Here is an 82,796-nt window from a genome sequence, read left to right on the forward strand (position 1 = left end):
GTAATGCTCGATCGGTTGCCAATCGATCACCTGCTCCAGTTTCAACAAAGGAAAACGGTCGATGTGTTTGGCAATCATGGCTTGTGCGGTTTGCTGAAAGAAGGTGCTCATGAAAAATCCCCTAAATGTCTTGGTAGGGAATTTAGGAGATTGGGAGGGAAGTTTTACAAAGGTCTCTGCCTGTCTGAAAAAACGGGGTTTCTTCTCACCCCGTTTTCAGCTTGATTACCAAGAATATTTCGCACCCAGCCAAAACTGGCGTCCTGTTTTATAAGATAAATCGCGCTTTTTTTCTTGCCATTCGGGCGTATAAATCTTTTTGCCGACAACTTTGCGGTTAAATACATTCAATACGTCCAGATTCACTTCCAGTTTTTGCGTTTTAGCCAGCGGTTTCTCCCATGAAAAATGCCAGTCTGCAATCAGCGCGGAATTGTATTTGATTTGGTCAAACTTGCTTAGATTGCCGATATAACCTTGGCACAATTGAGCACGCTCCGGGGTGCAGCGGATGTTTTCCCGTATATATTCCACCGTACCGGGAGAATAGCGCCAGCGTTGTGTCCAAGTTAAATGCCATTTAGGAACGGCCAGTTCAGTTTCGACAAAAGCGTTCCACGGTTGGTTGAAATCCATCGCAGGTAGGTCATAAGGATCTTTCAGCTTGCCGTCAACCAATACTTTCTTCACATCCCATTCGCTCCAGTCATAGTTTTGGAACGTGCCGATTTGGTTGGAACGGCGTTTGTTGTAATCGGCACCCGCACGCCAGCGGAGCAATGTCGAGCCGAGCGCCCAAGGCTCATTCAAGCCGGTTGAAAAGCTGAATGTATCGTTGTCGGCACGGCCTGTATTGGCAAGTACCCGGTAAGTTAGGCCGTTTTCATCGATTTTTTCTTTGGTTAAAAACTGGTTTCGGCTGCTGCGGCGCACCCATTTCAATTGCCATTCGCTGTTGCCGATATGCTGGCGCACGCCCAGATTCCATTCGTTGCTATATGGTGTTTTCAGATCGCTGCTGTCGTAACGAGGCTCCCTCAACTCACGCGATGTCCACGGATCATCCAGTTCGAAACGGTCGAAATTGCGTTGGAATACATGTGCGCTGCGCAATTTGTAGGTCAACATTTCACTACCGTAATAACGGTTCGCTCCGCCGAACACATGCAATTTTGCCGATTTCAGCGGCAAACGGTAGTCGAAAGCGAAGCGGGGCGCGATGTCGGTATTTTTCAGAAAACCGTTGTAATCCAAACGGATGCCCGGTTTCAGGCGAAGATTGCCTCTTTCGATATCGTCCTCTACGTAAAGGGCGAGATTATGCGTGTTGACTTTGATGTTGGCAGGATAATTGTAAGCATAGCCTGTAAAGAATTGTTCGCCAGGAATACATTCGGTACAGTCCGTTCGGTCGGTCATTCTCGGGCCGCCGTAAATAATAGTGGGCTTTTTACGCTCAAAACCTTTTTCGGCATATTCCGCTTCCCAACCGGCATTGAAACTGTGCTTCCAATTTCCCCAATCTGCTTCGTTAAATTCGAAATGCTGTTGCAGATTGATGTGCTTGCCAAAAGAACGGCTGGTGCCGATACCGCCCACGGCCGCCTCATCCACTTCGGGATGGGTCGTCCAGTTTATCGACGGCGTGTCGTCGTTGTAGCGGTATAAGTTGTCTTGATCGTAGGCGGTTTTTTCTTCCGTGCTGCGGTAGCTCAATTTGGTCTGCATTCTGCCGAAACCGGCGTAGCGTTCCCAATCCAAGTCGAAACGCCATCCGCCGCCGCTGTTGGTAAAGCGGCCGTCTTTATAGTTAGCCGGATGATAAGTGGCATAATGCGGGGAATACATCACTGTTGCCGACAGATTGTTGTCGTCGTTGATGCGGTGTGCGCCTCTCAATAGAAAGGTTTCTGCCAAACGCCTTTGCTTGGTCAACTGCCCCAGATGTTGGTGGACAAAAGGAATGGAAGAACGCTGACGGCTGTATGAAAACAACACTGCCGAATCTTTACCGACAGGTTGGTTCAGCGTAAGGTTGGACTCATGCTTGGTGAACTTTGGCTGCGTATTAGACGATTGCCCCGCGCGATATTCGTCGGCATATAGAGGATCAATATAATGATGCGTCCAAGTATGGCGTGTGGTACGGTATGACACGCTGCCGAATGCTTTGTCTTTGTTTGCTTTAATTAAATCAGCATCCACCACGCCGCCGGTAAAGCGGCCATATTTCGCAGAAATATTGCTGTCTTTAACCTTGATATTCTCCACCAACGAAGGGCTTATCCAAAATGCTTGCGGGTGCCCCGCAGGCAATTCGCCCACTGTGTGCGTGTTTATTGTATCCGCATCCAGCTGCGTATTAGAGCCATTGTGCGCAGGATTCAGATTACTGTCATTGCTCACACCGTCAATCGAAAAACGGTTGTTGTAAAACTTCTCTCCGTGAAACGAAATATTCGGCGGCGCGATTTCCCCTGCACTATCGGCCGTACCTTCAGTATTGGAAAACTGCACACCCGGACTAGTGCGCAGCAAATCATTGATTGTACCGTTCCCCTTGGGAGTAGCGGCGATTCTGTCTTGATTCCACACTCCTCCTTCCGACTTGGCGGTGTAACGTTCTCCTTTCACGATAACCGTGTCTACTTTTATCATATTTTCTTCAGACGTCTCCGCCCAAACAGCTTGCGAAACAAAAGCCAGCGACACCCCTAAAGCTATTTTAGTTTTTCCCATGATTTTCAAAATTTCCCAAGTAATTTGTTATAACATAACAATTATAAGTAAAATTTCGTATAGAGAGAAGCTGAAAAAGGGTGGAAAACAAAAACACCAAATAAGTTAATGAATTATATAAGCTTAAATGTAGTAACAACCTAGAGTATAGATACCTGTTGCCATATATGACTTTGAAACTAATGAGATATCAGGTAAAACCCAAGCATCACGGCAGATAGCCGGAATATAATCAATCAACTTAATTTTTGCTACGGCATTGCCGCGCCTTAACTCAAAGAGAACGATTTTATAAGCTGCTGAAGCAGCAAAAAATCAGCCCCGTGCCCGTATTGTTTTCGGCTTGCAGCCTTATATCGATAGTAATTTGGTTGGCTTATAGTGATAATGCCTGTCTGAAACCATCTTTCAGACAGGCATTATCACTAAAATATATTATCGTTTAAAAACGGCGTTTTAGATTGCACGCCTGCATAATACTAACTGCCAATTCTTCAACCGATTTATGCGTTGTATTGGTAAATGCAATATTGTGGCGACGGAACATCGCTTGTGCATCATTTACCTCGCTCTTACAAGTATTGATATTTGAATATCTGGAATCCGGACGGCGTTCCTGACGGATTTCCTGCAAACGCTCAGGCTGAATTGTCAAACCGAACAGCTTGTTTTTGAAAGGTTTAACCATTCGTGGCAAATCCGTTGATTCCAAATCGTCAGGGGTGAGCGGATAGTTTGCCGCACGAATACCATATTGCAGAGCAAGATACAGGCAAGTCGGCGTTTTGCCGCTGCGCGACACGCCCATCAGAATCACATCGGCTGTTTCCAAATCTTTAGCGCTGATCCCATCATCGTGGTTCAAAGAAAAGTTCACGGCTTCCATACGGGCATCATAACGATCAGTATCAGTAATGCTGTGTAGTTTACCGATTGAATTACGCGCTTTCACACCCAATTCTTTTTCCAGAAGATGCAAAAAAGCATCAAAAAAACTCAGGTTTAAACCTACACTGCTTTGTACGATTTTGCGTATATCAGGATCGATAATACTCGTAAACACCAACGGACGCTGGGCTTCCTGCTCCGCCGCATTGTTTATGATCTGCACCATCGCATGGGCTTTTTCTACGGTATCGACAAACGGATAAGTAACGCGCTTGAATTGCACCCCTTCAAATTGGTCAAGCAATGCCTCACCCATACTTTCGGAAGTCAGACCGGTTCTATCTGATATAAAAAATGCTCTGCGGCGCGACATGTTGTTCTCTCTTTAAAAAGCTGGTTAATAAAATTTTCTAAAAGCAGGAATCATAACAATCTGCGGCATTTATTGGAAGCAGATTAAAGCCCGCTACATCAAATTACAACGCTTTATCATTCAGCCTGAAATAAAAATAAAATGTCAAAATATATAAAAATTTAAAATAATAAGCCAGCAACCCATCATTTTATATAGCAAAAAACAGTGATTAATTTATTCATAAGCGCCTATTTTACAAAGAATTACATGTATTATAACAAAAGATATTATTTAGTTTCATAAGCTTATACAAAGCATTTTCCGCAATATTGCAATTCCGGAAAAACTACCGCTTATTTAAAAAAACATGACACAATCCGATTGACTGGTTAGAATGGCGCGGCAAAAGATTTAATTTTTCTTTTAACCCCTGCAATTGGATTAGAAACAATGTCTTCAAATTACGTTATCTGGTTTGAAAACCTGCGTATGACCGACGTGGAAAGCGTTGGCGGTAAAAATGCCTCTTTAGGCGAGATGATCAGTCAGCTTACGGAAAAAGGCGTCCGCGTACCCGGCGGCTTCGCTACTACAGCCGATGCTTACCGCGCATTTTTGGCTCACAACGGCTTGAATGAGCGCATCTCTGCCGCTCTGGCTACTTTGGATGTGGAAGATGTAACCGAATTGGCACGGGTAGGTAAAGATATCCGTCAATGGATTCTGGAAACCCCCTTCCCCGAACAATTGGATCAGGAAATCGAAACCGCATGGAACAAAATGGTTGCCGATGCGGGCACAGATCAAATCTCCGTAGCCGTTCGTTCTTCGGCCACTGCGGAAGATTTGCCTGATGCGTCGTTTGCCGGTCAACAAGAAACATTCCTGAACATCAATGGCTTGGAAAATGTAAAAGAAGCTATGCACCATGTGTTTGCTTCTCTCTACAATGACCGTGCCATTTCTTACCGTGTACACAAAGGCTTTGCCCACGATATCGTTGCATTGTCTGCCGGTGTACAGCGCATGGTTCGTTCAGACAGCGGTGCAGCCGGTGTAATGTTCTCCATCGATACCGAATCAGGCTTTGAAGACGTTGTTTTCGTTACTTCATCATACGGCTTGGGCGAAACCGTCGTACAAGGCGCTGTAAACCCAGACGAATTCTATGTTCACAAGCCCACGCTGAAAGCGGGCAAACCTGCTATCCTGCGTAAAACCATGGGCTCGAAGCTCATCAAAATGACCTTTACCGACAGTGCCCAAGCCGGCAAGTCTGTACAAACTGTTGATGTGCCGGAAGCAGACCGCAAACAATTCTCCATCTCCAACGATGAAATTATCGAATTGGCCAAATATGCCCTGATTATTGAAGAGCACTATGGTCGCCCCATGGATATCGAATGGGGTCGCGACGGCTTAGACGGCAAACTGTACATTCTGCAAGCCCGCCCGGAAACCGTTAAATCTCAAGAAACCGGCAACCGCGTATTGCGCCGTTACAACCTCAGTAACAAAGGTGAAGTGTTGAGCGAAGGCCGCGCGATCGGTCAGAAAGTAGGCCAAGGTAAAGTACGCTTGGTTAAAGATGCTTCTCAGATGGATATAGTTCAAGCCGGTGATATTCTGGTTACCGACATGACCGACCCGGACTGGGAACCAGTAATGAAACGTGCGGCAGCGATTGTAACCAACCGCGGCGGCCGTACTTGCCACGCAGCCATCATTGCACGCGAATTGGGTATTCCCGCCGTTGTAGGTTGCGGCAACGCATCTGAAGTATTGAGCGAAGGCCAAGAAGTGACCGTGTCTTGTGCGGAAGGCGATACCGGTTTGATCTATGCCGGCCTGGCGAATGTCGAAGTGAACGACATTCCGCTCGACAATATGCCTGAATCACCCACCAAAATCATGATGAACGTGGGCAATCCCGAATTGGCATTCTCATTCTCCAACCTGCCTAGCGAAGGTATTGGTTTAGCGCGTATGGAATTTATCATCAACCGCCAAATCGGTATCCACCCGAAAGCTCTGTTGGAATTTGACCGCCAAGATGCCGACATCAAAGAAGAAATCACCGAGCGCATTGCCGGCTACGCTTCTCCTGTCGACTTCTATGTAGATAAAATCGCCGAAGGCGTTGCTACACTTGCTGCTTCGGTTTATCCGCGCAAAGTCATTGTGCGTATGTCGGATTTCAAATCAAACGAATATGCCGGTTTGATTGGCGGCAGCCGTTACGAGCCGCACGAAGAAAACCCGATGTTGGGTTTCCGTGGTGCCGCACGCTATGTGTCTGATGATTTCAAAGAATGCTTTGCTTTGGAATGTAAAGCATTGAAATATGTGCGCGACGAAATGGGCCTGACCAACGTTGAAATCATGATTCCGTTCGTTCGCACTCTGTCTGAAGCCGAGCTGGTAATCAAAGCCTTGAAAGAAAATGGCTTGGAGCGCGGCAAAAACGGTTTGCGTTTGATCATGATGTGCGAAGTGCCGAGCAATGCTTTGCTGGCAGAACAGTTCCTGCAATATTTCGACGGCTTCTCCATCGGCTCCAACGATATGACCCAATTGACTTTGGGTGTAGACCGAGACAGCGGCGGCCCGATTGCGGCAACTTTCGACGAGCGCGATCCCGCAGTAAAAGTGATGCTGCATCTGGCTATCTCTGCCTGCCGCAAACACAATAAATATGTAGGCATTTGCGGCCAAGGCCCTTCAGACCATAAAGATTTTGCCAAATGGCTGGTTGAAGAAGGTATCGGAAGCGTATCGTTGAATCCTGATACAGTAATTGAAACTTGGCTGTATCTGGCTAACGAACTGAAGAAATAATGCCTGTCTGAAAAAACGCTGCTTTTCAAGCAGCGTTTTTCTTTATCTAATCAATAAGTTTCAGACAGGCATCCCTGCTTTGATACAGTGCATTAACTTAAAATAGTACGTTCCGTCATACCGAGGCTTGACAGCACCACTTAGCTTAACCATAGCCTCTCATGACCAGCAACACCTGAACAGTACCGTTTAACCGGTGCTTGGTTTTACAGTATTCTTCTTTCCTATATACTGAATCTCAACTCGGGCAGCCTGCATTTTAATCACAATGAACTGGTAAACACGCTGCCTGAACTTTTTTCAATTCCACGGAGTATCTCATATGTTTAAAAAATGGTTGGCTACCTTAGCCCTTATTACTTCCATGTTCACTTTAAGCGGCTGCGGCTACAACACCATGCAAACTCAAGACGAAGCGGCTAATGCTGCCTGGTCCGAAGTATTGAACCAATACCAGCGTCGTGCCGATTTGATTCCCAACCTCGTTAACACTGTTAAAGGCTATGCCAAACACGAAGAAGAAGTATTTACCCGCGTAACCGAGGCGCGCAGCAAAGTAGGCAGCATTCAGATGACGGCGGAAGACGCTACCGACCCTGAAAAAGTAAAGCAATACCAACAAGCCCAAGGCGAATTGAGCAGCGCATTATCCCGCCTGTTAGTGGTTTCCGAAAACTATCCGCAATTGAAAGCCGACCAGAATTTCCGCGACTTGCAAGCCCAGCTTGAAGGCACTGAAAACCGCATTTCTCTGGCGCGCAACAATTACATCAAATCGGTTCAAACTTATAACACAACCATCCGCCAATTCCCGCAAAACATCACTGCCAAAATCTTCGGTATGAAAACCCGTGCCAACTTTACCGTAGAAAACGAAGCGGCGGTTTCCACCTCACCTAAAGTGGCGTTTTAAGCGTAGCGGCCGAAACATTCCCGCCTGACTGCTTAATTGTTTTTCAGACAGGCATCGCCCGAAAGCCAATGCAAAAAGGAAAGCCATGTTATCTCTAACGCAACGCTTGGGTGCATTTTTGGCCATGATGCTGTGCAGCGTCTGGCTGTTTGCCGCCGAGCTGGCAAGCGTGCCGCCGCTTACCGCGCCCGTGATGGATACTGCACACATGATGCAGCCGCAGGCGCGTGAAGAGCTGAATCAGCACTTGCTGCAATACAGCCGTGAAAAAGGCAGCCAGATTGTAATCCTTACCGTGCCCGCCATCGCCCCGGAAACACCATTTGATTATTCCGCCCGTGTGATGGAGCAATGGAAAATCGGCAGGGCAAACATCAGCGACGGCGTGTTGCTGCTTCTGGTGCGGGATGAACGCAAAACCCATCTTGCTGTAGGCAGAGGCTTGGAAGGTGCAATTCCCGATGTATATGCCAAGCGGATTCTAGAGGATGTGTTACGCCCTCACCTGCGAAACGGCCAAGTAGATCAAGGTATTTTTGCAGCCACGGCACAACTGGAAAAATTGATTGCCGGCGAAAAATTGCCTGAAGCGGCACATCCTAACCAAGACAATGGTAAAGATTTTGGTGAAAGCTTTATTTTACTGCTAATCCTTCCCTTTTTTGCCGGCGGTTTTTTGAAAGCCATTTTCGGGCGCACGGTTGGCAGCCTGCTGACCGGCGGTGTCATGTTTGGTGCCAGTATGCTGTTCGGTTGGGGACCAATCATCGCAATCATTGCAGCATTTGCCGGAGCTGTTTTATCGTTCCTTATCGGCTCCACAGCCTTTATTTCAGGAGGTGGCGGTAGAGGCGGCGGCTTTGGTGGCGGTTTCGGCGGGGGCGGCTGGAGTGGCGGCAGCTTCGGTGGAGGCGGCGGCTTCGGCGGCGGTGGTTTTAGTGGCGGCGGCGGCAATTTCGGCGGCGGCGGCGCATCAGGAGGCTGGTAATGAAACAAAACAGATTCAAACGTTTGTGGCAACACTGGCTGCACCCGCGCCAACGTGTCGAACGTTATTTCCCAACTCAGGATTTAAAACGCATCAGCGAAAACATAGGCCTGTCTGAAAAAAACCATCAAGGCCAGGTTCGGTTTGTGATTGAATCCCGCTACCCCTCGGCCGCCATATTAAACGGCTTAGACACCCGCACACGCGCGCGCCAATGGTTTGGCGAGCTAAATGTGTGGGATACCGAATTAAATACCGGCGTACTCGTTTATATTTCGTTTGCCGACCACGCAGTAGAAATTGTGGCCGACCGGGGCATCGCAGCAAAAGTAAGCGCGCAGCAATGGCAAGAAGTTTGCCAAAATATGCTGATGCATTTCAAACGCGCTGAATTTGTAGCTGGCTTAGAACGCGGTCTGAAAGACGTTACCGCCGTGCTTACCGAACATTTTCCCCAATGCCCGCAAGAATCAGTGGATGAATTACCGAATGATGTGGTATTAAGATAAGCCTTAATAAACCAATGCCTGTCTGAACAGTTTTTCAGACAGGCATTGGTTTCATTTCAGCGCGGTTTTATCCGTTCTTGCCGCAAACCTGCAACCATTCTTGCAAAGCCGAACGCAGCTTGGATACGCCCTCTTCAATTTCTTCATCTGTAATCAGCAGACTCGGCGCCAAACGCACGACGTTCGAGCCTGCCACCAAAATCATCAATCCATGTGCTAAAGCCAGGGCGGTAATCTCGCTTGCTTTACCGGCGTAATCGTCTGCCAATACACAGCCTATCAGCAGGCCTTCGCCGCGCACGGTTTGGAATACGCCGGTTTCTGCACCCAATGCCGTCAGCATTTGCTTTAATTTTGCACCCTGCCCGTTTACATGTGCTAGTGTTTGCGGCGTATTGATGATGTCAAACGCTCTTGAGCCCACCGCACACGCAAGCGGGTTGCCGCCGAAGGTGGTGCCGTGCGAGCCCGGGCCGAAGCTGGACGCGATCTTTTCGGTAGTCAGCATAGCGCCGATAGGGAAACCGCAGCCCAATGCTTTGGCTGAAGTCATGATGTCTGGCAACACGCCGCTGTGTTCATAGGCGAACAATTTGCCCGTACGCCCCATGCCTGTCTGAACTTCGTCAAAAATCAGGCAGGCATTATATTTGTCGCACAAGCTGCGCGCGGCCTGCAAATACTCCACCGCGGCGGGCAACACACCGCTCTCGCCTTGCACAGGCTCGATAATCACAGCGCAGGTTTTATCACTTATTGCGGTTTCCAACGCAGCAACGTCGTTGAACGGCACATGATTGATTCCCGCAGGAAGCGGCGCAAAATCCTGGCTGTATTTCGGCTGCCCGCCCACGCTCACGGTAAACAGCGTACGGCCGTGAAACGCATTTACGCAGGCGATGATTTCGTTTTTTTCCGCACCGTAGTGATCGCGCGCGTATTTACGCGCCAGCTTCAGCGCGGCCTCGTTGGCCTCGGCGCCGGAATTGCAGAAAAATACTTTTTCCGCAAACGTGTGTTCAACCAGTTTTTGCGCTAACTCTTGTGCGGCACGTGTGGTGTAGATATTGGAAATATGCCACATTTTGTGCGCCTGCTGCGTGAGCGCTTCCACCAAATCAGGATGGCAATGGCCGAGCGCGTTTACCGCAATACCGCCCGCCAAATCAATATATTCCCGCCCTTCGGTATCCCAAACGCGGCTGCCCGAAGCGCGTTCGGGAATGACGGGGGCGAAAGAGAAGTTCGGGGTAATGTAGTTCTGCATTATTTTTCCTTTATTTTTAGATGCTTTAGTTAATTTTATCGCTGTGCTATCTCACCATGCTCTACTATTGGTTCTGTTTCCGGCTTACTTACTGTAACGACCCGCCATCGCCTTGAATATCAAATTTTCATAACGCAGCACTTCATAGCGCTGGTTCAACACTTCCTGCGCGGAACTGTATTCGGTGTTAAGCGCTTCAAGCCAGTCTTTCAGGCTGTTTTTACCATGCTGGTAACGCAGTTGGTAATAGCGGCTGTTCTTTTTGTCCGACTCATATTTCTGCTGTACGTTTGCTGAAGTTTGGCGGGCTTTTTCATAGGCCAAATAATAAGTGTTGACTTCATTCAGCGCGGTAGTCAGTGCGGTTTCAAAGTCAACAGCAGCGCCATCAAATTCAGCCTGCACGGCTTTGTCTTGCCATTTGAGGGTTTTCCAATTCAAAAAAGGCAGGTTCACACTCACATTACCACCCAAAAACGGTACGTTAAACATGGTTCTGGCCTTATCGGATGCAGTGCTTAACGTCGCGCCCAAAGTAACGCTGGGATACCAACTGCGTTTTTGCGCTTCCACATTACTCACGGCGGCTTGCAGGCGGGCTTCTGCCGCGCGCAAATCGGGGCGGTTGGCCAATGTGGCAATCGGTACGTTCATATCGACATTAATCGGATGGCTCAGTTTATAATCGGTCGCAATAATACCTATGGTTTCATTTGGCTTTAGATTCAATAGATTGCGCAAGGTTTGTTCTTGTGTGTCACGCGCACGTTTCAGGCTGATTAAGTTGTTTTGGGTTGCCAACAGGGTTTGTTCGCTTTGACGGGGATCGGCCGAGGAAACCTTGCCTTCGCGGTATTGCGCGGCAGCGATACGTTTAATTTCTTGATAACGCTTTAGGGTTTGCTCGCTCAGGTTGATGGCTTCATTCAGATAAGCGATATTGAAATAAGCATCGGCCACATTGTTAATCAATGCAAGCCTGGCAGCTTCCAAATCATAGCGTGTTGCTTGATATTCGCTCACTTTGGCATTAGTTTGTGCCTGCAGCTTGCGCCACAAGTCGATTTCATAGCTCAAACCGGCTTGGCTGCCGAATGTTCGGCTACCTTCACCGGTTTTGAGGTTTTCTCGGGTGCTTGCGCTTAGCGAACCCTCTAAGGTTGGCAAGCGGCCGGCACCTGAAATTTTGGCCTGATAAAGCGCTTTGTTCACATTGATAGCAGCCTTTTTCAAGTCCGCATTATTGGCCAAAGCCTGCTGAATCAGTGCATTCAAGCCGGTATTGTTGTATGCCGCCCACCATTGGGTGTCGATCTGATAACGGGCAGCGGCCTGCTCTGCGGAAATGATGCTGCCGGAAGATTCGATTGTGAGGCCGGAATCGGTTTTCGGGCCGGCAGCACATGCGCTGATAATCAACACAGCCGCAAGGCGGATGCCTGTCTGAAAAAAAGGAGTGTGCTTCATTAATTTATATTCCATAGGCTTTCAGACAGGCATTGTGATTAACAAAAAGCTTGTGCTATCTATGCCTGTCTGAAACTGGTCAATCATGTGCCAATGCGTCAATCGGGTTGAGCTTGGATGCCCGGTTAGCCGGAATATAACCGAACACCACGCCGATAATGGTGGAGCAAGCTACGGCACCGACAACCGACATGGCGGAAAACGTCATGGCAAAATCGGTAACGAAATGGTTAAAAGTCATACCGATTAATATCGAAAGCGCAATGCCGGTCATCCCGCCGATCAGGCAGATTAATACTGCCTCAATCAAAAACTGCTGCAAAATATTGCCCTGCCGCGCACCTATCGCCATACGCACGCCGATTTCTTTGGTGCGCTCGGTTACCGACACCAGCATAATGTTCATCACGCCGATACCGCCCACCACCAACGAAATCAGCGCAATGCTGGAAATCAGCAACGTCATCGTACCGGTAGCGCTTTCTACGGTTTGCTTGATGCTGTCGCTGTTGCGCATGAAAAAGTCTTCCGTGCCATGGCGCGAAATCAGCAGCTCGGTTAAGCCGTTTTCCGCTGCCTGCGAACTGGCATTGTCGCCCACTTTCACGATGAGCGAGCTGATATGCCGCTCGCCTGTAATCTGATTCATCACGGTGGTGTAAGGCGACCAGAGCTGAAGGCTGTCTGAATCGCCGCCGAATGCGTTTTTTTCTTCCTTCACCGTGCCGATGATGGTAAGCGGCCGCTTTTTAAACAAAATCACTTTGCCCAACGGATTTTCATTGTCGGGAAATAATTTTTTTAAAGTATTCTGGTCAATCACCACAACCTGCGCATTGTCTTTTACATCTTGCTCGTCAAACAAGCGCCCTTCATCTAACTTAAAACCGCGCACATCAAAATACTGGTTACCCACACCGTAAAGCTGGCCGGTTAAATCGGCATTGCGGTAAGTGATTGTGCCGCTTGAAGCCGTCATCGGCGTGACATTCGACACATAACTCTGCCTGCCGATAACTTCGGCATCAGCTACAGTAAGCGTTTTAATCTTGCCGCTGAAGCGGTCGCCAAATCCCTTACCGGGATAAATGCTGATGGTATTGGTGCCGATTGCCGCAATATCTCCCAAAATTTTCGTTTGGGTGCCTTTGCCCAAAGCCACCACCGACACCACCGAGGCAATGCCGATGATAATGCCGAGCATGGTCAGCAGCGAGCGCATTTTGTGCGACATAATAGCCTGCACCGACATTCTGAACGATTCGAGCAATTGGTCTTTGCGAAACAGCCATGAGCGGTTTTCAGGCAGGGTTTCTACCGAGCCGGGAGCTACTTCGCTGTTTTTACTCACATCGGAAATAATATAGCCGTCTTTGATTTCAATCACACGGTTGGCTAATGCAGCGATTTTCGGATCGTGCGTAACCATAATGATGGTATGGCCTTCATTATGCAGCTGACGGATAGTGTCCATCACATTTTCGCCGCTTTTCGAATCCAGCGCGCCGGTCGGTTCATCGGCCAGCAAAATCTCACCGCCGTTCATCAAAGCCCGCGCAATACTTACCCGCTGCTGCTGGCCGCCTGATAGCTCGCTGGGCTTATTTTCTTCTTTGCCTTCCAAGCCCAGCCGGTGCAACAAAGCATTCGCTCTATTGTAACGCTCTTTATGCGGTAAGCCGGCATAAACCGCCGGCAAGGCCACATTGTCACGCGCGCTCAACGCATTCAAAAGATTGTAACGCTGAAAAATAAACCCAAACCGCTTGCGGCGTAGCCCTGCCAATTCGTTGGCTTCCATTTTGGCAGTTTCAACGCCGTCCACCATGTATGAACCGGAACTGGGCGTATCCAAGCAGCCCAGAATATTCATCAAAGTGGATTTACCCGAACCGGATTGGCCGATAATCGCTACAAAGTCGCCTTTGTCGATTTTCAGGTTGATGTCTTTCAACACATGTACGCGATTGGCGCCCGAACCAAAACAGCGGTTGATATTTTTACATTCGATCAAACTCATCTGGCTTCTCCGCCCGGTTTACAACGGTTCACCCCGACGGCTCCGTTCATCATTCCGCCACTCATCTCCACTGGCTTCAGACACCACCACTTTATCGCCCTCTTTCAACCCCGAAGTAACTTCAACCGACGAACTGTTTTTGAGGCCTGTCTGAATTTCTTTTTCATGGGCATAACCCGCTGCATCCAGAACTTGAACATAAGACTTACCTTCGCGTCTTTTCACAGTTAAAGCCGGAACAATCAGAACGTTTTCGCGGCTGGTAACGAATACCGTATTCTGCGTGGTCATGCCAATCGAAAGTTTACCCTCGGGATTAGGCACCAGAGCCCGTGCGTAATAATAGATGGCCGAGCTGCTGTTATCCGCGCTGACGCTGGTGTTGCCGGTGCTGTTCGACATAGTGGTTAAAGCCGGATCTATACTCTCAAGCGTAGCCTCGATCGGCGAATCCGGCTCGGAAAGGATGGTAAACTGAATTTTCTGGCCGCTTTTCACTTTGGTAATATCACCTTCGGCAATCTGCATTTTATTCAGCATGGTGCCCAAATCTGCAAGCTGGATAATAGTAGGCGAACTTTGAGCCGCATTAATGGTTTGCCCCTCCTCAACCGGCAGTGCGACAACCGTGCCGTCCATAGGCGCGACAATACGGGTATAACCGAGATCAGCTTCCGCTGTATTGATAGAAATTTGTGTTTGCTTGATGGTTGATTGCAATTCGGTAATTTTGGCTTTTGAGTCTGCCAGCGCATCTTGTGCATTCTCTAATTCTTCTTTTGACGTGGCATTTTCTGCCCACAGTGTTTTCTCCCGTTTATATTTTTTCTCAGCTGAATTTAAAGAAATTTTGGCAGAAGCCAGTTGCGCTTGATAAGTTTCCAGTTTGGCTTTGAGCGTGTTAAGTTCGTTACGCTGCGAAGTTGAATCAATTTCGGCAATCAAATCGCCTTTTTTTATCTGCTGGCCGAGTTTCACATAGAGCTTTTTAATCTGGCCTGTCGCTTGCGCACCCACCTCAACCAAATGGGAAGAAGATAACTCGCCCGTTGCCGAAACCGTTTGGCTGAGCTTGCCTCGCTTTACTGTTTCCGTAATATAAACGGGCTTCTGCTCCGGCTTCATATATTGCCAGCCGGTATAAGCGATTACAGCCAGCACCAACACGCCCCCAATCCATTTGATGGCTTTTTTCATTTATAAATACTCTAATGTATGTTTAAATTGCAACAAAGTTTACTGCATACCATACATACCGCCAAGTTTAAATTTTTCCAGCTCCATCAATACTTTGTTTTATAAAAACAATCCGATACTTGTTTTACACAACGCCAAAAAGTTTGCAACGGTTCTAACACAGCGAAACAAATATTTTCACATACCAAGTTGATTTCACTCCTCTTGAAGCAAGAATAGGGCTATAATTCAAAATGTTTTCCAATACAAGAAAATACGGGATTCATGAAAAAAGTTTTTTCATGATTTAAGAAAACGAAGTTTCTGCAAGGAAACAAGTTTCTGCAAAACTAAAACTCAGTTTTACTGACATATAAAAATACTATGAACATCAAAAACCAACAAAACGGCTTCACTCTCGCCGAGATGCTGATAGCCGTATTAATCTTGGCCATTTTAGCCACAATCGCCTACCCTTCTTACGAAAAATTCGTCCGCGACACCCGCATCGAAAACGCACGTGCCGATTTAATCTACAATGCCCAGCAGCTTGAGCGTTACTACATTCAAAACCGTACATTTATCGGTTTCAATAATTTAAAAAACGATAACCGTTTCTTTTCTATCCAATTTGCCGACGGCTCACCTACTGCCGATGGCTTTACCCTGCAAGCCCGCCCCAATGCAACAACCAACGCCAACGAGCAGCGTGTCTTACAACTGAACGACAGCAATATCTTGGTTATCTGTAATTCGATTAACGATATTTCAAACTCAGGCCCCTCAGATACCGGTTGCCAAATCCAACCTTAATTTTTGACAAATCCGCCTTAATTTAACATACTAACATGCATAACTATAACTTGTTTATTTATCACATAAAGGTTAAATTATGCAGAATAATTATCCATCAAACAACGGTTTCACACTTTCCGAAATGCTGATCGCTATTGCCATATTCAGCATTCTCGCCCTAATTGCCTACCCTGCTTACAGCAATTACGTTCGCGATGCCAGAATAGCCGAAATACAAGGCGTTTTAATTGAAAATGCCCGTTTTATGGAAAATTTTTATTTACAGAATCGTTCATTCAAACAAAACTCCACCACTTGGCCCACTCTTCCCATTACTGCCAATAACCATTTCTGTATCAAACCTCAAGGCAATGCCCGCGGCGCGAACACCGATCGGTTTACATTAAAAGCCGTAGCATTCAACAAAAATGCAGAGCCGCGTATTATTAAAATCAACGAAGCCCAGCAAATTATCATTTGCGAATCCAGCAAAAGCACATGCGATGACAACGATAATTTCTTCTCAGGTGCCAACAGCACTGACAAACAGTGCAGAATCGTGTATTAAATAAAAAATGCCTGTCTGAAAACTCGCGCATGTTTCAGACAGGCATTCATCAAAAAAAAAAACTAACCGGCCTTCGCCTCATATTCTTTTCCATTTGCCAAAAAGAGCTTAGGTTGCTCGCCCTTTTCAACCACGTCAGCCGTAATCAAAACGCGTTTCACATCTTTCAAATCCGGCAGCAAATACATGGTATCCAACAGTGATTTTTCCAAAATTGAGCGCAAACCCCGCGCCCCTGTTTTACGCTCCAAAGCCAGCTTGGCAACACTGCGCAGCGCCGCTTCTTCTATTTCCAGCTCTGCACCTTCCATTTCAAACAGTGTTTGATACTGCTTCACCAATGCGTTTTTAGGTTCGGTCAAAATATTAATCAGCGCATCTTCATCCAATTCTGCCAACGCAGCAATCACCGGCAAACGACCAATCAACTCAGGAATCAGACCGAATTTGATCAAATCTTCCGGTTCAACCGTTTGGAAAAGCTCGGTAATTTTAGAATCATCATCCTTACTATGTACCGCTGCTCCGAAACCGATGCCGCCTTTTTCCGTACGCTGACGGATAACTTTTTCCAAACCGGCAAACGCACCACCGCAAATAAACAAAATATTGGTGGTATCTACTTGAATAAATTCCTGATTAGGATGTTTACGCCCACCTTGTGGGGGCACGCTGGCAACCGTGCCTTCAATCAATTTCAGCAAAGCCTGCTGCACCCCCTCGCCCGACACGTCGCGGGTAATGGAAGGGTTATCGCTTTTACGCGAAATTTTGTCGATTTCATCAATATACACAATTCCGCGTTGGGCTTTTTCAACATCGAAATCACATTTTCCCAATAATTTGGTAATGATTTGCTCAACATCTTCGCCCACATAACCCGCTTCAGTCAGTGTAGTGGCATCAGCCATCACAAAAGGAACATCCAATTTTCTGGCCAAAGATTGAGCCAATAAAGTTTTACCCGATCCGGTAGGGCCGATCAACAAAATATTGCTCTTTGAAAGCTCCACATTATTATTTTCCTTGGGGTGGCGCAGGCGTTTATAATGATTATAAACTGCCACAGCCAAGGCTTTTTTCGCTTGATCCTGGCCTATTACATGGTCATTCAGATTTGCAACAATTTCTGCAGGCGTAGGCAATTTATTCGATAATCCCGAATCTTTGTCCTGCCCTACTTTTCCACTTTCAGGCGCTTCGCTGCCGCCCAGCATCACACCACACGCTTCCACACATTCGTTGCAAATAAATGCATGTTCGCCTTCGATTAAATTCTTTACTTCATGCTCTGCTTTACCGCAAAACGAGCAAGTTCGATTTTCATTTTCCGTGGTCATGGATGATCCAGTCTTGTGATGTGATAAATACTTCAAGCGCAAAAACGCCTGACAAAACATAAAGTATAATAATTATCCGCCACTTTTTCAAACAACCCCTTGCTTTTTCAGACAGGCATGCAACACAACAACGCAAAGCCTTGGCAAATAAATGCCAAGTTAGGCAAACTGTACTTTACAAAAATAAGCAACCTGACCGACAATAAAAAAATAACGCCGCAAATCTAAAATTTCACGGCAAATACTGTAACTTATTATATCGTTTACAGAATTATTAGCATTTATATTCCAACCGTCTACAAATCCCTATTTTAAACATCAGAAAGCGATTTTTCTTATGTTGATGAAACGTAACCAGAAAACCATTGCAGCCATATTACTCGGTATCGGCTTAACTGCAGCATCTTTACCTGCCGCGGCAAACGATTTAGACGTACTCGGCCAATTCCTTGAGCAAAACTTCCCCACCGAGCACGATCCTATCGGCAACTTTATTGCCGAAAACCCTGCACAACAAATCGAAATGCAGGCGGCCATGGCAGGTCCATTGCTTTCTTCACAATCTGCTTTGATTATGAATAACAAAACCGGTGAAATTCTGTATCAGAAAAACATGAACCGGGTTATGCCTATTGCATCTATTTCCAAGCTGATGTCGGCAATGGTTGTATTGGATGGCGGACAAAACCTGAATGAAGAAATAACCATAACGTCTGACGAGATAGACCGCAGAAAAGGTACCGGCAGCCGCTTAGCAATAGGCACCACGCTTACCCGCGGCCAGCTGCTGCACTTAAGTCTGATGTCGAGCGAAAACCGTGCCACCCACGCTTTAGGCCGTACGTATCCGGGCGGCATGAGCGCATTTGTAGCCGATATGAATAAAAAAGCCCAATCTTTAGGCATGACCAACAGCCGTTTCTACGAACCAACTGGCTTGGATTACCGCAACGTATCGACTGCCAGCGACTTGAGCAAGCTGGTTTCCGCTGCTAGCGGCTACTCAAAAATCCGCCAGCTGAGCACCTCTAACTACAGCTCGGTGTACACGGCCTCCGGCAAACAAAATTATAAAAATTCCAATGCCTTAGTACGCGAAGGCTCTTGGAATATTGAGTTGCAGAAAACCGGCTACATTCGCGAATCCGGTCGCTCCATGGTAGTTAAAGCCAATGTGCAAAAACAACCTGTAACGATTATTCTGTTGAACTCACCTTCATCAGCTACCCGCGTAAACGATGCACGACGCATCGAATCTTGGATGAATCAGCGCCCGTCTTAAAACTCAGTTTTAACCGAGCGGTCTATAAATAATAATGCCTGTCTGAAAAATTTTCAGACAGGCATTATTTATTGCGAGACATGTAAACTAAACTTACATGCATCCTTCATTCTGACACAGGGTAAACAAAGACACTCCGGCATCGCGGATTTTCTTGCCGCCCGGCAAATCTGTAAACTCCAAAATTGCCGATGCTTCAACCACTTCCGCCCCCAACTTCCGAATCAGCTCGACCCCTGCCAGCATCGTGCCACCTGTCGCCACCAAATCATCCACCAACAACACCCTTGATCCAGGCTGTACAGCATCGGTGTGTATTTCAACAACAGCCTCGCCATATTCTAAAGAATAGCTTTGGGAAACCGTTTTAAAAGGCAGCTTGCCTTTTTTGCGAATCGGCACAAAACCCACATTCAACTGATATGCCAGCGCCGCGCCGATAATGAAACCACGGGCATCCAATCCGGCTACCACATCAATTTTCTGCCCCATATAGCGATACACCAGCAAATCAACCAGCAATCTGAAATACTGCGGACTCTGTAAAACCGGCGTAATATCGTGAAAAAGAATGCCTTTCTCCGGCCAGTTCGGAATTTTTCTGATTTTCTCGGCCAATTCACGAACACCTATCGCATCAGCATGAGTCAACATCATAGATCCAGTTCCCGTTCAATTAACAAAAACAAATCATTGTAACAAATTTTATGTTTTACTGTCTGAATTCAAATGCCTGCTGTATAATTAATAGATTATAAAACCATTTCCCATTCGATTATGCACACCCCCAAAAAAGGCAATATTTTTATTGTGTCCGCCGCTTCCGGCACAGGCAAAACCACCCTGGTTTCCCGTCTGCTCAACCGTAACAAAGACATCTGCGCTTCCGTTTCACACACCACCCGCCAACCCCGTGAAGGTGAAATCAACGGAAAGCATTACCATTTCGTTGATACTTCACAATTCGAACATCTGATCAATCAATCCGCCTTTTTAGAATACGCGAATGTTTTCGGCAACTATTACGGCACCAGCCAAGAAAGTGTTGAGCAACTGCAAAACCAAGGCTACGACGTGATATTGGAAATCGACGTACAAGGAGCAGAACAAATCCGCCGTGCCTTACCCGAATCCATCAGCATTTTCCTTCTGCCGCCGTCATTCCAAAGCTTGAGCGACCGTTTGCGGGGCCGGAAAACAGATAGTGAAGAAGTCATTAACAAACGCCTGTCTGAAGCCCGCAATGAAATTGAGCAGTCACTGCTTTTCGACTATTTAGTCGTCAACGACAATCTGGACGAAGCAGAAAACAACTTGCTGCACATCATCAAATCCAATAGATTAAAGCAATCAAATCAAAAACAATTTATCGAAAACCTATTGGAAAATTCTTAAAATTTAGCGACAATATTTACACTATACTTTAATCAAAATTTTTTATTTATCTTAATATCAGGAAAGAAACGACATGGCCCGTATCACAGTAGAAGACTGTATCAGCAAAATCCCCAATCACTTCGATTTAACCTTGGCAGCAGCGCGCCGCGCACGCCAACTGGAAAACGGTACGGCTCCTTTGGTCGAAGACATCCGCAACAACAAAGCTACCGTTACCGCACTGCGTGAAATCGCTGCAGGCCAAATTACCGCCGATATTCTAAAGCGTAACAAATAACAGGCATTGCCATGTCCGCGCCCAAACCAACCGCCCCTTACGACAAACTAACCGCCGAAGCCCGTACCCTCCTGTTCCGTACCGCGGCTTATTTAGGCAAAGAAGAGCTGGTTCAACTTGAAAAAGCTTGCGCCTACGCTTTTCATGCCCATGACGGTCAAACCCGTAAAAGCGGCGAACCTTACATCACCCATCCGATTGCCGTGACCACCGAGCTGGCCAAATGGCATATGGATTTACAAACCCTGTGCGCGGGCTTAATGCATGACGTTTTAGAAGACACAGGCACCACAAAAGCCGAACTTGCGGAAGAATTCGGCGACACCATTGCAGATATGGTAGACGGTTTATCCAAATTGGAAAAGCTTGAATACGGCAGCGCAGCCGAACATCAAGCGGAAAGTTTCCGCAAACTCATCTTGGCAATGACCAAAGACATCCGTGTGATTATCGTCAAACTGTCTGACCGTCTGCACAATATGCGCACGCTCGGCTCCATGCGTCCCGACAAACGCCGGCGCATTGCCAATGAGACACTCGAAATCCATGCACCGATTGCCAACAGAATCGGCCTGAACAATGCTTACCGCGAACTTCAGGATTTATCTTTTCAAAATATTTACCCCAACCGCTACGAAGCGCTCCGCAAAGCCATGAGCGCATTCAGGCGTGATCACCATGATGTAGTCGGTAAAGTGCTGAGCGCCTTCAGCCAGCGCCTAGTCAGCGCCAATATCGAAGCACAAATCAAAGGCCGCGAAAAAAACCTATACAGCATTTATCAAAAGATGCGCAACAAAAACATTCGCTTCGACGAAGTAATGGATATTTACGGCTTTCGCGTGATTGTGAACAACATTCCTGCTTGTTACGCTGCTCTGGGCGCATTACACCAACTTTACAAACCGAAACCAGGCAAAATCAAAGACTATATCGCAATCCCGAAAAGCAACGGCTACCAAAGCCTCCACACAACACTTACCGGCCCCTACGGCCTGCCTATTGAAGTGCAAATCCGCACGCGCGAGATGGAAGCCGTAGCCGAAGGCGGCGTGGCCAGCCACTGGGCTTACAAATCAGGCGATGACAAGCTCGACCAAGCCACCATAAACACCAATACATGGCTGCAAAATATTCTAGATTTACAATCGCGCAGTGCCAGCGCAACCGAATTTTTAGAGCATGTAAAAGTCGATCTATTCCCCAACGAAGTTTACATCTTCACACCCAAAGGCAAGATTATCGTATTGCCCAAAGGCGCTACACCGATTGACTTTGCCTACACCGTACACACCGATGTCGGCCACCGCTGTATTGCCGCCCGTATCAACAAAGTAGCCATGCCGCTGCGTACCAAACTGAAAACAGGCGATACGGTAGAAATCATCACTTCCGAGCAGGCCCGCCCGAGTGCTGCGTGGCTCAATTTCGCTGTTTCAAGCCGCGCGCGCAGCGCCATCCGAAACTATATTAAAAATATGAACCGCCAAGATGCTATCCTGCTTGGTGAAAACCTGCTGCAAAAAGCACTCTCCAGCCTGCTGCCGCAAAACGTACTCCTGTCTGAAGAGTTGAAAGAAAAATATCTTGCCGATTTAAACAATCAACAAACTACTTTTGAAGACGTTTTATATAATGTCGGCATGGGACACACCCTGCCCGCCTCCGTAGCCATGCATATTGCTGAACTGGCCGGCAAGCATTTCGGCGATGAGGTAAAACTCAGCCCGATTAAAATCAGCGGCAACGAAACCGGTCGTGTGCATTTAGGCCAATGTTGCAACCCTATTCCGGGTGATGCAATCAAAGCTTTAATCATCAAAGATCAGGGCATGATTATTCACCGCGATACCTGCCCCAACATCTTAAAAGCCGATCCAGACCAGCAACTTGACGCTGATTGGGACGCTATCCAAAACCGTACCTACCGCACCAATATTTTAGTTGCATCAGAAGACACCCACGGCCTGCTGGCAGCTATGGCACAAGCACTTTCCGGTGAAGGTGCGGATATTGAAGCCGTTGAAACCCCGTCTCAAAGCCAAGCCGGCATCGAAGGGTTTATTGAATTCAAATTCCGAATAAAAACCAAAGACTTGGCTCAACTTAACCGAATCATCCATGCCTTACACCATATCCCGCAAGTCCGCCGTGTGACCCGCGTGTAAACACTCATTGACAAGGCAAACATTTTTTAAGATAATCACATGATTTTCCAGCCTGTATTACTACAGGCTGATTATTTTCCGCCTGCGGCTAAAGCGGCAGGCATGGTTAGGAGGTGATGTTTACATCACGGCGCGTATCCCCGCCCCGCAAGCTGCGAAACCGAGATACACCATACTAAATTATCCAAACTGCCCATCAATCATCCGGCGCAGTTTTACCCGAACAATATAACTTGATACTAGGAAATAAAATGCCTGCTATTCGTGTAAAAGAAAACGAACCTTTTGAAGTTGCCATGCGCCGTTTCAAACGCGCTGTAGAAAAAACCGGATTGTTAACTGAGCTGCGCGCCCGCGAAGCTTACGAAAAGCCAACTACTGAGCGTAAACGCAAAAAAGCGGCGGCAGTTAAACGCCTGCAAAAACGCCTGCGCAGCCAACAGCTGCCTCCTAAAATGTATTAAGCCGATTTAATACATCACGAAAATAAAAACACCGGGAACTGTTTTTCGGTGTTTTTAGCATTTAGAATGCCTGTCTGAAAACACTCAACGAAAGCCCGAATGATGACTTTAAAAGCCCGTCTTTCCGAAGACATGAAAACAGCCATGCGCGCCAAAGACCAAGTGTCGCTGTCAACCATCCGCTTAATCAATGCCGCCATCAAACAGTTTGAAGTGGATGAACGCACCGAAGCGGACGACACAAAAATCACAGCCATTCTGAGCAAAATGATCAAGCAGCGCAAAGATTCGGCCAAAATTTACACCGACGCAGGCCGCGCCGATTTGGCAGACAAAGAAACTGCCGAAATCAACGTATTAAACCGTTATCTGCCTGAAATGATGAGCGCCGAAGAAATTCAAGCCGCCGTTGACGCCGCGGTAACGCAAACCGGTGCGGCAAGCATGGCCGATATGGGTAAAGTAATGGGGTTATTGAAAACTTCTCTTGTCGGCAAAGCCGACATGGGCGAAGTCAATAAAATCCTTAAAGCCCGTTTAAGCTGATTGATTTTTTTCAGACAGGCATTAAACAATGTAAGGGCAATGCCTGTCTGAAACGCACTCTACCTCACCATGATTCCATCCGACTTCATTGACGAGCTGCTTGCCAAAGTTGATATCGTAGACATCATCGACGAACATGTGCCCCTCAAAAAAGGCGGGGCAAACTATATGGCTTGCTGCCCGTTTCATAAAGAAAAATCCCCCTCATTTTCCGTGAGCCCCTCCAAACAGTTTTACCACTGTTTCGGCTGCGGCGCCCACGGTTCGGCTATTGGTTTTATCATGGAATACCAAGGCTTGAGCTTCACAGAGGCCGTGCAATTTCTGGCAGACCGCGTCGGCATGACCGTACCCCGCACCAAAGGCCAAGCCGACAATCCCGAAAAGCGTGCCGAACGCAAAAAAAAGCAGCAAACCCTCGAAGAAACCACCCAAGCTTGCGCAGATTTTTACCGTGCACAACTCAAGCTTTACCCGACAGCACAGTCCTATCTTCAACAACGCGGCCTAAACTCTGAAATCATCGAGCATTACAGCTTGGGCTACGCGCCGGAAGGCTGGCAGCCACTGGCTCAAGTGTTCCAGCCATACCCAAACACCGCACTCATCGATAGCGGCATGGTTATCGAAAACGAAGGCAAACATTACGACCGCTTCCGCCACCGGATCATGTTTCCCATACGCGACACGCGCGGGCAAATCATCGGTTTCGGCGGCCGCGTACTGGATGATTCCAAACCCAAATATCTTAACTCCCCCGACACACCCCTGTTTGATAAAGGCAAAAACCTGTACGGCCTCTACGAAGGCCGCGCAGCCATCAAAGATGCCGGTCGCATTCTGGTAGTAGAAGGCTACATGGACGTGGTTGCCCTCGCCCAATTCGGCATAGGCTACAGCGTCGCCTCACTAGGCACATCCACCACCTCGGAACATGTAAAACTTCTGATGCGCCAAACCGACAGCATCTATTTCTGTTTCGATGGCGATGCAGCAGGCCGCAAAGCCGCATGGCGTGCACTTGAAAACGCACTGCCCCAACTGAAAGACGATAAATCGCTTCATTTTCTTTTCCTGCCCGAACAACACGATCCTGACAGCTATGTTCGGGAATTTGGTAAAGCCAAATTTGAAGATGCCCTTATCCATCAAAGCAAACCCCTGTCTGAATACATTTGGGATGCCTTGACCGAAACGCTCGACTTGCGCACCCAAGAAGGCAAAGCCGAACTCGTAAAAACCAGCGCGCCCCTGCTTGCCCAAATCAATGCGCCCGCATTAAGCTTTCTGCTCAAACAAAAATTAAGCGACCTAGTCGGCATCGACCCTGCCAATCTTGCCCAACTGCTCGGGCAAGAAGCACCTAAACGCCAAGTCAAGCAAAAAAGCTATAAGCTCCCCGCAGGCACTGCCCGCCAGCCGCAAATGGCAACCCTCGCACAAAAACAAATCCGTGCTCTACTTGCCAACCCCGAGTGGGCAGAACACATACACCTCCCTGAATATTTGCCGCTCACAGGCGATTTGGCCTGTCTGGCAAACATAGCCGAGACCATTAAAAACAACCCGCACATCACCAACAGCGCCCATATTTTCGAACACATGCGCGGCGGCCCTTATGAAACCGTTTTAGTCAATATTTTCCGAAACAGCGAATATGATGCCGAACCCGACACCATAAGCAAAGAAAGCCAGCAAGAATTCAAACAAGGCATGGCCAAACTCTTGAACGAATTTCACTCCGCCCAAATCGACGCCCTAAAAGCCAAAAGCAGCACCAGCGGCCTTAATGACGCAGAGAAAAAACTTTTGTTGAACTTATTAGTACAAAAACAGCACCAAGCATAGACACAGCAACAACAAGCTTGAAGCCTGTCTGAAAAACACCCTCAAATATTTTCACAACCCTATTTGGTGGAGTAACACAACCAAACAAAAACCATCCATAGCGATAAAACCGAAAATTTCATACTTCACTGCCGTTTCTAGTTCTACTATTTAAACAGCCCTCAAATCGGCACTTTGTATGAAACATGCATTTCACAGCTCTGCCACATAAAAACCTTCTATTTCAGACAAGCCTTATCTTGTTGGAGCAAAAAGATTTTTATATAATACTGGCTTTTTTCCGCCACACGCTTGCAATCGCAGCAGACATCCCCATTTAAAAGCGGAACAATAAATTCCACCGCCTGAAAGCAGATGATGCTATAGCAGGCAAAAATGACGATTATCAAAAATCCGCCGAACCCTATCCCAGCTGCACAAACAAAGCAGAATACCCATTTTCGCGTGCGGATGCCGACCGAACATACCGAGACTGATAATGACCAACCAACACAACAACATTCAAGACTCCGAAAACGAAGAACGCGACGACAACCGTCCGCTCACGCCGGAAGAGCAGCGCGCCCGCCTGCGCCAGCTCATTATCATGGGTAAAGACCGCGGCTATATCACCTACGCGGAAATCAACGACGCCTTGCCCGATGATATGTCTGACGCCGAGCAAATCGACAACATCGTCAACATGATTCAAGGCTTGGGCATTCAAGTTACCGAAGAAGCGCCCGACGCCGACACCTTGTTGATGAACGACAACAGCACAGGCATTACCGATGATGACGCCGTAGAAGAAGCCGAAGCCGCCCTCTCAAGCGCCGATTCAGAATTCGGCCGGACCACCGATCCCGTGCGTATGTATATGCGTGAGATGGGGCAAGTGGATCTGCTCACCCGGGAAGACGAAATCATCATCGCCAAAAAAATCGAAAACGCCCTGAAAAACATGATTCAGGCCATCTCTGCCTGCCCAGGCTCCATTGCCGAAATTCTGGCACTGATTGAGCAGGTGCGTAATGATGAAATCAAAGTGGATGAAGCCGTTGAAGCCATTATTGACCCGAACGAAGTGCTGCTCAACGAACTGGGGCTGGGCCATTTGGAAACTGCTGCTACCGATTCAAACGAAGAGAGCAACGAGGACGAAGCAGAAGAAGATTCCGAAGATGAAGATGAAGAAGACAATAGCGGCACGCTGGAAAACACCAACTTGGAAGAGTTGAAGCAGAAAGTGCTCGAACATTTCGACGGCATCAATGAAAGCTACGAAAAAATGATTGCTGCGCTCGACAAATACGACAGCAAACATCCCAAGTATCTGGAGCACCGCGATGCCATCGCCAACAAACTGCTGGAAGTGCGTTTCTCCACACGCCAAATCGAAAACCTCAGCAGCAACCTGCGCAACAATGTTGATCAAATCCGCAAGCTTGAGCGTGAAATTCGCGACATCTGCTTAGACCGCGTACATATGGACCGCGATTACTTCATCGCATCTTTCCTGCCCAACACTACCAATTTGGACTGGGTGGGCGAAGAAATCAACAAAAACCGCGTTTGGAGCGATGCATTAAGCCGCTTCCAACATGCCATTCTGGAAAAACAAACCGAAATGGCCGGAATGGAAAAGCAGGCGCGCATTTCGATTGACGAATTAAAAGAAATCAACAAAAACATGGTGGTAAGCGAAAAAGAAACCGCCGCTGCCAAACAGGAAATGATTCAAGCCAACTTACGTTTGGTGATTTCGATTGCGAAAAAATACACCAACCGCGGCTTACAATTCCTTGATCTGATTCAAGAAGGCAATATCGGCTTGATGAAGGCGGTGGATAAATTCGAATACCGCCGCGGCTATAAGTTTTCCACTTATGCAACATGGTGGATACGCCAAGCCATTACTCGTTCGATTGCCGACCAGGCGCGTACCATCCGCATTCCCGTTCATATGATTGAAACCATCAACAAAATGAACCGGATTGCCCGCCAATATCTGCAAGATAACGGCGAAGAGCCTGATTCTGCGAAACTGGCCGAATTAATGGAAATGCCGGAAGACAAAATCCGCAAAATCATGAAAATCGCCAAAGAGCCGATCTCTATGGAAACACCGATTGGCGATGACGATGATTCACATCTGGGCGACTTCATTGAAGACATTAACAACGTTGCGCCTTCCGATGCGGCCATGTATTCGAGCCTGCGCGAAGTAACCAAAGATGTATTGGAAAGCCTCACGCCGCGCGAAGCGAAAGTATTGCGTATGCGCTTCGGTATCGACATGAACACCGACCACACGCTTGAAGAAGTAGGCAAGCAGTTTGACGTAACCCGCGAACGCATCCGTCAGATTGAAGCCAAAGCCCTTCGCAAACTCCGCCATCCAACCCGCAGCGACCGCTTGAAAAGCTTCTTGGATAGCGAAGAAGGCAAACAATAGTGCCTATCTGAAAAAAAGCGCAAATCCAATTTGCGCTTTTTTATTGTGCATATCGTATAAACTCCATGCCTGCCTAAAACCTACATCCGAATTTCACTTCGCCGAATTCTAAATATGCCCTACTTCGCCTTGCTTGACGACGTTGTTGCCAACCGTGCGCAACTCTTTCAAAACCACATACGCAGCGAGTTTTTACTACCCGATGAAATCAATAAACTTGATGCCTGTCTGAAACAAGGCTGGGAAGAAAACCTAAATGTCGTTATTTTTGCCGACTACGAATTCGGCCTGCCTTTGCAAACCTTGTCTGCAGAACACGGTTTACTCGCTTTGCACTGGTTTGCAGAAAAAACCGTACTCGACAATCCGCAACAATGGCTGTCCGAACAAAGCGGCAGCGAACCCGCCGGCCTCACTTGTGCCTGCAATTCAGTCAACAAAGCCGCCTATACCGAGGCCATCAACCGGATCAAAGCAGCCATCGCCCGTGGCGACACTTACCAAATCAATTACACTACACGCCTTCATTCCCAAGCTTACGGCAACCCTGTCAAACTCTACGCCCGATTGCGCCAACCGGTTCCCTATGCCACTTTAGCCTGCCTGCCGGATAAGGCGCAGCAAGGTGTATGGACATTGTGTTTTTCGCCCGAACTGTTTCTCAATATATCCGAAAGCGGCGAGATTCTTACCGAACCTATGAAAGGCACGGCACCTTTTTTGGATGATGGGAAAGACCAAATCCGCGCAGCAGAATTACAAGCCGACCCCAAAAACCGCGCCGAAAACATCATGATTGTCGACTTACTGCGCAACGATCTGGGAAAAATTGCCGAAACCGGCAGCGTGCGTGTGCCCGAACCATTTAAAGTTTCCCGATTCGGTTCGGTCTGGCAAATGACCAGTGCAGTTTATGCCCAAGCCAAACCCGATACAAACGCCGCCGATATTTTCAAAGCCACCTTTCCCTGCGGCTCCATCACAGGCGCGCCCAAACGTATGAGCATGCACCTGATTAACCAATTAGAAACCGAACCGCGCGCGCTCTATACCGGCAGCATCGGCCATCTTGCTCCATGCACCGGCGGCTTAGGCTTTCACGGCACGCTCAACGTCGTTATCCGAACCTTGCAACTTACCCCCTCCAAGCAAACAGATTGCTACGATGCCGTATATGGTGTCGGCTCAGGTATTGTATGGGACAGCGACAGTGAAACAGAATATGAAGAATGTAAATGGAAAGCCCGCTTTATCACACAATTAACGCCCGAGTTCGACCTGATAGAAACCATCCGCATTGAAAACGGGCAAAGCATGCTGCTGACCTATCATTTACAAAGGCTCGCCCAAAGCGCCCACACATTAAACATACCTTATAATGAAACCGCCGCTGCCAATCATATCCGCAACATAGCAGCCTCTCTGCCACAACATGCCCACCGCCTCAAAATCATCCTAAAGCCCGACGGCAGCTTGCAACACGAAATCGGGCTACTCACCGATTTTGACACACCACAACACATTACACTCTCGGAAACCGCCCTACCCGACGCCGATTTCCTACGCCGTTTCAAAACCAGCCACCGGCATATTTACGATCAAGGTTGGCAAACCGCGCAAGCTCAAGGCGCATTCGACAGCCTGTTTTTTAACCAAAGCGGCTTCCTACTTGAAGGCGGCCGCAGCAATGTGTTTCTATTGATTAACGGTGTCTACCATACCCCGCCAACCAGCTTGGACATTCTCAACGGCGTCATGCGCCAAGCCGTGTTTGCCGACCCTAAACGCTATCTGGGCGACATACCGTTAACCGAAAGCCGCCTCACCGGAGAAGATGTTTTACGCGCAGAAAAAATACTATTAAGCAATGCCTTACGTGGTGTTTTTGAAGTTTCTCTAAAATAACCCAGCTGTTTACCAATGCCTGTCTGAAAGATTTTCAGACAGGCATTGGTGATATACGTATAGTGAATCCGCGTAACAGCTACAAATCCCTGCCTTACCATAATAAATATTAAGTTTGATAGCCGGATAGGATAAAATAAGCGGCAAGCCTCTTCATTATCATGCTGCCATGAACTACCCCTGCCTTTATGCCGCACCATTCGGCGATATCACCTTAATTTTCGACAATCAGCAAAACCTTATCGAGCTGAAGCTGCACGGCAAACCCGAACACGCGCCTTATCCCCTACCCGATGTCTGGCGACAAAAACTCGACGCTTACTTTTCAGGCCGACTGAAAAACTTCAACCATCCCATTTCCAAGCAAGGTACTGTATTCCAGCAAAAAGTGTGGCAGGCTATTGCCGATATTCCTGCCGGCCAAGTGCTGACTTATCAAGACATTGCCCGCAAAATCGGCAGCCATCCGCGCGCTGTTGGCGGTGCGTGCGGCAAAAACCCTTTAGCCTTAGTGGTGCCTTGCCACCGCGTTGTTGCCAAGCAAGGCTTGGGCGGCTTTTCCAGCGGCAACGGCAACGCCCTTGCCATCAAACACTGGTTACTGCAACACGAAGGCGTCAACATTTAACGACTTATGACAATGCCTGTCTGAAAAACATCAACTATGAACGACCTAATCGACCGACTGCTCGAACACCTCTGGCTCGACGACCGCCTAAGCCGCAACACCCTTGAAAGCTATCGGCGCGACTTGGAAAAACTCGCCGCCCGCCTAGAAAAACACGGCTTAAACTGGCAAACCGCGCAAAGCAACGACCTTGCATCCGCGGTTTACCATCCAGATGAAAAACCGCGCTCACAAGCCCGCGCCCTTTCCGCCTGCAAACGCCTCTACGGCTGGCTGCTCGAAACCGAACAGCGCAGCGACAACCCGACCCAACACCTTACCGCCCCAAAGCAAATCCAAACCCTGCCCAAACTAATTACCGAGAGCCAAATTGATGCCTTGCTCAACGCGCCCGACATCGAAACCGCTCACGGCCTGCGCGACAAGGCTTTATTAGAGTTGATTTATGCCACCGGATTGCGTGTAAGCGAAGCCGTCAACCTCAAAATCGGCGAACCCAACTTACAAAAAGGTATTATCAGCACCATCGGGAAAGGCGACAAACAACGCATCGTGCCATTGGGCGAAGAAGCCGGCTACTGGATAGAACGCTACATCACCGAAGCGCGTCCGCTTTTATTAAAAAACAAAATCTGCGATAAATTATTTGTCAGCCAAAAACGTAGCGGCATCAGCCGCCAGCTTGCCTGGATGATTGTAGAAAAATACGCTCAAGCAGCAGGCATCAATCACCTCAGCCCGCACGGCCTGCGGCATGCTTTTGCCACTCATCTGGTTAATCACGGAGCAGACTTGCGTGTTGTGCAATTATTGCTCGGACATGCCGACATCAGCACCACCCAGATTTACACTCATGTCGCCAACGAACGCCTGAAGAACATCGTTGAAACGCATCATCCGCGTGGTTAAATAACCATCAGTCAATAAAGCTTCAATCCCCAAAAACAGCAATTTTTTAATATAATCATAATTGTTACTATACCAAAACAAGCATAAATCAAATAATCCATCACACTAACGGAATCATTGGAAAACGCCATGTCAAAATATGCTATCCCTTTATTATTTCTGTTTATCGCTTTCGACACTCACGCATTCGAACATGAAAGGCTGGAACGTGCCTGCCGGATAGAGCAAGGTTCTTTACTAAAAGACCGTAACGGCACACCTTCATGCGATGAACTCAAACGCTTTCATGCCAAAAAGTCCACAAAACCCGCCAAAAACCCCAACACCGGCACCAACAAAACCCCAAAAACGCCCAAACCAAAGAAAATTGCCAACGGAGAAGGCGCAGGCTATCGATGGAACCCGCATGAAAACCGTTTCTGCCAGCACAATGCAAAAGGATTCGCGCACATATGTTATTGATGACTTAAAGCACTCCATACTACGAAAATACAGCCGCAAAAAAGTGTGGCCGCCGCGCAGCATTGCCTCGTTATAATCATTAAAACCCAACTAGTTAACGACAAACACAATATTCAACAATGCCTGTCTGAAATCTCTTTTCAATTGATTTCAGACAGGCATTTTATTGCGCAAAAATAAAAAAATTTGCCTTTTCCACTTAGTTAACTTTATACTACATACAATTACAAAACCACAAGTTTTGTAATCAACCCAAATATTCTTGACTAAATTTTAAGCAATATTTGCCCGGTAAAGATAAACAATCTTTATGCGTATATCCATAGTATTTTTATCAAAACCCTACTGCCGGGTTATATCAAAAAGCCTACACAACAAGGAACAATAAATGAGCGAGCGCCCTAAACAAAGCCTGCCTGAAAATACCGAGTTGCTCAGCGCACAAGCGCCGATTACCAACTTCAAAGGATTGCTGATTACCATTATCGCAGCCGTTATCAGCGCGATTGTTTATATGATTCTGCCTTATGAAGACACGGTCAACAAAGGTTTGTCCATCTTATGCTTCGTAGCGATTATGTGGTTCACAGAGGCCGTCCACATCACGGTAACGGCTTTAATGGTTCCTATTTTGGCTGTTTTATTCCACATTCCCGAAATGGATACCAAACAAGCTCTGGCTAGCTTTGCCGACCCGATTATTTATGTGTTTTTCGGCGGTTTCGCGCTGGCTACCGCCCTGCATATGCAGCGCATCGACCGTAAAATTGCAGTTTGGCTGATTTCCCTTTCGCGCGGCAATATGTTGGTGGCGGTCTTGCTCATATTTGCCGCCACAGCCTTTTTATCCATGTGGATCAGCAACACGGCCACCGCAGCGATGATGCTGCCTTTGGCCTTGGGCTTGATGGATCATCTCGATAAAGAGAAAGACCGCAAAACGTTTGTGTTCGTTTTACTGGGTATTGCTTATTGCGCCAGCATCGGCGGCTTAGGCACGATTGTCGGCTCTCCGCCCAACAACATCGCAGCCAAAGCGCTTGATTTGGACTTTGCCGGCTGGATGAAATTGGCTATGCCCATGATGATTCTGATTCTGCCTCTGATGCTGCTTTCTTTATACGTTATTTTAAAACCCGATTTTTCCAAACGCGTCCAAGTAAAAGAAGAGCATATTCCGTGGACACTGCACCGTATCATCACCATCATCATTTTCATTGTAACGGCAGCAGCATGGATTAAGAGCGGTACCTTGAAAGAAAAATTCGGCATTCTTCACCCGGATTCATTCATCGCTTTGTGTGCCGCTGCCGCAGTGGTGGTGTTTGGCACCGTGCGCTGGCGCGAAGTAGCGCGCAACACTGACTGGGGCGTGTTGATGCTGTTTGGCGGCGGCATCGCCTTAAGCAACCTTTTGAAACATTCCGGCGCTTCCGCCGTGCTCGGTCAGGAAATGGCAACAGCTTTCGTTCTGGCACATCCGTTTATTGTCGTATTGGCTGTGGCCGCATTTATCATCTTCCTAACTGAATTTACCAGCAACACCGCCTCTGCAGCACTGCTCGTACCCATTTTCGGCAGCGTCGCCACACAAATGGGTCTGCCCAAAGAAGTGTTGGTTATGATTATCGGCATCGGTGCTTCCTGTGCATTTATGCTGCCGGTTGCCACGCCGCCCAATGCCATCGTGTTCGGTACCGGTTTGGTAACTCAGAAAGACATGATGAGAGTGGGTATATTGCTCAACTTATTGTGCGTTCTTTTGGTAGGAATATGGGCATACTTCTTTTTGATGTAAGCCATAAATCTAATCATGCCTGTCTGAAAATGATTTTTCAGACAGGCACAATCTTTATCCGCTAAAACCATCCCCGTTTTTTCTATCTCTTGCTCACCATTACAAATTTATGAACGCCGCTTCCGCAAACACAATGCTCTTCCATTGGCTGGCCGTATGCCTGATTCCGCTGTCCACCATCGTTTATTTTACGTTCTATCCCGCGCAAACACCGGCCAAATATCTCACTTACGGCATCATTCTGGCTTGCGAGTGCGTATTTTTGTTCAAATATGTTTTATTCAAATTTCTGGCCGCGCACCTGAAAGAGCAGCCTCAAATCAAACGGCAATTTGCCTGGCTTTTCTTGCCGCTGGTTATACTTACCGGCTACATCTGCCATTATTTCGGCCTATTTTAAATTTCTGTATAATCAGCGTTTTTTCACAACGATAGTCCCACAATGACAGCCAACGGCTCCATCCAAACTGTTACACTCGCCTTCACCGGCGCTTCCGGCATGCCCTACGGCATACGCCTGCTCGAATGCCTGCTTAAAGCCGGTAAAACCGTGTGGCTGCTTTATTCCCAGGCCGCTCAAGTAGTGACGCAGCAGGAAATGAGACTTTCCCTGCCTGCCAACACAGCAGCTTGCCGCGAAATGCTGTGCGAAAAATTCCAAGTTTCTCCGGAAAAACTGCGTGTATTCGGTAAAGACGAATGGTTTGCTCCGCCGGCTTCCGGCACCAACCCGGCCGACGCCATGATTGTCTGCCCTGCCAGCATGGGCGTGGTTGCCGCAATCGCGCACGGCACGTCCGACCACCTTATCGAACGTGCCGCCGACGTGGCCATCAAAGAGCGCCGCCCATTGATTATCGTGCCGCGCGAAACACCTTTATCTTCGCTGCATCTGGAAAACCTACTTAAACTCTCACGACTAGGTGCCGTTATCCTGCCGCCATCACCCGGCTTTTATCACCACCCGCAAACATTAAACGACTCAATCGACTTTGTTGTTGCCAGAATCCTCGATCAATTGCGCATTGAGCACAAGCTTATGCCAAAATGGGGAGAATAAATGAAAGGATTACGCGAATTTGTCGGCATGATTGCCGCTTTTGTAAAATGGATATTGACAATTCTAGACAAACTGTTTTAATCTTCGCCCAACTAACTTTTACTTTAAGAAGCCTACGAAAGCTTTTAATTATGAATATCATCCGCACAAACACTTATTTTTATTGGTACCGTAGCAATGCGCGGTATCTGTTTGTGCCTGTCTGAAAGCAGCAATTGAACATCAAACAAGAAACCGCCCGTAAAATCCACAGGCGGTTTTTGTTTTACCTGAAATTTCCGGGCCGCCTGCTAAACCATCTCAAGATAAGGAAGACCATCATGAAAACCCAAGCAGCCTGCATCTTACAACACCAGCAACACCAGCCCGAAATTCTCAGCCGCTGCAATTTGGTGGTTGACGGCAATGCCCACCGCGTTGACCTGCTTTTAGCCGACTTGCCGCAACGCCCCGGCGCCCTATTCTGCGAAGCCATGTTGCCGCAAGTGCGCACAATCGCCCTGATGATCGCAGCCGAGCGTTTGGTCGAAGGCAAAAACACACCCAGCATTATCACCGACGAAGCCGACTGGTTTGCCGCCCGCATCTTGGTTTTACAGGCACGCGTGTTTCATCTCGATATCAGCCTGATGTTTATGCTGGAAACCGCCAACCGCCGCGCCGAAGCATTCGCCCGCAAACACAGCCTCGACTTCACTCCGGCGCGCATCCAAATGAGCCTGCACTCAGGCCGCCCGGCCAACCTCTTGATGATGAAAACCGCTCTGAATCTTGACGAGCAGCAAGACGAAGGCTTAATCGCCAACTCCCGCCGCTTGGCAGCTTTGCTCGACACTCCGTTTTAACCCGAAGCCCGAACACCACCAAATGCCTGTCTGAAACCTTTCAGACAGGCATCGTATTGTTTATATGCCATTCTGTTAAACTCATTCATCCTATTCAATTTCAATAAATTATCATGAAACATTACCTTATCCTTGCGTCTGCACTTTTATTCTGCGCCTGTGCCAAACAGCCGCAACCTCAACCAACCGCGCGTACCTTACCCGTTCACAAATCCGGCAAGAAATATGAAGTCACTTACAAGCAAAAAGCTTATAAAGTGAACCATATCCTCAAATGGCGCACCGTTACCGACCCCAATCTCGGCAGCAAACCCGATTGGGACAAGCTCAACCAAATCCGCCCCGGCATGAATGCCGCCACTGTGCAGCAACTGCTCGGCAAGCCTTGGCATCACGGCAGCTCTTACTTAACCGAATGGAATTACCTCTACCGCTACACTTTCAGCGGCCAAATGCAGCAATGTCAGTACAAAATTGTTTTCAATCAAAAAAACAACACCGTTGAAGGCATCTTCTGGGAGCCCGTAAAACACGCGCATTGCCGGCACTAGCCATACTTCAATGCCTGTCTGAAAACCAACCTAAATTTTAAAAATACCACTATAATCCCACACTTGCTCTAAGAAAAAATACCGCCAACCCGCTCATAATTAACGCTTCTTAAGAATAAACCCCGATATGTCCGCTTTTCTCTCCGGTTTTATGATTACCGCCAGCCTGATTGCCGCTATTGGCGCACAAAATGCCTTTGTGCTAAAACAAGGCTTGCTCAGGCAACATATCGGGATAGTCATATTCATTTGCTGGCTGTGCGATTTGGCACTGATTTCCATAGGTGTATTCGGCGTAAGCGCACTGCTCGCCGGCCATCAAACTGCCACCGCGTTCATGGCATTGACCGGCGGCCTGTTTTTACTGGCCTATGCGTGGCGGAGCGCAAAATCTGCTTGGCAAGGCAGCGGCATACTCAACCCCGATACAGAACCTGCAGCCCCAAGCGCACTCAAAACCGCCACCACCTCTCTGGCCCTCACCTTGCTCAACCCGCATGTTTACATCGACACCGTAATGCTTATCGGCGGTGCGGCGGCTCCACTGCCGCCGACCGGCAAATGGCATTTTCTGGCAGGCGCCCTCAGCGCTTCAGGTATTTGGTTTACCACAATCGGCTACGGTGCACGCCTGCTGCTGCCGCTTTTCCGCCGCGAGCACACTTGGCAGGTACTCGACAGCCTGATTGCCCTGATGATGCTTTACCTAGCATTTGGCTTGTTGAAGCAAGCTGCGGGCATTCTGCTTTAATTAATACCCGCGCGATGCCTGTCTGAAAAACTTTTAGCTGCTCAGACACCCGCATTACTCGTTTTCAGACAGGCATTGCTTGCATTTTGCACACTGCCGTTTAAAATCCCGTTAAATTAAGCTAAACCGCTTGCCGCCATATGCCACAAGCCTTATTTTGCCTCTAACTTTTCTTATTCAGATAACATGAAAAACATCGTCATCCTCATCTCCGGCCGCGGCAGCAATATGCAGGCCATTGTTAATGCAAACATTCCCAATGTCCGAATCGCAGCTGTATTAAGCAACGATGAAACGGCAGCAGGTTTGGCCTGGGCAAAAGAACAAGGCATCGCCACCGGCGCGCTTAATCACAAAACGTTTGCCAACCGCCTCGCTTTCGACACCGCTATGATTTCGCTCATCGACAGCTACCAGCCGGATTTAGTTGTATTAGCAGGCTTTATGCGCATTCTCACGCCCGAATTCTGCACCCATTACGAAGGCCGCCTAATCAATATCCACCCATCCCTGCTGCCTTCGTTTACCGGCCTCAACACCCACCAGCGCGCTCTGGAAGCCGGCTGCCGCGTGGCCGGTTGTACCGTACATTTCGTTACGGCCGAACTGGATTGCGGCCCGATTATTTCGCAAGGCGTTGTACCTGTGTTGGATAAAGACACACCGGAAACTTTAGCTGCACGCGTTTTAGCCGCTGAACACAAACTGCTGCCTCAAGCCGTAGCCGATTTTGCTGCAGGAAAACTAAGCATCAGGAAAAACCGCGTGCTCGGCAGCATCACGCCTGAAGCCCACACCCAATTGCTTGCCTGACTTAAGAAAGAAAGGACAACTATGAAAAAATTAATCCGCTCCATCGCCCTGATTGGTGCTTCCGCCGCCGCTTTGCCGGCCCTTGCCGCCGAACTGCCGCAAAACGCAGTATTAAAATACAGCGGCTCCTACGGCATTCCCGCCACCATGACATTCACCCGCAACGGCAACAGCTACACCATTGTTTCCAATATCAAAGTACCCATGTACAGCATCCGCTTTGAAAGCGGCGGCACTATTTCAGGCAACACTTTGAAACCCAACTACTACCGCGATGTACGCAGCGGCAAAATTTATGCGGAAGCACGCTTCAGCGGCAATCGTGTCACTTACGGCAAAGCCGGCCAGCAAAAAACCGAAGCCGTGTCCGGCCCTGCAATGGATTTATTTACACTGGCCTGGCAACTAGCCGCTAATGACGCCCGCCTGCCCGTCGGCTTGAAAATTACCAATGGTAAAAAACTGTACTCGGTAGCCGGCATGAATAAAACCGGCAGCGAACAGTTCAGTTTCGCGGGCAGCAAAATCAACGTCGACAAATACCGCGTAAACCGCGGCGACAGTACGGTTAATTATTCGTTTGCATCCGCCATCAACAACATCCCGGCACAAATCACTTACACCGACGACGGCAAAACCTACAATCTGAAACTGACTTCCGCCACCATCAACGGTAAAGCGGTGAAACCGTAGGCCTCTTTCATAAACGCACAATGCCTGTCTGAAAACTTTCAGACAGGCATTGTGCGTTTCTAATATCTAAAGGTTATGTATTATCGCCCGAAGGAGCTTTTCCGGTATGTTCAACCAAATACAAAAAATCGGCATTTTTTACTCATGCTCTTCTTGAAAAAAGGGTCGGATATACCGACCCACGTCTGCTCTGACAGATTCTTAAAGTATCAAAATGATTAACCAACTATACCAATGTTTGCGTCCTCCGGCCTTGAGTCGTTTTGCACCAATGAAGGAGCACACACAGTATCATAGCAAACCAACGCATCATTGATTTGCGTATTGGTAATGGTGCCTTCGCAGAACTTGAATTCTTCTATTTGATTTTGGCTGCCGGCAAACCAATCTTTGATTGTGATGGAATCACCTTTCCCCGCAGTAACCAGTAAATCACAACCGCAAACGGTAAAGCACACATCGCTCAGGTTGATATCCGATTTAAACTCCACCACATCGGTTTCACAAGGATCACCGCAGTCCTCAATTACATCCTCTCCATAGCATGCACCGAACACATAAGTATCCGCACCTGAACCGCCGTTAAGGTAATCATTACCGTAACCGCCGTCTAACAAATCGCAGCCATCTTCCCCATACAGACAGTCTGCTTCGTTGCTGCCGTAAAGTTTGTCATTGCCGTCACCGCCATAGAGCGTGTCGTTACCGCCGCCGCCAATGAGGATATCATCACCATCACCGCCGCAAATCGTATCACAACCTTCACCACCATCAATGTAATCGCAGCCATCACCGCCATACAGCAGATCATCGCCACCTTTGCCATAAATGGTGTCATTGCCGTCTTTCCCGTCGATTTTATCATTACACTCGGTACCGCAAAGGACATTATCACAATCATCACCGGTAATTACATTGTAATCATCATCACATTGATCGCAATCATCATCATCCCAATCTTTGTCTTTTCCTTTCTTATCGTATTTATCATCCCAATCTTTGTCTTTTCCTTTTTTATCATAATAGTCGTCATCCCAATCTTTATTTTTCTTCTTACTGTACTTTTTGTTACCGCCTTTTCCCGAATATTTTTCATCATAATACCAGGCAGAATTATTGATTGATTGTGAGTAATCATCATTGTATTTACCAGTTTTAATACCATAAGTCATGATATAATCTCCCAAATTGATTAATACTAAATTAATCAAGTAAGCATTTTCCCTTCTGTATACACAAAGCATACATTAATCCAAATGGCATTATTTAATTATATGCTATTCGGATACACTATACGATAAACGGCTGACAGTTTTCTTAAAAATTAAAAAATAAACAATAAATAAGATACTTAAAAAAAAAACACAGCCGGCTTTCTCCACTCTGTTAATTCCCACAACCCAAACTAACACGACTTTTACAGTATTCCTTTGCAATATTTTCGCAAGTAAACACCAAAAATGATTAAAATCCGGTGTTCAAAACACACTAAAAACACAACCATTGCAGCCGGCTTTCCCAATAAAAATAAACATCGTTGGGAAACCAAAGATGTTTAAGCCGCTCCGCGCCTTAAACCTGATTAATCGGCTTAGTGCGTAAAACATTTTTTCTATGCCTGTCTGAAACACATTACACCACTGATCATGAACCCTATTTTTTCCCTGATTCCGATTGCCGCCATCATCATTTCACTACCTGCTTTTGCCGCAGAAACGGTCTATATTCAAGGCAAGCTGTCGAATGGTTTGAAATACCACATCCTTCAAGCGCCGGAGGCAGGCAAACGGCTGGAATTACGGTTACAAGTTCATGCGGGTACCAATGATGAAATCGAGGGTGAGAAAGGCGCTGCCCACATGCTTGAGCATTTGGCATTTAAAAGCAGTCCTCAATTTCCCGATGGAATCGCCGATACCTTGAGTAAACAAGGCTGGCAGATGGGCCGCCATTTCAATGCCCAGACCTCGCACCGTTATACCCGCTACATGCTCACGCCGCCCCAAGGCCGCAACCAAATTGACGAAGCATTAATCATCATGCGTCAGTTTGTGCAGCCGCGTCAGTTTCAAGCAGCAGACTGGCAGCACGAGCAAAAAATCATTCAAGGCGAAATCCGAACCCTTCAAAACCTGCAAGAGCGCATGGCGCAACAGCGTACGGCCAGTCTGAAAAGCGGCTCACGCGAAGCACGATACCGTCCGATAGGCGATGAACAATCCATCAACACCATGCAAGTCGGCACACTCAGCGCATTCCATAAAAAATGGTATGCGCCGAACAATGCCGAAATCATCATCATCAGCGCCCTTACCCCCAAGCAGGTTCAAGAAAAAATTACAAAACATCTCAACGACTTACCCCTGCGCAACCTGCCGCCCCGCCATATAGAAGACTATGAACCCAAACTCCGCCAAGGTTGGCATATAGACCGTTTGCAAGACAAAGACAACACGGATAGCGAACTTAACCTCATCTTCCGCTTTCCCAACGGAACAGCCCAAATTTACACCGCAGAGGGTGAATACGAACGCCTATTAAATAACTTCGCTGCGTTCATCATCAACGAACGCTTGCAAAAACAAACCCTGCCGCCATCCATACAAAAACTCGTCCTGCGCAGTGGTAATCTCGGCCAGCGCACCGGCTTTATCGGCTTGTTCGCCCAAATCACACCCGAAGGCCATGACGAAGCCTTGCGTACATTACTGCACATCCGCCGGAACATTCTGGCCGAACCGGCGACAAACGAAGAAACCGCAGCCTACCGCCGCCAGGTCAACAATCTCTTGCGCCTCAGCCAAGACAAGCCGCATTTTTCAAGCAAACCTGACGAGCTGCTTACCCAAGTCCAAGAAACCATTCTGGACAACAAACCCTTACGCACCCCTGCGCAACATACGGCGGCCGTGCGCCCCGCCCTCTATAAAATCAGCAGCCAACATGTCAACGAACGCATTAAGCAAATGCTTTCTGCCAACGATAAACTGATCCAAGCCCAAGCACCCGGTATGGGCATCATCAACCTGCCGGACCCGGCTAAACTCCCCATGTTGGCAGAAAATCCTTCGGCCCAATTAAACACGACCGCTCAAAAACCGGCAAAATCCCGCCGCCCTGCAGCAAAAATCACTCCAACATCAGCCACTGTTGCCAAAACCACCCAATCAACCTCGGACAATCCGTTTGCCATTGCAGCTCCGGCCGGCAAAATCACAGGCGGACAATACGATTCAGCCGCCAAAACCGAAATCATCAATTTAAGCAATGGCGACACCGCCGTAGTTTTGCAAAATCCGTCTGCCAGCAACAAAACCTATCTCAAAATCATTTCGCAAACAGGCTATCTGCAAAACAATGTTGTGTCATGGCAAGCCCACCTGGCCGGAGAAATCATTTGGAAAACCCCGCCGCTAGGCCTGTCTGAAACCCAGTTTGCTACTTGGAAATCCCAACGCCAAATCAAACTGAATTACGAGATCACACCTTACCATCAGGTCTTCAACGGCAGCGCACCAAACGCTTCTTTTGAAAACCTGCTCCAGCTCTACCGCGCTTATCAAAACCCAAGCTCTGTCAACAACAAATGGAAAAGCCTGTTAGAAACCGAAGCTGCGCGGCGGCCGGTATTCCAAAATTCCGTACCCGGCAAGCAGGAAACCGCAGAGTTCAACTTGCGCTATGGCAGAAGCGAATATGAAGAACCTTCCGCCAACCAGATAGCCGCACTCAGCGGCGAAAAGCTGCTGCAACAATGGCGCCTACTCAATCACACGCCTGTGGCCTATTACATAGTAACCAATGAATCTTCACAAAAAATCAAAACCTTAATCGAGCAGCAACTCGCAGGCATTGCCCGATCGCCTACTTTAAACATCCGCCTGCAACCCACAACAGGCAGCACTGTTCAGCGCATGCCCATCGGCGACACCAACCACACCGACGTGAGCGCCTGGTCGTGGCAGCCTTTTTATAACTGGACTCCGGAAACCTCCGAACAAATCCCGTTGCTCGCCAATCTGGCCAATGCCCGTCTGAAAAACGAATTACGCGGCCGCCTGCAAGGCACTTACAGCCTCAAGTTCACGACCAAGCCCGATCCCGAGCACAATCTTGTAGAAAACCAGCTTTATTTCAATACGGAGCCTCAACGCGCCCAAGAATTATGGCAGGCCGCCCAGCGCATCCTGCAGCGTATGCCGGAAGACATCAGCCGCATTGAAGCAGCCAACCTGCAACAATTGTTTATTGAGCAAGAAGCCTTGCGTCAGAAAAATCCGGAAGTATGGCTGGACAGGCTTGCAGTAAGCCATCAGAAATATGGAGATGTGCGCTATATCCATGCCTTACCCGAATTAAAATACAGCATCATCCAAACCCGCCTGCGGCAAACCGCAAAGCTGCTATGGTCGGAACCAAACGCACGCATTTTGTTGATCGATCCCAAACCATAAGTCATACCTGAGATTTTTGCCGAACAGCTACTTGCGGCAGATTCTATAATGCCTGTCTGAAACCGTCTTTCAGACAGGCATTATCATCCTTCCAAACACTTGCCGTCATGTAGTGGCGAACACATATTCCCTACAAAGCAATCAGCTGCGGACAGTACAAGTAAACACTATATGAAATATTAATCGCCACAGCTATAATTAAATCATCATCAAACAGACATTCATTACCACCATGACCGCCGAAGAGCTGCAAAGCTTCCTCCATCAAAACATTCCTGCCACACACGCCCTTGACATCCGCGTTGCTCAGTGCAATCCCGAATCAATTGAGCTGCACATGCCGCACGCCATCAACCGAAACCACAAAAACACCGTTTTCGGCGGCAGCATCGCACTTGCTGCCACATTATGCGGCTGGTCGGCAGTGCATGTGAACTGCCCACAAGCACAAGGCAACATCGTGATACAAAACGGCGACACCCGCTATCTTCGCCCGGCATTAAGCGACCTGACCGTTAAAACCCGGCCGGTTCCGCAAGAAGATTGGGCTCATATGCACGATACGCTGCGTACTACGGGCAAAGGAAAAATTTTATTATCGATCGAGATGTTTGCCCAAAACGAACTCGTTGCGGTGTTCAATGGAAAATTCGTGGCTTTCATGCCGAAAACTTGATTAGAAAACAACCAGTTGGCATTCCAGCAGAATTTTATCCAAACTATTCCCGAGCCCCAAAATAAGGAAATCTGAAGGCTATTCAATCTAAAAACCTGCCAAACAAATAATGCCTGTCTGAAATATTCAGACAGGCATTATTCATTATCTCAAAAGCATTACTGCAGGGGCTTCAAGTTCATCACTTCCATCAGGAAGTTAGTAAAAGCCGGATTATTCGGTTTATTTGTCATGCTCGGCCAACGTTGCTGCCAACCTTGCAACGCATTACGGATATAGAGTTTGGATTGTTCGGTATTAATCGCACCACGCTGGCTCTCCACCGCAGAACGCAAATATACCTCATACATGCTATCGTCAACCGCATTGCGTCCGACTTGTTTGATACGGAAGCGGTTAAGATATTGCGCAGCCTGAACTTTAGTTAGCTGGCCTTTGCTGACTTGATAGCTCAATCTGGTAGCTTCATCTCTGATTTTTGAAACATCGGTCCAATGAGTAGAAGCCAGAGCAAATCTGCTTGGCGCTTCCGTATGTTTAGGATTGGTTGGGTGAACGGGCACTTCTTTCAACGTCGGCAGGTAAATTGATTCACAACCGGTCAGCGCCCCTACCAAGATAATGGGTAAAAGATATTTTCTCATGGCAGCTATTATAATCACTTTCAATATAATTAAACAGAATCCCGACAAACCCACAACAACAATTATAGCTGCTGCCTAACATCATTCTCGCCGCAGATACTGCATCATTTAGATAATAAAGCAGGCACACACGCACCCGTGACACAATTTTTGTAAGTATAAAACAAGAATTGCAAAAGAACTATCATTCTCTGCCAAGCGTATTCTTTCCAGGCTGCAACGGTATGATTAATTTAATGAAACAATGTGCCGCCGGGAAACCAGATAAACAGTACAAAGGGCCGTCTTTCATATAAAAAATCAGACAGGCATTAAATGCCTGTCTGAATTTTTTATTAAACGTTTATGCCAAATCCGCAAACAATGGAGTAGACAAATAACGCTCACCATATGAAGGAATCAGCACCACAATCAGCTTATCCTTATTTTCAGGCTTAGCAGCCAACTGCAACGCACTCCAAACAGCCGCACCAGAAGAAATCCCTACCAAAATCCCTTCTTTCTCGGCTACTGCACGGGCAGTAGCAAAAGCCGCGTCATTTGGCACTTGAATCACACTATTATAAATACTGGTATTCAAAATACCGGGCACAAACCCTGCTCCAATACCTTGAATCGGATGCGGGCCTTTCTGACCGCCACTCAACACCGGCGAAGCTTCCGGCTCAACAGCATACACTTCAAGCGATGGTTTACGCTCTTTCAACACCTCACCCACACCTGTTACTGTACCGCCGGTGCCGACACCTGCGACAAAAATATCGACTTGGCCGTCAGTATCACGCCAAATTTCTTCCGCGGTTGTTTTACGGTGCACTTCCGGATTGGCGGCGTTTTCAAATTGTTGCGGCATAAAATAAACTTCAGGATTGCTGTCTACCAACTCCTGCGCTTTCGCAATCGCTCCACCCATACCTTCGGCAGCAGGGGTCAATACCAACTCGGCGCCAAATGCACGCAACAGCATCCGGCGCTCTTTACTCATGCTCTCCGGCATCGTGATGACCAATTTATAACCACGCGCCGCACACACCATCGCCAAACCGATACCGGTATTACCGCTGGTCGGTTCAACAATAACGGTGTTTGCATTGATCTTGCCTGTTTTTTCAGCCGCATCAATCATAGCTGCCGCAATACGGTCTTTCACACTGCTGCCCGGATTGAAAAACTCCAGCTTAGCCACAACCCGGCCCGGCAAATCTTTGCTCAAACGGTTCAACTCAATCAATGGCGTGTTACCGATCAAATCTGTAATGCTACTTGCAATCTTCATTCTTTATGCTCCTTAATTTACCAACCAAGCTATACTAAGCAATGCCTGTCTGAAAACCAAATAATTTATTGGCACATACTTACAACCAAAAATTATATGCAATTGGAAAGCCTTTATGACAGCTATAGAAAATCAATAACGAAAATGCGGCATTGAAGCAGCCACCCAAACAACCTGATACAGCAAAGATAACAGAAAACCGCTTTGCAACTGCCCCAAGCTGAATACATTACCGGGCTGTTTTTCTACTGTTACACGATGAAGATAAAACAACACCATCAGCAAAACTTGCATTCCAATCCAATATTCCGGTTCCAAAGCATACATTTGCAATAATGCAGGCAAAATATATGCCGACATACCGTGAGGATAATTAAGCCAAGCCAAGCTGCATAAACATAAAAAAGCCGCGTGCATCAAGATGCCGGTAACTGCAAACAAGCTGATAAACACACCCGCATTCGCAATCCACAAACTTTTTCCCGGCACGCGGTGCCATTTATGAACAAAGAAAAACAAACTGGCAACAGCAATGTAAAATTGAGGCACATAAAAAGCGGTTATATGCGTGATTCCCACCAAACCAGGCAATACTTTTCCAAATAAGATGCTCAACCCCAGCCAGAGCAATACACTTGCCCAAAGCCATTGGAACATACCTTCTTTAAATGAAGCGTACAAAAACACCCCGATATAAACCAATAAGCACCACAAACCGAAATCACCCGGCATATTTTCCTCGCACAGCCGAAAGCAGCATACATCAATATTGCAGCTCACCCTCAAACACGGTTTCTGCAGGCCCCATCATCAAAACATCTTGTTCCGGCTCCCAAGTGATAAACAAATCGCCTCCGGGCAAACTTACTCGAACCGATTCCCCAGTAGCCAGCAAACCCAATCGGATACCCGCCACAACAGCAGCGCACGCTCCGGTGCCGCAAGCCCTTGTTTCGCCTGCACCACGCTCAAAAACCCTCAGCATGATGTGGGCTTTATCCACAACCTGCATAAAACCGATATTAACGCGACTGGGAAAGCACTCATGCGATTCAATCTCGGCACCCCATTGCTGCACAGGCGCCGAAGCAACATCTTCAACAAGAATAACAGCATGCGGATTTCCTATGTTGACACAGCTTACCGGAACGGATTCCAAACCCACCATAATCCTATAGGTAAGTGTATTTTCCTCTTCCTGAATAGGCGGCAAAAAAGGAATCTCCTCAGGGGCAAAATGCGGTTTGCCCATATTTACCGTGACCAAACCGTTTTCCATCAATTTCGGCAAAATGATGCCGCGTGCCGTTTCCACTACAATTTCATGCTTATCGGTCAAACCTTTATCTGTCACAAAACGCACAAAACAACGCGCACCATTACCACACTGCTCTACTTCACTGCCGTCGGCATTAAAAATACGGTAGCGGAAATCCACTGTATCTGTATGCGGCTTTTCAACCAATAACAACTGATCAAACCCCACCCCCGTATGACGGTCTGCCCATTGTGTTAAAGGGGCTTGGAAAGGATCAAATTGCTGGCTGATACCGTCAACCACCATAAAATCATTACCTAAGCCATGCATTTTCGTAAATTTCAGTGTTTTCATAAACAACAACTTTCTTCAAACCAACGGCAGCACACAAACAGCTGCTTAAACTAGCTTTATAACATAAGCCCAAACCTTCTTCTATAATCTAACTTAATAATTCTGCAATGTTGTTCAACTTCATTCGAAAAGTATGATTTTTTTAAACTACTAAAAACAGAAATGGAATCAATTTCAGGTGATAGGCAAAATTTACTTCATCCATTGCTTCACCACCATACGATGCGCGTCTCAAATCTTTTATCAGACCAAACCCCCAATATGCATTTAAAATATTACAATAGATTTCTTGCAAACCCATCCATTCACCGACTCAATCAAACAGGCCTCTGGTCTAATACCGAACACCCACACAATCAAATTGTTGCATAAAAAATACAGATTAATCGGTTATTATTTAAAATAATCGGTATTTATTTAAATAAATTTTCTACTCAAAATATACAAAAAATGTCATCCCGCCTTCCAAATATCATTCTCAAAATAAACATAACAATATGTTTTATAAAAACTAATTCATATAAAATCATCTAATGACAAACTAAATCGACGTAATTTGTCACCTACTGACCATTAGTGGCAAGAATTATCCCCATACCAAATACATACTTCTTTATCAAATACCGTTTATCAATTTTTTTTTGACAAATCCTCTATTGATATTTCTTCTTAAAACAGACAAAATACACCCAACAAAACACAAAACAAACCGGCAAAATCACTTTGCCAACGTTATAAAAACTACATTCAATAACATTACGAATAACATTACAAACTCAAGGAAAACGTCATGAAAAAGTATGTTGAAGCTTATCTGCCTTTAATTATCGGATTATTGCTGCAAATTGCTGTACTAGCGCTTATTCTGATGGGAGATCCTCAAACACTGGCCACACATAGCAACCCAATCAACTCTTCAACAGCCGAAGTGTTAAGCCAAACCTTACAAAGTGCTTCTACTTTTGGCATGAATAAATAAATTTCTCCATGTAAACAAAACACAACGGTCAATATTCATTCCAAATATTGACCGTTTAATTTTTTTTTAGCCGACCGGAACTTTACCCATTTAAAATATATCTGCAATTAATAACAATTTCTTCAATCTATAAGAGAGACATTCATATGCAAAAAATCCTTTTCTCATTGCTTGCAAGCTCCATGCTGCTTGGAACTGCACAAGCAGCGGTTAGTGATGTTAAGTTCTATGAAAAAGCCAGTCAGGCCAAAGCACCGATTAAAGGCAAACTCGCACTTCGTTTAACCATCAAGCCTGACGGGTATACTGAAAACATTAAAGTTGCGCGCAGCAGCGGTTCTAAACAAATTGATCAAGCCGCGGTAGAATGGATGTCGCGCCAACAGCTACGCCCTGTATCCCAAAACGGCGAAGCCCGCGTATTTAGTACCATCAAAGAGATTAAATACGGTTATTAAGGTTTTACCCGACTCAATCCGGCGAAGCAGCTTAGTCCTGTTGTGCCGGATTTTTTACATAATTAAGCCACACCTGACACAAAATCCTGTTATAGATAAATAACTGAATACCATCACAACACAAAAGCGGGGTTTTCCCGGCTTTATCATTCATAACAGCAAGCAAACAATAGCTATCGAAAATAAACAAGGTCTGCTACCCTATTTAAATTACCATTTTTAAAAATTCAACTATATACTTTCAATTAAATCATCAGATTAAAAGAGATAAACAATGAAAGCATACATTCCATTTCTTCTACTCCCTCTGTTGGCCGCATGTAGCTCCGGACCTTCCGGCATGTCTGTCAACCTCGGTATCGGCAGCCGTATCGGCTCACATGTAGGCTTAGGAACATCGGTTAACATACCGGTGGATATTTCCGGTAAAAAATCTGATTCGGGCATCAACGTTATTGAAAAGCAAATCGTTACGCACTTCGATACGCAAGGCAACGCCAGCGATGCGGCCGTGAAAGGTGGTTTCTACCGCCAACTCATCAGCAAACGCAGCAACAATGAATATATCGTACAAGATTTTTATGAAGATAACGGCAGAAAGCGCACTGACCCGATGGTGTTAACCCGTAAGCAATTAATGGACTTCAATGCCCATCCCCTAGACGGTACACTAACCGTTTATGCTTATAACGGCAATATCATGCGTCAGCAGACTTATCAAAACGGCAGGCTAACCAGTGCAAAATATTAACGATGATCAATGCCTGTCTGAACATTCAGACAGGCATTAATTCAATTAACTTAGCTCTCTTTAGATAACAATGGAGATGAAATTTTTATACTATAGCAAAGTAAACTTAACAACAGTACACTTGTCATTAAGTATTTCCCAGCAACATCATAATGCCTGTCTGAAACCATCTTTCAGACAGGCATTGTTTGATCTCAAATTAAATGCAAATGATGCAATTGCTCTTCCAGCCAGGTAACATCAGCCTGACTGCTCACAGCTAATGTTAACAACGCAACTGCTGTTTCCAGATTACATTTTCCACCACTCACAGCCCCTGCCTCACACAATGCACTGCCTTGGGCATATACCGCTGCTACACAACCTTGCAGTACTTGGCTGATATTTAAAAGCAATTTACCTTGCTCCGTAAAAGCACGCACTGCTTCAATCAATGCCGAGCTATCCGGCGCATTTCCATGCCCGTAAGTTTGCAGTATCACCGCATCAGCAGTATTGTGAACAATATTGTGTGCAATAGTATCGGCCATCATCCCCGGAATCAATGTATAGCATTCAATATTGGCTTCCGGATTAATTTCTTGCACGGCAAACGGTTCTACCGTTTTTTCAGACAGGCATACTTTGTCCCAACCACCTTCTTCACTCCACATACCCGATGCACCAAAATGCGCATTATCAAATGCCGCAGCAAATTCGGTGCTGATTTTACTGCAGCCTACCGCAGGAAACAGCTTGCCATTAAATGCGATTACCACATCTTTCAAATCCGGCCGCTCCAGCGCAGCTACCGCTGTAGCTAAATTCAGCGGCGCGTCACTGTTTTCACTGTTGTAAGGCCATTGCGCCCCAGTGAGCACAACGGGCTTGTTCAAGCCCTTTAACGACAGTGCAAATATATTGGCGGTATAAGCCAGCGTATCCGTGCCATGTAGCACCAACACCCCATCATATTGAGGAATCTTGTCTTTCAGAATAGCCAGCCAATTTTGCCAGTCGAGCAACGTAACGGCAGAAGAATCAATCAGCGGGTTGCAAACGTGCCAGTCAAAATCGCAACGTGCGGCAAACGGGGCAAGCGCTTTGCCAACCAAGGCCGTATCGGGAGCCAATCCTTTACTGCCGGCACTCATACCTATAGTGCCCCCGGTATAAAGAACAAAGATATGTTTTTTCATTAAACAACAGCCACAACTTTTTCAGACAGGCATTACCATTTGCCCGCAACTTTTTTATTGCGCATCAGGCAGAGCATATCGGCTGCCACATGCGCGGCAGCAATCGCAGTAATTTCAGCACTGTCATAAGACGGCGCCACTTCCACCACATCCATACCTACAATATTCAAATCACCGAGTTTGCGGACAATACCCAAAGCCGTATGCGAATTCAATCCGCCGGGCACCGGCGTTCCGGTACCCGGAGCAAAGGCCGGATCAAGGCAATCAATGTCGAAAGTAATATAAACAGGATTATTGCCGATGATTTCATAAATCCGCTGTACGGTAGCATCTACACCGTTTTCATTTACCCACGGCGCAAACAGCATATTCATGCCCATAAAATCGCTGTTCCAAGTGCGGATACCGACTTGAGCCGAAGTTTTCGGATCAATCAACCCGTTTTTAACGGCTTTGTAAAACATAGTGCCGTGATTTAACGACTCTTCCGCATCATCAGGCCAAGTATCGCAATGCGCATCAAAATGCAACAAGCTCAGAGGCTTACCGTATTTTTCTGCATGTGCTTGCAGCAGAGGATAAGTAATGTAATGGTCCCCGCCAAACGTAAGCATTTTTGCATTGGAGTTTTGGATAATATCGCGCGCATGTTGAACAATAGTTTCCCGAATTGTCCAAGGCTGATGCGCATCGAACCAACAATCGCCGTAGTCAATCACCGCCAAATCATCAAACGGGTCAAATCCCCATGGGAAAAGGTTTAGTTCTGCCAGTTGCACGCTGGCTGCACGAATTGCCGCCGGCCCCAAACGCGCGCCCGGGCGGAAAGTGGTGGCTAAATCCAAAGGTACGCCCGATACAACCACATCAACGCCTTCCAGATTGCGCGTATAGTTGCGGCGCATAAACGATAATGCGCCGGCATAAGTATTTTCAATAGTTGAGCCTATCAGCCCTTCGCGGCGGAATGCGCCATCGCCATAGATTTTTTCGGTCATAGTGTATAGAGCCTTTGAAATTTCTCGAATCGACTAATGTTGTAGCAGCGTTCAACCGCTCAAAAACAATACGGCGGTAAGCCGTTTTTTGTGATGGTAACGTATAAACTATACGCGAACCACGCCTGTCTGAAATAGAAATAAGGCTTTCAGACAGGCATCTGAAAACCTTATGCGGGTTTATACTTCTTTTTGGGTTTGCTTTTGCGCTCTTTCCGCTTTTTTCACCGCCCTTAATGCCTGTCGTTGTTGGCGCAGTTCTCTCAGTTTCCGATGATAAAAACGTATGCGCTGGCGCTTTCTCCACCAGAAATAGCCTAACACTACCGCGCCGATGCCGATTAAGATAAACAAACCGTATTGAAACTGGTGAACCTTATTCATCAACCAATCGCGGTTGGATGCGCCATAGTCTCCCAAATACACCCAAACCGGCACGGAAATCAAAGCGGCAAAACCATCCATCAACAGGAAACGTGTAAACGAAACTTTTCCGCTGATACCGGCTGTAATGAAAATCGGCGTACGCAAGCCTGGTAAAAAACGTGCCACAAACAATACCCAGTTGCCATACTTATCAAACTTTTCCTGCACTTGCGCATAACGCTTGGGCGTCATCACACGCGCTACTGGTTTGAATCTTAATATTTTATCGCCGTAGGTTTTTCCGGCCATAAACATCATGCCGTCACCGACCAGTACGCCAAGCATACCGACCAAAAACATAATGTGCACATCCGCGTATCCCAAACCGGCGATAATGCCCCCTGTTACCAAGGTAATATCTTCCGGAATCGGCACGCCGAAGCCACACGCAACCAATACTAAAAAAACGGCAGCGTAACCGTATTGTGTAAAAAATGACTCCAAGAGGGCGAGAGAAATCATAAGCCCTGCTTCCTTTTTCGTGTGTATATGGTTAGTTTCGAAGCACTTGAAATGGCATTCAAGCCCCGCCTGCCATTCTAACAGACGGGGGCTTGTTTTTCTGCTTGTGTTGCGATTATTTTCTTGCTTTTACAGGCGGATTTTGAATGGCTGCGGCAATTCGCTCGGCTCCAGATTGCGCCCAATCAGATTGCTTGGCTTCCACCATCACACGCACCACCGGCTCGGTGCCGGAAGCGCGCAATACTACGCGGCCTTTGCCTTCCAGCTCTTTTTCCACCTCTGCCAGCGCAGCGGCAGACGCGCTTTGCCAATCCTGCCCTTTTTCAATGCGCACATTAATCATGGTTTGCGGATACGGGCGCCAGTCTAAAGCCGTTGCCAAATCCTGATTCAGGGTTTGGATAGCCGCCAATACTTGCAATGCTGAAATGATGCCGTCACCGGTATTGTGTTTATCCATGCAAAGAATATGACCCGAAGCCTCGCCGCCAATCAGCCAACCGCGCTGGTGCAATTGCTCCAAAACATAGCGGTCACCTACTTTGGCGCGGGCAAAGGCAACGCCTTTTTCTTTCAAGGCCAATTCCATTGCCATGTTCGTCATCACGGTGCCGACCACTCCGCCGATTTTCACGCCCTCTTTCGCGCATGCTTTGGCAATCACATAAATCAAGCTGTCGCCATCATAAACTTTGCCGTTTTTATCGACCATCATCAGGCGGTCGCCGTCGCCGTCCAGTGCAATGCCGTAATCCGCATCGTTTTGCAACACGGCCGCTTGTAAAGCTTTAGTATGGGTAGCACCACATTTTTCATTGATGTTGTAGCCGTTCGGTTCATCACCGATGGTCACCACTTTTGCGCCCAGCTCATGAAACACTTTCGGCGCAACATGGTAGCCCGCACCATTTGCGGTATCAACCACTAGCTTCAGGCCACGTAAGTCCAAATGGTTGGGAAAAGTGGATTTACAAAATTCGATATACCGGTCATCCGCACCATTAATACGGCGGGCGCGACCTAAACGGTCGGAAGGCATAGTCACCATTTCTTGATCAAGCTTCGCTTCGATTTCCAGCTCAATCTCATCGCTCAGTTTTACACCGCCTTCCGCAAAAAATTTGATGCCGTTGTCAGAATACACGTTATGCGATGCGGAAATCATCACACCTGCCGACAAACGCAGTGCGCGGGTTAAATAAGCAATACCGGGTGTAGGCAGCGGGCCTGTCTGAATCACGTTTACACCGGCTGCAGTGAAACCGGCTACCAAGGCAGCTTCCAACATATAGCCGGAAATACGGGTGTCTTTACCGATGATCACAGTAGGTTTGTGCTCACTGTCATGATGCACCAAAACCTGACCGGCAGCATAACCGAGCTTCAAAACGAATTCAGGGGTAATCGGAAACTGACCTACTTCACCGCGCACACCATCGGTGCCGAAATATTTTTTAGCCATCTTAAAAGACACTCCAAATTTAATATAAGTTTATTTTGTTACAGCCTTCCGGCTGCTTTTAAATTTAAGATTATGATTATCTTACACATGCCTGTCTGAATCTTTTCAGACAGGCTTACAGGCAGATATTGCTTACAAACGGTTGCCTGCTTTATCCACCTGAAAGACACCCAGCTCACGCCATACGTTCAAGGCATCTACCGTTGCTTTGACATCGTGGACCCGAACAATCTGTGCACCCCTCGCCACTGCTGCCAATGCAGCCGCCACGCTGCCGTACACACGCTCTTTCGGCGCCTGTTCGCCGGTTAAATCACCTATCATACGTTTGCGCGACACACCGATTAATAATGGTAACGCCGTTGCTTCCGCCAATTCATCCAAATGCTGCATCAACAATAGATTATGTTTCAGTGTTTTACCAAATCCAAAACCGGGATCAAGCACAATTCTTCTCTCATCAATACCGGCCCCAGTGCACACAGCAACCCGTGCTTTCAGATAATCTGCCACTTCGCCGACCACATCCTGATAGTGCGGGTTATCCTGCATGTTCTCCGGCATGCCCTGCATATGCATCAAGCAAATACCTGTTTGAGAATATTGCACCAACGTAGCCACTGCACCTTCATCTTCAAGGGCTTGCACATCATTGATTATATCTGCATAGCCTGCTGCCAGCGCTTTTTGCATAATTTCAGCACGACGCGTATCCAAGCTGATCGGCACATTCCAAGTCGCCAACTTTTCCAAAACGGGCGCCACCCGCAACCATTCCTCTTCAGGCGAAATATAAGCCGAACCCGGGCGCGTGGACTCGCCGCCTACATCTAAAATATGCGCGCCTTTCGTTAAAAGCTTTTCGGCATGCCTCAGTGCTTCATCCACACTTTTCGAATAATTGCCACCGTCGGAAAAAGAATCAGGAGTCAGATTAATGATGCCCATTACTTTCGGCTTGGACAAGTCTATCTGAAAACGACCCGCCTGCCAGATATAATCTCTCATGGTTGTTAAACCGATTTAAAAAAAGATGGAATTATATCCGATATACTGCCGCGTAATAATTAAAACAAATAAAACATATGCCTGTCTGAAATATTCAGACAGGCATATATTGTATAACCGATCCACCTCAGGCTTTATCGTTATTGCGCTGCTCTTCGGTTTTGATTACATCAGAATAAGCAACATTGCTCTCTTCTTGCCTATCAGCTTCAGGTTGTTGGGCATGCCCTTGGTCGGGCTTTTGCTCTTCATCTTTGCGGATATTGTGGCTGTAATCTTTAGGAGGGCTAGGCTGCTTGCCTTCCATAATTTCCAAAACCTGATCACGATCGATAGTTTCCCATTCCATCAAAGCTTTACACATAGTTTCCATCTTATCCCGGTTTTCATCCAGAATTTTGTAAGCCACTGCGTATTGCTCATCTAAAATGCGACGTACTTCGGCATCCACTTTCTGTTGGGTTTTTTCAGAAATATGCTGCGAACGGGTAATGCTGCGGCCTAAGAATACTTCGCCTTCATTTTCCGCGTACACCATCGCACCCATTTTTTCGCTCATGCCGAAACGGGTAACCATCTCGCGGGCAATTTGTGTTGCACGTTCAAAGTCATTCGAGGCGCCGGTAGAAATGCGGCCGACAAAAATATCTTCGGCAATACGGCCACCGTACAGAATCGAAATCTGGCTCAGCATTTGATCTTTATACATGCTGATACGGTCGCGTTCCGGCAACTGCCATGTCAAACCCAATGCACGACCGCGCGGCATAATGGTTACTTTATGCACAGGATCGGTAAACGGCAAACTTTCCGCAACAATCGCATGGCCGGCTTCGTGATATGCAGTCGCGCGTTTTTCATCTTCGTGCATCACCATGCTACGACGCTCGGGACCCATATAGATTTTGTCTTTAGCATCTTCAAAGTCGCTTTGATCCACTTTAGTTTTATTGCGACGGCCCGCAAACAGCGCAGCTTCATTCACCAAGTTGGCCAAATCCGCACCGGAAAAACCGGGTGTGCCGCGCGCCAATGATACCAAATCTACTGAAGCATCCAACGGCACTTTTTTGGCATGCACTTTCAAAATCTGCTCGCGACCACGGATATCAGGCAGCGGCACCACAACCTGACGGTCAAAACGACCCGGACGTTGCAATGCGGGGTCAAGTACATCAGGGCGGTTGGTAGCGGCAATCACAATCACGGTTTGATTGCTTTCAAAACCATCCATCTCCACCAGCAACTGGTTCAAGGTTTGCTCACGCTCATCGTTACCGCCGCCCAAACCGGCACCACGTTGGCGACCAACCGCATCAATCTCGTCAATAAAGATAATACACGGCGCGTTTTTCTTGGCTTGTTCAAACATATCGCGGACACGGCTGGCACCTACACCGACAAACATTTCCACAAAGTCGGAACCTGAAATACTGAAGAAAGGCACGCCTGCCTCACCGGCAATCGCTTTAGCCAGCAAAGTTTTACCGGTACCCGGGCTACCCGCCAGCAAAATACCGCGCGGAACACGTCCGCCCAAGCTCTGATAGCGGTTCGGCGATTTGAGATAATCTACAATTTCTTGAACTTCTTCTTTGGCTTCATCGCAACCGGCAACATCGGCAAAAGTGACTTTATTGGCATCTTTATCCAAAAGCTTCGCACGACTTTTACCAAAAGAGAATGCACCGCCCTTACCGCCACCGCCTGCCTGCATGCGCATGAAATAAATCCATACACCAATCAGCAACAGGATCGGCAACATGTTCAATAACAGGCTGGTAAAAATGCTCGGCTTTTCTTCAGGCGTTACTTTCAATGCCACTTTTTTGTCCAGTAGCGTTTTTACCAAGTTGTCATCCAAAGGTGCGTTAGTTAAGAACGTGGTTTTATCGTTGCGCTCGCCCTTAATCAAATAACCTGAGAAAACCGAGCCTTCAAAATTAACGCTGGCTATCTCACCCTTATTTACCTGCTCGATAAACTGCGAATATGTAATTTCTTTTTTTTCTTCCTGCTTGCCCACAACAGCATTAAAGGCAATCATCAAACCGACTGCCAATGCTATCCAGACCAACAGGCTTTTCATGGTGCTTCCCACGGAAACAGGCTCCCATACATAAAAAATTAAATAAAAACGGATTGTAATTCAGACACACTCTATTGTCAGCGTTTATTTTTCCCTAATAGATAAATCTCACTGGAGCGATTGCGTGAAGCATCGGGCTTGCGTACCTGCACACTTTGAAACACCTCTCTCATTTGTGCCGTAAATTCTTGATAGCCCGCGCCCTGAAACACCTTCACCAGGAAACAACCTCCTGTTTTCAAGTGGTTGCGGGCGAAATCCAAAGCAAGTTCGCAAAGATAATAGCTGCGCGCCTGATCCGTTACAGAGTTGCCGCTCATATTGGGTGCCATATCGCAAATTACAAGGTCTAAAGACCGCCCGCCCAGCAAAGATTCAAACTCTTGCAGCACGCTCTCCTCACGGAAGTCGCCCTGAATAAAAGACACGCCTTGCACAGGATCCATCGGCAAAATATCCAATGCGAACACCGCCCCGTTGCTGCCTACCAATTTAGCTGCCACTTGTGACCAACTTCCCGGCGCACTGCCCAAATCGGCCAAAACGGTGCCTTGTTTAATCAGTTTGTCTTTTTCATTGATTTCCAAAAGCTTATAAGCCGCGCGCGCGCGGTAACCCTCCTTTTGCGCTTTATGCACATAATGATCGTTTACATGCTCGTTCAACCAAGCTTTAGAGGATTTAGAACGCACTGCCATCCGATTACTTTCTTTGCGGAAACCAAGCTGCGTATTATATGTGATTTTTTAGCGGAACTGGCGTAGAATAGCGAATTTATCTGTATATATTTCATTTGGTTCCATGTCAGAAAAACTCACTCCCCGCGAAATTGCGGAGCTGAAAGCCCGCGCCCATTCATTAAACCCTGTTGTGATGATCGGTCAGCACGGATTAACCGAATCCGTTATTAAAGAAACCGATGCCGCATTGAAAGCACACGAATTAATCAAAGTCCGCGTTTTGGGTGATGACCGTCAGGAACGCATTGCCATTTGCGAGGCTTTATGCCGCGCAGTAGATGCCCAGCTCGTTCAGCATATCGGCAAGCTACTGGTTTTATGGCGGAAAAATACAGAAGATTAATCATATTTTGAACAATTAACTACAAAATGCCTGTCTGAAAAAGTTTTCAGACAGGCATTGGTCTTTAACTGACCATTACACATCAATTTTGCTCAATACATAATCAATATCTTTGTCGCCCCGACCCGACAGATTCACCAACAGGCGTTTGCTGCCATCCAATTCTTTAGCGCGACGCAAAGCATACGCAATGGCGTGGGAAGATTCCAGCGCAGGAATAATGCCTTCTTCGCGCGACAAAGCTAAAAATGCATCAAGCGCTTCTTTATCGGTAGCGGTTTCATAACGTCCGCGTCCAACATCTTTCAAGTGGCAATGCTGGGGGCCGACACCAGGATAATCCAGCCCCGATGCAATCGAGTGTACGGCTGCCGGTGTGCCGTCTGCTTCTTGCAGGTAATAACAATTAAAACCTTGGATATTGCCAAACTTGCCTAAAGTCATGGTTGCGGCATGCCGTCCGGGTTTATCCAAGCCTTCGCCGGCAGGCTCCACACCGACCAAATCTACTGCTTCATCATTGATAAACGCATTAAACAAGCCCAAAGCATTTGAACCGCCTCCCACGCAGGCAATTACCTCATCCGGCAAGCCGCCATATTGGCTTTGAAACTGTTCACGCGCTTCATGGCCGATAATACTTTGAAAATAAGACACCATCTCAGGATAAGGTGCAGGGCCCACTACCGAGCCGATTGCAAACATGCTGCTGTCCAGCTGGCTCATATAGGCTTCGAACGCACTGTCAACCGCTTCTTTTAAAGTGCCCGCACCTGCCGATACAGGCACCAACTTCGCTCCGAGGATTTTCATGCGCGACACATTCGGATGTTCTTTTTGAATGTCCACCACACCCATGTGGATTTCACATTCCAAACCCAGCAAAGCCGCTGCCGTTGCCAACGCTACGCCGTGCTGCCCGGCACCGGTTTCGGCAATTACTTTCTTTTTGCCCAGCTTTTTCGCCAGCAAAACTTCGCCTATGCAATGGTTGATTTTGTGCGCACCGGTGTGGTTTAAATCTTCGCGTTTCAAATAAATCTGTGCGCCGCGTTTGGATAGTGTTTGAGCATGATAAATCGGGCTGGGTCGGCCGATATAAGTGGCTTGCAAACGTTTCATCTCTTCGATAAAAGCTGCATCGCCGATGATGCTGCGGAAGCCTGCTTCGATTTCAGCCAAAGCCGCTGCAAGCTGCGGATGACCTATTCTGCCTCCGTGTTTGCCGAAATTGCCGTCTGCATCAGGCAGAACCAGCGGGTTCAGTTGTTCGTGTGCCATTATTTTCTCCTGTATCGAATATGAAATTAAACTTGATGAATTGTAGATACAAAAAAACCGCCCGGTATCAACGGAGCGGTTTCAGATTTATACGCCGGATTTGCTTCAGCAAACCGCGCAATCATGCGCCGCAGAAATGCAGTTGCCAATTGCGCCAAAAGAAGTTTTGCGTATTCATGCGCAGCATCTTAACATAAGTTTTCTTAGCTTATCAATACTGGGTTTCAGACAGGCATATCGGATTCTCAGAGCGGTTTTCTGCCCAACAGGCGGATCAGCGAACTCTGGCCGGTGTGGCGCGAGCCTTCATGCACTTCCCTGCGCACATGCTCGGCCACGATCCATTCCAGCCCGCCAAACACATCCACCATATCGCGCAAAGTTCCCAGCATCGCCGGGTCGCTCGGGCCGCCCGTGCCAAACATAATCTGCTCGGGGTGATAAAACACGCCGGCAAACAAACCACCGGGTTCCAGCGCATCGATCACGCGGCGGTACACCTCGCTCCGCTTCGGCTCGGCAAAGTGGCAGAAAATATTGGTGATAACAGCGTAATGCTCTTGCGGAAAATCAAATTCGGTCAGATCCGCTTGCTGCGTGGCAAAACGGACGCCTTTTAATTCGGCCAATTTCTGCGCTTTTTGCAGCCCCACATCCGACAAATCCACGCCCAACACTTCCAAACCGTGCTGCGCGAGAAATGCAGCGTTGCGCCCTTCTCCCGTAGCCAAATCAAGCGCTCTGCCCTGCTTGGGCAGATGGTGCAGAATTTCCAGAATAAAATCATTCGGCTCGGTACCGAACACAAATTCTTCGGTATCGTAGCGTTCGTCCCATTTATACATATTCTCTCCTCTCCTTTGCTTGCGGCTCTCTGCACTGAAACAACAGCCTCAATACATTTTCAGACAGGCATTAAACAACCATGCCTGTCTGAAAAACCATCTATTCAATATTCTGAACCTGTTCGCGCATCTGCTCGATTAACACCTTCAACTCAACCGAAGCCTGTGTGCACTCCGCAGAAATCGCTTTGCTGCCCAAAGTGTTGGCTTCTCGGTTCAATTCCTGCATCAAAAAATCCAAGCGCTTGCCCACGCTGCCTTTCTGCGTGGTAACAATGCGTTTAACCTCCGCGATATGTGCCCGCAAGCGGCTGAATTCTTCGTCAACATCCGCTTTTTGCAGGTAAAGTGCAAATTCCTGCTTCAAGCGGTCTTCATCGATATTTTCCACCGCCTCGGCCAGACGGGTGCGGATTTTTTCCATATAGGCCTGCAACAAATGCGGGAACAATTCTGCCAAAGCGTCCACTATTTCCGCCATGGCGTCCAGCCTTGTCACAATGTGCTCCTGCAGCTTCACACCTTCGCGGCGGCGCGTTTCCGAAAACTCTTCCAACGCTTGAACCAGCAAATTCTGCACCGTTTGGGCAAACGCTTCTTCATCCGCCACTTGGCTAACCAGCACACCCTGAAATTTCAAAATATCCGCCACGGTCAGCTTGCCCAAGCCGTCGTACTTTTTGCGCCATTTTTCGTTTAGCGCGGCCAGTTCGCCAACCAACGTTTCATTCACATTCAGCGCAACTTCACCATCTTCCGAAGGCTGAACCTGAATACGACATTCGACTTTCCCTCGCACCGCATATTGCGCCACTTTTTCACGTAATGTGCTCTCCAGATAGCGCAAATCATCAGGCATTTTGAACTGCACATCCAAATAACGGTGGTTGACCGCCCTGATTTCCAAATTGATGCGTTTGCCGCCGCACTCGCCCACCGCATTGGCAAAGCCGGTCATACTGTGAATCGTCATGGTGTTTTACTCCGAGATTAAAAATAGTGAGTGAAATCGCTTGCCAATATACCATAAGCCCGCATGATATAATCCACCGCGAATAAATTTTAAGGAAAATCCATGTCAACCGACTATAACCGCACCACCCGCCCTTCTGACGCCTTGCGCACCATCACCATCACACCTCACTTTCTTCCCCACGCCGACGGCTCATGCCTGATTGAATTCGGCAACACCAAAGTGATTTGCACCGCATCGATTGACGAAAGCCTGCCGCCCTTTCTGCGCGGCCAAGACCAAGGCTGGGTAACCGCAGAATACGGCATGCTGCCCGCCTCCACCGCCACCCGTATGCGCCGTGAAGCTGCTGCGGGCAAACAAAGCGGACGTACTCAGGAAATCCAACGCTTAATCGGCCGCTCGTTGCGCGCCGTTGTCGAGTTGGACAAACTGGGCGAACGCCAGATTCTGATCGACTGCGATGTGATTCAGGCCGACGGCGGCACGCGCACCGCGTCCATTACCGGCGCATTTGTCGCCTTGCAGCTGGCAGTGAACAAACTCCTGGATTCAGGCATGCTGATACAAAATCCGATTCGCGAAGCCGTGGCCGCTGTTTCCGTGGGCATAGTGGGCGGCATACCGCTGCTGGATTTGGATTATCCCGAAGACTCAGGCTGCGACAGCGACGTCAACATCGTCATGACCGCTTCAGGCAAAATCATTGAAATACAGGGCACGGCAGAAGGCGCACCTTTCAGCACCGAAGAATTAAGCCGTCTCATCGCACTCGGCCAAAAAGGCATTGCCGAGCTGATAGCGCATCAGCAAAAAGCTTTGGAGCGCAGCGCCGGATAAGCAAAGCCGAATGCCTGTCTGAAAACGAGCAACACGGGTTTCTGCGAAGCGAAAACATTTTCAGACAGGCATTTCCAATTCTGCCGCACAAGAATAATTTATCAGCCTGAAACCTTGAATTCCCAAGTAAAAATAGTAATAATGTTTCGTTGTTCCCAAACCGCAATAATCTGAATTGTTGCATGTAAAAAATCCGATCAAGAAAGCAGCAAAATGGCGTTAATCGTACAAAAATACGGCGGCACCTCAGTAGGCTCTACCGACCGTATCAAAAACGTAGCAAAGCGTGTGGCCAAAGCCCGCGCAGAAGGACATGATGTTGTCGTTGTCGTTTCCGCAATGAGCGGCGAAACCAACCGTTTGGTTGCACTTGCCCACGAAATGCAGGAATTTCCCGATCCCCGCGAATTAGACGTGATTCTGGCCACCGGCGAACAAGTAACCATCGGCCTTTTGGCCATGGCGCTGAAAAACATCGGCGTAGAAGCCAAAAGCTATACCGGCTGGCAAGTTGCCGTGAAAACCGATGCCGCACACACCAAAGCCCGCATCGACCATATCGACGATGAAAACATCCGTGCCGACTTAAAACAAGGCAAAGTCGTTATCGTGGCCGGCTTCCAAGGCGTAACCGCCGACGGCGACATCTCAACTTTAGGCCGCGGCGGCTCCGATACTTCGGCCGTTGCATTGGCTGCAGCCTTAAAAGCTGACGAATGCCAAATCTACACCGACGTAGACGGCGTATACACCACCGACCCGCGCGTTGTGCCCGAAGCGCGCCGCATGAGCACTATTTCCTTCGAAGAAATGCTGGAACTTGCGAGCTTGGGCTCGAAAGTTTTACAAATCCGCTCAGTAGAATTCGCCGGCAAATACAAAGTGCGCCTGCGCGTATTAAGCAGCCTGCAAGACGGAGGCGAAGGCACTTTAATCACCTTTGAAGAGGACGAAAACATGGAAAAAGCCGCCGTACAAGGCATCGCATTCGATAAAAACCAAGCCCGCATCAACGTGCGCGGCGTACCCGACAAACCTGGCATCGCCTACCAAATCCTCGGCACCGTAGCCGATGCCAACATCGAAGTTGACATGATCATTCAGAACGTTGGCGACGAAGGCACCACCGACTTCTCATTCACCGTGCCGCGCGGCGACTACAAACCTACTTTAGAACTTATGAACGGCCTGAAAGAAAGCTTGGGCGCTACCGAAATCGACGGCGACGACGGCGTGTGCAAAGTTTCCATCGTCGGCTTGGGCATGCGCTCACATGCAGGCGTAGCGGCAAAAATGTTCCGCACTCTGGCAGAGGAAGGCATCAACATCCAGATGATTTCCACTTCCGAAATCAAAGTTTCCGTGTTGCTTGATGAAAAATACATGGAGCTGGCTACCCGCGTATTGCACAAAGCATTTGAGTTGGATAAAGCATAATCCGCACCAATCAGCAAAATGCCTGTCTGAAAACGTGTGTTCCCTGTTTTCAGACAGGCATTTTTTATCAAGATATTGTAAATACACTTTGTTTTTATCATATCTTTGTCATACTCGGGCTTGACCCGAGTATCTTGAGTTTCGTTAGCTTTAGAGATACTCGGGTCAAGCCTGTGTATGACGGATGTGCTAATTTTTAAATTTTTTTTTTGCTGTAACGCGTGCATTAAAATGCCTGTCTGAAACCTTTTTCAGACAGGCATTGCCAACATTCCCGCTCAAGCCACATTAAACTCAGCCTGCACCATACCGGCCAAATCCAATGCCAATTTATCGCCCGAATGCAGTTCACCTACACCAGCCGGTGTGCCGGTAAACACCACATCGCCTGCTTTCAAGCCATAGCTGTCGGCCAATTCACGCAAAATAGCAGTAATCGGATAAATCATATGCGACGTTTGGCCGCGTTGGCGTGTTTCGCCGTTCACTTTGAAAGTAAACGCACAATCTTGTGCATCCGGCAATTTTTCCGCCGCAATAAAATCCGACAGGCAAGCGGCGCCGCGGAAACCTTTGGCTTTAGTCCACGGCAACCCTTTTTCTTTCAAACGGCTTTGCACATCGCGCGCCGTCAGATCCAAGCCCACGCCGTAACCTGCAATAATGCCGCTTAAATCGCCTTGCAAACCATCCGAATCTTTGCCGATCAGCAGAACCAATTCGCATTCATAATGCACCGAACGGCTGTATTCAGGCAGGCATATGGTGCTGCCGTTTTGCAGAATGCTGTTGTTCGGCTTCATAAACACCACAGGTTCCGTAGGCGTTTCGTTTTTCAATTCGGCAATATGATCTACATAATTCCGGCCGATGCAGTAAATATTATTCACGCCAACAACCTGCTGCTCCAGTTTTACCTCAATCATGATGTTCTCCTAATCCATAAAAAACCGTTTGAACAAAGCCCAAACGGTTTCTATGCTTTATCTTTGTAACTCAGCGGCAACCTTTTCCACCACCGCATTCACTGTCACACTCTGCGCTTCGCTGTCGGTGCGTTTGGCGTATTCGACCACACCTTCTTTCAAGCCGCGGTCACCAATCACAATGCGGTGCGGAATACCCAAAAGCTCGGAATCGTTGAGCAACACTCCGGCGCGCTCGTCGCGGTCATCCAGCAACACATCCACACCTTTTGCCAACAACTCGGCATAGAGCTTGTCGGCGGTTTCGCGCACGGCATCGGATTTTTTGTAATTCATCGGCACAACCACCACTTCAAACGGCGCCATCGCATCCGTCCAGATGATGCCGCGCTCATCATTGTTCTGTTCGATGGCGGCGGCAACAATGCGGGTTACACCGATGCCGTAGCAGCCCATTTCCATTACTTGCGATTTACCGTTGTTATCAAGAAAGCTTGCATTCATGGCTTGCGAATATTTGTCGCGCAGCTGGAACACATGCCCCACTTCGATACCGCGCGCCAGTTTCAAGCGGCCTTTGCCGTCCGGGCTCGGATCGCCCTCAATCACGTTGCGCAGGTCGACAAACTCAGGCTCGGGGCAGTCGCGGCCGAAATTAAAACCTGTGTAGTGGTAGTCGTCTTCATTGGCGCCGATTACGGTGTCGGCCAGCTTTTCAGTGGCGTAGTCGGCATACACTTTACCTTTGAAACCCACCGGGCCGAGCGAGCCGCCATTGGCACCAAAGCCTGCCTGAATTGCTTCGGGCGTTGCCATGGCTAAAGGCGACTTCACACCTGCCAGCTTTTCGGCTTTGATGTCGTTAAATTCATGGTCTCCGCGCAACAGCAGCAGCGCCAGTTCGCCTTCCGCTTCGCCCTCTACCACAATCGATTTAAGTGTTTTCTCAGCCGGAATATTTAAAAATGCCGCCAAATCGGCAATGGTTTTCACATTCGGCGTGTGAACTTTGGTTAATGTTTCAGCAGCAGCGGCACGCTCGCCTTGTTGCGGCAAAGTCGGTGCGAGTTCCACATTCGCAGCAAAATCAGATGTGTCGCTGTAAGCAATCACATCCTCACCGCTTTCGGCCAACACTTGGAATTCGTGCGAGCCGGTGCCGCCGATGCTGCCCGTATCGGCGGCAACGGGGCGGTAGTTTAAACCCAAGCGGTTGAAAATACGGCAATAAGCGTCATACATCGGCTGATAGCCGTCGCGCACCAGCGATTCGTAATCGGCATGGAAAGAATAAGCATCTTTCATCACAAATTCACGCGCCCGCATCACGCCGAAACGCGGGCGCACTTCGTCGCGGAATTTGGTGTTGATGTGGTAGAAATTCTTCGGGAGCTGTTTATAACTGGTGATTTCCTTGCGCACAATATCGGTAATCACCTCTTCGCAAGTCGGGCCTAAGCAGAAATCGCGCTCGTGGCGGTCTTTCAAACGCAGCAGTTCTTTGCCGTAAAATTCCCAACGGCCGCTTTCTTCCCACAGCTCGGCCGGCTGAACCACCGGCATCAGCAGTTCGACCGCGCCGGCACGGTTCATTTCTTCGCGCACGATGTGTTCAACTTTGCGCAACACGCGCAAACCCATCGGCATCCATGTGTATAAACCGGAAGCATTGGCTTTGATCAAACCCGCCCTCAGCATCAATTTATGGCTGGCAAGTGCAGCTTCGGCAGGAGCTTCTTTTAAAGTGGAAATGAAAAATTGGCTGGCTTTCATGGTTCGGTTTCATTGTTGAAAATTACTAAAGACACGCGATTGTACCGCAAACCATACCGAATCGTGCAATCGAAACAAGGCCTGTTGATTTTGTGTGGCTTATCCGGCGCATGCCTGTCTGAAAATACCTATTTGATACTAATTTTCAAAAATTCTTTTTAAATCAAAGCATGATTTATAACCATATGATTTTTATGAAATAATTTTTGAACATTTTTTAATCAGGAGTAAAGCAAAGCTTACCAAGACACGTTTTATCCACCTTATTCACGCCTTATCCCCATGGTTATCCACATAAAATGTGTATGACTTACGAAATCTTCGTGTTCAGACAGGCATATCGTTGTGAAGCTGGGCTTTTCACACATCCGTCGGCACACCTTAATATAATCGTAAAATATTCCGTTATAATCCACACATTCAAACGATCATGCCATATCCGCACAATGACACCCGCCCAGCTCAACCACACCGCAGCCGTTCTGACCGACATCCTAACATTCAAACAACCCGCCGATTCCATACTTGCCGCCTATTTCCGCGAACATAAAAAACTCGGCAGGCAAGACCGTTATGAAATCGCAGAAACTGTGTTCGCTGTTTTGAGGCACTATCAAAAAATCAGCGCCATTGTTCCCAAACCACACACCAAGCCGCGCCAAGCTGCTTTAGCAGCTTTGATTATCGGCCGTTCTGCAGACGCTGATTTGATTCGCCATCTCACCGAACAAGAAGAAGCGGAAAACCTAAAAAGTTTGTTCGACAGCACAAACCCATTCCCCAGCACGCTACACATTACTGCTGAACTGCCCGAATGGCTGATTGAAATATTACAAAAGCATTATGACGAAACTGCCATCCTACGATTCAGCCACAGCATCAATCAGCCGGCACCGCTGGATATCCGCGTAAACACATTGAAAAGCAAGCGCGATAAAGTTTTGACGCAACTGCAAAAAGAAGGTTTTGCCGCCCAAGCCACGCCTTTTTCACCCTGGGGCATCCGCTTTCAAGACAAACCCTCACTGAACCGGCACCCTCTGTTTCTTGACGGAACACTGGAAATCCAAGACGAAGGCAGCCAACTGCTGGCTTTGCTACTCGGTGCCAAGCGCGGAGAAATCGTGGTGGATTTCTGCGCAGGAGCGGGCGGCAAAACCTTAGCCATCGCCGCCATGATGGCCAACAAAGGCCGTATTTACGCATTTGACATTGCAGAAAAACGCCTTGCCAACCTCAAACCCCGCATGGCGCGCGCAGGTGCCGCCAACATTCACCCTGAACGCATCAGCAGTGAAACCGCCCCCCGCATTGCCCGACTTTATGGCAAAGCCGACCGGGTTTTGGTTGATGCACCCTGCTCCGGTTTAGGCACTTTGCGCCGCAATCCCGATTTGAAATACCGCCAATCGCCTGAAACTTTAGCTTCCCTGCAAGCTCAGCAAGCCGCTATTTTGGCCGAAGCCTCCAAACTGGTGAACGAAAAAGGCCGCTTGGTTTATGCCACTTGCAGCATCTTGCCAGAAGAAAACGAAATGCAAGTGCAACATTTTTTGGAAAGCCATCCCGACTGGCATATTGTCGATTGCGCCAGCCTGCTAAGTAACTATAAAATTCCGCTCGATACAGGTGTATACTTGCGCCTGAATACCGAACAACACCAAACCGACGGCTTTTTCGCCGCTGTGTTGGAACGAAATTAATCAACTATTTAGGAATCCATCAAGATGAGCATTCAAGATCAAATCAAAGAAGTGGTTACCACACACCGCGTTGTACTGTTTATGAAAGGCACCAAGCAATTTCCCCAATGCGGCTTTTCTTCCCGCGCCGTGCAATTGCTGCAAGCAGCAGGCTGCACCGATTTTGTTACCGTAAATGTGTTGGAAAACGAAGAAGTACGCCAAGGGATTAAAGAATACAGCAACTGGCCGACCATTCCCCAACTGTATGTAAACGGAGAATTTCTAGGCGGCTCCGACATCATGATGGAGATGTATGAAGCCGGTGAGCTGCAAGAAGCATTAAAAACCTGATTGAGCGGTTAACTCACAAGCTGATGCCTGTCTGAAAAATATTTTCAGACAGGCATTTGTTTTTACAAGGTTAATCAACCGTTTTTTACTGCAAAAACCTTCTCGCAAAAAAGTTAAATCAATATGAATAATTCAAAAAATTTATAAACAAGAATTAACTTCATTCATATCTATAAAATTGATATAAATCCTTAAATATCAAAGCACTTGCAGCTCTTTACATAACTATCTACAATGCCCTCATGAAAACAATGACATCACAAACCGTTAATGAAATGATGGAGCATGCCGAGCGCGCATCCTCCTTATTGAAATTGATTTCCCATCCGCACAGATTGATGATTTTGTGTCTCTTGGCGCAAAGTGAGCGTAATGTTACCGAAATCGTGAATATTATCGGCATCAATCAAACCGCCGTATCCAATCATTTAGCCAAACTACGCGCAAAAGGGGTGGTTGATTACACCCGCTACCACCGGATTCTGCAATACCGCATCACCTCTCCGGAAATCTTCAACCTGCTTGAAGCCATGTGCCAAGTTTATTGCGCAACTGATCGGGAAGCGAAACAATAGCATTGCCTTCTGCACCGAATCATTACTGATACCTGCTGAATACAGAAAAGTAATGGTTCGGTGCTTTGTGTTTTTTGCTACAATCCCATTTTCTTTACCCATCCAATCCGTTCGCTATGAAAATCGCCACTTGGAACGTCAACTCCCTAAAAGTCCGCCTGCCGCAAGTTCAGGAATGGCTGCAACAACACCAGCCAGATATATTGGTTTTGCAAGAACTCAAGCTAGATCACGACCAATTTCCCGCCGCTGTTTTTCAAATGCAAGGTTATCAAGTTGTTTGGAGCGGGCAAAAAACCTATAACGGTGTGTCCATTATCAGCAAACACGATATTACCGAAGTCTGCACCCAACTACCTTTGCTGCCTGATGATCCGCAAAAACGCGTGATTGCCGCCACTATTAACGGTGTGCGCGTCATTGATGTTTACTGTGTCAACGGAGAAGCAGTCGACAGCCCCAAATTTGAATATAAACGCGAATGGTTTGCCGCTTTGAACGCATTTATCAAAGAAGAAATGGCACGCTATGAAAAGCTGGTTTTACTGGGCGACTTCAATATTGCACCGGCGGATTTGGATTGTTACGACCCTGAAAAATGGTATGAAAAAATTCATTGCTCCAGCGCCGAACGCGCATGGTTTCAAGCTTTGTTGGATTTAGGCTTACACGACAGCCTGCGCCACATCCATCCCGATGCCGTGATGTACACGTGGTGGGATTACCGGGGTGCCATGTTCCGCCGCAAGCAGGGTTTGCGCATCGACCATATTCTCGTCAGCACCGCAATGCGTGATGCCCTGCATACGGTCTCGGTCGATACGGAAGCGCGCGGCTGGGAGCGGCCGAGCGACCATGCGCCGGTATTGGCAGAGTTTAATTAAGCCGCCATAACACGAATGCCTGTCTGAAAACTTTTCAGACAGGCATTTTTCAAGCTCAATTCTTTAGATTAAACAATCACTTCTTAACCCACCAAGTTTCCAAAGCCCATGTCGTTGCATCGTAATACTTAGGCAGCTTATCCGGCATGGCAAGTGTGTTGCGATAAATCACACGTTTTTTAGCCGAATACCAGTTGGGTACCGCCAAATATTGCCAACGCAACACACGGTCAAGCGCTCGGGCGCTGGCCACCAAATCTGCACGGCTTGTGAAGCTGCTAAAGCGTTTGAGCAGCTCTTCCACCGCCTCATCACACAAACCGGCATAGTTACGCTCCCCGGGTGTTTTAGCAGCTTGGCAGCTGTGATATGAAAACTGCTCGTTGCCGGGGCTTTCGCTGTTGGCATAGGTGGTCATGATAATGTCGTAATCAAAATTTTTGATCCTGCGCTGGTAAAGTGCCGTATCCGCCAAGCGGATATTCAGCGAAATGCCGATTTTGGCTAAATCCCGCTGCCATTTCACTGCGGTTTTTTCAAATGATTTATGGCTGGCCAGATATTCTATCTGCACTGGCTTGCCGTCTTTGCCGACCAGCAAACCGTCCCGATAATGGTAGCCAGCGGCCAGCAGTAAAGCCCTCGCCTGCAGCAAGTTCGGGCGGATGCCTGTCTGAATATCGGTTTTCGGCGGCTGCGGCACATCGTGTTTGAACACCGCTTCGGGCAGTTTGCTGCGCAAAGGCTTCAGAATTTCCAGCTCCACGCCTTCGGGCTTGCCGGTTGCCGCCATTTCGCTGTTGGTAAAAAAGCTGTTGCTGCGGGTATAAGTGCCGTAAAACAGGCGCTGGTTGATGCTTTCGAAATCAAAACTCAACACCAGCGCGCGCCGCACGCGGATGTCTTTGAAAAAACCGCGCCGTTGGTTCATCACAAAAGCCTGCATGCCTGCGGTGTTGCTGTGCGGCCATTCGCGTTTTTCCAAAGCGCGTTTTTGCAATATCGTATCCGGATAGGCTCTCGCCCAGTTTCTCGCCGTATATTCTTCTGTAAAATCATAGCGTCCGCCCTTGATGCCTTCTATGCGTACAGCATTGTCGCGGTAATAGAGAAAACGCACGGTATCAAAGTTGAACATCCCTTTGCGTGCCGGCAGATTCTGCGCCCAATATCCTTTATCGCGTTTAAACTCAATGCTGCGCCCGCTCTCGCTTTTGCCCAGCCTGTAAGGGCCGGAACCGATGGGCGGCGTATTCGGTGCGGCTGCCAAGCCTTTCGGATAGCTTTTATGGGAAAACACGGGAAGTTGGCCTAAGGTAAGGTGCAACTCAGCATTGCGCTGTTTGAATCGAAAACGCACCGTGCGCGCATCCAGCTCGTCCACTCCGGCAATATCCGGCCAATATAAGCGGTACATAGGCTGCGCCGCTTCGTCTTCGGTCAGCAGCTCGAAAGATGTTTTCACATCTTTCGCCAACACCGGATCACCATTATGAAAGCGCGCTTTAGGGTTGATTTTGAATATAACGGAAAGTCCGTCCGGCGCGAGTTCCACCGATTCAGCCAAAAGGCCGTACATCGCAAAAGGCTCGTCCTGCCCCTGCACCATCAGTTGATCGACAGTAAGCATGCCGATACCGGATGCCGCGTCCCCTTTCATCGTAAACGGATTCAACGTATCAAAGCTACCCAATGCAGGCAAAACCAATGTTCCGCCCTTAGGTGCATTGGGATTCACATAACTGAAATGTTTGAAATCCGGCTGATAAAGCAAAGGCGCGCCCAAGCTGAAACCGTGTGCGGCATAAAGCGGGAGCGAAAACAGGCATAAAGCGGCGGCAAAGAGTTTCTTCATAATCAAAACATCAGGTTTTCCATAGCAGACATTGTAACCTGAAACCGCCGACATCAATAAAGCATATATCTTTGCAGGGATTTTCTAAAGTCCGCTATAATGCCCCTTAAAATCGCGACTGTGAAACAAACTAAGGAAAAAACATGGGTTTCTTACAAGGTAAAAAAATTCTCATCACCGGCATGATTTCCGAGCGCTCGATTGCTTACGGCATTGCCAAAGCCTGCCGAGACCAAGGTGCCGAGCTGGCATTCACTTACGTAGTAGACAAGCTGGAAGACCGCGTGCGCAAAATGGCTGCCGAATTAGGCTCAGAACTGGTGTTTCGTTGCGACGTGCAAAGCGATACCGAAATCGAACAGCTTTTTGCTGATTTAGGCAAATCATGGGACGGCTTGGACGGTTTGGTACACGCCATTGCTTTCGCGCCGCGCGAATCACTCAACGGCGATTTTCTGGAAAGCATCAGCCGAGAAGCCTTTAATGTGGCACACGATGTGTCTGCATACAGCCTGCCCGCACTGGTAAAAGCCGCACGTCCGATGATGAAAGGCCGCAATTCCGCCGTGGTTGCCCTCTCTTACTTGGGCGCCGTACGGGCCATCCCGAATTACAATGTAATGGGCTTGGCCAAAGCCAGCTTGGAAGCTGCCATCCGCTTTACCGCTTCATCAGTAGGCCGCGACGGTATCCGCTGTAACGGCATCTCCGCAGGCCCCATCAAAACTTTGGCCGCTTCCGGTATCGCTGATTTCAGCAAATTGCTGAACCATGTGGCCCAACAAAACCCGCTTGGCCGCAATGTTACCATTGAAGAGGTGGGCAATGCCGCTGCATTCCTGCTTTCAGATCTCTCTTCCGGCATTACCGGCGAAATTACCTATGTTGACGGTGGTTATAGTATCAACGCTTTAAGCGAAGTGTAATCAAACCATTACAACACACTATAACAAACGGCCAATGTTTATCGACATTGGCCGTAAATTTATCTGAACTTAAAGCGATTTTATCTTTCTTATATAAAGTAAAGCGAACCGATTAACGGAAAATCAAACCATGTATTTAAATAAACGCACAGCATCTCAAGCATTTCTATAGAATGCCGCCCTTATTTAATTTTTGGTATTAAGATTTATCGCTTTCTTCTGATTTTTAAATCTTTTCACTTACTTAAAGGAAACTAGAAATGTCTATAGCACAAGACTTTAAAGCGTTTATCATGCGTGGCAATGTGGTCGATCTGGCCGTGGGTATGGTTGTCGGTACAGCATTCAGCGGCATCGTTAAATCATTGGTAGACGATGTGATTATGCCACCCATCGGTTTGCTGATCGGCGGTGTTGACTTCTCCGACCTGTTTATCACATTAAAAGACGGCGCAAACGCCCCGGCTGACGGCTATGCTTCTTTAGCTGCCGCACAAGCTGCCGGTGCCGTTACCCTGAATGTCGGCACATTCCTAAACACTGTTATCAGCTTCCTGATCATCTCAGCCGCCATCTTCATGGTTATCCGTGCCCTGAGCAAACTGCAAAAACAAGCGCCTGTTGAAGAAGAAGCGCCGGCTGCACCTTCCGAAGAAGTGTTGTTATTACGCGAAATCCGTGACTCTTTGAAAAAATAATACCTGATTGAGCATTCGAATAATCAAATGCCTGTCTGAAAATGTTTCAGACAGGCATTTGATTATTCAAACCGGCTTACTGCAAACGATGCTGCTCTTCCTGCACAGCAGCAACCACGTCCGCATCAAACAATAAATTGATATCTGCCTCATCAAACACATATTTTTCATTGCAGAAATCACAGTCAATTTCCACGCTGCCCTGCTCGGCCACAATCTGCCCCACTTCCTGACCACCCAGCAACAGCAGCATATCGCTTACCTTTCCGCGCGAACATGTACAGGCAAATTCAAGTGCGTCCGGCTCAAACATGCGCGGAGGGGTTTCGTGAAACAAACGATAGAGCACATGCTGCGCATCCAAACCCAATAATTCCTGCGGCGTAACCGTATCGGCAAGCGTGGTCAAATGTGCCCACGAATCTTGGTCTTGCTCTTGTTCCGGCAAACGCTGAAGCAATAAACCCCCCACACTCTCTTCGTTTGCAGCAAGCGTGATGTGCGTGTCCAATTGTTCGGAGCGGCGCATGTAGGCCGTAAGCATTTCCGCAATGCTATCGCCTTCCAAAGGAACCACCCCTTGCCACGGTTCGCCGTCTTTCGGCTGCAAGGTAATCACAAACACGCCCTGCTCGCCCAATAAATCGTTCAGGCTTTCATCTTTACCGATTTCGGCTGATTCATCCCAGCGGGCGGAGGCGCGGCAAGTTTGATCGGAAGTTGCCTCCACCACCAACATTTTCAATCTGCCCTGACCTTGAACCTGCAAAATCAGCGTTCCTGCCGTTTTCAGATCAGCCGAAAGCAACACACCGGCCGCCAACAGCTCGCCCAGTGCGCGGCGTATGGCTTCGGGATAAGCTTTGCGCCCGACAATATGCTGCCAAACTTCATGCAAACGCACATGCAACCCGCGCACCGGCATATTGTCGAAAATGAAACGGTTGCGGCTGTTGTCCGGCAACACGCCGGTCAGATTATTAGAAGTCATAATGTTCTTTCTGCATCAAATTTATTAACCGCTATATGGTTACAGAAACATTAAAATCAAGCCCGTTCATGCCTGTCTGAAAAAACTTTCAGACAGGCATGAACGGGCTCTACAAGCTTCACTGTTAATGATAGACTTAATTCTTTCTAACGTTTGCCTATCAACCGCAAAGGATAAACCATGTGCCAACTCTTGGGCATGAACTGCAACACCCCCACCGACATCATTTTTTCATTTGAAGGCTTCCGCCTGCGCGGCGGCCTGACCGACCACCATGCAGACGGCTTCGGCATCGGCTTCTTCGAACAAAAAGGCATACGTCTGTTTCACGACGACAAACCCAGCGCCAACTCTCCCGTTGCAGATTTAGTCAACACCTATCAAATTAAATCCGAAAACGTTATTGCCCATATCCGAAAAGCCACTCAAGGCAGAACTTCGCTGGCCAACACACACCCGTTTGTGCGCGAAATGTGGGGCGAATATTGGCTCTTTGCGCACAATGGCAACCTAATGAATTTCAAACCCTCGCGAGGCCAATACTACCGACCCGTCGGCACCACCGACTCGGAAGCGGCTTTCTGCTATATTCTGGAAGAGCTGCGCCAGCGTTTTAACGAAAAGCCCGATCTCAAAACTCTGGCCGACACAGTGCAAGAGCTGGCAGCACGCATCCGCATCCACGGCCTGTTCAACTTTATCATGTCAAACGGCGACATCATGTTTGCCCATGCCAGCACCCTGCTCTACTACATCATCCGAAAAGCCCCATTCGGCGAAGCCCGTTTGCTTGATGACGATGTGGCAGTCGACTTTTCATCAGTTACCACACCCAACGACAAAGTTGCCGTTATTGCGACCCTGCCACTCACACAAAACGAAACCTGGCAACAATTTGCCTGCGATGAACTAATCGTGTTCCATCAAGGAGATATCGCCCTGCACAATAGGCCGGGAAAACCTCGCTACCTTTCCCAAGAAGAAGGTTTGGCGATCGCCCGCGCCGCCGGTGTTGTCGCATAAACACACTCCGCCAAACGCCTCCCAATGCGTCGCAAACCAATAAAAACGCAATAAAACCGTACCCTTAACACACGGATGCCTGTCTGAAAACATCAGCAGAAGGAATATTTTGCCGGCAGGTAAATTTTCAGCCATTCCCAGTTTTTGCTATACTCGGAACAATCAAAATTATTTCGAACATAAACATAACGGATAACAAATATGAAGAAAACAGCTTTCCTGGCTCTGGCCGCCACCACCTTGTTAAGTGCCTGCAACAAGCAGCCCGAAACATCCGTTTCACCCGAAGCCGCCTCTTCTGCCGCTTCCGCCATCAACGAAGCAGCTTCCATACCTCAAAGCGCCGTACAAACTTTAACCAGTAAAGACGGCAAGCTCAGCATCGTTATTGAAAACAGCAGTTTTGCAGACATTTCCAAAGAAGCCCGCGCACTTCCGCCCGGCGTTAACGCGGCTGATTTAACCATGATGCAGCAAGACGACGCGCAAAATATCACTCTTTACACCACCAATCTGGGCAAGCCGAAAAAACCGGCAAACGAGTACTTTGCCAACCTGAAAAAACACATTGAAGCAGACCCAAGCCTCAAAGACGTCAAAACCGGCATAGCCACCGAAAACCGCATGGATTACCACTATTCACAAACCAGCGGCGACGAAACCTTAAATGAAACCTGCGTGGCCGTTTACTCAACTGAAGGCCTTTACAACATTTGCGCATACAGCCCAAGTGCAACCACACAACAATTAGACAGCGTATTGAAGAATATCAAACTTAATCATTGATTAATAATAGGTTGAAACCTTTTCAAAACCCGCCGAATGTAGCTGCAGCCCAATGCATCGCCACGCAGCGAATGCAAACAAATATAAATACAAATATAAATAATGTGCAACAAATGGCGGTTTTGCAAAAGCTTTAAATGCCTGTCTGAAAAAATAGTTATACAAAAACCCAAGGCGTATTTTACAATGCGCCTTTATTTTTTGTACTCAACTATCATAATGTTCAACGATACAGACATCCGCCTGATGCAAACCGCCCTAAACCTCGCGTGGGAAGGCCGTTTCACTACCAGCCCCAATCCACGGGTTGGCTGTGTCATCGCGCATGGTGATCAAATCGTCGGACAAGGTTTCCACATTCGGGCAGGCAGCCCGCACGCCGAAGTACATGCCTTGCAGCAAGCCCGGGAGCTAGCCCAAGGAGCCACTGCATACGTTACCCTCGAACCATGTAGTCATCACGGCCGCACGCCACCTTGCGCAGAAGCCCTGATCAAAGCCAAAGTCAAACGCGTAGTTGCCGCCATGACCGACCCCAATCCTCTGGTTTCCGGCAAAGGTTTAACCCTGCTCACACAAGCCGGCATCCAAACGGAAAGCGGCCTTCTAGAACCGGAAGCCCGCCGGCTGAACCGCGGTTTCTTATCCCGCATCGAACGCGGCAGGCCGTTTATTCGTCTTAAATGCGCCGCCAGCCTAGACGGTAAAATTGCTTTGAGCAACGGCCTAAGCCAATGGATAACCGGAGAAGCCGCGCGTGCAGACGTACAAATTCTACGCGCCGAAAGCTGTGCCGTACTTACCGGCATCGGTACGGTTCTGGCCGACAACCCCAAACTGAATGTGCGCACCTTCCCGACTTTGCGCCAACCCATCCGCATTATCCTAGACAGCCACTTGCAAACACCGTTGGATTCTTTTGTTATCTCAGACAGCAGCAGCCCTTCTATTATCTGCACTTTGGTTTCCAACCCTCAAAAACAGGCTCCTTATCTTCAACATCCGAATATTTCCATCTTATGCCTGTCTGAAAAAGACGGCCGCATAAATTTAAATGAGCTTATGCAGCGATTAGCACAACAAGGCATTGGAGAAATTCTGGTAGAAGCCGGTGCAAAATTAAATACCGCCTTGATAGAAGCCGGTTTGGTTGATGAAATCGTGTTGTACCAATCTGCTAAAATGTTGGGCAACAGCGCAAAAGGATTATTTCTATTGCCGGAAAACAACAAAATCTTAAGCGAAACACCCGACTTTTTTCCAATATCAGCCGACATCTTGGGAAATGACATAAAAATAACCCTACATAACAAAAAGTTTTCTTGAAAACAGATAGTTATATCGCTTATCACATTTCATGCTTTTTTGCGATTCTTTTAACAAAAATTAATCCAATCGCCCTACAATCACAAGAGGATAAAATTATTGTGCCGTTAAATCAGGCACAAAATAATCAACTATTCCAACTATTCTATTTTCAAATTCAGGTTAAACAATTATGCAAAAAAACACCGTATTCGTCACAGGCGGCGCAGGCTTTATCGGTTCCGCCGTAATCCGCCACTTAATCAACAACACCGACGTAACGGTGGTAAACATCGACAAACTCACTTATGCCGGCAACCTGCACTCTTTAGACAGCATTGCCGACAGCCCCCGTTATATTTTTTCCCAAACCGATATTTGCGACCGTGAAGCAATCGACAAACTATTCGAGCAATACCAGCCTCGCGGCATTATGCACTTGGCTGCAGAAAGTCACGTAGACCGCTCTATCGACGGCCCGGCCGCTTTTATCGAAACCAACATCGTCGGCACCTACACCCTGCTTGAAGCAGCCCGCCAATACTGGAACACCCTCTCGGAAGAAGACAAAACCGTTTTCCGCTTTCACCATATTTCTACCGACGAAGTGTACGGCGACCTGCACGGTACAGACGATTTGTTCACAGAAACCACACCTTATGCACCGAGCAGCCCTTACTCGGCAAGTAAAGCTTCTAGCGACCACTTAGTACGCGCATGGAACCGAACCTACGGTCTGCCTGTTGTCTTGACCAACTGCTCAAACAACTACGGTCCGTTCCACTTCCCGGAAAAACTGATTCCGTTAATGATTCTGAACTGTTTGGCCGGCAAATCCTTGCCTGTTTACGGCGAAGGCAATCAAATCCGCGACTGGCTGTTTGTAGAAGACCATGCTCGCGCGCTGTGGAAAGTATTTACTGAAGCAAAAGTTGCAGAAACATACAATATCGGCGGACACAACGAACGCAAAAATATTGATGTCGTTAAAACCATTTGCGGCATCTTGGATGAGTTGCGCCCCACCGCCCAAAATCCGAACACACCCAACATCACATCATATCAAGAACTCATCACCCACGTTACCGACCGCCCGGGTCACGATCACCGCTATGCTATCGATGCTGCGAAAATCGGTCGTGATTTAGGCTGGAAGCCACAAGAAACCTTCGAAACCGGTATCCGCAAAACCGTAGAATGGTATCTGAATAATCAGGCATGGTGGCAAGCCGTATTAGATGGCAACTACCAAGGTGAACGTTTGGGCTTGAAAAACTAAAACAACTGGAGAAATCTATGAAAGGTATCGTCTTAGCCGGCGGCTCAGGAACTCGTCTTTACCCAATCACCCGAGGCGTTTCGAAACAATTGCTGCCAATTTATGACAAGCCAATGGTGTATTACCCGATTTCCGTACTGATGCTGGCCGGAATTCGCGATATATTGATTATTTCAACACCTGAAGATATGTCGGGTTACCAGCGCCTTTTGGGTAACGGTTCCGATTTCGGTATCAACATCAGCTACGCCGTCCAACCCAGCCCCGACGGTTTGGCACAGGCTTTCCTGATTGGCGACGAATTCATCGGCGACGACAGTGCCTGTTTGATTTTGGGCGACAACATCTACTTCGGCGAGAGCTTTGGCCGCAAATTGGAGTTGGCTGCATCCCGCCAGAAAGGTGCGACCGTATTCGGCTACCAGGTGGCCGACCCCGAACGTTTCGGCGTGGTGGAATTTGATAAAGACAACAAAGTGTTGTCTATCGTTGAGAAGCCCGAAAAACCAAAATCCAACTATGCCGTTACCGGCCTGTATTTCTACGATAACAGCGTTGTTGAAAAAGCAAAACGTGTCAAACCATCTGCACGCGGCGAATTGGAAATTACCAGCATCAACCAAATGTATTTGGAAGAAGGCACATTGAATGTGGAATTATTAGGCCGCGGTTTTGCTTGGTTGGATACCGGCACACACGACAGCCTGATGGAAGCCGGCCATTTCGTCCAAACCATCGAAAGCCGCCAAGGCTTGAAAGTGGCATGCTTGGAAGAAATTGCTTTCAACAAAGGCTGGCTAAACAAAGAAGAATTGGCTGAAAAGATCAAACCTCTCTCCAAAACAGGTTACGGCCAATACCTGCAACGCCTGTTAGACACCTCAAAATAAAAGTTTTTCATACAGGCGTTTAAGAAGCATTCATACAAATGCCTGTCTGAAAATATGGAATACACAATGCAAGTTATCGACACAAAAATTAAAGACGTCAAAATCATCCAACCCAAAGTGTTCGGCGACGAACGTGGCTTTTTCTTAGAAACTTTCGAGAAAAACCGTTATCGCGAAATGCTCGGCATTGATTTAGATTTTGTACAAGACAATCACTCACGCTCACAAAAAGGCGTATTACGTGGAATGCACGTTCAAACCGTTAACCCGCAAGGCAAGCTGGTACGTTGCGTGCGCGGCGAAGTATTTGATGTTGCGGTAGACATCCGCCCCGATTCTCCCACTTACGGCCAATGGGAAGGGGTGATTTTAAGCGAGGAAAACAAAACCCAATTTTGGATTCCGCCCGGCCTGGCCCACGGATTTGTCGTACTGAGCGACATTGCTGATTTCGAATACAAATGTACCGATTATTACAATCCGCAAGCGGAAGCCAGTTTGATGTGGAACGACCCGACGGTCGGCATCGAATGGCCGATTGATAACCCTTTGTTATCAGCCAAAGACCAGCAAGGCAAATCTTTGCAAGAGCTGCGTGAATTATACGCATAACGCGGTTTTAAACAACACAAAACACCGATGCCTGTCTGAAAACTTAAAAACAAGGCATCACAAGAAATTTCATTATCTTCAACTTTAGAGATTACTAAAATTATGATGACTCCAGAACAAATCAATTTGGCCATTATCGGCTTAGGCTATGTAGGCCTGCCTCTTGCCGTTGAGTTCGGCAAAAAGCGTTCGGTTGTAGGTTTCGATATCAACCACGCACGTATCGAAGCCTTAAAACAAGGCCATGACGCAACATTAGAAGTGGATGACGAAGAACTGGCAAGCGCAAAACATCTAACCTACTCTGCCGATTTGGAAGATTTAAAAAAATGCAATGTATTTATCGTAACCGTGCCTACGCCTATCGATGAACACAACCAACCCGACCTTACCCCTCTGGTGAAAGCCTCTGAAACCATCGGTAAAGTGCTGAAAAAAGGTGATATCGTTATTTACGAATCCACTGTTTACCCCGGCGCAACTGAAGAAGACTGCGTGCCCGTTCTGGAAAAATTCTCAGGCTTGAAATTCAACCAAGATTTTTACGCCGGCTACAGCCCCGAGCGCATCAATCCAGGTGACAAAGAGCACCGCGTCAGCACCATCAAAAAAATCACTTCCGGTTCAACTCCTGAAATTGCCGATGTTGTTGATGCACTCTACAACGAAATCATTGTTGTCGGCACCCACAAAGCTTCCAGCATCAAAGTAGCGGAAGCGGCCAAGGTAATTGAAAACACACAACGCGACCTAAATATCGCTCTGATTAACGAATTGGCCGTTATTTTCAATAAAATGGGCATTGATACAGAAGCCGTATTGAAAGCAGCAGGCACAAAATGGAACTTCCTGCCATTCCGCCCGGGCTTGGTTGGCGGCCATTGTATCGGTGTTGACCCTTACTACCTTACCCATAAAGCACAAAGTATCGGCCACCATCCCGAAATCATTTTGGCCGGCCGCCGCTTAAACGACAACATGGCAAGTTATGTTGCTTCACAATTAGTAAAAGCCCTGTTGAAAAAACGCGTACAGGTGGAAGGCGCAAAAATTTTGCTGATGGGCCTGACTTTCAAAGAAAACTGCCCTGATTTACGCAACACCAAAGTTGTCGACATCATCAAAGAGCTTAAAGAATACAACATCACTGTTGACGTTTACGATCCATGGATTGACCATGCCGAAGCCCAACACGAATACGGCATCACGCCTATTTCCACTCTGGAAGAAGGCAAATATGACGGAATCGTTCTGGCAGTAGCACATAAACAGTTTAAAGAAATGGGTATTGATGCCATCCGTAAACTGGCGAAAAAAGAACACGTTATTTACGACTTAAAATATCTGTTTACCGCAGAAGAAACTGATTTACGTTTATAAGTCCTTACACTTACGGAATATCCACATAATGAATAAGTATGAACATATCCAACAGGAGCTGAAGCAATCACCGAAAAAATGGCTGGTCACAGGCGTGGCCGGCTTTATCGGTTCCAACTTGCTTGAAACTCTGCTAATGCTAGATCAAACCGTAGTCGGCTTGGATAACTTTGCTACAGGTCACCTGCATAACTTAGATGAAGTGCAACGTACCGTTACTCCCGAGCAATGGGCACGTTTTACTTTCATTGAAGGCGACATCCGCAACTTGGAAACCTGCCATCAAGCTTGTAAAGGCGTCGATTATGTATTGCATGAAGCCGCTTTAGGCTCTGTGCCGCGCTCGATTAACGATCCGATCACATCAAACAGCGCCAACATCGACGGTTTTCTGAATATGCTGGTTGCTGCCCGTGACGCAGAAGTGAAAAGTTTTGTATACGCAGCTAGCAGCTCCACATACGGCGACCACCCCGGCCTGCCCAAAGTGGAACATACCATCGGCAAACCTTTGTCTCCTTATGCAGTAACCAAATATGTAAACGAACTTTATGCTGATGTATTTGCCCGTACCTATGGCTTTACATGCATCGGTTTGCGTTATTTCAACGTGTTCGGCAAACGCCAAGACCCAAATGGTGCTTATGCAGCTGTGATTCCAAAATGGACTTCGGCCATGATTAAAAACGAAGATCTGTTCATCAACGGTGATGGTGAAACCAGCCGCGACTTCTGCTTTATCGAAAATACGGTGCAGGCCAATATTTTGGCAGCCACAACCGACAATGCAGAGGCGCGTAACCAAGTGTACAACGTAGCCGTTGGCGGTCGAACAACATTGAACCAACTGTTTAACTATATCCGCAACAGCTTGGCAGATAACGATATCCAATACACGAAAGACGCCATCTATCGCGACTTCCGTGCAGGGGACGTACGTCATTCTCAAGCTGATATCGCAAAAGCACAAAGTCTGCTGGGTTATAACCCGCAGTTTACGATTGAGCAGGGCATTCAAAAAGCCATGCCTTGGTATAAAGGCTTTTTAAAATAAAATATACCTGAACAGCCTTGTCTAAATATTTTCAGACAGGCCTTGATGCCTGTCTGAAAATAACTCATTTAGTATGGTTTATACAATAATCAAATTAAAACCACTTTACGGCCAGGCGCTCGTGCCCACATAATTTATAAAACCAATTAAATAAACTTAAAAAATAGCAT

77 protein-coding genes and 1 pseudogene are annotated in these 82,796 nt (G+C 47.6%); 48 read left to right on the forward strand and 30 right to left on the reverse strand.

All coding sequences use genetic code 11. The features are described 5' to 3' along the window. The 3 genes and pseudogenes from AKG09_RS11950 to AKG09_RS09780 all read right to left on the reverse strand — a co-directional run. Positions 1–111: pseudogene (locus tag AKG09_RS11950) on the reverse strand (IS5/IS1182 family transposase); the annotation flags it as partial. Between the two features lie 114 nt (positions 112–225). Beyond that, a complete protein-coding gene (locus tag AKG09_RS09775) occupies positions 226–2,739 on the reverse strand; it encodes a TonB-dependent siderophore receptor (RefSeq protein WP_054619263.1) in 2,514 nt (837 codons plus the stop codon). 442 nt (positions 2,740–3,181) lie between these two features. Then, the gene (locus AKG09_RS09780; RefSeq protein ID WP_009116278.1) at positions 3,182–4,000 is read right to left on the reverse strand and encodes a pyruvate, water dikinase regulatory protein; all 819 of its coding nucleotides are present in this window, start codon (positions 3,998–4,000) and stop codon (positions 3,182–3,184) included. A gap of 432 nt (positions 4,001–4,432) precedes the next feature. On the opposite strand from AKG09_RS09780, the gene ppsA reads away from it, so the two are divergent. The 4 genes from ppsA (at position 4,433) to AKG09_RS09800 (ending at position 9,230) form a co-directional block, all read left to right on the forward strand. Next, a complete protein-coding gene (gene ppsA / locus AKG09_RS09785; protein ID WP_054619264.1) occupies positions 4,433–6,820 on the forward strand; it encodes a phosphoenolpyruvate synthase in 2,388 nt (795 codons plus the stop codon). Positions 6,821–7,142: 322 nt separating this feature from the next. After that, a complete protein-coding gene (locus AKG09_RS09790) occupies positions 7,143–7,733 on the forward strand; it encodes a LemA family protein (RefSeq protein ID WP_054619265.1) in 591 nt (196 codons plus the stop codon). 85 nt (positions 7,734–7,818) lie between these two features. Further along, positions 7,819–8,721 carry a YgcG family protein gene (locus tag AKG09_RS09795; protein WP_054619266.1) on the forward strand — a complete coding sequence of 301 codons (903 nt, stop codon included), beginning with the start codon at positions 7,819–7,821 and terminating at the stop codon, positions 8,719–8,721. Continuing rightward, complete coding sequence (locus AKG09_RS09800) at positions 8,721–9,230, forward strand: TPM domain-containing protein (RefSeq protein ID WP_054619267.1); 510 nt, start codon at positions 8,721–8,723, stop codon at positions 9,228–9,230. The genes AKG09_RS09795 and AKG09_RS09800 overlap by 1 nt, the downstream gene beginning before the upstream one ends. A 67-nt stretch (positions 9,231–9,297) precedes the next feature. Here the strand turns inward: AKG09_RS09800 and AKG09_RS09805 are convergent, their stop codons facing one another. From AKG09_RS09805 to AKG09_RS09820, 4 genes are all read right to left on the reverse strand, one after another. After that, positions 9,298–10,497 carry an acetylornithine/succinyldiaminopimelate transaminase gene (locus AKG09_RS09805; RefSeq protein ID WP_054619268.1) on the reverse strand — a complete coding sequence of 400 codons (1,200 nt, stop codon included), beginning with the start codon at positions 10,495–10,497 and terminating at the stop codon, positions 9,298–9,300. A gap of 84 nt (positions 10,498–10,581) precedes the next feature. Then, the gene (locus AKG09_RS09810) at positions 10,582–11,964 is read right to left on the reverse strand and encodes a TolC family protein (RefSeq protein ID WP_054619269.1); all 1,383 of its coding nucleotides are present in this window, start codon (positions 11,962–11,964) and stop codon (positions 10,582–10,584) included. A 79-nt stretch (positions 11,965–12,043) separates the two neighbouring features. Beyond that, positions 12,044–13,984 (reverse strand): MacB family efflux pump subunit, encoded by a 1,941-nt coding sequence (locus tag AKG09_RS09815; RefSeq protein WP_054619270.1) that lies wholly within the window; start codon positions 13,982–13,984, stop codon positions 12,044–12,046. An 18-nt stretch (positions 13,985–14,002) separates the two neighbouring features. Next, positions 14,003–15,181, reverse strand: coding sequence for an efflux RND transporter periplasmic adaptor subunit (locus AKG09_RS09820; protein WP_054619271.1), 1,179 nt, complete (start codon positions 15,179–15,181; stop codon positions 14,003–14,005). Between the two features lie 363 nt (positions 15,182–15,544). Between AKG09_RS09820 and AKG09_RS09825 the strand changes: the two genes are divergently transcribed. Both AKG09_RS09825 and AKG09_RS09830 read left to right on the forward strand, forming a co-directional pair. Then, positions 15,545–15,973 carry a type IV pilin protein gene (locus AKG09_RS09825; RefSeq protein WP_054619272.1) on the forward strand — a complete coding sequence of 143 codons (429 nt, stop codon included), beginning with the start codon at positions 15,545–15,547 and terminating at the stop codon, positions 15,971–15,973. Between the two features lie 79 nt (positions 15,974–16,052). Continuing rightward, positions 16,053–16,523: a type IV pilin protein gene (locus tag AKG09_RS09830; protein ID WP_054619273.1), complete on the forward strand. Its 471-nt coding sequence runs from the start codon at positions 16,053–16,055 to the stop codon at positions 16,521–16,523. 62 nt (positions 16,524–16,585) lie between these two features. Here the strand turns inward: AKG09_RS09830 and clpX are convergent, their stop codons facing one another. Next, positions 16,586–17,863: an ATP-dependent Clp protease ATP-binding subunit ClpX gene (clpX, locus tag AKG09_RS09835; protein ID WP_054619274.1), complete on the reverse strand. Its 1,278-nt coding sequence runs from the start codon at positions 17,861–17,863 to the stop codon at positions 16,586–16,588. Positions 17,864–18,200: 337 nt separating this feature from the next. Between clpX and AKG09_RS09840 the strand changes: the two genes are divergently transcribed. Further along, positions 18,201–19,145: a serine hydrolase gene (locus tag AKG09_RS09840; RefSeq protein WP_054619275.1), complete on the forward strand. Its 945-nt coding sequence runs from the start codon at positions 18,201–18,203 to the stop codon at positions 19,143–19,145. Between the two features lie 93 nt (positions 19,146–19,238). Here AKG09_RS09840 and AKG09_RS09845 read toward each other — a convergent pair whose 3' ends face one another. Further along, positions 19,239–19,799, reverse strand: coding sequence for an adenine phosphoribosyltransferase (locus AKG09_RS09845; protein WP_054619331.1), 561 nt, complete (start codon positions 19,797–19,799; stop codon positions 19,239–19,241). A 123-nt stretch (positions 19,800–19,922) separates the two neighbouring features. Here AKG09_RS09845 and gmk point away from each other — a divergent pair, with 123 nt between their 5' ends. The 15 genes from gmk to AKG09_RS09920 all read left to right on the forward strand — a co-directional run bounded on the left by gmk (position 19,923) and on the right by AKG09_RS09920 (position 35,887). Next, positions 19,923–20,540 carry a guanylate kinase gene (gmk, locus tag AKG09_RS09850; protein WP_054619276.1) on the forward strand — a complete coding sequence of 206 codons (618 nt, stop codon included), beginning with the start codon at positions 19,923–19,925 and terminating at the stop codon, positions 20,538–20,540. A gap of 73 nt (positions 20,541–20,613) precedes the next feature. Then, positions 20,614–20,820 (forward strand): DNA-directed RNA polymerase subunit omega, encoded by a 207-nt coding sequence (gene rpoZ, locus AKG09_RS09855; RefSeq protein ID WP_054619277.1) that lies wholly within the window; start codon positions 20,614–20,616, stop codon positions 20,818–20,820. A gap of 11 nt (positions 20,821–20,831) precedes the next feature. After that, positions 20,832–22,988 (forward strand): bifunctional (p)ppGpp synthetase/guanosine-3',5'-bis(diphosphate) 3'-pyrophosphohydrolase, encoded by a 2,157-nt coding sequence (locus AKG09_RS09860; protein ID WP_054619278.1) that lies wholly within the window; start codon positions 20,832–20,834, stop codon positions 22,986–22,988. A 251-nt stretch (positions 22,989–23,239) separates the two neighbouring features. Next, positions 23,240–23,452: a 30S ribosomal protein S21 gene (gene rpsU, locus AKG09_RS09865; RefSeq protein WP_002214819.1), complete on the forward strand. Its 213-nt coding sequence runs from the start codon at positions 23,240–23,242 to the stop codon at positions 23,450–23,452. Between the two features lie 102 nt (positions 23,453–23,554). Beyond that, positions 23,555–23,998: a GatB/YqeY domain-containing protein gene (locus tag AKG09_RS09870; RefSeq protein ID WP_054619332.1), complete on the forward strand. Its 444-nt coding sequence runs from the start codon at positions 23,555–23,557 to the stop codon at positions 23,996–23,998. 69 nt (positions 23,999–24,067) lie between these two features. Continuing rightward, on the forward strand, positions 24,068–25,846 hold the full coding sequence (gene dnaG / locus AKG09_RS09875) for a DNA primase (protein ID WP_054619279.1): 1,779 nt from the start codon (positions 24,068–24,070) through the stop codon (positions 25,844–25,846). A 478-nt stretch (positions 25,847–26,324) separates the two neighbouring features. Further along, the gene (rpoD, locus tag AKG09_RS09880) at positions 26,325–28,280 is read left to right on the forward strand and encodes an RNA polymerase sigma factor RpoD (protein ID WP_054619280.1); all 1,956 of its coding nucleotides are present in this window, start codon (positions 26,325–26,327) and stop codon (positions 28,278–28,280) included. Positions 28,281–28,394: 114 nt separating this feature from the next. After that, positions 28,395–30,185, forward strand: a complete 1,791-nt coding sequence (locus AKG09_RS09885; protein ID WP_054619281.1) for a bifunctional chorismate-binding protein/class IV aminotransferase — start codon at positions 28,395–28,397, stop codon at positions 30,183–30,185. A gap of 169 nt (positions 30,186–30,354) precedes the next feature. Then, positions 30,355–30,813, forward strand: coding sequence for a methylated-DNA--[protein]-cysteine S-methyltransferase (locus AKG09_RS09890; RefSeq protein ID WP_054619282.1), 459 nt, complete (start codon positions 30,355–30,357; stop codon positions 30,811–30,813). Positions 30,814–30,849: 36 nt separating this feature from the next. After that, positions 30,850–31,722 (forward strand): site-specific tyrosine recombinase XerD, encoded by an 873-nt coding sequence (gene xerD / locus AKG09_RS09895; protein ID WP_054619283.1) that lies wholly within the window; start codon positions 30,850–30,852, stop codon positions 31,720–31,722. Between the two features lie 129 nt (positions 31,723–31,851). Beyond that, positions 31,852–32,184, forward strand: a complete 333-nt coding sequence (locus AKG09_RS09900) for a hypothetical protein (protein WP_054619284.1) — start codon at positions 31,852–31,854, stop codon at positions 32,182–32,184. Between the two features lie 388 nt (positions 32,185–32,572). Next, positions 32,573–33,982: a DASS family sodium-coupled anion symporter gene (locus AKG09_RS09905; RefSeq protein WP_054619285.1), complete on the forward strand. Its 1,410-nt coding sequence runs from the start codon at positions 32,573–32,575 to the stop codon at positions 33,980–33,982. Positions 33,983–34,115: 133 nt separating this feature from the next. Next, positions 34,116–34,382, forward strand: coding sequence for a hypothetical protein (locus AKG09_RS09910; protein WP_231623928.1), 267 nt, complete (start codon positions 34,116–34,118; stop codon positions 34,380–34,382). Positions 34,383–34,424: 42 nt separating this feature from the next. After that, positions 34,425–35,042 carry a flavin prenyltransferase UbiX gene (locus AKG09_RS09915; protein WP_054619287.1) on the forward strand — a complete coding sequence of 206 codons (618 nt, stop codon included), beginning with the start codon at positions 34,425–34,427 and terminating at the stop codon, positions 35,040–35,042. A gap of 320 nt (positions 35,043–35,362) precedes the next feature. Continuing rightward, positions 35,363–35,887 carry a hypothetical protein gene (locus tag AKG09_RS09920; RefSeq protein ID WP_054619288.1) on the forward strand — a complete coding sequence of 175 codons (525 nt, stop codon included), beginning with the start codon at positions 35,363–35,365 and terminating at the stop codon, positions 35,885–35,887. Here the strand turns inward: AKG09_RS09920 and AKG09_RS12350 are convergent. Beyond that, on the reverse strand, positions 35,884–36,009 hold the full coding sequence (locus AKG09_RS12350; RefSeq protein ID WP_255351142.1) for a hypothetical protein: 126 nt from the start codon (positions 36,007–36,009) through the stop codon (positions 35,884–35,886). The genes AKG09_RS09920 and AKG09_RS12350 overlap by 4 nt on opposite strands. On the opposite strand from AKG09_RS12350, the gene bamE reads away from it, so the two are divergent. From bamE to AKG09_RS09940, 4 genes are all read left to right on the forward strand, one after another. After that, positions 36,001–36,438, forward strand: coding sequence for an outer membrane protein assembly factor BamE (gene bamE, locus AKG09_RS09925; RefSeq protein ID WP_054619289.1), 438 nt, complete (start codon positions 36,001–36,003; stop codon positions 36,436–36,438). The two genes, AKG09_RS12350 and bamE, sit on opposite strands and share 9 nt — an antisense overlap. Before the next feature lie 127 nt (positions 36,439–36,565). After that, on the forward strand, positions 36,566–37,189 hold the full coding sequence (locus tag AKG09_RS09930) for a LysE/ArgO family amino acid transporter (RefSeq protein ID WP_054619290.1): 624 nt from the start codon (positions 36,566–36,568) through the stop codon (positions 37,187–37,189). A 186-nt stretch (positions 37,190–37,375) separates the two neighbouring features. Further along, the gene (purN, locus tag AKG09_RS09935; protein ID WP_054619291.1) at positions 37,376–38,002 is read left to right on the forward strand and encodes a phosphoribosylglycinamide formyltransferase; all 627 of its coding nucleotides are present in this window, start codon (positions 37,376–37,378) and stop codon (positions 38,000–38,002) included. Between the two features lie 21 nt (positions 38,003–38,023). Beyond that, the gene (locus AKG09_RS09940) at positions 38,024–38,695 is read left to right on the forward strand and encodes a hypothetical protein (RefSeq protein ID WP_054619292.1); all 672 of its coding nucleotides are present in this window, start codon (positions 38,024–38,026) and stop codon (positions 38,693–38,695) included. A gap of 218 nt (positions 38,696–38,913) precedes the next feature. Here the strand turns inward: AKG09_RS09940 and AKG09_RS09945 are convergent, their stop codons facing one another. After that, entirely contained in the window at positions 38,914–39,867 is a 954-nt protein-coding gene (locus tag AKG09_RS09945; RefSeq protein ID WP_054619293.1) for a calcium-binding protein, read from the reverse strand. A gap of 474 nt (positions 39,868–40,341) precedes the next feature. Here AKG09_RS09945 and AKG09_RS09950 point away from each other — a divergent pair, with 474 nt between their 5' ends. Next, positions 40,342–43,149: a M16 family metallopeptidase gene (locus AKG09_RS09950; protein ID WP_054619294.1), complete on the forward strand. Its 2,808-nt coding sequence runs from the start codon at positions 40,342–40,344 to the stop codon at positions 43,147–43,149. A 232-nt stretch (positions 43,150–43,381) separates the two neighbouring features. Beyond that, entirely contained in the window at positions 43,382–43,825 is a 444-nt protein-coding gene (locus AKG09_RS09955; protein ID WP_054619295.1) for a YiiD C-terminal domain-containing protein, read from the forward strand. Between the two features lie 158 nt (positions 43,826–43,983). Here AKG09_RS09955 and AKG09_RS09960 read toward each other — a convergent pair whose 3' ends face one another. The 5 genes from AKG09_RS09960 to AKG09_RS11955 all read right to left on the reverse strand — a co-directional run bounded on the left by AKG09_RS09960 (position 43,984) and on the right by AKG09_RS11955 (position 47,658). Continuing rightward, a complete protein-coding gene (locus AKG09_RS09960) occupies positions 43,984–44,469 on the reverse strand; it encodes a hypothetical protein (RefSeq protein ID WP_054619296.1) in 486 nt (161 codons plus the stop codon). Between the two features lie 343 nt (positions 44,470–44,812). Continuing rightward, entirely contained in the window at positions 44,813–45,745 is a 933-nt protein-coding gene (gene cysK / locus AKG09_RS09965; protein WP_054619297.1) for a cysteine synthase A, read from the reverse strand. A gap of 132 nt (positions 45,746–45,877) precedes the next feature. Continuing rightward, positions 45,878–46,477, reverse strand: coding sequence for a hypothetical protein (locus AKG09_RS09970; RefSeq protein WP_054619298.1), 600 nt, complete (start codon positions 46,475–46,477; stop codon positions 45,878–45,880). A 31-nt stretch (positions 46,478–46,508) separates the two neighbouring features. Then, the gene (dapF, locus tag AKG09_RS09975) at positions 46,509–47,357 is read right to left on the reverse strand and encodes a diaminopimelate epimerase (protein WP_054619299.1); all 849 of its coding nucleotides are present in this window, start codon (positions 47,355–47,357) and stop codon (positions 46,509–46,511) included. A gap of 142 nt (positions 47,358–47,499) precedes the next feature. Continuing rightward, positions 47,500–47,658 carry a hypothetical protein gene (locus AKG09_RS11955; RefSeq protein ID WP_156320838.1) on the reverse strand — a complete coding sequence of 53 codons (159 nt, stop codon included), beginning with the start codon at positions 47,656–47,658 and terminating at the stop codon, positions 47,500–47,502. Between the two features lie 489 nt (positions 47,659–48,147). Here AKG09_RS11955 and AKG09_RS09980 point away from each other — a divergent pair, with 489 nt between their 5' ends. The 3 genes from AKG09_RS09980 (at position 48,148) to AKG09_RS09990 (ending at position 49,545) form a co-directional block, all read left to right on the forward strand. Further along, positions 48,148–48,336 carry a hypothetical protein gene (locus AKG09_RS09980; protein ID WP_054619300.1) on the forward strand — a complete coding sequence of 63 codons (189 nt, stop codon included), beginning with the start codon at positions 48,148–48,150 and terminating at the stop codon, positions 48,334–48,336. A gap of 146 nt (positions 48,337–48,482) precedes the next feature. Beyond that, the gene (locus tag AKG09_RS09985) at positions 48,483–48,794 is read left to right on the forward strand and encodes a TonB family protein (RefSeq protein ID WP_082391977.1); all 312 of its coding nucleotides are present in this window, start codon (positions 48,483–48,485) and stop codon (positions 48,792–48,794) included. Positions 48,795–49,068: 274 nt separating this feature from the next. Further along, entirely contained in the window at positions 49,069–49,545 is a 477-nt protein-coding gene (locus tag AKG09_RS09990; protein ID WP_054619302.1) for a hypothetical protein, read from the forward strand. 194 nt (positions 49,546–49,739) lie between these two features. Here the strand turns inward: AKG09_RS09990 and AKG09_RS09995 are convergent, their stop codons facing one another. The 7 genes from AKG09_RS09995 to rlmE all read right to left on the reverse strand — a co-directional run bounded on the left by AKG09_RS09995 (position 49,740) and on the right by rlmE (position 57,872). Next, positions 49,740–50,723: an asparaginase gene (locus AKG09_RS09995; protein WP_054619303.1), complete on the reverse strand. Its 984-nt coding sequence runs from the start codon at positions 50,721–50,723 to the stop codon at positions 49,740–49,742. A 32-nt stretch (positions 50,724–50,755) separates the two neighbouring features. Further along, entirely contained in the window at positions 50,756–51,724 is a 969-nt protein-coding gene (gene speB / locus AKG09_RS10000) for an agmatinase (protein WP_054619304.1), read from the reverse strand. 180 nt (positions 51,725–51,904) lie between these two features. Then, positions 51,905–52,612: a DedA family protein gene (locus AKG09_RS10005; protein ID WP_054619305.1), complete on the reverse strand. Its 708-nt coding sequence runs from the start codon at positions 52,610–52,612 to the stop codon at positions 51,905–51,907. 115 nt (positions 52,613–52,727) lie between these two features. Next, on the reverse strand, positions 52,728–54,077 hold the full coding sequence (gene glmM / locus AKG09_RS10010) for a phosphoglucosamine mutase (RefSeq protein WP_054619306.1): 1,350 nt from the start codon (positions 54,075–54,077) through the stop codon (positions 52,728–52,730). Between the two features lie 132 nt (positions 54,078–54,209). After that, entirely contained in the window at positions 54,210–55,085 is an 876-nt protein-coding gene (gene folP / locus AKG09_RS10015) for a dihydropteroate synthase (protein ID WP_054619307.1), read from the reverse strand. 127 nt (positions 55,086–55,212) lie between these two features. Beyond that, positions 55,213–57,186 (reverse strand): ATP-dependent zinc metalloprotease FtsH, encoded by a 1,974-nt coding sequence (ftsH, locus tag AKG09_RS10020; protein ID WP_054619308.1) that lies wholly within the window; start codon positions 57,184–57,186, stop codon positions 55,213–55,215. A 65-nt stretch (positions 57,187–57,251) separates the two neighbouring features. Further along, positions 57,252–57,872: a 23S rRNA (uridine(2552)-2'-O)-methyltransferase RlmE gene (rlmE, locus tag AKG09_RS10025; protein WP_054619309.1), complete on the reverse strand. Its 621-nt coding sequence runs from the start codon at positions 57,870–57,872 to the stop codon at positions 57,252–57,254. A gap of 103 nt (positions 57,873–57,975) precedes the next feature. Here rlmE and yhbY point away from each other — a divergent pair, with 103 nt between their 5' ends. Next, on the forward strand, positions 57,976–58,257 hold the full coding sequence (gene yhbY / locus AKG09_RS10030; protein ID WP_054619310.1) for a ribosome assembly RNA-binding protein YhbY: 282 nt from the start codon (positions 57,976–57,978) through the stop codon (positions 58,255–58,257). Positions 58,258–58,332: 75 nt separating this feature from the next. Here the strand turns inward: yhbY and trpB are convergent, their stop codons facing one another. The 3 genes from trpB to AKG09_RS10045 form a co-directional block, all read right to left on the reverse strand. Continuing rightward, positions 58,333–59,538 (reverse strand): tryptophan synthase subunit beta, encoded by a 1,206-nt coding sequence (trpB, locus tag AKG09_RS10035; RefSeq protein ID WP_054619311.1) that lies wholly within the window; start codon positions 59,536–59,538, stop codon positions 58,333–58,335. Positions 59,539–59,783: 245 nt separating this feature from the next. Continuing rightward, positions 59,784–60,383, reverse strand: a complete 600-nt coding sequence (locus tag AKG09_RS10040; protein ID WP_054619312.1) for a bifunctional 2-polyprenyl-6-hydroxyphenol methylase/3-demethylubiquinol 3-O-methyltransferase UbiG — start codon at positions 60,381–60,383, stop codon at positions 59,784–59,786. Between the two features lie 100 nt (positions 60,384–60,483). Continuing rightward, positions 60,484–61,356: a YicC/YloC family endoribonuclease gene (locus tag AKG09_RS10045; protein ID WP_054619313.1), complete on the reverse strand. Its 873-nt coding sequence runs from the start codon at positions 61,354–61,356 to the stop codon at positions 60,484–60,486. Positions 61,357–61,458: 102 nt separating this feature from the next. Here AKG09_RS10045 and rph point away from each other — a divergent pair, with 102 nt between their 5' ends. Both rph and AKG09_RS10055 read left to right on the forward strand, forming a co-directional pair. Further along, the gene (rph, locus tag AKG09_RS10050; RefSeq protein WP_054619314.1) at positions 61,459–62,196 is read left to right on the forward strand and encodes a ribonuclease PH; all 738 of its coding nucleotides are present in this window, start codon (positions 61,459–61,461) and stop codon (positions 62,194–62,196) included. 213 nt (positions 62,197–62,409) lie between these two features. Further along, positions 62,410–63,633 (forward strand): aspartate kinase, encoded by a 1,224-nt coding sequence (locus AKG09_RS10055; protein ID WP_054619315.1) that lies wholly within the window; start codon positions 62,410–62,412, stop codon positions 63,631–63,633. 278 nt (positions 63,634–63,911) lie between these two features. On the opposite strand, the gene AKG09_RS10060 is transcribed toward AKG09_RS10055, so the two are convergent. Beyond that, positions 63,912–64,559 carry a fumarylacetoacetate hydrolase family protein gene (locus tag AKG09_RS10060; protein WP_054619316.1) on the reverse strand — a complete coding sequence of 216 codons (648 nt, stop codon included), beginning with the start codon at positions 64,557–64,559 and terminating at the stop codon, positions 63,912–63,914. Between the two features lie 57 nt (positions 64,560–64,616). Further along, entirely contained in the window at positions 64,617–66,332 is a 1,716-nt protein-coding gene (locus tag AKG09_RS10065; RefSeq protein WP_054619317.1) for a proline--tRNA ligase, read from the reverse strand. Positions 66,333–66,778: 446 nt separating this feature from the next. On the opposite strand from AKG09_RS10065, the gene AKG09_RS10070 reads away from it, so the two are divergent. From AKG09_RS10070 to xth, 4 genes are all read left to right on the forward strand, one after another. After that, entirely contained in the window at positions 66,779–68,035 is a 1,257-nt protein-coding gene (locus AKG09_RS10070) for an RsmB/NOP family class I SAM-dependent RNA methyltransferase (protein WP_054619318.1), read from the forward strand. Between the two features lie 24 nt (positions 68,036–68,059). Then, on the forward strand, positions 68,060–68,368 hold the full coding sequence (gene grxD / locus AKG09_RS10075) for a Grx4 family monothiol glutaredoxin (RefSeq protein WP_054619319.1): 309 nt from the start codon (positions 68,060–68,062) through the stop codon (positions 68,366–68,368). 251 nt (positions 68,369–68,619) lie between these two features. After that, on the forward strand, positions 68,620–68,943 hold the full coding sequence (locus AKG09_RS10080) for a helix-turn-helix transcriptional regulator (protein WP_054619320.1): 324 nt from the start codon (positions 68,620–68,622) through the stop codon (positions 68,941–68,943). Positions 68,944–69,059: 116 nt separating this feature from the next. Further along, complete coding sequence (gene xth / locus AKG09_RS10085) at positions 69,060–69,827, forward strand: exodeoxyribonuclease III (RefSeq protein ID WP_054619321.1); 768 nt, start codon at positions 69,060–69,062, stop codon at positions 69,825–69,827. A 76-nt stretch (positions 69,828–69,903) separates the two neighbouring features. On the opposite strand, the gene AKG09_RS10090 is transcribed toward xth, so the two are convergent. Then, complete coding sequence (locus AKG09_RS10090; protein ID WP_054619333.1) at positions 69,904–71,682, reverse strand: extracellular solute-binding protein; 1,779 nt, start codon at positions 71,680–71,682, stop codon at positions 69,904–69,906. 143 nt (positions 71,683–71,825) lie between these two features. Between AKG09_RS10090 and fabI the strand changes: the two genes are divergently transcribed. Beyond that, positions 71,826–72,608 carry an enoyl-ACP reductase FabI gene (gene fabI / locus AKG09_RS10095; protein ID WP_054619322.1) on the forward strand — a complete coding sequence of 261 codons (783 nt, stop codon included), beginning with the start codon at positions 71,826–71,828 and terminating at the stop codon, positions 72,606–72,608. Positions 72,609–72,868: 260 nt separating this feature from the next. Next, the gene (mscL, locus tag AKG09_RS10100) at positions 72,869–73,306 is read left to right on the forward strand and encodes a large-conductance mechanosensitive channel protein MscL (RefSeq protein WP_054619323.1); all 438 of its coding nucleotides are present in this window, start codon (positions 72,869–72,871) and stop codon (positions 73,304–73,306) included. A 76-nt stretch (positions 73,307–73,382) separates the two neighbouring features. Here mscL and hslO read toward each other — a convergent pair whose 3' ends face one another. After that, positions 73,383–74,297: an Hsp33 family molecular chaperone HslO gene (gene hslO / locus AKG09_RS10105; RefSeq protein ID WP_054619324.1), complete on the reverse strand. Its 915-nt coding sequence runs from the start codon at positions 74,295–74,297 to the stop codon at positions 73,383–73,385. A 180-nt stretch (positions 74,298–74,477) separates the two neighbouring features. Here hslO and AKG09_RS10110 point away from each other — a divergent pair, with 180 nt between their 5' ends. The 8 genes from AKG09_RS10110 to AKG09_RS10145 all read left to right on the forward strand — a co-directional run bounded on the left by AKG09_RS10110 (position 74,478) and on the right by AKG09_RS10145 (position 82,626). Next, positions 74,478–75,320 (forward strand): class II glutamine amidotransferase, encoded by an 843-nt coding sequence (locus AKG09_RS10110; protein ID WP_054619325.1) that lies wholly within the window; start codon positions 74,478–74,480, stop codon positions 75,318–75,320. Positions 75,321–75,521: 201 nt separating this feature from the next. Further along, complete coding sequence (locus AKG09_RS10115; protein WP_054619326.1) at positions 75,522–76,106, forward strand: hypothetical protein; 585 nt, start codon at positions 75,522–75,524, stop codon at positions 76,104–76,106. 219 nt (positions 76,107–76,325) lie between these two features. Further along, entirely contained in the window at positions 76,326–77,432 is a 1,107-nt protein-coding gene (gene ribD / locus AKG09_RS10120) for a bifunctional diaminohydroxyphosphoribosylaminopyrimidine deaminase/5-amino-6-(5-phosphoribosylamino)uracil reductase RibD (RefSeq protein ID WP_054619334.1), read from the forward strand. Positions 77,433–77,604: 172 nt separating this feature from the next. Beyond that, positions 77,605–78,690, forward strand: coding sequence for a dTDP-glucose 4,6-dehydratase (gene rfbB, locus AKG09_RS10125; RefSeq protein ID WP_054619327.1), 1,086 nt, complete (start codon positions 77,605–77,607; stop codon positions 78,688–78,690). A 17-nt stretch (positions 78,691–78,707) separates the two neighbouring features. Beyond that, positions 78,708–79,580: a glucose-1-phosphate thymidylyltransferase RfbA gene (gene rfbA, locus AKG09_RS10130; protein ID WP_054619328.1), complete on the forward strand. Its 873-nt coding sequence runs from the start codon at positions 78,708–78,710 to the stop codon at positions 79,578–79,580. A gap of 66 nt (positions 79,581–79,646) precedes the next feature. Further along, positions 79,647–80,192, forward strand: coding sequence for a dTDP-4-dehydrorhamnose 3,5-epimerase (gene rfbC / locus AKG09_RS10135; protein ID WP_054619329.1), 546 nt, complete (start codon positions 79,647–79,649; stop codon positions 80,190–80,192). Positions 80,193–80,294: 102 nt separating this feature from the next. After that, a complete protein-coding gene (tviB, locus tag AKG09_RS10140) occupies positions 80,295–81,572 on the forward strand; it encodes a Vi polysaccharide biosynthesis UDP-N-acetylglucosamine C-6 dehydrogenase TviB (protein WP_156320839.1) in 1,278 nt (425 codons plus the stop codon). 28 nt (positions 81,573–81,600) lie between these two features. Then, positions 81,601–82,626 (forward strand): NAD-dependent epimerase/dehydratase family protein, encoded by a 1,026-nt coding sequence (locus tag AKG09_RS10145; RefSeq protein WP_054619330.1) that lies wholly within the window; start codon positions 81,601–81,603, stop codon positions 82,624–82,626. The last annotated feature ends 170 nt before the right edge of the window (positions 82,627–82,796 follow it).

This window comes from Neisseria sp. 83E34 (assembly GCF_001308015.1).
Taxonomy (GTDB): Bacteria; Pseudomonadota; Gammaproteobacteria; order Burkholderiales; family Neisseriaceae; genus Neisseria.

Excerpts from the sequence above, each read along its gene's own strand:
- AKG09_RS10005 (WP_054619305.1), bottom strand. The coding sequence starts at position 52,612 with ATGATTTCTCTCGCCCTCTTGGAGTCATTTTTTACACAATACGGTTAC.
- rpoD (WP_054619280.1), top strand. The coding sequence starts at position 26,325 with ATGACCAACCAACACAACAACATTCAAGACTCCGAAAACGAAGAACGC.
- AKG09_RS09795 (WP_054619266.1), top strand. The coding sequence starts at position 7,819 with ATGTTATCTCTAACGCAACGCTTGGGTGCATTTTTGGCCATGATGCTG.
- AKG09_RS09775 (WP_054619263.1), bottom strand. The coding sequence starts at position 2,739 with ATGGGAAAAACTAAAATAGCTTTAGGGGTGTCGCTGGCTTTTGTTTCG.
- AKG09_RS09915 (WP_054619287.1), top strand. The coding sequence starts at position 34,425 with ATGACAGCCAACGGCTCCATCCAAACTGTTACACTCGCCTTCACCGGC.
- AKG09_RS09920 (WP_054619288.1), top strand. The coding sequence starts at position 35,363 with ATGAAAACCCAAGCAGCCTGCATCTTACAACACCAGCAACACCAGCCC.
- folP (WP_054619307.1), bottom strand. The coding sequence starts at position 55,085 with ATGAGAGATTATATCTGGCAGGCGGGTCGTTTTCAGATAGACTTGTCC.
- bamE (WP_054619289.1), top strand. The coding sequence starts at position 36,001 with ATGAAACATTACCTTATCCTTGCGTCTGCACTTTTATTCTGCGCCTGT.
- tviB (WP_156320839.1), top strand. The coding sequence starts at position 80,295 with ATGATGACTCCAGAACAAATCAATTTGGCCATTATCGGCTTAGGCTAT.
- AKG09_RS09780 (WP_009116278.1), bottom strand. The coding sequence starts at position 4,000 with ATGTCGCGCCGCAGAGCATTTTTTATATCAGATAGAACCGGTCTGACT.
- AKG09_RS09860 (WP_054619278.1), top strand. The coding sequence starts at position 20,832 with ATGTCCGCGCCCAAACCAACCGCCCCTTACGACAAACTAACCGCCGAA.
- AKG09_RS09910 (WP_231623928.1), top strand. The coding sequence starts at position 34,116 with ATGCTCTTCCATTGGCTGGCCGTATGCCTGATTCCGCTGTCCACCATC.
- AKG09_RS12350 (WP_255351142.1), bottom strand. The coding sequence starts at position 36,009 with ATGTTTCATGATAATTTATTGAAATTGAATAGGATGAATGAGTTTAAC.
- xth (WP_054619321.1), top strand. The coding sequence starts at position 69,060 with ATGAAAATCGCCACTTGGAACGTCAACTCCCTAAAAGTCCGCCTGCCG.
- AKG09_RS09900 (WP_054619284.1), top strand. The coding sequence starts at position 31,852 with ATGTCAAAATATGCTATCCCTTTATTATTTCTGTTTATCGCTTTCGAC.
- AKG09_RS09905 (WP_054619285.1), top strand. The coding sequence starts at position 32,573 with ATGAGCGAGCGCCCTAAACAAAGCCTGCCTGAAAATACCGAGTTGCTC.
- AKG09_RS09930 (WP_054619290.1), top strand. The coding sequence starts at position 36,566 with ATGTCCGCTTTTCTCTCCGGTTTTATGATTACCGCCAGCCTGATTGCC.
- yhbY (WP_054619310.1), top strand. The coding sequence starts at position 57,976 with ATGTCAGAAAAACTCACTCCCCGCGAAATTGCGGAGCTGAAAGCCCGC.
- AKG09_RS09985 (WP_082391977.1), top strand. The coding sequence starts at position 48,483 with ATGCAAAAAATCCTTTTCTCATTGCTTGCAAGCTCCATGCTGCTTGGA.
- AKG09_RS09995 (WP_054619303.1), bottom strand. The coding sequence starts at position 50,723 with ATGAAAAAACATATCTTTGTTCTTTATACCGGGGGCACTATAGGTATG.
- rpoZ (WP_054619277.1), top strand. The coding sequence starts at position 20,614 with ATGGCCCGTATCACAGTAGAAGACTGTATCAGCAAAATCCCCAATCAC.
- AKG09_RS09790 (WP_054619265.1), top strand. The coding sequence starts at position 7,143 with ATGTTTAAAAAATGGTTGGCTACCTTAGCCCTTATTACTTCCATGTTC.
- rlmE (WP_054619309.1), bottom strand. The coding sequence starts at position 57,872 with ATGGCAGTGCGTTCTAAATCCTCTAAAGCTTGGTTGAACGAGCATGTA.
- AKG09_RS10065 (WP_054619317.1), bottom strand. The coding sequence starts at position 66,332 with ATGAAAGCCAGCCAATTTTTCATTTCCACTTTAAAAGAAGCTCCTGCC.
- AKG09_RS09840 (WP_054619275.1), top strand. The coding sequence starts at position 18,201 with ATGTTGATGAAACGTAACCAGAAAACCATTGCAGCCATATTACTCGGT.
- AKG09_RS10060 (WP_054619316.1), bottom strand. The coding sequence starts at position 64,559 with ATGATTGAGGTAAAACTGGAGCAGCAGGTTGTTGGCGTGAATAATATT.
- AKG09_RS10110 (WP_054619325.1), top strand. The coding sequence starts at position 74,478 with ATGTGCCAACTCTTGGGCATGAACTGCAACACCCCCACCGACATCATT.
- AKG09_RS09830 (WP_054619273.1), top strand. The coding sequence starts at position 16,053 with ATGCAGAATAATTATCCATCAAACAACGGTTTCACACTTTCCGAAATG.
- dnaG (WP_054619279.1), top strand. The coding sequence starts at position 24,068 with ATGATTCCATCCGACTTCATTGACGAGCTGCTTGCCAAAGTTGATATC.
- AKG09_RS09955 (WP_054619295.1), top strand. The coding sequence starts at position 43,382 with ATGACCGCCGAAGAGCTGCAAAGCTTCCTCCATCAAAACATTCCTGCC.
- grxD (WP_054619319.1), top strand. The coding sequence starts at position 68,060 with ATGAGCATTCAAGATCAAATCAAAGAAGTGGTTACCACACACCGCGTT.
- AKG09_RS09870 (WP_054619332.1), top strand. The coding sequence starts at position 23,555 with ATGACTTTAAAAGCCCGTCTTTCCGAAGACATGAAAACAGCCATGCGC.
- dapF (WP_054619299.1), bottom strand. The coding sequence starts at position 47,357 with ATGAAAACACTGAAATTTACGAAAATGCATGGCTTAGGTAATGATTTT.
- rph (WP_054619314.1), top strand. The coding sequence starts at position 61,459 with ATGTCAACCGACTATAACCGCACCACCCGCCCTTCTGACGCCTTGCGC.
- AKG09_RS10055 (WP_054619315.1), top strand. The coding sequence starts at position 62,410 with ATGGCGTTAATCGTACAAAAATACGGCGGCACCTCAGTAGGCTCTACC.
- rfbB (WP_054619327.1), top strand. The coding sequence starts at position 77,605 with ATGCAAAAAAACACCGTATTCGTCACAGGCGGCGCAGGCTTTATCGGT.
- ribD (WP_054619334.1), top strand. The coding sequence starts at position 76,326 with ATGTTCAACGATACAGACATCCGCCTGATGCAAACCGCCCTAAACCTC.
- rpsU (WP_002214819.1), top strand. The coding sequence starts at position 23,240 with ATGCCTGCTATTCGTGTAAAAGAAAACGAACCTTTTGAAGTTGCCATG.
- fabI (WP_054619322.1), top strand. The coding sequence starts at position 71,826 with ATGGGTTTCTTACAAGGTAAAAAAATTCTCATCACCGGCATGATTTCC.
- AKG09_RS10080 (WP_054619320.1), top strand. The coding sequence starts at position 68,620 with ATGACATCACAAACCGTTAATGAAATGATGGAGCATGCCGAGCGCGCA.
- gmk (WP_054619276.1), top strand. The coding sequence starts at position 19,923 with ATGCACACCCCCAAAAAAGGCAATATTTTTATTGTGTCCGCCGCTTCC.
- AKG09_RS09800 (WP_054619267.1), top strand. The coding sequence starts at position 8,721 with ATGAAACAAAACAGATTCAAACGTTTGTGGCAACACTGGCTGCACCCG.
- AKG09_RS09885 (WP_054619281.1), top strand. The coding sequence starts at position 28,395 with ATGCCCTACTTCGCCTTGCTTGACGACGTTGTTGCCAACCGTGCGCAA.
- AKG09_RS10040 (WP_054619312.1), bottom strand. The coding sequence starts at position 60,383 with ATGTATAAATGGGACGAACGCTACGATACCGAAGAATTTGTGTTCGGT.
- xerD (WP_054619283.1), top strand. The coding sequence starts at position 30,850 with ATGAACGACCTAATCGACCGACTGCTCGAACACCTCTGGCTCGACGAC.
- AKG09_RS09845 (WP_054619331.1), bottom strand. The coding sequence starts at position 19,799 with ATGTTGACTCATGCTGATGCGATAGGTGTTCGTGAATTGGCCGAGAAA.
- AKG09_RS09970 (WP_054619298.1), bottom strand. The coding sequence starts at position 46,477 with ATGCCGGGTGATTTCGGTTTGTGGTGCTTATTGGTTTATATCGGGGTG.
- glmM (WP_054619306.1), bottom strand. The coding sequence starts at position 54,077 with ATGGCTAAAAAATATTTCGGCACCGATGGTGTGCGCGGTGAAGTAGGT.
- AKG09_RS09815 (WP_054619270.1), bottom strand. The coding sequence starts at position 13,984 with ATGAGTTTGATCGAATGTAAAAATATCAACCGCTGTTTTGGTTCGGGC.
- clpX (WP_054619274.1), bottom strand. The coding sequence starts at position 17,863 with ATGACCACGGAAAATGAAAATCGAACTTGCTCGTTTTGCGGTAAAGCA.
- AKG09_RS09980 (WP_054619300.1), top strand. The coding sequence starts at position 48,148 with ATGAAAAAGTATGTTGAAGCTTATCTGCCTTTAATTATCGGATTATTG.
- AKG09_RS09960 (WP_054619296.1), bottom strand. The coding sequence starts at position 44,469 with ATGAGAAAATATCTTTTACCCATTATCTTGGTAGGGGCGCTGACCGGT.
- AKG09_RS10145 (WP_054619330.1), top strand. The coding sequence starts at position 81,601 with ATGAATAAGTATGAACATATCCAACAGGAGCTGAAGCAATCACCGAAA.
- AKG09_RS10090 (WP_054619333.1), bottom strand. The coding sequence starts at position 71,682 with ATGAAGAAACTCTTTGCCGCCGCTTTATGCCTGTTTTCGCTCCCGCTT.
- AKG09_RS09805 (WP_054619268.1), bottom strand. The coding sequence starts at position 10,497 with ATGCAGAACTACATTACCCCGAACTTCTCTTTCGCCCCCGTCATTCCC.
- AKG09_RS09940 (WP_054619292.1), top strand. The coding sequence starts at position 38,024 with ATGAAAAAATTAATCCGCTCCATCGCCCTGATTGGTGCTTCCGCCGCC.
- speB (WP_054619304.1), bottom strand. The coding sequence starts at position 51,724 with ATGACCGAAAAAATCTATGGCGATGGCGCATTCCGCCGCGAAGGGCTG.
- AKG09_RS09810 (WP_054619269.1), bottom strand. The coding sequence starts at position 11,964 with ATGAAGCACACTCCTTTTTTTCAGACAGGCATCCGCCTTGCGGCTGTG.
- trpB (WP_054619311.1), bottom strand. The coding sequence starts at position 59,538 with ATGGCACACGAACAACTGAACCCGCTGGTTCTGCCTGATGCAGACGGC.
- hslO (WP_054619324.1), bottom strand. The coding sequence starts at position 74,297 with ATGACTTCTAATAATCTGACCGGCGTGTTGCCGGACAACAGCCGCAAC.
- AKG09_RS10115 (WP_054619326.1), top strand. The coding sequence starts at position 75,522 with ATGAAGAAAACAGCTTTCCTGGCTCTGGCCGCCACCACCTTGTTAAGT.
- AKG09_RS09820 (WP_054619271.1), bottom strand. The coding sequence starts at position 15,181 with ATGAAAAAAGCCATCAAATGGATTGGGGGCGTGTTGGTGCTGGCTGTA.
- AKG09_RS09950 (WP_054619294.1), top strand. The coding sequence starts at position 40,342 with ATGAACCCTATTTTTTCCCTGATTCCGATTGCCGCCATCATCATTTCA.
- AKG09_RS09945 (WP_054619293.1), bottom strand. The coding sequence starts at position 39,867 with ATGACTTATGGTATTAAAACTGGTAAATACAATGATGATTACTCACAA.
- mscL (WP_054619323.1), top strand. The coding sequence starts at position 72,869 with ATGTCTATAGCACAAGACTTTAAAGCGTTTATCATGCGTGGCAATGTG.
- rfbC (WP_054619329.1), top strand. The coding sequence starts at position 79,647 with ATGCAAGTTATCGACACAAAAATTAAAGACGTCAAAATCATCCAACCC.
- ppsA (WP_054619264.1), top strand. The coding sequence starts at position 4,433 with ATGTCTTCAAATTACGTTATCTGGTTTGAAAACCTGCGTATGACCGAC.
- rfbA (WP_054619328.1), top strand. The coding sequence starts at position 78,708 with ATGAAAGGTATCGTCTTAGCCGGCGGCTCAGGAACTCGTCTTTACCCA.
- AKG09_RS09825 (WP_054619272.1), top strand. The coding sequence starts at position 15,545 with ATGAACATCAAAAACCAACAAAACGGCTTCACTCTCGCCGAGATGCTG.
- cysK (WP_054619297.1), bottom strand. The coding sequence starts at position 45,745 with ATGAAGATTGCAAGTAGCATTACAGATTTGATCGGTAACACGCCATTG.
- purN (WP_054619291.1), top strand. The coding sequence starts at position 37,376 with ATGAAAAACATCGTCATCCTCATCTCCGGCCGCGGCAGCAATATGCAG.
- AKG09_RS11955 (WP_156320838.1), bottom strand. The coding sequence starts at position 47,658 with ATGGGTTTGCAAGAAATCTATTGTAATATTTTAAATGCATATTGGGGG.
- AKG09_RS10070 (WP_054619318.1), top strand. The coding sequence starts at position 66,779 with ATGACACCCGCCCAGCTCAACCACACCGCAGCCGTTCTGACCGACATC.
- AKG09_RS10045 (WP_054619313.1), bottom strand. The coding sequence starts at position 61,356 with ATGACGATTCACAGTATGACCGGCTTTGCCAATGCGGTGGGCGAGTGC.
- AKG09_RS09890 (WP_054619282.1), top strand. The coding sequence starts at position 30,355 with ATGAACTACCCCTGCCTTTATGCCGCACCATTCGGCGATATCACCTTA.
- AKG09_RS09990 (WP_054619302.1), top strand. The coding sequence starts at position 49,069 with ATGAAAGCATACATTCCATTTCTTCTACTCCCTCTGTTGGCCGCATGT.